Below are 82,317 nucleotides of genomic sequence, written 5' to 3' on the forward strand. Positions count from 1 at the left end.
GTCCGGCGTCCGGCGTCTAGTCTATGCCCAGATAACGAAACCACAGCGCGCGTCCGGTGCTGATGAAGTGCGGCAACAGGCGGACCACTTCGCCACGCGGGGACGGCCCGGTCCACTCTTCCGGCAGTAACGGGTCGGTGTTGAGAATTTTGGTGGCGGCCCGGCCCACGCGCAAAAAACGCGCGCACAGCACTTTGTCGGGAGCGGTGCCGGCGGGGGCCTGGTCGAGCAGCCGGCACATTTCATCACGGACCTTCTCGAGCAGGGTGTGACGGCGCCGAAAATCCCACAAGCCGGGCCTTGGGGTGACTGATAACTGATCGGCTCGCAGTAGCACGGTTTGCGGGGCCATGCCCAAGGCCCGCAATTCCTGCCGCAGGGCGGAAAAAGCCAGTGACAGGTTGGCGGGGCGGGCGAACAGATCCCGTTGCACCTCGGCGAAACCCCTTTGCCGGAGGGCTCTCTCATGTCCCCGCCAGCCGCTACGGTTGGAACGCGATACCTGGTGGGTGACCGCCACCCACCAGTTTTCTCTCCAGGGACACAGCAACTCGCTCAGACCCTGCCAGCGACCCTGCTCCCGGGCCCAGGGGGCGTTTTCCGCCAATTGCCAGCTGCCGCGTTGAGGGCTGATGATGGCGCCTTGCGTGGACAGGCGGCTCACCGCCACGCGAACGGCTCCGGCCTTGAACCCCATGATGTCGCCACCCTGGGCCAGGGCCACCGAGGTCAGAGCGGTATCCGCGGCCACGGCGAGCATATCCAGGACCAGTGTTCTGGGGGTCAATTCCGCCAGTTTGGTGAGCGAGGGGATTGACGGTCGTCCCTGGGGAGTTACATCATCTTTCATTGATTCCACTTTTGAGTAACAAGTTAAGGGGTGACCAGTGGGCATTATTTCATGAAACCCAACCGTCTTACTTACCTGCTTGAAGGCCTGGTTGCCACTTGGAATTGAAACAACATGCCGGAGTTCGCGTTCCAATTCGACCAGCAGCGCGGCGCTGGCCAAGGGAGTATGTCAACAACAGGATGTGGTGATGGAACCTGCTATCGCGAACACCAGTGACGCGGTTCGGACTTGTCTGGAGCAGGCGCCGACGCCGTTGCGATTATTGCGTCAGGCCGCGGCCCGCCACCCGGATCATCCGGCGCTGGTGTACCTGTGCGATGCCGATACCGGCCATCGGATGACGGTCAGTTATGCCCGTTTGCTGGCCGAGACCGAGGCGGTGGCCCGCGCTCTGCGCGCCAGCGGTGTGACTCCGGAAGATGGCGTGGCCATGTTCCTGCCCCTGGTGCCGGAGGCGGTTTCCACGCTGATCGCCGCCTGTTCGGTGGGGGTGGCGTTTCCGGTGAACCTGCTGATGTCGGAACAGGCGATCGCCTCCCAACTGGCGCTGGCCCGATGCAAAGTGGTGATCACCGTGGGCCCCCATGTGGAGTCGGACTTGAGCGAACGGGTCCTCGCCGCCGCCGCGAGCTTGCCGCGACCGCCTCATGTCGTGGTCTTGCCGGTAACGGAGGCAGAGCGGGCCGTAAGCGGCGGGGAGCTTTGGCCGGCGTTCTTGGCGAAGGCGGAGAACACCGACCTGGCCGCGGATGACGACCCGGAGCGTGTGGCCGCTCTGCTGCACACCGGGGGGAGCACTTATGCGCCGAAACTGGCGGAACTGACCCTGGGTAATCTGGCCGCCGGCGCGGTGCTGACCTGTGCGGGGTGCGGCTACAGTCAGAGTGACCGTCTGCTGAACGGCTTGCCCCTGTTTCATGTGGGCAGCTCGGTGGACGCGGTGCTGGCGATCATCGCAGGCGGTGCCACTTCGGTGCTGCCCACTGCCTTGGGACTAAAGAATCCGGCGGTGATCCAGCATTTCTGGTCCCTGCTGGAGACGCTGGAGGTAACGTTGGTGGGCGGCGTGCCGACGCTGCTGTCGACCCTGGCCGATGCTCCCCGGCAGCCGTCGCGATGCGCTTCACTGAGAGCTTTCCTCACTGGTGGTTCGGCGCTCAATCCGCGGTTGGCCCAGCGGCTGGAAACGCTAAGCGGGGCGCCGGTGTATCAGCTTTACGGCATGACCGAGTCCGCCGGTATCATCACCGCTCAATTCATCGACGGGATGTTCCGGCCGCCCTTGGCCGGGCACCCGGTGCCGCTGGTGGAGGTGGCCATCGAGGAGCCGGGGCGGCCGCTCCGGGCCGGCCAGCGGGGCGAGCTGTGGGTCCGGGGTCCCAATGTCTTCGCCGGTTATCGCACCGCCACGGGCACGCAGGACCGGCCGCACAACGGCTGGGTCCCGTCCGGGGATCGGGTGGCGGTCACCGATGATGGGCAGCTGCGGATTGTCGGTCGCACCAAGGAAGTGATTATCCGCAGCGGCCATAATATCGATCCACAAATGCTGGAGCAGGTGGCGGAAGAACACCCGTCGGTCCTGGAGGCGGCGGTGGTGGCGATGCCGGATCAGCACGCCGGAGAATTGCCAGTGCTGTATGTGACGCTGCGCGCCGGGGCGGAGGCGTCCTGCATCGAGAGCATCGACGCCTTCGTGCGTGATCGTATCGCCGTGCCGCAGGCGCGCCCCCGCCATGTCTTCGTACTGCCTTCGATGCCGATGACACCGCTGGGCAAGGTGGCGCGTTATCAATTGCGGCAGAAAGCGGTGAGCTATCGGGCCGGGCAATTGATCGCCGAGCTGGATACCGGCGCCCGGGTAAGCTGCCCGCAGCCGGACGCCAAATCAATCATTATCGACTGGTCCTCATCGTCGGCCGCGGCCATGCAGGATCGGGCGCGGGAGCGGCTGGCGGAACTCGGGCTGGTGCTGATGTCCGCCTGAAGGCGATGCCGGATCAAGTCCGGCATGATGTTTTCAGGCTTTTGAATTTGGCGTGCCAGCGAGTCCTGGAACCAGTGGCTTACCAGCCGCGCTATCCGTTTGAAGCAACGCCAGTCCCTGGGTGATGGGTCATTCCTCCCAGCCGGCCAGCACCAGTTTGCCGATGGTCCGGCCATCCTCAATACGGCGGTGTGCCTGTTTCAGGTTGGTGGCGTTGATCGGGCCCAGGGATTCGCCCAGTGTGGTTTGCAGTATGCCGTCATCCACCAGTTTGGCGGCCTGGGACAGAATCTCCCCTTGGCGCTGCATATCCACGCCGAACATGGCCCGGGTAAACATGAACTCCCAGGCGAAGCGGGCGCTTTTGGGCTTCAGCGCGTTCAGGTCCAGAGGGCCGCGGGCATCGACAATGGTAACGATGCCGCCCAGCGGGTTAATCAACTCGCAGGCTTGGGTCCAGTACGGATCCGGTTCCTGGGCCAGCAGAATGGCATCCACGCCATTGATGCCGAGAGCTTTCACCGGCTCCACCAGCCCCTGGCGGTAATCGATGGTGTGGGCGGCGCCCATGGATTGGCACCAACGGGCGGATTCGTCACGGCCGGCGGTGGCGATCACCGTCATGCCAAAATGGCGGGCGGCCAGTTGAATGCCGATGGAACCGACACCGCCGGCGCCGCCCACCACTAACAGGGTCTTGCCCTTGGCGGTGTCCGGGGTCAGGCCGAGCTGGTCTTCCAGGGCTTCCCAGACCGTCAGGGTGGTCAGTGGCAAAGCGGCGGCTTCCTGCATGCCCAGACTGTCGGGTTTGTGTGCCACCAGCCTTTCATCAACGCATTGGAACTGGGCGTTGCTGCCCTGGCGTTGCATGGCGCCGGCGTACCAGACCCGGTCGCCGGGTTTGAAACCTTGAACCTCATCACCCACCGCCTGCACCCGGCCGGCGGCGTCATACCCGAGCACGCGGAAACCGGGTTCGGCCAATGGCCGTTGTCGCACTTTGGTGTCCACCGGATTCACCGACACCGCTTCCACCGCGATCAACAGATCGCGGGGACCGGAAACCGGTGTCTCCAGCTCGATATCCTGTAACGCGTGCAGGTCTTCAATGGCTCGGGGGCGGTCGAAACCGACAGCTTTCATCCTCTCCTCCTGGTAACGCAGTTTGGCGCAAAGTGAGCCCGCGCGGACCGGTCGCCGCCGTGTAGGATGACAAGCGGGTCTCGGGGCGGCATGGCAATGGGCCGCGGGTTTCAGAACACAAGGATACCATCATGAATTTCGACGAATACCGTAAGTTGGATGGCGTGGCCCTGGCCGGGCTGGTGGCCCGGGGGGAAGTCAGCGCGGCGGAATTGCTGGAACTGGCCATAGCCCGGGCGGAGCAGGTCAATCCGAAGCTCAACGGCTTGGTCATTCCGCTTTACGAGGAAGGCCGGCGCACGGCGGCGGGACCGCTTTCCGGGCCGTTGGCGGGGGTGCCCATGCTGGCCAAGGACCTGTTCCAGGAAATGGCCGGGGCGCCCTGTTATATGGGTAACAAGGCGCTCAAGAGAATGGGCTTTCGCGCCCCCCACGATTCGGAACTGGTGAGGCGCTGGCGCGAGGCTGGCCTGGTGTTGTTCGGGCGTACCAACACGCCGGAGTTTGGCGCCAAGGGTATCACCGAGCCGGATTCGTTCGGCGCCTGCCGCAACCCCTGGAATCCCGAGCACACCCCCGGCGGCTCTTCCGGCGGCTCGGCGTCGCTGGTGGCCGCCGGGGTGGTGCCGTTCGCCGGCGCCAATGACGGCGGCGGCAGTATCCGTATTCCGGCGGCCTGCTGCGGCCTGTTCGGGCTCAAGCCCGGCCGCGGCCGCACGCCCTGGGGGCCGGATTTCGGCGAAGCCCTGCACGGACTGTCGGTGAATCACGCGGTGACCCGTTCCGTGCGCGATTGCGCGGTGTTGCTGGAGGCGGTGGCCGGAGACGAACTCGCCAGTCTCTATCCGCTGGCGCCGCCCGCGCGGCCATACCGTGAAGAGGTTGAACGTGACCCGGGGGCCTTGCGTATCGCCTTCACCAGTCGCTCGCCCATAGGCACGGCGGTGGATCCGGAGGCGGTGAAGGCGGTGGAGAACACGGCTCGTCTGCTGGAATCCCTCGGTCACCAGGTGGAGGAAGCGGAACCGGAGATCGACGTCATGGCCATGAGTATGGACTGGCTGATGGTCTGGTTCACCAAGTGCGCCGACAGCGTCAACGAAATGCGCCGGCTCACTGGCGCCGGTGACGACGGATTTGAGCTGGATACCCTGGGGATGGCGGCGTTCGGGCGCAGCTTGAGCGCGCCGGATTACCTGCGGTGCTACCAGCACTGGCAGACCTATACACATCAGCTGATGGCGTTTCTTCAAGGGTATGACTTCTTGATGACGCCGACCCTGGCCATGCCACCGGCGCGTATCGGTGCCATGGCGACCCCGCCCTTGCAGCAAGCGGCACTGAAGCTGGTACTGAAAACCGGTGCGCAAAAACTGCTGATGAAAACCGGGCTGGTGGAGCAGATGGCGCGGGAAAACCTGAAATACACGCCGTTCACGCAACTGGCCAATGTCACTGGTGTGCCGGCCATGTCGGTGCCGCTGCACTGGTGTGACAACGGTTTGCCGCTGGGTGTGCAGTTTGTCGGCGGTCATGGCGACGAAGGCAAGCTGTTGTCTCTGGCGGCACAGTTGGAACGGGCCGAGCCGTGGTTTGATCGGGTGCCACCGGAGTTATAAGCGCTCCTCGGGGTTTAGTGATCTCTTCATCGAGGGCAGCGAAGCCGTGTTAGGTCTCGAGGTAACCGGCAAACTCGGGGGCTGGCCTTGGAGACATAAATCTGGAGGCCGCTACAATGCTGCTGTGGGAAGCTTGCTTGCAAGCGAATGGGCCTCTGGATCCCGAGATTCGCTTGCCAGCAAGCTTCCCACAGTGGCTTCGTAGTCCCGTCTGTGCCAGCGGTTGACGTTGCTGGTGCCCGGAAGGCCTCCGAGCAATCGGTTTAAAAACCGTAAAGGCGGGCAGGGTTGTCGACCAGAATCTTGCGAATGATGGTCTCGTCATGCCCGGCCCATTGGAAGAATTCTTCCAGCAGCGTGGTGTCATCCGGCATCGGCACGGAAATACACACGTGGGGCCAGTCACTGGCCCACAGGATCTGATCAGGATTGGCTTTGATCAGTGCCTTGGCATAGGGCGTGACGTCGGAGTAGGGAGTGTCCGGCTGGTTGGTGAAGCGATAAGCGCCGGATAGTTTCACCCAGGCCTTGCCGTCCCGGGCCAGACGCAGCAGATCACGGAATCCCGGATGCTTCACGCCGATGCTGGCCGGCATGTGTCCCATGTGATCGATCACCACCTCCACTGGCAGGTTGGCCACGGTGTCGTAGAGATCGGCGAATTCCGAGATGTCGATCAGCAACTGCAGATGCCAGCCCAGCGGCGCCACCTTGCGGGCCAGACTGGTCACGTCCGAGACCTCGACACCACTCTTGTAGATCAGGTTGACGCGCACGCCGCGTACCCCGAGGGCATCCATTTCCCGGAGTTCCCGTTCACTGGTCTGGTCACTGATCACCACCACGCCGCGATAGTTGTCGCCGCCTTGACGCAGGGCTTCCAGGGCCACCCGGTTGTCGTAGCCGTAGACGCTGGGTTGCACGATAACCCCCCGGCTCAGCCCCAGTGTGCCCTGCATTTTTCGGTAGTCGTCCAGTGATGCCGGCGGTGGCGTATAGGAACGATGTGGCGTGAAAGGGTGGACCGCCGCATCCCCGATAATGTGAAAGTGGCAGTCGCAGGCGCCTTCGGGAAGTGGCATTGATGGCGCGCGACAGCTTGATACCGGTGGTGCGCAGGGCGGGGCGTAGGTTTCGCCAAGTGACGTCATGCGGGTCACTTCCCAACCCTGAAGACCACGCAGCCCGTTGCGCTCGGCGGAATTGATGATCTGGGTCCAGGCGGCGCGGCGGGCCAGGTCCGGGTCGCCCACGGTGATCGCCTCGAGGATCGCCTCGTATTCGGTCAGCACGGTTTCACGCAGTGCCTCGGAAGTGGCGATGCGCCGTTCGAAAGAGGCGGCCTCAAAGATATGGGCGGTCAGAAACAGCACGAAATTCTTGAAGTATTCGTTGCCGGTGGCGTCGGCGATGGCGCGTTTGAAAGCCAGGCTGCTCTCGACCATGCCCTGGCCAGTGGCAAGGGCGTCGCGTAACGCGGACAGGGCGGCCCGGATTGCCGCGAGCTGGCTGCGGGAACGGCGGGAGGTCAAGACGCAACTCATAGAGCTGGCGGAGCTTGGGTAGATGGCTGAGCTCATCGTGGTCGATGCGAAAGCTGTTGCGATGGGCCTTGTTGGACACGAAAGCGCCCAGACCCTGATGGCTCTCCACCAACCCTTCCGACTTGAGTCGCGCTATTGCTTCCCGGACCACGTTACGCCCGACACCAAACCGCGCCGTCAGTTGTGACTCACTGGGAATACGGTCGCCGGGCTTGAGGCGGCCGGCGGAAATCTCCGCTTCCAGATGGCGGGAGATCTTGACGGAAAGCTGGCTGCGTCCTGCAGCGGCAGCTTGTTTCATAAGGCTCATCCTGTGGTCTGTGCGAACGGTGTCGGGTAAACGGCGCCGAGGCCGTGGGCAGTAATAGTACCTCTCCGGGGGGCTGCACGCTCCATGCACGGGTCGGTGGTGGTTCGGCCACGGGAAAGGCAGCCCGGGTTGTTTCGCGGGGGAGGCACGATGACCGACTTTACAGCACTGGTAAATTTATGATCAACTTGTAGGACAAGTTGGGTGGGCGCTTCTCATTCCGCCTGCCCCCACGCCATCAACTCCATCAAAACAAACAGGAAAGCCGTGATGACGTCTTTACCCAGATCCGTCAAAACGTTGATGACCGCTGCCATTCTGGCGACGACCCTGGCCGCGGCGAGCGTGACTCAGGCCGCCACCGTGATCCGCCTGGGCTGGACCACCGCCGACAGCGAAGTGGATCCCTACGCCATTGCCGCGCACTACTTCCAGGAAGAACTGGAAGCCGCGGCACCGGGACAGTTCGAAATCAAATTCTTCCCCAACAACCAGTTGGGTAATGACACGGACATGTTGCAGGGGATGCAATTCGGAACGCTGGATGCCGGCGTTATCACCGGCACCCAGTTAGGGACCCTGGACAAGAGCTTCCAACTCCTTGACCTGCCTTTCCTGTTCAAGGATCGGGCCCAGGCCCACGAGGTGCTGGATGGCGAAGTGGGGCAGGAGTTGTTCGCACGGTTGGAAAAGCAGGGGCTGATCGGCCTGGGATTCGGCGAGGCCGGTTTCCGGCATGTCATCAACAACAAGCGGGAAGTGCTGGAGCCCGGTGACTTGCAGGGGGTGAAGCTGCGCGTACAACCAAGCGATCTGTTTATCGCCAGCTTCCGTGCCCTGGGCGCCAACCCGGTCCCGATGGCCTGGAGCGACGCCTACATGGCGGTGCAGCAAGGCACGGTGGACGGTCTCGAGATTCCGCTGGCGGTGATTTACGCCAACAAATACGCCGACGTGGTGAAGTACCTGTCGCTGACCAACCACACCTATAACGCCTTGCCGCTGCTGATGTCCAAGCAGGCCTTCTCCCGTTTGTCGTCCGAACAGCAGGAAGCGGTGCGTACCGCCGCGCGGAAAGCCATCGAGCGGCAACGCGCCGAGGTGGCGAAGAACGAGCAGGCGCTGATCGAGAAGATCAAGGCCAAAGGCATGGCGGTTACCGAGATTGCCGACACCGGCGCTTTCCGTGATGAGGTGCGCCCCGTCTATGAAGAATATCGGCCACGCATCGGCGAAGACCTGGTCGACCGCGCTATGGAACTGGTCACGGAATAACGGTGGTACAGGGCTCTGGCAAGGTCGCGGAGCCCAATCCTCAGAGCCTTGGTATGTACAGATATCTCGAAGCAGGCAGCAAATACCTTGCCGCCGCGACGGCCGCGCTCGGCGCGGCCTGCGCGTTGATCATGACTCTGGCCTTGCTGGCGGGTGTGTTCTGCCGATACGTACTGAATTCCTCTTTGTCCTGGAGCGACGAGGTCGCGTTGCTGGCGTTCAGTTGGACGGTATTCCTGTTCGCCAGTGTACTGACGCGGGAGTTCGGACACGTGCGCGTTTCCATCGTGGTGGACGCCTTGCCCGGCTTGCTCAAACACGCTCTTGAGCGGGGCAGCGTGCTATTGATCCTGCTGTTCGGCGGGTTGATGTTCTGGGCCGGTTGGCAGTTCACCGCTTTCACCGCGCACCAGGTGTCACCGGCGCTGCGCTACCCGTTGTGGCTGCAAGGCGCGGCGGTGCCGGCCTGCGGCGCCTTGATGGTCTTCCATGCCTTGGTGCTGCTGTTCCGCCCCGGGCCGCTTGACGAGCAGGGAGGTGCCGTCGATGAGTGAGATTGGCATTGTTCTGATCGTCGGGTTGTTTGTTCTGCTGCTATTGGGCGTCCCCATCGCCTTTACCCTGGGCCTGCTCACCGCCGTTGGTATCTGGATGGCGGACTATAATCCGATGATCCTGGCCCAGCGTCTGATCGCCGGGAGCACCATCACCAGCCTGCTGGCCATACCCGGTTTCATCCTGGTTGGGGACCTGATGAGCGCGGGTGGGTTGTCCAAGCGCCTGGTCAGGGTGGCCTCGGTCTGTTTCGGTCACCTGACCGGCGGGCTTTCCATGTCCACCGTGGCGGCGGGTACGTTTTTTGGCGCGATTACCGGATCCGCGCCGGCCACCACCGCCGCGGTGGGGTCGGTGATGATCGATGAGCTGGAGAAACGGGGTTACTCGCGCGGTTACGGCGCGGCGCTGTCCACCTCCATCGGACCGCTGGGGCAGATGATTCCGCCTTCCATTCCCATGATCATCTGGGGGGTACTGTCGGAAGAATCGATTTCCAAATTGTTCCTGGCGGGTGTCCTGCCCGGTTTGATCGCCGCGGCGGGGTTCTGCGTCGTCGGTTATGTCCATGCCCGGCGTCTGGGTATCGCCCGGGAGAAGCGGCCCGGTGTCCGGGAGATCCTGGCGGCGATCCGGGAAGGGATATGGGCGTTGTTGGCGCCGGTGGTGATCCTCGGAGGTATTTACGGGAGCGTGTTCACGCCCACCGAGGCGGCCATGGTGGGCGCGTTGTACAGCCTTGTCATTGGCCTGTTCATTTACAAGGATCTGCAGTGGAAATCGCTGATACCGTTATTCATAAAGTCGATGCGCACCACCACGGTGATCATGTTCATTATCGTGGTGGCTTACGGCTTTGCCTGGATCATCGCCAGTGAGCAGATTCCCTCCCAGGTCACGCAAGTGCTGCTGAGTCTCACCTCGAACCCGTTCCTGATCCTGCTGTTGCTGAACATCATGTTGCTGGTGCTTGGCGCGGTCATGGACACCGTGTCCGCCATGGTCATCCTCAGCGGGGTGCTGACCGCCGTGGGTACTCAGGTGGGTCTGGATCCGATTCAACTGGGCGCCATGGTGGTGATTAATTTCGCCGTGGGGATGATCACCCCGCCGCTGGGGTATTCCCTGTTCGTCGCCTCCACCATCAGTGGTTTGAGTATCGAGAAAGTGGCCCGCAATCTCTGGCCGTTCTTCCTGGTCCTCATTGGCGTGGTGGCACTGACCGCCTATGTACCGGCGGTGACGCTTTGGCTTCCGGGCCTGTTGGGGTAGAGATGGTATGACCGTGAATCAGAAACCGATGTCCGGGATCAGTGCACCGACGATCCCGGGACCCCACCCGGCGCCAAGCAAGCCGGCAAGCGCCTTGCCCCGGGGGGCGTGTGATACCCATGCCCATCTGTTCGGGCCGCAAAGCCGCTACCCGTATCAGCCCAATCGCAGCTACACGCCGCCGGACGCTTCCGAGGAAACCTATCGGGAGCTGTTGCACACCCTGGGGTTTCAGCGTGCCGTGCTGGTGCAGCCCAGCGTTTACGGCACCGATAACCGGCGCATGCTGGACGCGCTGGCCCGCCCGCGTGTTGATGACAACATTCAGTGGCGCGGCATCGCGGTGGTGGATAACAGCATCACCGATGCCGAACTGGAACGTATGCATGAGGCCGGGGTGCGGGGCGTGCGTGTCAATCTGGTGTTTCCCGGTGGCCTGACTTTCGCGGATATCGAACTGCTGTCCCGTCGCATCGCCGGCCTGGGATGGCACGTTCAATTCCTGGTGGACGTATCGCGGTTCGAACGGCTGGTTGAGCGTCTGGAGCGGTTACCCACCGACAGCGTGGTCGATCATATGGGGCATATTCCCACCCATCGCGGGATCGAACATCCTGGATTCCGGGCGCTCCAGGAACTTATGGAAGGCGGGCGCACCTGGGTCAAACTGACCGGACCGAATCGCATTACCGCTCTGGATCGGGCGCCTTATCACGATGTGGATCCGTTCTTCACCACACTGCTGGAGACACGGGCGGATCGTTGCCTGTTCGGCACGGATTGGCCCCATGTGCAACTGCCCGGGCCGATCCCGGATGATGGGGAACTGGTCGATGAGTTTCTGCGTCTGGTTCCGGATCCGGCGACAAGGAAGCAGGTGCTGACTGACAACCCCGCCGCTCTTTACCGTTTTGATGACTAAGGGAAGCCGGGGCTCCCGTGCTTCCCGGTCGTGATCGTGGCGATCAGTGTTCCAGCGCGAATCGCAGCCCGGCGTTTTGTTCCAGGCGTTGGATCAGCTTGTCGCCCATGGCCGGCGCCGTGGTCCAGATGCCGCCGGGGGTGTCAGTGGCGTCCCGCAGCAGGCACAAGGCGCTTTCGGTGATCATGCGTGAAGTGGAACCGTAGCCGGGGTCCTTGTCGCCGGAGACGCTGGCGGACAGGGTCCGGCCGTCGGCGGTTTCGCCCAGGAACAGCACGTCGTAGAAGCCGTTTTCCCGTTCCTCCTTGCCTGGTCCCTCACCGGGTTTGGGCGCTTTGTCACCGGTCAGCGAGCGGTCGTTGGCCACCGCCTGGGCGGTGGCTTCGCCCTTGTCGCCGGGGCCGGTGAGGATCATTTCATCGTAGACGAAGTCCTCGCCATAGGGGTGGCCGAGCAGGAAGTTGGAGCGGTGCACATTACGGGTATTGATGGCGGCCATGATGAACGGTGCCGCCCAGCTTCCCAGAGCCTGGTCGTACTCAATCTCGGCGGCGGGTGGTTGCATCGGACCCTCGAAGCCCGGGGTCAGCGCGAATGGATTGACCAGCAGTTTGCGGACTTCCGCGTCCCGCGCGGCGGCCAGAGTGGCTTGCAGGCTGGCGGCGGTGCCGCCGGAGAAGGTGCCCTTCATCCGCCGTACCCGTCCCTTGATGCGCGACAGCGGCGCGCCCAGCCTGGCCCGGGCCTGTTCTTGCAGGAACCACACGCCGAGGTCGAAGGGGATGGAGTCGAAGCCGCAGGAAAAAACGATGCGCGCGCCGCTGTCTTGCGCCTGTTCCTGGTATTTGTCCACCATGCGGCGCATCCACGCCACTTCGCCGCACAGATCCACATAGTCGGTGCCGGCGCCGACGCAGGCCGCCACCAGCGGCTCGCCGTAGAGCTGATAAGGACCGACCGTGGTCAGCACGACCCGGGCCCGACGCGCCAGAGCGCGCAGGCTGTCCGCATCGGTGACATCGGCTTTGAGGATCGCCACGCCGGGGTCGATACCCAGTTCGTCGCGCACTTGCTCCAGTTTGCTTTCGTTGCGGCCGGCCAGAGCCCAGCGCAGCCCGCCATCAGTGCCATAGCGCTGCTGTAGATACTCCGCCACCAGCCGACCGGTAAAGCCGCTGGCGCCGAATACAATCAGATCAAACTCCCGTGCCTCGCTCATGATGCTTCCCATTCTGTTGTTTGCTGGCGGGCGCTCGGCCCTCGCGAGCCCCAACGGTAAGCCGTTCGCGGCACCCAGGGCAACCGATAGCGATGTCGATGGTATGATGGGCGCGATCCAGAAAGGGGGATGCCCGGTGACGGAACACATTCTGATTGTTGACGATGAGCCACGGGTGGCGGAGCCGCTGATCTTTGCTCTGCGGCGGGAGCACTTCCAGGTCACCCATGTGGAACGGGGTGAGCAGGCGCTGGCGCAACTGGCCGGCGACAACCCGGCGCTGGTGGTGTTGGACGTGGGGCTGCCGGATCTCAACGGTTTCGAGGTTCTCAAGCAGCTGCGCCGTTCCAGCGAGGTGCCGGTGTTGTTCCTCACCGCCCGCCAGGATGAGGTGGATCGCATTCTCGGCCTGGAGCTGGGCGGTGATGATTACGTCACCAAACCTTTCAGTCCGCGCGAAGTGGTGGCACGTATTCGCGCCATTCTCAAGCGTCTGGATAAAGGCACACCGGCGCCCGTGGCGGAAGGCAGGGAATGGCGGGTGGACCAGCAGGCGGCGAAAGCCTGGTTTCGGGATCAGGCGTTATCGTTGACCCGCTCCGAATTTCTTATTCTCGAAGCGCTGATAAAACATCCGGGCCAGGTATTCAGCCGGGGTCGGCTGCTGGATATTTGTGGCAGTGACGAGGACAGTTTCGAGCGCGCCGTGGATACCCATATCAAAACGCTGCGCGCCAAGCTGCGCCCGATGGGGGGGGACGCCTGGATTGTCACCCGCCGCGGCCTCGGTTACGTGCTGGAGCGGCCATGAAACTCAGCGGCCAGTTCCTGCTGATTTTCTTCCTGATCATGGGGTTGGTGAGCTGGTTCACCATGGATCTGGTGCTGGATGAGGCCCAGCCGCTGGTGCGCCAGTCGGCGGAGGAAACGCTGGTGGACGCCGCCAACCTGCTGGCGGAGGTGATCGCCGCGGACACTCATGGGGACGAGCTGGTGGTCACCCCGGCGCTGCGTTCGGCGCTGAGGCGCTATGCTCAGCGGCTTCCAGGCGCCAATATCTGGGGGTTGAGCAAGAATCGCATTGATACCCACATCTATATCACCAGTGCCGATGGCATCGTCCTGTTCGATTCCCGGGGGGAGAATGAGGGCAAGGATTTTTCCCGCTGGAACGACGTGCATCTGACCTTGCAGGGCAAATACGGCGCCCGCACTACCCGCACGGACCCCAATGATCCGGCCTCCTCGGTGTTGTACGTGGCGGCGCCGGTGCGCCACGAAGGCACTTTGATCGGCGTGGTGACACTGGGCAAGCCGGGGGCCGCCATCGAGCCGTTCATCGAGCAGGCGGAACAGCGCCTGATCCGCTACGGCTGGCAGGCGCTGGTTGCCTGTCTGTTGTTGGGCATTGGTCTGGCCTGGTGGATCAGTCACCGGGTCGGACGGTTGCGTGGCTACGCTCTGGCGGTGGCCGATGGCGGCAGACCGTCGCCGCCGCGCTTTCGCGTCCATGACGAGATTCGTGAACTGGCCGATGCCGTCACCGCCATGCGTCGTCGTCTGGAAGAGCGGGCGCGGCTGGAAAACCACATCACCATGCTGACCCACGAAATGAAGAGTCCGTTGGCGGCCATTCGGGGCGCCGGGGAGATTCTGGCCGAGGAGATCAGCGAGCCCGCCTTGAGCCGGTTGACCGGCAATGTAGTGCACGAGAGTCAGCGGCTCAGTGATTTGCTGGATCGGATGCTGGCTCTGGCGCGGCTGGAAAAACTGGAAAGTCTGCCACCCAGGGAACAGCAGCGGTTGGCGGCCTTGCTGGAGGAATGGAAACTCAGCCGTGAAGTGCTATTGGATGAGAAACGGTTGAGAGTGAACTTGAGCGGCGAGCCGGTACTGCGGGTGGAGCCGGACACCACCCGGTTGGCCCTGTTCAATATGCTGGATAATGCGCTGCGCTTCGCCGAACCGGGCTCCACCATTGAAGTCGAAGGCTGGCGCGAGGAGGGACAGCAGGGCGTCGACGTCAGCAACCAGGGGCCGTGTATTCCGGACTACGCGCTGGCCCGGGTCACCGAGCGATTTTACTCGTTGCCGGCGCCGGGGGAGGAAAAAAGCTCCGGTCTCGGTCTCGCCATGGTGGAGGAGATCGGCGAACTGCACGGCGGCTGGTTGCGGGTGGAGAACCTGGAGCTGGGCGTACGGGTGCGGTTATGCCTGGGATAGGCTGCTGATACGGCAAGCCATGGCTGTAGCCAGGAGATCGGGATTAGCGCGGTATTCGCTGGCAAGCCAGCTTCCCACAGCGGGGGCTACGGAGCCGCTGTGGGAAGCTGGCTTGCCAGCGAATTGGTAAGTCAGGTCCAGCGTGGAATCCTCACAAAACCCCCACACTCCTCTCAAACAGGGCCGGCAAGCTGGTCACTCCAAAGAGGGGAGTGACCCATGGCTTCTTATAGTCCACTAACGAAAATCCTGATGATCTGCGGTCTGATGCTGGTGCTGGTCGGTCCGCTGTTGATGATTCAGCTGAAGATCGATGAACGCCAGGATCGTGCGCGGCTGGTGAGCTACGAAATCAGCAACCAGTTCGCCAAGGAACAGACCTTATCCGGGCCGCTGCTGATGGTGCCGCGTGTGCGGGAATACTGGGCGACGGAGAGCACTCGCGATGCTGTCGAGGAAGAAGCCGCGAGCCCGCGCCGCAAGCTGCGCCGTGATCTGGATCGTTATCTGCCGGATACCCTGAACATCGAGGGTAATCTGCAAAGCCGCATGCTGTACCGTGGTATTTACGGTACGCCAGTGTATCGAAGCGTGCTTGAACTGGAGGCGCATTTTCCGGAGGAATGGCTGCGGGCCGCCAAGGCCGATGCTTCCATCATGTCGTCCGGCACACCACTGCTGGTGTTTCGGATTGGTGACTTGCGTGGCCTGGTGGAGCGTCCGGTATTACGTGTCGGCGGGCGGACGTTGCCGCTGGTGGAACCCGCGTCGATGCCGCCCATTCTGCAAGGCGGTGGCGTGGTGGCGGCGCCATTGCCGGAGGACCTTTCCGGCCCTTTCACGGTCCATCTGCGCTTGAATTTGAACGGTAGCACCAGCCTGGCGGCGTTGCCCATGGCCAAGGAAACGCGCATGACCCTGCGTGGCGACTGGCCGCATCCGAGCTTCTCCGGATTGATGCTGCCGGCGGAGCGGGAGGTCAGCGAGAACGGTTTCATCGGCCGCTGGCAGACCAACAGCCTGGCCGCCTCAAGCGCCATCGACTGTATTCAAGGCAACGGCCATTGCGGGGATCACAACCAGTACCTGCGTGTCGATCTGGTACAGCCGGTCACTGGTCTTCTCTCCAGCGAACGGGCTTTGAAATACAGCTTTCTGATCGTCGGACTGACCTTCGCCGCCTTCTTCCTGTTTGAAGTGATGCGCCGGGTGGCCATGCACCCGATGCAATACATGCTGGTGGGGTTGGCGCTGGCGATGTTCTACCTGCTGCTGGTGGCGCTGGGCGAGCATGTGGATTTCGTCTGGGCTTATGTGTCGGGCGCGGTGGCCTGCGTGGGGTTGATCGGGGTGTATCTGAGCGCGGTGTTGAAATCGAAAGCGGCGGGCTGGGGATTTGCCCTGGCGCAGCTGATCGTGCTGGGGTTGTTGTTCGGCATCCTGATGGCCGAGGACTACGCGCTGCTGATGGGCTCGTTGTTGCTGTTCGCGGCACTGGCGGCGGTTATGATCCTGACCCGCCGGGTCGACTGGCATGGGCTGGCTCAACGCGAAGGAGCATCATCATGAGCGTGCGCCGCGAACACGCGCTGCGCCTGCGCGGCCTGATCGACGGTGGGGTCTGGCAACAGACTGAAGACGAGTTGCAGGGGCTGCGGCGGCGCTACCCGGGAAACGCCGCCCTGTGCAGTATCGAGGGGATCTATTGGGCACGGCGCGGGGACTGGCCCCGCGCTCTGTGTCGCTTCCAACGCGCGCTGGTATGGGATCGGGATGACGCCAACACGGTGTTCAACCTGGGCGTGACCTGGTGCCAACTGGGCGCGCCGTTACGGGGGCGGCTGTTGATGGATTACGCGGAACAGTTGGCGCATGAGCAGCCTCGTTCGGTGCCGATCACATGGCGTCTGCCCGACCCGGCGCCGGAATCGTTTCCGTCCGTTGTGGAAAGGGCGGCCACCAGGCGAGTACCCGGCCTTGTTCGATAATCGCCAGGTCACCGAATTGCAGCAACACGAACTCGCTCTGGGTGGGACGGAAGAAGATCTGGTCGTCCTCGCGCAGGGCGGTGGTGGGAGGGCCGTTGAACATCATCTGATTGGTGCTGATACCGTACACCGGATTGGCACTGATGCCTTCCGGTGAGGCCGGCAAGGCCTTCCAGGCGCCGCCGTAGATGAAATAGGTTTCCCGCCGGTTCGGGTTCCACCAGGACCAGGCCTCTCCGAGCGGCAGCGGTCCCGGCAAATTCAGCCCCGGTAGCCGTTTCAAAACCGGGGCGGCGATAAAGGCGGCGGGCTGGAAATCCGTCAGAGTATCCAGGTCGAAGTCGGTGGGCTTGAGCAGACAAGAGCCGGCGGCCAGTTCATTGAGCGGCGAGTCCTCACCGTGCAGGCGCAGTGTGGGGCTGCCGGCGCCGTTGAAGGTCAGCGATTGTGCCCGGTAGGCCGGTTCCAATTGGTACAGGCGGTCGATAAAGGCGCGATAGCGGTCCTGGGACTCGCGCAGGCTGGTATCGCGCCCTTCGATCCAGCCCGGCAGCTTGCCCACCTGGGCGTCGTAACCCATGAAGCCGCTGAAGGCCAGATGTTCGGGATGGGCGTGGATCAACGTCAGCAACTCGTCCAGTTGTTCGGCTTCGGTGAGGCCGCCACGATGCAGCCCCACGTCGATTTCCACATTGATAAGCAGTCGCCGGTCCAGACGTTGGGCCAGGGCCAAATACTGCCGCAGACGGCCCATGTCATCAATCAGCCACTGTAATTGCCGATCCGGATCAAAACCGTTCTCGGGGAGCGTCTGATAAAACAACGCCGCGGCACTTACGGGCATCGGTTTGCCCAGCAGCAGATCGCAGTCCGGCTCCGCCGCCGCCATGGCGGTGATGAAAGGTTGGTGAAACACCATCACCCGGCGTGTTCCGGTCAGCGCCATGACTTCGCGTACCAGCGGGATACTGGGCAGGGACTTGGCGACGATACGATAGTGCCGGCCTGCTGGCAGCCCGGCCACCAGTTGCGCGCAGTTGGCGGCCAGCCGTTCCCGGTCAATCAGCAGCAAAGGCCGCCCCGGCCCGTCGCGCAAGGTGTCGTTGAGCTTCTGAAAGTAGGGCGCATGGGGGTGGCCCTGGTCTCCGGGTTTCAGCCACCTGGCGAGGATAGCGGTGCCGGCGAGGCCGATGAGGAAATGGCGCCGTTTCATACTGGCTTCTCCGTGCCGCCGAAGATTCGGTGCAGATAGGGGTTAAGCATCCTGCCCTTGGGGTCGAAGTGACGACGCAATGCCAGGAAATCGTCGAAGCGCGGGTAAAGCCTGCGTAGTTGATCGGCGCCCAGACTGTGCAATTTGCCCCAGTGTGGCCGTCCGGCGTAACGATGGAAAACCGGTTCCACGGCATCGAACAGTGGGCGGTGATCCTGCTTGTAATACTGGTGCACGGAAATACTGGCGCCGGCCCGTTCGCTGAACATGGACAACAGGGTGTCATCGGCGGCGGTATAGCGGTACTCGATCGGAAAGAACACGTTGATGTCCTGATCTCGGATTCGCTCACATACCTCGCGCAGGCAGTCCAGGCCATCGTCGGCGGGCACCGTGTACTCCATCTCATTGAACCGCACTGTGCGGCGATTGGCGTAGATCTGATGGGCCGGCCCCTGGCGTTCCTCATCGCTGACGAACAGCGTCACCAGTTTCTGCAGAGTGGCGGTGAGCCAGGGAGCCCGCAGGCTCAGCTCACAGACCATTTCCAGCAGATCATTGCTGTCATCCTGAAGCAGCGGCTGATCTTCCTGATCGGTGAGCTCCATGGTCTTGACGATGGCGGTGCGGCCAAGGGGGAAGGCGAAAAACTCGATATTGCGATAGCGGTCCCGATTGGCACCGACGAAGTCGATGGCGTTGTCCAGTGGCAGGGTCCAGGTATGTTCCCGCAAACGGTAGGCCGGCTCGCTATGCAGGGTGACCCGGGTCACCACCCCAAGGGCGCCGAGGCCACAACAGGCGGCCTGGAAAACGTCACCGTCCCGCGCGCTCAGGGACACCGTTTCACCATCCGGACGCACCACCCGCAATGCGCTTACCTGGGCGCTGAGGCAAGGCAGGGTGATGCCGGTGCCATGGGTGCCGGTGGCGATGGCACCGGCCAGGGACTGCAGGTTGATATCCGGTTCATTGCGGAAGCTGCGACCAGCCTGCCAGGCCTGGGCCGCCGCCGCGCCCAGCCGGGTGCCGGCACCGAAGGACAAGTGGCCGTTGTCGTCCTGGTCACTCAGGCCGTTGATGGCTTCCAGGGATATCAGGGTGTCATCGGTGGGCACAATGGGGCTGAAGGAGTGGCTACCGCCGAAGGCACGCACGGTGCCGCTGCTTTGGCGCAGCAAATCGATCAACTGGTCTTCGGCGGTCGGAAAGAGCAGTTGTTCCGGTGTCACGCTCTGGTTGCCGGACCAATTACTCCAGGACGGGGGTTGTCCGGCCCGGCCGCGGGCGGGAAGCGGCAGAACGGCGGCGCCGGTGGTGGTGAGCAGGGCCTTCAGCAGGGCGCGACGCGATAAGGGTGGCAACATGAATGATCCTTACTGTTCTTTTTATGGTACCAACGTACCACAAAAGAGGCTCTGCATGTCAACGTAAGGCTTTCACGGCATTGGCGGCCTCGGCCGCGGGTAATGGTATCTCAGGGATAGCGGACGCCGGTGAGTGCTTCGGATTGCTCCCACAAGCGTGCCGCATCGGCGGCGTCACGGGCCCGCTGGCTGGGGTGGACCAGTGTGGGCGGGCCCACGGCTTCCCTGAGGTAAGCAGGGCCGTAGTAGCCGCCGCCCTGAACCTGTGGGCTGGTGGCGGCATAGAGGGTGGGGGCGGCGCCGCGGGCGGCGCTCTGGGTGAACAGGGGCCACAGCCAGCGGGCAACATAGCCGACCCCGAACGGACTCTCCCGGGCAACCCCGGACTCCGCCAGATTGGTGCTGGCGAGCCCCGGGTGACAGGCTACGGAGAGCGTTTCCGCTTCCGTCGCGCGCAAGCGCCGCTCCAGTTCCAGAGCGAACACCAGATTCGCCAGCTTGGCCTGGGCATAGGCCCGTTGCCGGCCATAGCGGCCGTCCAGTTGCAGGTTATCCAGGTGCAGACGTCCGGCTTTGTGAGCCAGGCTGCTGACGGTGACGATGCGGGAATCCGGTACTTCGCGCAGGGCCGGTAACAACAGACCGGTCAAGGCGAAGTGGCCCAGGTGATTGACGCCGAGCTGGCGCTCAAAACCATCCTCGGTGTGGCCCTGGCGCAGCCACATGACGCCGGCGTTGTTGATCAGCAGATCCAGGCGTGAGTAACGCTCGCGCAGCGTATCGGCGGCGCGACGCACGCTGTCGAGGCTGGCCAGATCCAGTGCCACGATCTGTACTTCGCCGCGCCCGCCGGTCTGTTCCCGGATTCGTTCCCGGGCGGCTTCCGCCTTGGTCGGATTACGACAGGCCATCACCACCCGCGCCCCCTTGTCGGCCAGCGCCAGGGCGGTTTCGAAGCCGATGCCGCTGTTGGCGCCGGTAATCACCACGGTGCGGGCCTGTTGGTCCGGAATGTCTTGCGGGCTCCAGCTCATCATCGCATCCTCCGGGGACAGATCGCTAATTGATGCCGAGGCTGTCCCAGATTTCGTCCACCCGTGCTTTCACGGTTTCGCTCATGGTAATGGCGCGGCCCCATTCCCTGTCGGTCTCGCCGGGCCATTTGCTGGTGGCGTCCAGTCCCATCTTCGAGCCCAGTCCCGCCACCGGGGAGGCGAAATCCAGATAGTCGATGGGCGTATTGTCCACCAATACGGTATCGCGCCGGGGGTCCATGCGGGTGGTGATCGCCCAGATCACATCCTTCCAATCGCGGGCATTGACGTCATCGTCGCAGACAATGACGAATTTGGTGTACATGAACTGCCGCAGGAACGACCACACCCCCATCATTACCCGCTTGGCATGGCCGGGGTACTGCTTCTTCATGGTCACCACCGCCATGCGGTAGGAGCAGCCTTCCGGCGGCAAGTAGAAGTCCTCGATCTCCGGGAATTGCTTCTTCAGGATCGGTACGAAAATCTCGTTCATCGCCAAGCCCAGCACCGCCGGCTCATCCGGGGGGCGGCCGGTGTAGGTGCTGTGATAGATCGGGTCGCGGCGGTGGGTGATGCGTTCTACCGTGAACACCGGGAAACGCTCCACCTCATTGTAATAGCCGGTGTGATCGCCGAAGGGGCCCTCGTCGGCGTATTCGTTGGGATGGATGTGGCCTTCCAGCACGAACTCGGCGCTGGCGGGAACCTGCAGGTCCGAACCGATGGCTTTGATCAGCTCGGTCTTACCGCCGCGCAATAGTCCGGCGAAAGCGTACTCACTGAGAGTATCCGGTACCGGTGTCACCGCGCCGAGGATGGTGGCCGGATCGGCGCCCAGCGCCACCGCCACCGGGAACGGTTTCCCCGGGTGGGCCTGGCGCCATTCCTGGAAGTCCAGGGCGCCGCCACGATGGCTCAGCCAGCGCATGATCAGCTTGTTGCGGCCGATCAGTTGCTGGCGGTAGATGCCCAGATTCTGGCGTTCCTTGTTGGGCCCCCGGGTGATCACCAGCGGCCAGGTCACCAACGGGCCGGCGTCCTCCGGCCAGCAGGTCTGGATCGGCAGTTGGAACAGGTCCACGTCGCCGCCTTCAAGGACCTGTTCCTGGCAGGGCGCGCTGCTCAGCAGCTTCGGCCCCATGCTCAGGACCTTGCGGAAGATCGGCAGTTTGCTCCAGGCGTCACGGAATCCCTTGGGTGGCTCCGGTTCCTTGAGAAAAGCCAGCAATTCACCCAGTTCACGCAACTCCGCGACGGAATCCCGGCCCATGCCCAGGGCCACGCGCCGTTCAGTGCCGAACAGGTTGCCCAAAACCGGAATCGAGAACCCCTTGGGGTTTTCGAACAGCAAAGCCGGGCCGCCGGCTTTGAGAGTGCGGTCGCAGATTTCGGTCATCTCCAGGCGTGGATCCACGGCGGCCTTGATCCGCTTCAGTTCGCCATGTTGTTCCAGTTGCTGAATGAAGTCGCGCAGATCGCGGTATTTCATGGGTGATTTACTTTTCCGGTCAAAGTGATAGAAAAATGTGAACACTATGTTGCCACAGTCCGGGTGTACAATAACGCTTCATACGCCGTCACCCACAACGGGAGGATGAATCGTGGCATGGTTATGGTCAGGGAAGATGCTGGTGCTGTACACCTTCATCGTGTGCGGGACCTATGTGCACTTCCGCGGTCGGATCCGGCATTCATTCAGCCGCCAGTTGTTGGATCATTCCACCATCATGGGGCCCTATAACTGCTTCGTTTACGCCACCAGTGATGTGGACAATACCCCGTTGCTGGATCGTTCCGCCTTCCCCGATCTGGATCTGCTGCGCGACAACTGGGAAGTATTCCGCGACGAGGCCATGAGGCTGTTCGACGAGGGTTATATTCGCCAGGCCGCCAGCGATAATGATCTGGCGTTTCATTCGTTTTTCCGTACCGGCTGGAAACGCTTCTATCTCAAATGGTACGACGATTCCCAACCTTCCGCCGAGGCGCTCTGCCCCCGTTCGGTGGCGCTGGTCAACCAGGTGCCCAGCGTCAACGCCGCCATGTTCGCGATGCTGCCCGCCGGCGCCAAGCTGGGAAAACACCGTGACCCGTTCGCGGGCTCCCTGCGTTACCACCTGGGCCTGGTGACCCCCAACGACGATCGTTGCGCGATTTACGTCGACGGCGAGCGGCACGTCTGGCACGACGGCGAGGACGTGGTGTTCGATGAGACCTTCATCCATTGGGCGGAAAACAACACCGATCAGGATCGGCTGATTCTGTTTTGCGATGTGGAGCGTCCGCTACGCTACCGGTTCGCCACGGCGATTAACCGGATATTCAAGAACGTGGTAGTGCGCGCCACCAGCACGGAAAATGTGGAAGGCGACCGCGTTGGTGTCTTGAACAAGGTCTTTGACGTGGTTTACAAGGCCCGGGCCAAAGCCAAGGATCTGAAAAAGCGCAACCGCGGTCTCTACTATATTCTCAAGTGGCTGATGATCGGAGCCTTGTTCTACTGGCTGTTCGTCCGCTGAATCCGGCTGCAACGTCTCTGTCATGAAACTGGCACGATTCCGACATCGTGCCTTCACCTCTCCTGCCTAGCCTCCTAGCGAACCCAGGCTCGCCCCGCGCGTCGGCATGCCGGTCGCGCGGGTCCCAGGAACTCCAGAGAGGCGACGATCATGTCTGACAAAGTCGTGGATAGAACGATCGAGAACAACCCCGAAGAACCGGTATCCAACTTCACTTCCAATCGCTATTTCGCCGATATCATCCAGGCCCGTTACTCCCGGCGCACCATGCTCAAGGGCTCTCTGGGCGCCGCCGCCGTGACGTTCCTGGGGGCGGGCCTGGTCGGCTGCGGGGGTGACAGTGACAACGACGATGATAATGGTGGCGATGGTGGTGACGGCACCCCGCCGCGCCTGTCCTTCGACGCCATCGCCACCAGCCGCCAGGATGCGGTGGTGGTGCCCGAGGGGTATACCGCCAAGGCGTTCGTGCCCTGGGGAACACCGATTCTCGGTAGCTATCCGGCTTATATGGATGACGGCGGCAACACCGGTGCCGATCAGTCCATGCAGGTGGGTATGCACCATGACGGCATGCATTTCTTCCCCTTGGAAGGCAGCTCCGAGCATGGCTTGCTGGTGATGAATCACGAGTATGTTGATCAAATCACCCTGCACCCCAATGGCCCGTCGGAGGGGCCTCGTCCGCTTGATGAAGTGCGCAAGGAAATGGCCGCCCATGGGGTGTCGGTCATTGAAGTACAGAAAAGCAGCAACGGTGATTGGGAAGTGGTGCCTTCCGCTTTGAACCGCCGTATCAACGCGTTTACCGTGATGGCGCTGCGTGGCCCCGCACGCGGTCATGACCTGGTGAAGACCGCCTTCTCTCCGGAAGGAACCCGTACCCGGGGCACCATCAATAACTGCGCCAATGGCTTCACGCCCTGGGGCACCTACCTGACCTGTGAGGAGAACTGGCCGGGTTATTTCCATGTGCGGATGGATCCGCAGCCCCGTCATTTGGCCCGTTACGGTGTCACTGGCTGGCAGGGATACCATTGGTACGACGTTCTGGACGAGGACAGTGATCTGTACACCCGGTTCCAGCCCAGCGAATCCGGTGACGATGCTACCCAGGATTTTCGCAACGAGCCCAACGGCTTCGGCTGGATCGTTGAGATCGACCCTCACGATCCGGACGCCATGCCGATCAAACGGACCGCATTGGGGCGTTTCTCCCACGAAGGGGTGGTGTTCGCCGAGCCCAAGGTGGGCGAGCCGATGGTGTTCTACTCCGGTGACGATGCCCGTTTTGAATACATCTACAAGTTCGTTTCCAAGAATCTGTATCAGGAAGGGATGACCGGCAACGATCTGATGGACGAAGGCATCCTGTACGTGGCCCGTTTCAATGACGACGGCAGCGGTGAATGGCTGCCTCTGTCCATGGGGGATGACGGCTTCGTCGCCAAAATGAACGCCGCGGTGGGCACCACCGTAGGCAGCATCGAATTCGATGAGCCGTTCGCGGATCAGGGCGAGCTTCTGATCAATACCCGTCTGGCGGCGGACATTGCCGGTGCCACCCGCATGGATCGCCCGGAGTGGGGCGCGGTGTGTCCGCGTACCGGCATGGTGTACTTCACGCTGACCAACAATTCCAATCGCACGGAAGACGATACCGACGCGGCCAACCCGAGAGCGGCCAACCAGGTGGGCCAGATCATTCGCTGGCAGGAAGATGGCGCGGCCTCGGCCTCCACCTTCCAATGGGATCTGTTCGCGCTGGGTGGCCACCTCGAGGGCTCCGAGCAGGAGGGGCGCAGTCTGGTGGCCGATGCCGCGCTGACCGCGGAGAACATCTTCTCCTGCCCGGATGGGTTGTGGTTCGACGGCCGTGGTCTGCTGTGGATTCAGACCGATATGTCCGGTTCCATGCAGGACGGTTCCAGCGACCATGGGGATTTCGGCAATAACCAGATGCTGGTGGCGGAACCGGATACCGGCCTGATCAAGCGCTTCCTGGTCGGGCCGACGGAGTGCGAGGTCACCGGCATTACCATGACGCCGGACCATAAGACGCTGTTCGTCAACATCCAGCATCCCGGTGATCGCTCCGAGCCGGGTGACTTCACCAGCCACTGGCCGGATGGGGGCAGCAGCCGGCCGCGCTCCTCCACGGTGGTGGTCACCCGCGATGATGGCGGGGAGATCGGCATCGCCTGATCGGAAGAGGTCTCTTGCCAGCCGCGACGCCCCGCTTGCCGGGGCGTTGCTGCTTCTGGGTCAGCGTTCCTCGAAGGACTGGTAGAACAAAGCCAGTTCGTCGATCAGGGTCCGCACCGCCGGCAGCAGCCCCCGCCGTGATGGAAACACCGCGTGGATGATATCCCGGCGCGGTGCCCAGTCCGGCAGCAGATGAATCAGACTGCCTTCTTCCAACTGCTGGCGCACGGCCAGCAGCGGTAACTGCACCACGCCCACTCCCGCCACCGCGGCCCGGCGCAAGGCGATCATGTCGGTGGTGACGAAGCGGGGATGGTGAGGCACGGTGGCTTTGTGTTCACCGGGGCCGTACAGCACCCAGACATAGCTGGGTTGCGGACTACTCAGTGCCAGACTGGGCCATTCGCCCAGGGCCTCTGGCGCTGCCGGCAGCCCGTGGCGTGCCACCAGTGCCGGCCCGGCCACCATTGCCGGGTGGCGGTCCGACAGCACCTTCAGCACCAGATCGCTGTCTTCCAATGGCGGTGGCCGTACCCGGATCGCCACATCGATGCCCTCGTTGATCACATCCACGCGCCGGTTGGTGGCTTCCAGATGTACGGTGATCTCCGGATAACGGGTCATGAAATCGGCCAGGAAGGTGCCGATGTGCACGTGCAGAAGGGTGACCGGACAGGTCAGCCGGATCACGCCTCTGGGGCTGGCCCGAACACTATCAATGGCGTCCTGGGCCGCCTCCGCTTCCACCAGCATGGCCTTGCAGTGGTCGTAGTAGGTGCGCCCGATTTCCGTGACGGAGAAGTGCCGGGTGGAGCGGTGTAGCAGGCGCACGCCCAGGCGTTCCTCCAGCGCCGCCACGCGTCGGCTGAGTTTTGATTTGGGCTGTCCGATGGCGCGGCCGGCGGGGGCGAAACCGCCGTGCTCCACGGTCTTCACGTAGTAATAGAGGTCGTTGAGGTTTTCCAAAATCAGGCTCGCTACTGTTCCAGTAATGGAACACTGAATGGCAATTTTGCTATCTACACGGCTTGGAGTCCTATTAATAGCATGATCGTCAAGATGTTCGCACTCGCGACATCTTGATCCTTCGACGAGGTTGTCGACAGCGATAACCCAACGGGCAAGACAAACCAATTGAGGAGATTGATCATGGGTAAGCAATACAACCGTTTGAATAAAGACGATGCCGCCGTGTTATTGGTTGATCATCAGGCGGGCTTGTTGTCGCTGGTTCGGGACATCGAGCCGGACAAGTTCAATAACAACGTGCTGGCACTGGCGGATCTGGCCAAGTACTTCAATCTGCCCACCATCCTGACCACCAGCTTCGAGGACGGTCCCAATGGCCCGCTGATCCCGGAGTTGAAAGCACTGTTTCCGGAAGCGCCGTACATCGCCCGGCCGGGTCAGATCAATGCCTGGGATAACGAGGATTTCGTCAAGGCGGTGAAAGCCACCGGCAAGAAGCAGCTGATCATCGCGGGCGTGGTGACGGAGGTCTGTGTGGCCTTTCCCGCGCTGTCGGCGCTGGAGGAGGACTTCGAGGTGTTCGTGGTCACCGACGCTTCCGGCACCTTTGATCCGCTTACCCGGGACGCGGCCTGGGATCGGATGTCCGCCGCCGGTGCTCAGCTGATGACCTGGTTCGGTACCGCCTGCGAATTGCACCGGGACTGGCGTAATGATGTTGAAGGTCTGGGGACGTTGTTCTCGAAACATATTCCGGATTACCGGAATCTGATGACCAGCTACAACACGCTCACCGCCGGCAAATAACCCGGTATGAAAACACGAAAGGCCCGCTTCCTCTGTTTGGAACGGGCCTTTCGTCGTTTTTTCTCGAGGTGTGCGCGGGTTATTTGCGCTTCATGGACTCGAAGAATTCCAGATTGGTTTTGGTCTGTTTCATGCGATCCAGAAGGAACTCCATGGCGCCGATCTCATCCATCGGATGCAGCACTTTGCGCAGGATCCACATTTTCTGCAGCTCGTCTTCACTGACCAGACGTTCTTCACGGCGGGTGCCGGACTTCTTGATGTTGATGGCCGGGAACACGCGTTTCTCGGAGACCTTGCGGTCCAGGTGCAGTTCCATGTTGCCGGTGCCCTTGAACTCCTCGTAGATCACTTCATCCATCTTGGAGCCGGTTTCCACCAGTGCCGTGGCGAGGATGGTCAGGCTGCCGCCTTCCTCGATGTTCCGGGCGGCGCCGAAGAAGCGTTTCGGTTTTTCCAGGGCGTGGGCATCCACACCGCCGGTCAGGACCTTACCGGAGCTGGGCTGCACGGTGTTGTAGGCGCGTGCCAGACGGGTGATGGAATCCAGCAGGATGATAACGTCCTGCTTGTGCTCGACCAGACGCTTGGCTTTCTCGATCACCATTTCCGCTACCTGAACGTGGCGGGCCGGCGGCTCGTCGAAGGTGGAGGCGACAACTTCACCACGGACCGTGCGCGACATCTCCGTCACCTCTTCGGGACGCTCGTCGATCAGCAGCACGATCATGTGGGATTCGGGGTTGTTGCGGGCGATGGAGTGGGCGATGTTCTGCAGGAGCATGGTTTTACCGGCTTTCGGCGGGGCCACGATCAGGCCGCGTTGCCCTTTGCCGATCGGGGCCACCAGATCGATCACTCGGGCGGTGATGTCCTCGGTGGAGCCGTTGCCCACTTCCATGACCAGACGCTCGGTGGGGAACAGAGGCGTCAGGTTTTCAAACAGAATCTTGTTCTTGGCGTTTTCCGGTTTATCGAAGTTGATCTCGTTGACCTTGAGCATGGCGAAATAGCGCTCGCCATCCTTGGGAGGTCGGATCTTGCCGGAAATGGTATCGCCGGTGCGCAGATTGAAGCGGCGAATCTGGCTCGGTGACACATAGATGTCATCCGGTCCCGCCAGATAGGAGCCTTCGGCGGAACGTAAAAAGCCGAAGCCATCCTGAAGAATCTCCAAGACGCCGTCGCCGTAAATGTCCGAGCCGTTTTTGGCGGCTCTCTTCAGAATCGAGAAGATGACGTCTTGTTTGCGGGTACGGGCCAGGTTTTCCAGGCCCAGTTCCTTGGCGATGTCCAGGAGTTCGCCAATAGGCTTCTGCTTCAGTTCGGTCAGATTCATTGGTGTGTTGGGTGTCTAGAGAATGAATGATTGGAAAACACCTGGGGGCGGTGTTGTTTTATGAAAGTCCGATTATCGGATTCGTTGTCCCTACGATAAGGGACGTCGTTCTGGAGCGCTTAGCCGGCAAAGCCGTGGAAATCTCTAATTGATTGGTTCGTGAGGTTTCGGTGGGAAATATCGGGACATCCGGCCGGTGTACTCAGGCCCGTCGTCGAATCATGGGTAATGAAGGGATGCCCCTCCCGAAAATCACCCACCGATACCGCCCCTGACGCGAGGCCATGGGTGAATCTTAACTCAAGAACAAATGAATTAGAGATCCCCTGCTTGAGGGTGCGAAAACGCTGGTTTTGGAATGTACCACCGTGAGTCGGCGCCTGTCCAGCCCATAATCAAACGGATAGGAGATGAATTGATCATGGGCTGGCCGGGATTGACAGCGTACTACAGGGTGCTGTCCAGGAAAGCGGAGAGCTGGGATTTGGACAGCGCGCCCACCTTGGTGGCTTCGACGTCGCCGTTCTTGAACACGGTGAGTGTCGGAATGCCACGTACGCCGTATTTGCGCGGGGTATCCGGGTTCTCATCAATGTTCAGCTTGGCGATGGTCAGCTTGTCGGCGTATTCCTTGGACAGGTCCTCCAGGATCGGCGCCACCATCTTGCACGGGCCGCACCACGGTGCCCAGTAGTCCACCAGAACCGGACCGTCGGCCTTGAGGACCTTGTCCTCGAAGTCGGCGTCGGTCACGTTGATAATCTCGCCGCTCATGAATATCTCCTGCTTAAGGGTTTCGCGGGATTGATACTATCGGGCCGGCAACGCGGGATTTCAAGCGTGAGGGGCGATTACGCCGACAGCCGGACCCTATGGCGGGATCGATTGCCGGTTGCGGCGTGCCCTCGCGGCGCGGAAAATCAATCCATGGGCGCGTCGGGGACGGCCGCCGTTTCCGCAGCTTGGCAGAGAGGGAACAATTTGCGACAAGGCGAGCAACTGGCGGCCATTGATCTGGGCTCCAATAGTTTTCATATGGTGGTGGCGCGTCAGGATCAGGGAGAAGTACGCCTGCTGGAAGGTCTCTCGGAAAAAGTGCAGTTGGGCAGCGGTCTGGACAAGGAGAATCGGCTGGATGAGGAAACCCAGCAGCGGGCGCTGGAATGCCTGGCCCGGTTTGCCCAGCGGATCACCGGCGTGCGCAGGGGCAACGTCCGGGTAGTGGGGACCAATACCCTGCGCATGGCGCGTAACGCCAAGGCGTTTATCGCCCGCGCCGAGCAGGTTCTTGGCCATGACATCGAGGTGGTGGCCGGCCGTGAAGAAGCCCGGCTGATTTACCTTGGCGTGGCTCACAGTCTGGCCGCCAATGGCGGCAGCCGGCTGGTGGTGGATATTGGCGGCGGTTCCAGTGAGTTGATCATCGGTGAAGGGTTCGAGGCGGTGGAAACCGAGTCCCTGCATATGGGCTGTGTCAGTTTCCGCCAGCGCTTCTTCGCCGATGGCCGTATCACCGAGGCGGGCATGGCCCGGGCAGTCACCGCCGCCCGCCAGGAAGTACTGTCGATCGAGGCCAACTACCGGCGGATGGGCTGGACCCAGGCGGTGGGTGCCTCCGGCACCATCAAGGCCATCGCTCAGGTGTGTGAGGAAAGCGGCCTGACCGATCAGGGCATTACTCTGGAGGCGCTGGAGAAAATCGCCCGCAAGGTGGTGAAAGCCGGTTCCGCGGACGCCTTGTCCCTGAAAGGTCTTCGTGAGGATCGCAAGCCGATTTTCGCCTCCGGGCTGGCCATCCTGCTGGGGATCTTCCGGCAACTGGGCATTACCCATATGACGGTATCCGGCGGCGCCCTGCGTGAAGGGTTGCTCTACGACTTGCTGGGACGTTTTACCCATGAGGATGTCCGGGAGCGCAGCGTACAGGCGGTAATGGATCGTTACCGGGTGGAGCCGGCCCAGGCGCGTCGGGTGCACGACACCGTGCTGGCGTTGCACCAGTCGGTGGCGGAGGCGTGGTCACTGAATGATGAGGCGCTGCTGGATACCCTGCGTTGGGCGGCGTTACTGCATGAAGTGGGTCTGACCGTCTCCCACAGCCAATTCCACAAGCATGGCGCCTATATGCTTTCCAACGCCGATCTGCCCGGCTTTTCGCGCCAGGAACAGGCGGCGGTGGCGCTGCTGGTGCGCGGCCATCGCCGCAAACTGCCGCTGTCGGCCCTATCGGAATGGGACGAGGAAGAGCGGGAGCCGCTGTTGCGACTGTGCCTGCTGCTGCGTCTGGCCTGTCGTCTGCATCATGCGCGTAGTGACGAGCCGTTGCCGTCGCTAAGCCTGGTCGCCGACGGCAAGGTATTGACGCTGAGCTTCCCGCCAGGCTGGCTGGCGGAACACCCGCTGACCCAGGCGGATCTGGAGCAGGAGCAGGAGTTCTTCCAGAGCAGCGATTATCAGCTGGCAGTGACCTGAAGCGCGATCCGTGCCCCCCCCCCGCTATCCTAAATTCTGGCGGGTCTCGGGAACATGGATTCAGCGATTGCTACAAGGCCACCGTGGAGCTTGCCCCGCAAGCGAATTACGGCGGGGCATCGCAAGAGGTACGCCAGCGGGGCTGGCTCCCACACCGGGGGCGTAGCCCTATCCGCGGGAAGCTGCCGGCACACGTTCAACCGTTGCTCAGTGCTTCCAGCAAGGCCTGCTGGGCCAGGAACGGCTCCTCGTCGGCGGCCGGCGCGGCGCGTTGATAGCTGCCGTCCGCGTTCAACAGCCAGGCCTGGGTGTTGTCGCGCAGATAGAAGTGCAATCCCTCTTCCAGTATCTGTTTCTTGAGCTTGGGATCATTGACCGGGAAGCAGGTCTCCACCCGATTGAACAGATTGCGATCCATCCAGTCGGCGCTGGCGCAGTACACCAGGTCCTCGCCCGCGTGGTGGAAATGGTAAATGCGGGTGTGTTCCAGGAAGCGGCCGATGATGGAGCGCACCCGAATGTTTTCCGACAGACCGGGGATGCCCGGCCGCAGACAACAAATCCCGCGCACGATCAGATCAATCTCCACCCCCGCCTGACTGGCCCGGTACAGCGCCTGCATGATGCGTTCCTCGGTGAGGGAGTTGAACTTGGCGATGATCCGCGCCGGTTTGCCGGCACGGGCCTGCTCGGTCTCGAACTCGATCCACTCCATCAGACTGGGGTGCAGGGTGAACGGCGCATGCTTGAGCTGCTTGAGCCGCGCCGCCTTACCCATGCCGGTGAGTTCCTGAAAGATCTTGTGCACGTCCTGGCAGATACCCGGTTCGGCGGTGAGCATCCCGTAGTCGGTGTAGAACTTGGTGGTTTTAGTATGGTAATTGCCGGTACCCAGATGAGCGTAACGCTTCATGCCGTCGCCGTCCCGGCGCAGCACCAACAGCATTTTTGAGTGGGTTTTATAGCCCACCACGCCATACACCACGATGGCGCCGGCTTCCTGCAAGCGACGGGCCCCCTCGATGTTGGACTCCTCGTCGAAGCGGGCGCGCAGCTCGACCACCGCGATCACTTCCTTGCCGTTGCGGGCGGCGGTTTCCAGATGATCCAGGATTTCCGAGTTGGTGCCGGTACGGTACAGCGTTTGTTTGATCGCCAGAACCTTGGGGTCCCGCGCCGCTTCCGCCAACAGATTGACCACCGGACTGAAACTCTCGAACGGATGGTGCAGCAGGATGTCACCCTGGTCGATGGCGTCGAAAATGCTCTCGTATTTCCTCACCGGCGCCGGTACCCGGGGAGTGAAAGGCGGATAGTGCAGACGCGGCCGGTTGACGCTGGTGAACATGCGCGCCAGGTTCACCGGGCCGTTGGCTTTGTAAGCGTCTTCCGGGCCCAGTTCGAACTGTTCCAGCAGATACTCGATCAGGTGCTGGGGGCAGTTGTCGGCCACTTCCAATCGCACTTCGTCACCGTAGCGCCGGGACAGCAGCTCCCCTTTGAGCGCGCTGGCCAGATCCTCCACGTCCTCGTCCACTTCCAGATCCGCGTTCCGGGTGACGCGGAACTGATAGCAACCGGTGGCTTTCATGCCCGGAAACAGATCGCTGACATGGGCATGGATCATGGACGAAAGAAAGATGAAGTTATCGTCGCCGTTTTCGCACACTTCGTCGGGCAGCCGGATCAGACGAGGCAGTGATCGCGGCGCCGGCACGATGGCAAGCCCGGTGGAACGGCCGAAAGCGTCCTTGCCATCCAGAGGCACGATGAAATTGAGGCTCTTGTTGACCAGGCGCGGGAAAGGGTGGGCCGGATCCAGGGCAATGGGCGTGAGCACAGGATAGACCTGGTCCCGGAAATACTTCTTCACCCACTCGGCCTGGACTTCGGTCAAATGCTCGCGGCGCAGGAAATGGACGCCTTCCGCGGCCAGTGCTGGCAGCAGGATGTCCTGCAGGATGTGATACTGGCGCTGCACCGCTTCATGGGTAATGCGCGAAATTTCCGGCAATACCTCCTGGGGAAGCATGCCATCCGGTCCCGGCGTGCCGGTGCCGGTTTCCATCTGATTACGCAATCCCGCCACCCGGATCTCGAAGAACTCGTCCATATTGGAGGAGAAAATCAACAGGAAGTTGAGGCGTTCCATCAGGGGATGGCGCTCATCCATGGCCTGTTCCAGCACCCGCAGATTGAACTGCAGCAGGCTCAGTTCACGGTTGATGTAATTGTCGGGACTGCTCAAGTCCATGGACGGCGGATTGGCGTTGGCGTTCATGATGACATCCTGGGCCTGGGAGAGGCACTTATTGGATGACATTAACGTGACAAGCGAATGACAGGAAGAGGGGGAGGCAGTTAACCGTGGATAGTGGACAGTTGACAGCGAAAAGCAAAAGACATGGAGATTGCGATGAAGCCGCTGTGGGAAGCTTGCTTGCAAGCGAATCGTTTGGGGCCGAAAGCCCTTTCGTTTGCAGGCAAGCTACAGCGGCGGTTATTCAGGAGGGCTTGTTTTGCAGCCGTTGCGCCGCGCGTTTGGCGAAGTAAGTGAGGATGCCGCTGGCGCCGGCCCGCTTGAACGCCAGCAGGGACTCCATTATGACCTTGTCCTCGTCCAGCCAGCCGTTCTGGAAGGCGGCCATGTGCATGGCGTACTCGCCGCTGACCTGATAGGCGAACACCGGCACCTTGAACTCGTCCCTGACACGCCGGATTACGTCCAGGTAGGGCATGCCGGGTTTCACCATCACCACGTCCGCGCCCTCGGCCAGATCCAGTGCGATCTCATGGAGGGCTTCGTCGGAGTTGCCCGGGTCCATCTGATAGGTGTTCTTGTCCGCCTTGCCCAGGTTGCTGGCGGAGCCCACCGCGTCCCGGAACGGACCGTAGTAGGCGGAAGCGTACTTGGCGGAGTAGGCCATGATACGGGTGTGAATGTACTGATTGTCTTCCAGGGTCTGGCGAATCTCGCCGATGCGACCGTCCATCATGTCCGACGGCGCGACAAAATCGGCGCCGGCCTCGGCATGGGAGAGCGCCTGGCGAACCAGTGCCCGCACCGTTTCCTCGTTGAGCACATACCCGTCTTCGTCGAGGATGCCGTCCTGGCCGTGGATGGTGAACGGGTCAAGGGCCACGTCGGTGATCACCGCCATTTCCGGCACCGCCGCCTTGATCGCCCGGGTGCAGCGCTGGACCAGGCCGTCCGGGTTCCAGGCTTCCGCCGCGTCCAGACTTTTGGCCTCCGCCGGAGTGGACGGGAACAGTGCCATCGCCGGAACGCCCAGGGCCGCCAGTTGCTCCGCTTCGCGGCATAACAGGTCGATGCTCATGCGCTCGATACCGGGCATCGAGGCCACCGCTTCGGTGCGGTTCTCACCTTCGATGATGAACACCGGGTAGATCAGGTCGCTGGGCGTGAGCACGGATTCGCGCATCATGCGGCGGGAGAAATCGTCTTTGCGCATGCGGCGCATGCGGGTATGCGGCCAGGGTGCACGGGGAAAGGACATAGGGCGTTACCTTACTGTGGGCGTCGTGTTTGCGAGCCTCGGCTCATCAGCCCCGATGGGGGGCTTGGTAAGCCGGCCGGTGTCAGGCCCGGGGGTGCCGCTGGCCGTGACGTGGCAATCGCGAGATGATAGCGCGATGCGCGCCGGGCAGTTTACCAATGCCGGCAAGGTTGATCCATTGAGGCAGGCTATGGGACGTTGGCGACCCCGGGGTAATCCGGGTTCCAAATACATCACGCCAGAAGGCTATCAGACCATGAACCGGGAATTGCAGACCCTGTGGAAGGAAACCCGCCCTCAGGTGACGCAGGCGGTGCAGGAAGCCGCCGCCCAGGGAGACCGTTCGGAGAACGCCGAATATATCTACGGCAAGAAGCAACTGCGCGAAATTGACCGCCGGATTCGCTTTCTCAGCAAACGCCTGGACGGCATGGTGGTGGTGGACCGGCCGCCGGAGGATACCGGCAAGGTGTTCTTTGGCGCCTGGGTGGAAGTGGAGGATGAGGACGGTGAAAACCACCGTTACCGTTTGGTTGGGCCGGATGAGGCCGACGGCGGGCGTGGCTATATCAGCGTTGATGCGCCCCTGGCCCGGGCTTTGCTTGGTAAACGGGAAGACGATGAGGCCTGGGTGAGAACCCCCACCGGGGAACGTTGTCTTTACGTCAACAAAATCTGGTATCAGTTTCCGGAAGCAGCCCCATGAAAGCGGACCGAGGTTTCTGGTTTTTCGTGCGCAAATCGCTGATCGGCGGTGTCATCATTCTGCTGCCGATCTCGATCATCGCGTTCTTCTTCAAGTGGCTTTACGATGCGGTCACCAGCCTGATCGCGCCGTTCACCCGGTTCGTGGTGCACACTTTCGGGTTGCCGAAGTTCGCCGCCGACTGGGTGGTGGTGGCGGTGCTGGTGGTGTTTTGTTTCCTGGTCGGCACCCTGGTGGCGACCCGCCTGGGAAGCTGGTTGTGGCAGCGCTTCGAGGCGCGCACCATGGTCCGTCTGCCGGGCTACCGGCTGGTCAAGGAGATCATTCTTCAGGTCTTTGGCAAGGATGAGGACAGCCCTTTTCATCGGGGTGAGGTGGCCCAGATATGGCTGTACGGACGTCAGGCGGACGTCTCGGTGATGGGTTTGATAACCTCGCACCACGGCAACGGCCGGGTGACCGTGTTCGTGCCCACCGGGCCCAATCCCACCACCGGTTTTATATACCATGTGAACGAAGAGCTGGTGACCCGGCACCCGGAAGTGGGTGTCGAGCAGATGATGAAATCCGTAGTGGCCTGTGGCGCTGGTAGTGGTCAGTTGCTGCGGGGTGACGGTAACGGATCCGAAATACGAGGAGAGCAATCATGAAAGTGGCCGTATTACTGGCAGGCTGTGGCGTCTATGACGGCAGTGAAATCTATGAAACCACCATTACCTTGCTGGCCCTGGACCGGGCGGGTGTGACCTATCAATGCATCGCGCCGGACATCGACCAGGCGCATGTGATCAATCACCTCACCGGTGAGGTGGATGAAGGTGAGACCCGCAATGTGCTCAAGGAAGCGGCGCGGTTGGCGCGCGGTGAGGTGATCGAGCTGGGTCAGGCGAAAGCGGAAGACTACGACGCCCTGATCGTGCCCGGCGGCTTCGGTGTCGCCAAGAATCTGTGCGACTTCGCCTTCAAGGGGGCGGAAATGACCATCCATCCGCCGGTGAAGGACTTCATTCAGGCCGTGCACAAGGCCGGCAAGCCGGTGGGCCTGATCTGCATTTCCCCGACCATGACCGGGCTGTTATTCGGTGACGCCACCTGCACCATCGGTTCCAACACTGAAGTGGCCGCCGCCATTGAGCAGATGGGAGGGCGCCACCAGCCGTGTCCGGTGGACGACTTTGTCGTCGACGAGGAAAACCGTCTGGTGACCACGCCGGCCTACATGGAAGCCGGTAGCATCAAGGAAGCCGCCGCCGGTATCGAGAAACTGGTGGACAAGATCCTGTCCATGGCGGGTTAGCCCCGGGAGTGGCTCCCGCATTGATGCGAAGCCGCTGTGGGAAGCTTGCTTGCAAGCGAAGTTCTTCCAGTATTTTGGAAACGCCTTCGCCGGCAAGCCGGCCTCCCGCAGTGGCTTCGTCGCCATGCTGAGGGATCGGTTCTACCCCGGAAAGTGGCCGTCGAATTCCTTCAGCATCGTCACCAGCGCCTCGGTGTCCTCAGGCAGATCCTTCAGCGCTTCTTCGGCCATTGGCGCCACGTCGCACCGTGACGGCAACGGATAATCCCCGTCCAGCAAGGCCCGGAAACGGGCGATGAACACCCATTGCAGCCACTGGCTGAACACCATGGTGTCGGCGAAAAACGGCGTGACGCTGTCGAACGCCTCGGGGCCGGGCGGTTGCGTTTCCCACAGATCCAGCCGTTGTAGTTCCCGTTGCAGTTGGTCGAGCAGAGTGGTGAGACGTTGCGTTTGATCAGTCATCGAACAGAGGCAGAAGGTCGGTGAGTTCATGAAGGTTGTGGATGTAGTGATTCGGCTGATCCAGATCCGATGGCCAGGACAAGTCGATCAGGTTGGCCCACACCGCATGGAAGCCATGCTGGCGGGCCGCGTCCACATCCTCCAGCGGATGGTCGCCCACATGCACTGCCTGGGTGGCGGTGACGCCGGCGCTGTGCAGGGCGGCATGGAACATGTCCGCCTCCGGCTTGCGTTTGCCGATGCTTTCCGCTGAATGGTGGAAGGCAAAGAGATCGCGAATGCCGATTTGCTCCAGGTCGGCGTTACCGTTGCTGAGTGCCCCCAGGGTGTAGCTGTCCGCCAGGGTTTCCAGTACCTCCAGCGCGCCAGGGAAGAAACTGACCTTATTGCGTGCTTCGTGGAACACCAGAAAGGCGTCCTGGGCGATGTGGCGGGCCTCGCGTTCGGCGAATCCGGCTTCAATGAAGGCCTGGGCCATGGCGTCCCGGCGCAGCCGGGTCAGATTATTCAGATAGTCCGGCTGCTCGCCGATCAGCCGGTCGCGCACCGAGCGGATGCGCTCGGCGGTGAGCGCCGCGGACGCGTCCGGATGATGCTCGGCGATCCAGGCGCTGCAGGCGCGTTCCGCCTGACGAATCACCTCGTCCACTGGCCAGAGGGTATTATCCAGGTCGAAGGTGATCAGTTTCAGTCCAGTCATAGGGAATCGGCGAACAGCGGGTTGATCGGGGTGACGGACTTTCCACTATCCCCGATCACTCCGCCGCGATCAATCGTCTTTCTTGCGCTGGGCGCGCGGGTGGGCGTCGTCGTAGATCCGCGCCAGATGCTGGAAATCCAGATGGGTATAGACCTGGGTGGTGCTGAGATTGGCGTGGCCGAGCAACTCCTGCACCGCGCGCAGATCGCCGGAAGACTCCAGCAGATGGGTGGCGTAGGAATGGCGCAGCTTGTGGGGGTGCAGATGCTCGCCGAGGCCTCGCTTGATCGCCGCCTGACGCAGTCTTTGCTGCACCGTGGCGGGTGATACCCGCCGCCCGCGCTGGCTGACGAACAGGGCCGGCTGGTCCGCGGAGGTGAACTGGCCTCGCACCGACAGCCAGCGACGCAGGGCGGCCAGGGCCGGTTTGCCCACGGGCAGCAGGCGGGTCTTGTTGCCCTTGCCGGTGACGCGCACCTGGGCGGCTCGGACGTCGATGCTGTCCAGATCCAGGCTGATCAGCTCCGCCAGCCGCAGGCCGCAGCCATAGAGCAGTTCCATCATGGCCTGGTCGCGCCTGTCCAGGGGGGTGCCGCTGGCTTCCTCGCTGTCGAGCAGGTGCCGGGTCTGGTCGGCGTCCAGCGCTTTGGGGAGCCGTTGGCCGCTTTTCGGAGCACGGATATCCAGGGCGGGATTATCGTTGATTCGCCCTTCTCGAATCAGAAAATGAAAAAAAGTGCGCATTGTGGACAGCAAGCGCTGCAGGCTGCGGCCTCCGAGACCGTCCCGGTGCAGCCGTGCCACCAGGGCGCGGAGGTCGTGTACCGTGACACGGCGCCAGTCGAGATTGTCCAGGGCCCGCCGGGCACGTTCGAGGTCACGGCGGTAATGTTTGACGGTGTTGGCGGAAAGCCGCCGTTCGCTGCCGAGATGGCGGATAAAATCCGCCACCCAGTCCGCGTCGTCGGCGGTGGTCACGGCGTCAGGCCCGCTGCGCCTGGCGGCTGCTACCGGAACGGCTCACTTCGCTGAGGCGGCGTGCCAGGATGTCGCCCAGGTGGTTGATGAACAGGGTGTCCATGCCGCTGCGGAAGTGCATGGCGTCACGGCTGCCGATCGCCAGCAGGCCAACCGGGCCATGGAAATCCAGCGGGATCAGGGCGGCGGATTGCACTTGTTCGCCCTGCTCCTGGAACAGTGCCTTCAGTTCTTCCTGGCGGAATACGCCGCACACCGATTTGCCCGGACGCAGCATTGGCGACAGCCCGGGAGGCAAGGCGTCATCGTCGATCAGCCGCACTTGTCGGCGCAGCTCACCGAGAATCGGGATCTCCCGATCGTGCAACAGCAGGGCAACGGCGTCGCACTGGAAATCGTCCTCCAGGGTGCGCACCAGGCCCCGGAACAGTTTGTCCGGAGTGCGCGCTTCCAGCAGGGCCAGGGTCAGGCTTCGCGTCAGCTCGAACAGACGGTCATTTTCCCGTGCCACGTCAAGCAGGCCGTTCAGCCGTTCGCGCAATTCCTGATTGCGTTCGCGCAGGATCGCCGCCTGGCGTTCCAGTAAAGACACCGCCTGGCCGCGAGCGTCCGGCAGACGCAGCAACTCGAGCAGTTCCGGTCGCTGTTGGAAATAATCCGGATGCTGGCGCAGGAAAGCGGCGACCTGGTCGGCGCTGGTGGGTTTTTGCTCGCTCATGAAATCATCCCCGTGGGTTGGCTCAACGGGCTTTGTTTGGCTGCGGAATATCGATGGCGCCATCATAGACACGGCTTGCCGGGCCTGTCATCAACACGCCGCTCTGGCTGTCCTGGCCGCCATGGGGATAGTGGACCTGCAGGGCGCCGCCGAGCAGGTGCACGGTGACGGTATCATCGAGCAGGCCGCGGCGCTGGCCGCACAACACCGCGGCGCAGGCGCCGGAGCCGCAGGCCAGGGTTTCACCGGCGCCGCGTTCATAGACCCGCAGCCGGATCTCGCTGCGACTGATCACCTGCATGAAGCCCACATTGACCCGCTCGGGAAATTGCTCGTGGCTTTCCAGCAACGGCCCGACGGTGTCCACCGGGGCGTTGTCCACATTTTCCACCAACAGGACGCAATGGGGATTGCCCAGTCCCACGGCGGAGACTTCATAGCCGTTGTTACCGGCTACCAGGAAATAGCTGTCCGCTTCCGCCTTGGCGGTGAAGGGAATGGCTCGCGGAGCCCAGCGCGGCGCGCCCATGTCCACGGTCACCAGGCCATCGTCGGTGACCCGCAAGGTCATTTCGCCGGCGGCGGTCTCCACGCGGATTTCGTGTTTGTCGGTGAGTTCCTCGTCACGGACGAAACGCGCGAAGCAGCGGGCGCCGTTGCCGCACTGGCTCACTTCGGAACCATCGCTGTTGAAAATACGGTAGCGGAAGTCAACGCCTTCTTTGCGGGCCGGTTGCACCACCAGCATCTGATCGAAACCGATACCGAAATGCCGGTCGCCCAGACGTTGCAACTCTTCCGTCGGTAGCGGCGGGCCGTTTTCCGGCAAAGGCTGGCGCACGCCGTCCACGACCACGAAGTCGTTACCAAGCCCGTGCATTTTGGTGAATTTCAGTCGCATGCGACGCATCCGCGCGGATAACGAAAACCACCATTGTACGGGGATTTTCCAGGGAGCAGTAGGGTGGGAAGGGGACGCGCCAGACGCTTGGCGCCGGACGCCTTGGAACATGGGGCCCTGAAACACTGGGGATATAATTGGCGCTTTCAGGTCTTGCCGGGGCGGTGGGGCCGGTTTTTCATCTCTGGCGTCTGGCGTCTGGCGTCTGGTCTTATTCCAGCAGGGCGGCGCAAATCTTCAACGCGGTTTCCGTCACTGCGTCCACCGGCTGGGCGTAGCCGGTGGCCATCCAATACAGCGCGATATGAATGAAGCCGCCCTGGATGCCGGCCTGAAGCATGGGGTCGAAGGTCTGACCGGGCCGGGCCAGGGCCTGGGTCATGTTCTGAATGCCGGCTCGCAGAGCGTCGTTGATGGCCCGGTCCACCGCCGGGCTGATGCCGCGAATATCGATCAGCAACAGCCGGGCCACGTTCGGCTTGTCCTTCAGCTCCTGGAAATAGGAGCGCAGCATGGCGCGGCAGCGGGCCAGCGGGTCGCCCCCCGCGGCCTCGGCGGCGGCCATGTTGTGCTCGCGCAGGCGTCGGGTGGCCTGCTCGTAACAGGCGATCAGCAATTCATCGCTGTGGCCGAAGGACTCATAGAAATAGCGCTGGGTCAGGCCGGCGGCGTCGCACACCTGTTTGACGCTGGAATGCCGGTAGCCGTTGTGGCCATAGACCTCGGTCGCGGCGTCGATCAACTGCTGGCGGCGCTGCGCGCGCCGTTCCCGTGCGGCGGTGCCCCGGTACGGTCGCTTGCTTGTGGTTTCTGTGGCCATGGGCTTTCTGAAAATCAGCGTTGTCAAATTGTAAGTGACAATATAAATTGTCATTCATGCCCGCCAGCGGAGAGCCCGTGGCCGTTGAGGCGCGGGAGTCCGTCCTGATGCGTGGCGCAGAGGATATCAGCATGAATAAACAACAAGAACAATTCCAACCCCTTCCCCTGGATGTCCTGATCATCGGCGCGGGACTGTCCGGCATCGGCGCGGCCCGGGCCTTGAGCGACAAGTGTCCGGACAAGCGGTATCTGATCCTGGAGCGGCGGGAGGCCATTGGCGGGACCTGGGATCTGTTCCGCTATCCCGGGATCCGATCGGACTCGGACATGTACACCCTGGGCTACAGCTACAAACCCTGGACCGGCCGCAAGGCGATCGCCGACGGGCCGGACATCAAGCGCTATATCGAGGAAATCGCTGAAGAGTCCGGAGCCATTCACAACATTCGCTTCCGCCATCAGGTGGTGTCGGCCAGTTGGTCCACTGACGACGCGCTGTGGACAGTGGAGGTCAGGATTACCGGCGAGGACGGAACGACGCGGGAGGAACGCATCCGGACCCGCTTCATCGCCTCCTGCTCCGGCTACTACAGTTACGATGAGGGCTACCGGCCGGAGTTTCCCGGTGAGTCGGACTTTAACGGCCAGATCATTCATCCGCAGTTCTGGCCGGAGCAACTGGACTGCCAGGGCAAGCGAATCGTCGTCATCGGCAGCGGCGCCACCGCCGTTACGCTGGTGCCGGCGCTGGCCGAGCAGGGCGCGCGGGTCACCATGCTGCAGCGCTCCCCCAGCTATATCTTCGCCCGCCCCCTGGTGGACCGGCTTGCCCACGCCCTGCAGCGTTGGTTGCCGCTGCCGCTGGCGTATCGTCTGACCCGCTGGAAGAACGTGTTGCTCGGCCAGCGCTTCTTCCGCAATGCCCGCACCCGGCCCGGCCCCACCCGGGACTACCTGCTGCATCTGGCGCAGCGTCAGGTCGGCTCGGAAGTGGACATGAAACACTTCTCACCAGACTACCGTCCCTGGGATCAGCGTGTTTGCGCGGTACCCGACGGTGACCTGTTCCATATGCTGCGCTCCCGCCGGGTGAACATCGTCACCGACACCATCGACCGCTTCACGCCGGGCGGTATCCGGCTTGCTTCCGGCCAGGAGTTGGAGGCGGACATCATCGTTACCGCCACCGGTTTGAAGTTGAACGCCCTGGGCGATGTGCGGCTGGAAGTGGATGGCAAGGTGACGGCGGCGGCCGACTGCATGGCTTACAAAGGCATGATGCTCAGTGACGTGCCGAACCTGATGCTGACTTTCGGCTATACCAATGCATCCTGGACGTTGAAGGCCGAGCTGACGTGCAACTATATGACCCGCCTGCTGCGCCATATGGACAAGAAGGGCGTCCGGATAGCGGTGGCGCGGCGCGATCCGACCGTCAAGGCGTTGCCCTTTCTCGACTTCAGTTCCGGTTATGTCCAGCGCGGCGTGGACGTCATGCCGCAACAGGGCGATCGGGATTGCTGGCGCGTGCATCAGAATTATCTGAAAGACAAATATATGATCCAGTACGGCAGACTGGATGACGGCGTGCTGCGGTTCCAATGACCGCGATAAGAGCAAGGAACCGGATATGAAGATCGAGGGGAAGGTCGCGGTGCTGACCGGAGCGGGTAGCGGCATAGGCCGCGCGCTGGCTCTGGCGTTGGCGGATCGGGGTTGCCACCTGGCGCTGGCGGATATCAATGCGGACAGTCTTGAGGACATCGCCAGTCAGGCACGGGAGCGCGGTGTCACGGTGACGGCGCATCCTCTGGATGTGGCGGACCGGACCGCCGTCGCGGTGCTGCCGGAGCAGGTGGTGGCCGCGCACGGTCAGGTCGATCTGCTGATCAACAACGCCGGTGTGGCGCTCGGCGGCCATTTCGAACAGGTGTCGGTGGAAAATTTCGACTGGCTGATGGCGATCAACTTCGATGCGGTGGTGTGCATGACCCGGGCTTTCCTGCCTCTGCTGCGGCAGCGGCCGGCGGCCAGGATCGTCAATGTGTCCAGCCTGTTCGGTTTGATCAGCCCGGCCGGACAGACCGCCTACTGTGCCAGTAAATTCGCGGTGAGGGGGTTTTCCAATGCGCTGCGTCTGGAATTGAACGGCGGCCCCGTCGGTGTAACGGTGGTGCACCCCGGTGGTATCGCCACCGCCATTGCCGACAGCGCCAGGGTGCCGGAAGAGATCACTGAACGGGAGCGGACGATCCGGCGGGAGCGCGCCCGCAAGCTGCTGCGCATGCTGCCCTCGAAAGCGGCGCGAATCATCGTCAACGGCATTCTCAAGGACAAAGCCCGGGTGATCGTCGGCAATGACGCGCTTGTCCTGTCCTGGCTGGAGCGTTTGATGCCGGTGAGTTACTGGCGGTTGATTCCGGGACTGAGTGGCTGAGGAACCTCATGCCGGACTGGAACCGGCCTCTCTCCATATACTAAGTGGTGCTCCCCCAGAGGGGATTCCGGGGCTCGCCCCGGGGTGACGGGGCGGTTGCCAGAAACGCCCAGGAAAAAAGGAAACGGATATGGGATACCTGCTGAGTGGCGTGTTGATCCTGGTGCTGCTGATCGCGTTGGGACTTTTCGTGTTTACCGTGATGACAGTGCGCAAAGTACGGTTCGGCTTGCCGCCGGAGGGTCGTTTCATCACGGTCATGGGCAACCGCATTCACTACATCGAGCAAGGCAGTGGACCGGAAACCCTGTTGCTGATCCATGGGCTGAGCGGGGTTTCCCAGCACTTCTCCTACAAAGTGCTGGGAGAGCTGGCCAAGGACTACCGGGTGGTGGCCATTGACCGTCCTGGCAGCGGTTATTCGGAGCGCGCGGCGCGCTCTTCCGCGTCCCTGGTGGTTCAGGCCGATGTGGTGGCTGGTGTCATCGACGCCTTGCAACTGGGTAAGCCGATGCTGGTGGGGCACTCGCTGGGCGGAGCCCTGTCGCTGGCCACCGCGTTGCGGCATCCGGACAAGGTGCGGGGGCTGGCACTGATCGCGCCGTTGACCCATATGCCCGCCGCGGGGCCCTCCAAGGCGTTTGCCGCCCTGGGCATACGCCCGTCCTGGTTGCGCCAATTGGTGGCCTGGACCTTGATGGTGCCGATGGCCATGCGTTATCGCGAAAAGGTGCTGGATATCGTGTTCGGGCCGGAAACGGTGCCGGACGACTATGCCATACGCGGCGGTGGAGCGCTCGGCCTGAGACCCAGCCATTTCATCGCGGCGTCACAGGATTTGCTGGCACTGGATGGCGTGGTGCCGGCGCTGCAGCAGCGCTACGCTGATCTGCAAGTGCCGGTGCGGATTCTCTATGGTCGTGGCGACCGCATTCTCGATCCCCGGGAGCAGGGGCAGGGGATGGTGGACCGATTCCCGGACAGAGTGGAGCTGGAACTCATCGAAGGCGGCCACATGTTGCCGCTGACCCAGCCGGATGTGACCACGGATTTCATCCAGCGCAGCATGCGGGCCTTGCCGCCGGTCTGAGGCCGGGAAAGCCGGGGTGGTCCGAAGATAGGCGCATTGGTTGCTCCCCGCGTACAATGCCGGTTTACCGCCTCGGGATCCGCCATGCTCAGTTACCGTCACAGTTATCACGCCGGCAGTTTCGCCGATGTCCTCAAGCATCTGGTGGAAGTGGCGATCCTCGATTATCTGCGGCTCAAACCCAAGCCGTTCACGGTGCACGATACCCACGGCGGCGCCGGGCGCTATGCCATTGACGATGCGCACATGCAAAAAACCGGCGAGTATGTGGACGGTATCGCCCGTCTGTTCGGTATGCGTACCGGCGTGGCGGCGGTGGACCGTTATCTGTCGGTGGTGGCGCAACTCAATCCGGTGGGGCGTCTGAGCCATTACCCCGGATCCCCCCTGATTGCCGCCCACCTGCTGCGTGAGCAGGACCGCCTGCAATGTACGGAACTGCACGGCACCGACTTTGAACTACTGCGGCGGGAGTTCGCTGGAGACAGAAGAGTGCGGGTGGAGAAACAGGATGCCTGGCAGGGCATGAAGGCGTTGCTGCCGCCAACACACCGTCGTGGATTGGTCCTGATCGATCCGTCCTACGAACTGGAAGCGGATTACACCCAGGTGGTGGAAGCGGTGCGTCTGGCGCTGCGCAAATTCGCCACCGCCACCTACGCGATCTGGTATCCGGTGTTGGAGCGCAACCGTACCGAGCGCTTCGTGCGTCGGTTCGTGGAGGCGGACATGCCGAATCTGTTGCGGGTGGAATGCTGTGTCCGCGCCGACGCCAGTGGACGTGGCATGACCGGCTCCGGAATGCTGGTGGTCAATCCGCCTTATACCCTGGCCGGTAACATGGAGCAGGTGATGCCGGTGTTGCAGGCGGCGCTGGGGGATGGTCACGGCCACCATCGGGTGGCGCGGCTTACTGGAGAGTGAGCGAGCAGCGGTATCGAGACGCGTGGGCCGGCTGATTCGCTGCCAAGGCAGCTTCCCACAGAGAGGGCTACGAAGCCGCCGTGGGAAGCTGCCTTGGCAGCGAATCAGCGCAGGCGGTCTGTTCCTCAACGGTGTGGAACAGTAATGGACCGCTGACCGCGATGCCTGGCGTCCGTAGTCTCTTCAGGGCAGCAGCGTTTCCAGCTTGAGCTGATCCTCGATGGTTTCCCGCTGACGCACCACGAAGGCCTGATCGCCATCCACCAGAATCTCCGCGGGCCGGCCACGGCTGTTGTAGTTGCTGGCCATGGCGAAACCGTAGGCGCCGGCGGAGCGCACCGCCAGCAGATCGCCGGCTTCCAGCGCCAGGGCTCGGTCCTTGCCGAGGAAGTCGCCGGTTTCGCACACCGGACCGACGATATCCCAGTCCCTGCAATCCGCCTCGTGCGGCGTCACCGGCACGATGTCCTGCCAGGCGGAGTAGAGACTGGGGCGGATCAGATCGTTCATGGCGCCGTCGACGATGGCGAAGTTGCGATGCTCGGTGGGCTTCAGGAACAGCACCTGGGTCAGAAACACGCCGGCATTGGCGGCGATGGCGCGGCCCGGTTCGATGTGCACCGGCAATTCGCCGGGAATATGCCGCAGCAGAGCGGCCACGTAGTCCTCATGGGCCGGTGGCGTCTCATCGTTGTAGGTGACACCGAGACCGCCGCCCAGATCCAGATGATGGATCTCGATGCCCAGTTCCTGCAGTTCGGTCAGCAATGCCAGCACCCGCTCCAGTGCGTCCTCGAACGGCTCCAGACGGGTCAACTGGCTGCCGATGTGGCAGTCGATGCCGAGAATCCGGATGTGCGGCAGTTCCGCCGCCCGCTGATACAGCGCCGGCGCCTTGCGGATATCGACGCCGAATTTGTTTTCCTTGAGGCCGGTCGAGATATACGGATGGGTCTGGGCGTCGACGTCCGGATTGACACGGATGGCGATGGGCGCTTGCTGGCCCAGTTCGCCGGCCACCAGGTTGAGCAGTTCCAGTTCCGCCGCCGATTCCACGTTGAAACAGTGAATGCCGACCTGCAGGGCCCGGGCCATCTCGTCGGCGGTCTTGCCGACGCCGGAGAAAACGATCTTGTCCGGATCACCGCCAGCGCGCAGCACCCGCTCCAACTCGCCGCCGGAAACGATGTCGAACCCGGCGCCGCAGCGGGCCAGTACATTGAGCACCGCCACGTTGCTGTTGGCCTTCACCGCGTAGCAAACCTGATGGGGGTGATCGCCAAAGGCGTCATCGAAGGCGCGGTAGTGTGTTTCCAGGGCCGCCCGGGAATACACATACAGCGGGGTGCCAAAGCGTTCGGCCAGCAATGCCAGAGGCAGTTCCTCGACGTACAGGGTGCCGTCGCGGTAGGGAAAGTGATCCATGGGGCTCATCCTGTTAATGCGGGTCCTGGTCCGAATCGTCGTCTTGGTCCTCGGCCGGCGCCTGTTCCGGCGTCGACGGTTGATCCTGGGGTTGGGGCGGCGGGGCCGGCTCGGCGAAGTAGAGCGGGCCTTTCTGGCCGCAACCGCTCAACAGCACCAGCACCAACAGGCTCAATGCACGCATGAAAGGCTCCGGGATACAGCGTTGAATGCGGCGAGTATAGCGGTTTCCAGGGGGCGGTTAATACCGTGGCGGCCGGGTTTCTGGTGATTGGCTGCGCGCGGCGGGCGACGAAGGGCATCGATGGACTTGCCAAAAAACACCACTGGCCTAATATCAGAGAACAACAACCCTGCGGCGTTCCCATCGGAACGCCGTTTTTATAGTGGCCGCTGTCCATGGCGGTCATTTCCGGACGGTCACCGGGGTGATGTGAAAAGTCGTTGCCGGTGATGTTTTGCCCGCGCTCCGCGAGAGGGGCGCTTCCACAGGAGTATGAACATGTTGCCGCCACCCATTACGGTGTCGCGATTGGATGTCAGCCGTATCGAACCGCTGCTGGACGACCTGGATGATGACCAGGTACTGGGATTGGAAGACGAACTGCTACGGGCCACGGTGGTGGACCCTCGCAGCATGCCGGCGGATGTGGTGACGATGAACTCCCGGGTCCGCTGCCGCGAGGAAAACAGCGGCCGGGAGTGGTCGGTGACACTGGTGTACCCGCAAGACGCGGGTAAGCCAGACACGGTGTCGGTATTGGCGCCGGTGGGCGCGGCCTTGCTGGGATTGTCCAAGGGGCAGAGCATCGACTGGCCGGGCCGTAACGGCCGCACCCTGCGTATCGTCATCCTTGAAGTGGAGTACCAGCCGGAAGCCGCCGGCGACTACGATCTGTGATCGCGCCGGGCCTGCGCCCGGCGTTGCCGACCCTGCCGTTTTCATTACCTGGAGAGATAGCCGCCATGAGCCTGGATAGCGTGCGCGCGTTTTTCACCGAAAAAGCACCGGAGATTCGCATCATCGAGCTGGACACCAGCACCGCCACGGTGGCGCTGGCCGCCCGGGCACACGGTGTCGAGCCCGGACAGATCGCCAAAACGCTGGCGTTCCGGGTCGGTGAGCGGGAAGTCCTGGTGGTGGCCCGCGGCGACGCCCGTATCGATAACCGCAAAATGCGCGCGGTATTCGAGGGCAAAGCGAAAATGCTCGACGCGGAGACCGTCTTGGCGCTCACCGGCCACCCGGTGGGCGGCGTCTGTCCTTTCGGGCTGGCCACGCCGCTGCCGGTGTATTGTGACCAATCCCTGCGCGTCTACGACGAAGTGATTCCCGCCGCTGGTGCCACCCACAGCGCGGTGCGCATCGCGCCGCGGCGGCTGGTGGAACTGGTGGAAGGCGAGTGGGTGGACGTCTGTCAATTGCCGGAACCCGCCAACGGGGAGTGATTGCGCCATCGGTCCTGGGGGAGATTTGCGATGAGAATGCTTATTATTTATTCTCTGCGCTTCACCTCTTCCTTCGGACACCGGCATGGCACAGGGCAAAGTGGCCGGCACTCGGCTGCGTAAACAGCTGGGCACCCTCTATGTGGACCATCACGGCTGGCTGTCGTCCTGGTTACAGGCCCGCCTGGGTTGCTCCCATACCGCCGCGGACCTGGCTCAGGATACCTATGTGCGTTTGCTGGTGCGGGGCTATCTGCCCGAGCCGGAGCAATCCCGCCGTCACCTGAGGCGGATCGCCAGTGGCTTGATGGTCGATCTCCATCGCCGCCGTCGTATCGAAGCCGCCTACCGGGACGCGCTGCACGCCCTGCCTGAGCCGGAAGTGCCGTCGGAGGAAACCCGGGCCGAGGTGATCGATACTCTCGTGCGCATTGATGCTCTGCTGCATAAGTTGCCGGCCAAGCCCCGGCGAGCCTTTCTCCTGTCTCGCCTGGATGGCCTGTCCTATCCGCAAATCGCGCAACGGCTCGAGGTTTCCGTGTCCTCGGTGGAGAAATACATTGCCCGGGCGCTGGAGGTCTGTTTCATCGCCGCGTTGGAGTCGCGGCCGTGACCGCCCGAGTGGATCCGCTGGTGGTGCGGGAGGCTGGCCGTTGGCTGGCCCGTTTGGGCAGCGAGGATGTCACCGAGGCGGATCATCAGGCCTGTGACCGCTGGCGGCGGGCGGACCCTCATCATGAATGGGTCTGGCAGCAGATGACCGCTTTGCAGAACGCCTTCCTGTCCCTGCCGTCCCATGCCTCCCGCAGTGATTTGCTGGAGCGGCGGGGGACGCTGTCCCGGCGCCAACTGCTCGGCTGGGGCGCGGTGACGCTGTTGTCCGGGGCGCTGGGCTACGGTGGCGTGCGCTCGGGACTGTGGCAGCGGCAATGGGCCGATTACGCTTCGGGGGTGGGGGAGACCCGGGTCGTGGTGCTGGCCGACGGTACCCGCCTGGTGCTGAACACCGATAGCGCCGTTGACGTGCGCTTCAATGAAACCACGCGGGATCTTCTGCTGCGCCGTGGAGAAGTCCTGATAACCACCGGCGCCAGCGAAGCTCGCCCGTTTCGCGTGCACGCCGGCAGCGGTGTCATCCGCCCTCTGGGTACCCGCTTTTCCGTGCGCCTTATGGGGAGAGCGACGCACGTGGGCGTGTTCGAAGGTTTGGTGGAATGGCGGCAAAGCGGTGCTGATCCGGTGGTTCTGCCCGCGGGGCGGCAAGCGACCTTTGCAGCGGACGGTATTGCCCCGGTGTCCACGCTGCCGGCGGGCGCGGCGGAATGGGAGCACGGCCGGCTGATTGCCGAGCGCATGACGGTGGCCGGGTTTTCGGCGGAACTGGCCCGTTATCGCCATGGGCTGGTGGACTGTGAACCCGAGGTGGCGGCGCTGCGGGTTACCGGTGTCTTTCCGCTCACTGACACGGATCAGGCATTGGCGGCACTGGCCCGGGCGCTGCCGGTGAAGGTGACGTACTACACCCCATTCTGGGTGCGCATCGAAAAAAAACATTGAGGGGGTGGCGAGGCTCGTTCGGAAAACAGGTAGAAGACACTGAATTTCGACGACACCAATAAGGGGACACCATGTTGGTAACCTGTTGCCGCGCCCCGCGACGCTCATTACTGAGAGTGTTGCGGACTTGCGCCTTTGCCGCCTTGTCCATCGCGCCCTTGCTATCCGTTCCCGCCCAGGCCCAAAACGGGCCCGCGCAGGAAAGCTCCGCTCTGCGTTTCGATATCGCAGGCGGTGCCCTCGATGGTGTGCTTAACCGCTTCGCCATTGCCGCCGGCCTGGTGCTTTCCGCCGACGCCGGGCTCACCGCCGGCAAGACCAGTGCTGGTTTGCGGGGCGTCTATACCCCGAGGGAAGGGCTGAGGCGGTTGTTGTCCGGAACCGGTTTGAGCGCGGATTTCGATGGTGAGAGGAACGTTACTATCGTGACCGAGCCGCAAGCACGCCGGCTGGCGCCGGTTTCGGTGCGCGGCGGCGTCGCGGCGGTGGACGCCGGCCGTAGCGAAGGGACCGGCGCCTATACCACGGAAGCCATCACCATCGGCAGGACCGCCCAATCCCTGCGTGAGACACCGCAGTCCGTGTCGGTGGTAACCCGCCAGCAACTGGACGAGCAAAACGCCCACACCGTCAGCGAAGCCATGCGCTACGCCACCGGGGTCACCGTCAGACACTACGGTACCGGCACTGACAATATTTCGGCGCGGGGCTATGACTTCAGTAACTATCAGGTCGACGGCATGCCGGTTAGCGCTGGCAAGGGCAGTTGGAGCAGCAGCTTTTTCGACCTGGCGCTCTATGACCGGGTGGAGATCTGGCGCGGCCCGTCGGGGCTGCTTGACGGTGCCGGTGACCCTGGTGGCACGGTGAATTTCGTGCGCAAACGGGCTCAGCGTCAGTTCCAGGCCAAAGGCAGCCTGTCGGCGGGTTCCTGGGATGCCTACCGGGGAGAGCTGGATGTTACCGGTCCGCTCAATGCGGACGGTTCCCTGCGTGGCCGGGCGGTGGCGGTCCATGACGACCGCCAGTCCTTCACCGATTATGTGTCTTCGAGGAAAAAAGTGGTGTTCGGCACCGTCTCCCAGGACCTTGGGGACGCCACCACCCTGACCCTGGGAGGGGCTCACCAGAGCGGGGATCACCGGCCTTTTTATGGTGTTTCGGTCTACCCCGATGGAACGCTGGCCCATCTGCCCCGGTCCACCTTTGTTGGCGCCGACTGGAACCAGAAGGATGAAGGCATGACCAGCTACTTCGCCGAACTGGCGCATACACTGAAGGGGGGCGGGCAGGCCACGGTGAGCGCGCGCCGCTCACACCGCCGCTCCGACAGCAAGCATCTGGGCTGGGGAGCGACGCCGATCGACCCGGATACTGGCGAAGTGCTGATGTTACCCATCGCCATTGAAACCGAGGAGGTGGATACCGGACTGGATGCGCGCCTGAACCTGCCGTTCAGTGCCTTCGGCGGCCAGCACGAGGCGCTGCTGGGAGTGTCCTGGCAACGTAACCGCACCGACAACGGCTACAGCAGCGACTCCTACGGGCAGGGTGGGGTCAATCAGGACATCTTCGATCCCGATGTCCACGTGCCCGAGCCGGACCTGGTGGTGCGCAACAACCGGGAGACCAAGACCGATCAATCCGCCTTCTACGGTCAGGTCCGCCTGCGGCCCTGGCAACGCACCACGGTGTTACTGGGCGGGCGCCTGGCCTGGTGGAAGACCAGTGACCGGGTGAGACCGGGGGCGGCGCAAAGTCTGCCCAGGGAATTCGTGCCCTACGCCGGCGTGCTCTACGACCTGATCCCCAGAGTGTCGGTATACGGCAGCTACAGCACGATTTTCGCGCCGCAGACCTCGCAGGGGCGCGACGGCGATCTTCTCGAGCCGAGAGAGGGCCGGCAATACGAGATCGGCCTCAAGGGCGAATCGTTCGAGCGTCGTCTGAACGCCCATGTCGCCCTGTTCCGTATCGAGGACCGCAATCGCTCGATGACCGATCCCGCCGCGCCCCCCGGTGCCGGGTTCGCCATCGCCTCCGGGGAAGTGGTCAGCCAGGGGGGCGAGATTGAGATCAGCGGCGAGATTCTGCCGCGCTGGAACCTCAAGGCCGGTTACACCTACACAGAGACCGAATTCAAGGAAGGTGGGGAAGGGGTGTTCAGCAGCCAGACCCCGCGGCACGCCTTCACCCTCTGGACCCGTTACCGGTTCGCGCCGGGGGCCCTGAATAGCTTGTCCGTTGGTGGCGGCGTGCGGGCGCAGAGCAAGATCTGGTATGAGACTTCGGGGATTCGGTCGACCCAGGAGCACTACACTGTGGCGACCCTGCAGGCGGGCTATGAATACGCCCCCGGGTCGGAGGTCACGCTCACCATCGATAACCTTTTCGACGAGTACTATTACGCCAGCCTGGGTGGAACCCGGCAGACCTATTTCGGCGAGCCGCGCAGCGTCACGCTTACCGTGCGCCACGCCTTCTAACGGGCTGCGGGTTAGTCGGACATCGATTCTTTGTGATGGGATACCGCAAGGCCCTCGGTCACAGCCAACCGAGGGTTCTTTTTTCTTTTCACCGTCGTCAATTCGAAGCTGGGCGTTTCGGATCTCGCGGAGTGTCGCCGGTCAGGGCATTCCAGGACCGGCAACGCTCCCCCGCTAGAAAGAAATATCCAGGATTGAAGAGAAACCCTTCCCGCTAATCTGCGATGAATCTTTTAATGGGGAATCACATCACCGGCACGCCGATCAACCAGGGATGCAGGAAAGCGGCGAACAGACCATAGGCCACCAGCCCCACTACCACGGTGGTAATGGTGGCGCTGGACCGGCCGCCGGCACCGCTGGCCGGCTCCCGCCGGCGGGCGGCGCGGAATGCCATAATCGCCCAGACCAGGAAGGCCGCGAACAGAACAATATCGCCGAGCCGGCCGTTGGACAGCAGGTGAGCCAGGGCCCAGACCTTCACTGACAGCATCATCGGGTGGCCCAGGCGGGCCTTGATGGCGTTGCCGGGGACATAGGCCGCCACCAGCAGAATCAGCGCCGGAATCATCAGCAGCACGGTGAGATGGCGCAGCGCCATCGGCGGATTCCAGACAAACACAGGATCAAGCCGGGTCTGACCGTACCCCCAGATCGTCAATACCAGCCCGGCCAGGGCCACCAGTGAATAGATCCCCTTCCAGGCGGGTTCGCCCAGCCGTTGAATCCGTACCTGACGCCAGGGCTCGGCGAAGATACGTACGGAATGAACGCCAAGAAACAGCACGAGGCCGATAATCATTATTGTCATGACTGGCTTCCCTTATTGTGATGGGTGGCGATGTCAGCCTGGAGCATAGCGGGTTTGGCGGCGCGGGGGCAGGTCAGGACGCCAGCGACGCCACGCACAGCGCTTTGATTTCCGTCACCAGCGTATCCGTGTCGGCGCCGTCAGGGGGAGAGAGAACCGCGCCATGAATTTGCGCTTCCAATGACTGCACCAGCAGCAACGCCCGTGCCTCGGGGCGTGGCCCGGCGACGCCGAGGCGCCGCAGTTGCGCCCCCACCGCCGCCGCCATCAGGCTTTCCAGCCGCTGGAAACGCGCCATCAACGTTGGGGAGCGCGGTGTTTGTTCGAACAACAGACGGTGCATGTTCGGATTGTGCCGGTGCAGTTCGACGGCGGCGTCCACCAATCGCGATACGGTTTCCTCCAGGCCGGGGTGTTCGCGTTCGAGGTGCTCGAACACGGTGTGCAACACGGTGCCGCTGTGTTCCATGTGTTGCTCGCTGAGCGCCAGCAGCAGCGCTTCCTTGTTGGGAAAATACTGGTACAGCGAACCGATCGAGACACCGGCCCGCTCGGCCACCTTGTTGGTGGTGGTGCCGGTATAGCCCTGTTCCCCGAAAAGCTGAGCCGCTGCTTCCAGAATCGCGTCCCAGGTGGCGCGGGAGCGCTGCTGGCGGGGCTTTTTGCGGATGCCGGTCATGGCGGTGAATGCGAGTAGCGGCGGATAGCCGGAAATGTGAGATTTACTCGTGTTTGTGTCGACGTGCAACACGTCGGCCACCGATAGCCGGCAAGGAGCAACCATGAGCGACCCGATCACACTGCGATTTGAATCCCGCTTATCCGTACCGGAATCCCGAATCTGGCAATGGATTACTTCGGTGGATGGCATCGCCGAGGAGTTGCGTCCGTGGCTGCGCATGACGGCGCCGAAGGGGGTCCGTTCTCTGGAGGACGTGGATGTGCGTCCCGGAATACGGCTGTTTCGCAGCTATATTTTCCTGTTCGGCGTTGTGCCCATCGATTATTCGGATATGACGCTGCTGGCGTTGGACACGGGCAAGGGCTTCCTGGAACAGTCGCCGATGGGGTCCATGGCCCTGTGGCGTCATGAGCGGCGCATCCTGCCCTGCGATGATGATCCAGACAGCCATCTGCTGGTGGACCATCTGGCGTTCAAGCCCCGCCTGGCGGCGCCCCTGACGCGATGGTTCATCCGCCAGGTCTTTGCTCACCGGCACCGCGTATTGCGGCGGCGACTGGCAGGGGACGCCTGATCCGCGGCGACCGATATAGGGAATGTTGGAGGAGGTTTCCACCAAGGTGATATAATGATAACAATTCGCATTATTGACTGGGGTGGGGACTGCTATGACGATCGCCGGTGAGAGGGAGGCCTTTGAGCGCCGTATCGACCAGCTCTATCACTCCCATTCCGGCTGGCTGAGAGGGTGGTTGCGGCGGCGTCTGGACTGCTCGCACAGCGCCGAGGATCTGACCCAGGACACCTTCATGCGGCTGCTGACAGCCCGTGACCGGGACGGGGTGCTGGCGGTACGCGAGCCGCGCGCTTACCTGAGTACCGTGGCCGGTCGATTGCTGGTGAACCACTATCGGCGCCTGTCCTTGGAGCGCACCTACAAGGAAACCCTCGCGCTGCTGCCGCCTGAGCAGACGCCTTCGCCGGAATGGCGGCTGGGCTTGCTGGAGACGCTGCAGGAAGTGGACGCTCTGCTGGACCGGTTACCGGAGCAGGTGCGCACCGCTTTTCTCCTGTCCCAACTGGAAGGGCTGACCTACGCCGTCATCGCCGAACACCTGGCGGTGAGCGAACGCACCGTGAAACGCTACATGGCCCGGGCCCTGGAAGAATGCATTCTGCTGATGGACTGAGCTCTGATGGGGTAAACAAGGACGGCAGCCAGCCTTTGCAGCGGGAGGTGGCTCGCCGCGCGGCTGACTGGTTCCTGCGCTGGCGCGAGGCCGGTCTGGACCAGGCCGAACGGGCTGATCTGGAACGCTGGCGGGCCGCGCATCCGGATCACGAACGGGCCTGGCAGCGGGCCTTGCGTCTTGCCGAAACCTTTGAGCGCATTCCCTCCGACGTTGGCATGCGTACCCTGGATCGCCGCCAGCGTCTGGACCGGCGTGGCGCGCTCAAGCATCTGGCGGTATTGATCGGCCTGGCGCCGGCGGCCTACCTGGCGGCACGCGCTTTGCCCTGGAGCGAGTGGAGCGCCAGCTACCGCACCGGTATCGGTGAGCGCCGTGAGCTGGTGCTTGATGACGGTTCCCGGGTGATGCTGAACACCGACTCGGCCCTGGACGTGTTGTTTGATAACGAGCAGCGTTTATTGCAACTGCATGCCGGCGAAATTCTGGTGACCAGTGGGGACGATGGTTCGCCATTACCGCAACGGCATCGGCCACTGCGGGTGCGCACCAGCGAGGGCATGATCGAGGCTCTGGGCACCCGTTTCCTGGTACGGCGCGGCTCGGCGGCGCCCACCCGGGTGGCCGTGTTCGAAGGCGCTGTGGCGATTCGCCCCGGCGATGCTTTGGCATCGGCGTCACCGCGAGTGTTGCATGCCGGCGAGCAGGCCCGCTTCAGCCATGAGGCGATTACCCCGACCACGACGGCATGGCCGCAGCTGGCAGCCTGGACCGAAGGGCGGCTGGTGGCCGACAACATGCTCTTGAGCCGCTTCCTGAAGGAACTGGCGCGCTACCGTCATGGCCTGGTGCGTTGCGACGACCGTGCCGGTGCACTGCGCATCAGCGGCACTTTCCAACTTGATCACAGTGACCGGATCCTGGCGGCGTTGCCGGCTACGGTGCCGGTGGACGTGGCCTTCTTGACGCCCTATTGGGTAACGGTGCGCGCTCGCTGAGTACGGCTGTCCCCTTTTTCTGTTTCGCGTGTCCTTACTGGCAAAGACTTCTTCAGGAAACCGAGTAATGACCGTGATGCTTCCGTTTTTCCGCGTTCAACGCCGTACCGTATGGGCGCGGTCGTGGTGGGTGCTGCTCCTGCTGTTGCCGGTGTTGGCCCTGGCCGACCCGGCACCGCGCCAGTCCTACGCTTTGTCCTCCGGTCCACTGGCGCCGACGCTTTATCGTTTCGCCGATATTGCCGGCATCAGTGTGCAGGCCGGGGCCGGTTTACTGGATGGCAAGCATTGCTCCGGTTTGCGCGGCGAGTACACCGTGGACGAAGGCCTGAGCCGGTTGCTGGCCGGCACCGGCCTGACTGCCCGCCGCGCCGCCGAGGCGGTCTACGTGATCCGTGCCGAACAAGCACAGGTGCTGGACCGGGTGGACGTGAGCGCCGGTATCGGTGGTTCACCGGCGGTGGCGCTTCCGGTGCCCTACGAGGGCGGTCAGCTCGCCAGCGGCGGACAGGTCGGCATGCTCGGCAACAAGGACTACATGGACGCGCCGGTGAACATCACCAGCTATACCCGCGAAACCATCGATAATCTCCAGGCCCGCACCGTGGCGGACATGGTCCGCAATGATCCCTCGGTACGTAACGCCAGCGGTGCCGGCGGCATGCTGGATTCCTTCTTCATCCGCGGATTCGCCATGAATGAGGGCAACTCCGGCGAAGTGTCCTATAACGGTGTGTTCGGGGTGGCGCCCAACTATCGGGTGCTGACCGGTTACGCCGAACGGGTGGAGGTACTCAAGGGGCCGTCCACCCTGCTCAACGGCCTGTCCCCCAACAGCAGTGTCGGCGGCACCATCAATGTCGTACCCAAGCGCGCCCAGGACACCGACCTGAACCGGGCGGAGCTGCAGTTTACCCAGGACCGGCAATTCGGCGGCGCTGTGGATGTGAGTCGCCGGTTCGGTGAGCAACGCCGCTGGGGCGTTCGCTTCAACGGTGGCTATACCGACGGAGACACCCGCTTGGACAATCAAGAGCGGACCTCCGGCTACGCCGCGCTGGCCGTGGATTATCAGGGCGACCGGCTGCGCGCCAGCCTGGATCTGCTGGACCAGCGCGAGGATTACGACGCCCCGTCCCGAGAACTGATGATCGCCGATGGCGTGCCGTTGCCCGGTGCGCCCGACGGCCGGCGCAACGTGACCCAGGCATGGGAATGGTCCAGTGTGGATGACCAGTCGATGCTGCTGTCCGCCGAATACGACCTCGACGATCAGTTGATGCTGTTCGCCAACGTGGGGGGAGGTGACAGTGAGGTGGACCGCCTGTTTGGCTATCCGATGATTCAGAACAGCGCCGGTGATGTGAAGGATTCCCCATCCTACATGCTGTTCCGTAATCAGCGCCGTACCGCCGATGTCGGGCTGCGGGCCCTGCTCGACACCGCCCGGGTGAGCCATGAGATGTCATTGCAGGTCAGCCGTTACCGGGAAACTTACCGGCGTGGCGCGGTTTACGCCACCGACGGCTGGGACTCGAACATTTATGATCCGGTGGGGCACCCGGAAATTATGGTGGCGCGGCCAGGCAGTATTCCCAAGTTGTCCGAATCGGAATTCAGCGGCGTGGCGGTGGCCGACACCCTGTCCTTTCTGGACCGGCGCTTGCAGGTGACGCTGGGGGCTCGCCGCCAGCGTATCGAAACCGATAACTACAACGCCGGGGTGTTCACCAACGATTACGATAAAGGTGCGACGGCGCTGTTCGGCGGGGTGGTGGTCTCGCCCTGGTCCGGCGTGTCGTTCTATGGCAATTACACCGAAGGGCTCAGTCGTGGCGACATTGCGCCGGTGACCGCCGATAACAGCGGGCAGGCGTTGGCGCCGTACGTGGCCAAGCAGTACGAAGTCGGCGTCAAACTGGACCGGGGAGGGCTCGGCGCCACGCTTGATGCGTTTCAAATCACCAAGCCGTCGGCGGAACTGGACGGCAGGGTTTATCGGCGCAGCGGTGAACAGCGCAACCGGGGCATCGAGGCGATGGTGTTTGGCCGTCTCACCGAGCGTCTCCGGTTAATGTCCGGGTTGATGATCATGGACGCCGAATACTCACGCAGCGAAGACCCGGCCAAGAAAGGCAATACGCCGATCGGCGTCCCGGATTTTCAAGCCAACATGACCGTTGAGTGGGATCCGGCTCCGCTGCCGAATCTGACCCTGTCGGCGTCCGCCACCCACACTGGGGAGCAGTACCTGGACAGCAGCAACGACCGCGAACTGCCGTCCTGGACCACCTGGGATGTGGGCGCGCGTTACCGGGCGGACCTGGCCGGAACCCCGGTGACGGTGCGATTCACCGTGCAGAACCTGGGGGACAAGGCTTACTGGGCCAGCGTCAACAGCTGGAGCATGCTCACCGTGGGCGCGCCGCGTACGGCGGTGCTGTCGGTGAGCGCGGAGTTCTGAAGGTATTGCGCTTATACGCAGTGCGCGGGACCGCCAAAGACAAAGGCCCGCTTGAGGGCTTTAGCGACATGAATTCGGAGATGGCTACAAGGCGGCTGTGGAAGATTCCATGGTGCCTTGCAAGCTCTAGCGCGCCATTCGCCAGCAGGCTGGCTCCCACGGATCATGCTACCAAGCCGCTGTGGGAAGCTTGCTTGCAAGCGAATGGCGCTTGCGGGCCTCGATAGTTCGCTTGCAGGGAAGCTTCCCACAGCGGTTTCTCGGACCGGTTCGTGAGAAGCGGCCATGGCAGCGAACAGCGCCGGGGCTCAGGCGCCGAGCGCCTCGCGGGCGCGGGCCACGGCGGCGCGTACCTGTTCCGGGGCGGTGCCGCCGATATGGTTGCGGGCACTCACCGAGCCTTCCAGAGTCAGCACTTCGAACACGTCGTCATCGATCTGATCGCTGAACTGGCGCAGCTCGGACAGGCTCATGTCGCCCAGGTCCTTCTTCTTGCTGACGCCGTAGGCCACCGCCTTGCCGACGATTTCGTGGGAGTCGCGGAACGGGATGCCCTTGCGCACCAGGTAGTCGGCCAGGTCGGTGGCGGTGGCGAAGCCGCGGCGGGCCGCTTCGCGCATCACTTCCCGGTTGGGTTCCAGCGCCGGGATCATGTCGGCGAAGGCGCGCAGGCTGCCGGCCAGGGTGTCGACGGCGTCGAACAGCGGTTCCTTGTCTTCCTGGTTGTCCTTGTTGTAAGCCAGCGGCTGGCTTTTCATCAGGGTCAGCAGGCTGATCAGATGGCCGTTGACGCGGCCGGTCTTGCCGCGCACCAACTCCGGCACGTCCGGGTTTTTCTTCTGCGGCATGATCGAGCTGCCGGTGCAGAACCGGTCCGGCAGATCGATGAAGTTGAACTGGGCGCTGGTCCACAGCACCAGTTCCTCGCTGATCCGTGACAGGTGGGTCATGGACAGCGCCGCCAAGGCACAGAACTCGATGGCGAAGTCGCGGTCGCTGACCGCGTCCAGGGAGTTTTCGCACACGGCGTCGAAACCAAGCAGCTCGCAGGTGCGTTCCCGCTGGATCGGGTAGGTGGTGCCGGCCAGCGCGGCGGCGCCCAGGGGCATGCGATTCACTCTTTTACGGCAGTCCAGTAGCCGCTCGCGGTCGCGTTTGAGCATCTCGAACCAGGCCAGCAAGTGGTGGCCGAAGGTCACAGGCTGGGCGGTCTGCAGGTGGGTGAAGCCGGGCATGATGGTGGCGGCTTCGCGCTCGGCCAGATCCAGCAGGCCGGTCATCAGACGCAGCAGTTCGGTGTCCAACTGGTCGATCTCATCGCGCAGCCACAGGCGGATGTCGGTGGCCACCTGATCGTTGCGGGAGCGGCCGGTGTGCAGCTTCTTGCCGGTGATGCCGATCTTGTCGGTGAGCCGCGCCTCGATGTTCATGTGCACGTCTTCCAGTGCCACCGACCAGGCGAATTCCCCGGCTTCGATCTCCTGGCGGATTTCATCCAGCCCCTGGAGGATGGCGTCGCGCTCCTCGGTGGTGAGCACGCCGACTTCCGCCAGCATGGTGGCGTGGGCCTGGGAGCCCTGGATATCCTGCCGGTACATGCGCTGATCGAACAACACGCTGGCGGTGAACGCCTGCACGAAGGCGTCGGTGGATTCGCTGAAGCGGCCGCCCCAGAGTTTGTTTTGCTGCTGCTTGTCGCTCATCTTGCTGCTCGTCTGTTCGTTGATGCGCCGGTACCCACCGGGCCGGATAGCGGGCGCGCAGTATAACACTCCGGGGCTGGCTGTGGTGCTTCCGGCAGGGTATAACCGCTAGGGCCTGTTCACCCTGTTTGCATCCCGCCTGTTGCGGCTAAAACGTCACCAATCCAGGCACGAGGAGAGAAGTTTGGTCATTCCAAATGAGCGACGAGTAACGCAGAGTGGTGACGTATTAGCCGCAACCCGAAGGGCTGGAGCCCTGTCTGCCTCCAGCGTCGTTGTCGGTTGCTCATTTGGAATGACCAAACCGCGCGCCCTCCGCCTGGCTGGAGGCAAAAACGGCATCCAGCAGGCGGGATGCAAATAGTGAGAACAGGCCCTGGCATGGATACTTCCTCGCAAAACGCCTTCCTGCCTGATCTGTGCTCCGCCCGGGCGGTGCTGGTGGTGGTGGTGGTGGCGGAACTGATGGCCATCGTGGTGGCGTTGGTGGCCAGTTACTATCAGGCGTTCGGTCTCGGCCGGCTGGCGCTGACCTCGCTGTTCATCCAATGGGTGGCGCTCAGCTCGGCGGCGCTGATTTGCCTGCTGCGCCGCTGGCTGAACCGCCTGCCGCACTCCTGGGCGGCGCTGGCGGTGGTCGGCGTGGTTTCCGCCAATACGCTGGTTTTCAGCATTGCCGCCAACATGCTCACTGGCTTGCTGTCCTGGACACCGCCTGGCAGTGCTCTCTGGCACCCGAACATTCTCATCAATGTGCTGATCGCCACCATCCTGGCCGGGTTGGTGATGCGTTATGTCTATGTGCAGGAGCAACTGCGGCGCCAGGGACAGGCCCAGCTGCAGGCCCGGCTGCAAGCGCTGCAGTCGCGGATCCGGCCCCATTTTTTATTCAATTCCATGAATATTATCGCCAGTCTGATCAGTATCGACCCGGACGCCGCCGAGCGGGCGGTGGAGGACCTGTCCAGGCTGTTCCGGGCCAGCCTCAAGGACAACGCCGACCCGGTGCCGATGACCGAGGAATTGTCGTTGTGCGAGCGCTATATCAATATCGAACAACTGCGTCTCGGTGAGCGGCTGCGGGTGAACTGGCGCTTAGACCTGGATCCACGACATCAGGAAATGCCGCTGCTGACCCTGCAACCCTTGTTGGAAAACGCCATTTACCACGGTATCCAGCCTCTGCCCGGCGGGGGTGTGATCACCATCAGAGCCTGGTGTGAGGAAGGCCGTATAGTGTTGAGCGTGCGCAATCCGAAACCGGAAGGGGAAGGCCATCATCGCGGCAACCGCATGGCACTGGAAAATGTGCGCCATCGTCTGGAAGTGCTGCATGGTAACCAGGTGGAGGTGCGCGCCCGCGATCTGAGACGCCATTATGATGTGGAAATCCGTTTCCCCGCCCGCCCCGAGCCGGTGACCGCGCGGGAAAATATGCCAGAAGACATAACGATAGAATGAAGCACGGACAGGAAGGGGGGACGCATGCGCGTATTGGTCTGTGACGACGAAGCCCTGGCCCGAATGCGACTGAAGCGGCTGGTGGAACGGTGCGACATGGAAGTGGTGGCGGAGGCCAGCACCGGACGCGAGGCTCTGGCCAGCGCCAGCCGCTTGCACCCGGATGTGGTGCTGATGGACATTCGCATGCCGGACATGGATGGCCTTGAGGCCGGTGCCCACCTGACCCGCCTGGAACCGGCGCCGGCGGTGATCTTCTGTACCGCTTTCGAGGAACACGCGCTGCAAGCCTTTCGGGTCCATGCATTGGATTATCTGCTCAAGCCGGTGAGTGAGGCCGATCTGCGTCAGGCGCTGGAGAAAGTCCGTGCCCTCAATCAGGTGCAACTGGCGGAAGTACAGCATCGCATGGCCGCCAACCGGCCGCGTCAGCGCCGCCATATCAGCGCCCGTACCTACCGGGGGCTGGAACTGGTACAGGTGGAAGATGTGCGCTATTTCCAGGCCGACCAGAAATACGTCACCGTCTATCACACCGGCGGATCGGTGGTGATCAACGAACCGCTCAAGGATCTGGAGAAGGAATTCGACGGCCTGTTCGTGCGCACCCACCGCAGCACCCTGGTGGCGCTGCATTATATCGAAGCGCTGGAACATGGTGGTTCCGACGGCGGTTATGAAGTGCGGCTGCGCGATCTGGACGTGCGCCTGCCGGTCAGCCGGCGCCACCTGGCCGGGTTGCGCCAGGCGCTGCTGAATCGGAATTGACGGTTGGTTAACCGCCCGCCGCCTTCCCTCGGACCGGGCCGTGAAGCCATCGCCACCAAGCAACCACGGGGCTTGCCTGCCAGCGCGTGGTGATATCAACGCCCCATGGCCGGGATCTCCCCGGCAAACCTGGCCCTGTTTCCGGTAGAATGTGCGGCCCACGGTTCCTTATCAGTTCAGGAGAGTTGCATGAGCCGCATTCTGCGCATCGCCACCCGTTCCAGCCCCTTGGCCATCTGGCAGGCCGAGTATGTCCAGCGGCGGTTGGAAGCGCTGCATGAGGGGCTGACCGTGGAGCTGGTGCGGATCAAGACGCAGGGTGACAAGATCCTCGATACACCTCTGGCCAAGATTGGCGGCAAGGGCCTGTTCGTGAAGGAACTGGAGCAGGCGATGATGGATGGCCGCGCCGACATCGCCGTGCATTCCATGAAGGACGTGCCGATGGAACTCCCCGAGGGGATGGCGCTGCCGGTGATCTGTGAACGGGAGGATCCCCGCGACGCCTTCGTCTCCAATCACCACGATGCCCTGTTCGCCTTGCCGGAAGGCGCCTGTGTCGGCACCTCCAGCCTGCGCCGGCAGGCCCAGGTGTTGGCTAACCGGCCGGATCTGAAGGTCGCCAGCCTGCGCGGCAATGTACAGACCCGGCTCGGTAAGCTGGACAGCGGTGACTTCGACGCCATCATTCTGGCCGCCGCCGGCCTCAAGCGGCTGGAGATGCACGATCGTATCCGCTATGAAATGCCGCCGGAAGAGTCCCTGCCGGCGGTGGGCCAGGGCGCGGTGGGTATTGAATGCCGGGCCGGAGATGAGCCGGTGCGGACTCTGCTGGCACCGCTCAATGACCCGCTGACCTGGGACCGGGTCAGCGCCGAGCGGGCCATGAATCGCCGTCTGGAAGGCGGCTGCCAGGTGCCGATCGCCGGTTTTGCCCTGCTTGAGGGCGATACTCTCTGGTTGCGCGGTCTGGTGGCCAGCGAAAGCGGCGATACCGTGCTGCGGGCTGAGGCCCGGGCGCCTCGCGCAGAAGCCGCGTCACTGGGTGTGCGGGTGGCTGAGTCCTTGCTGGAGCAGGGCGCCGAGCGCATTCTGGCGGAGCTGTATCAACGCTCATGAGTACGGTGCTGATCACCCGGCCGCGAGGGCAGGGCGGGACGCTGGCGGCGCTGCTGCGCGATGCCGGCCATGTCCCTATCCACCAGCCGGCGCTGACCATCGAGCCGTTGCCGCTGTCGGCGGCGGACCGGCGCCGCATTCTGGATCTGGACCTTTACCACGCGGTGTTCTTCGTCAGCGCCAACGCCGCAGAGTTGGCGCTGGAAGCGTTCGCCGATGTCTGGCCGCAGTGGCCGGTGGGCGTGCACTGGTTGACGGTGGGCGAAGCCACCGCCCGGGTGCTGTCGGCGGCGGGGATGGCACCGGAATACCCCGGCGCCGGTTTCAATTCCGAGGCGGTGCTGGCGCTGCCCTGTCTGGAGGTGGTGGCGGGTCAGCGCATCCTGATCTGCCGCGCGGACAGCGGCCGTGACTGGCTCGCTGCCCGGTTGCGTGAACAGGGGGCCGAGGTCGATATCATTCCTTTCTATCGGCGCCGTGCCGACCCGTCCTTCCTCTGGCCTGAATCCGCCTCCGTGGTACTGGTGACCAGTGTCGAGGGCTGGCGCGCGATAGCGGCGCGGGTGCCTCCCGCGACCCGGGTGGTGAGCGCCGGTGAGCGGGTGGCGCAAGCGGTACGTGAGGATCACCAGGGCCCTGTAACCGTGGCCGCCAGTGCCCATGATAGGGACATGGTGGCGGCGCTGGTTAGTGCCGGTGATTGAAGTAAAAAATTGCAACCGTGGCGCCACGGCCAGGCATCAAAGGTTTTCTTCTTTCCGCAGCGGGTTATGCTGTGGCTTATTGGGCGCTCCGTCGCCCGGCTTTTCAGGCTTGCTCTGAATCATTTCAAAGGAAAGGCCTTATAAGGGCAATCGCCGGCGCAGCGCGCCGGGATGACAACACGGGATGACAAAAAAGGGAGCTCCCATGACGCTGTACCGTCCACTTTCGTCCCAGCGGGGCCTGGCCCTGTGGCCGTTGATTATCCTCCTTATCGTGATTGCCGCGCTGGCGGGTGCCGGCTGGTGGGGATGGCAGCAATGGCGGATCCTGGAAGGGCAGCGCAGTGGTCTGGAACAGCAGGTGACCGGTTTGGAAAAACGGCTGGACCGGCAGAGTGAGGAAAGCCGCAAGCAAGGTCAGGCGCTGGCGGCGTTGCGCCACACCCAGGAAGAGACAGAAGCCCGCATGGCGAGGGACCGCGAAAAACTGAATGACATGAGCCAGGGCGGCCAGCGCCTGTGGCTGATCACCGAGGCGGAATCCCTGGCCAGCCTGGCTAGCCAGCGCTTGTTGCTCACCGGCGACGCCGAAGCGGCGCGACGGTTGCTCAAGGCCTCCGACGAAACCCTGGCCCGTCTGGATGATCCCCAGACACTCCCGGCCCGCCGTGCCCTGGCCGCCGATATGGAAGCGCTCAACGCCGCCCTGCAAATGGACGTCCAGGCCCTGGTGTTAAGACTCGGCGCCTTGCGCGAGCGGGTCGACGAGCTGGCGGTGCCGTTGCGTGAACGTCCGCGAAACAGCAACGCCGGTGACGGCGACGCCAAGCCTTCCTGGTGGCAGCGGCTTCTTTCCCATCTGCCGGTGAACATCCGCCACCATGACGCCGCCGAGCCGCTGCCGATGACACAAAGTGAAGCGGCGCTGGTGCGGTTGAGCATCAATACCAGCCTGCAGCAGGCGCAACTGGCTCTGTTGCAGGGGCGTGCGGAAAGTTACGGACAAGCTCTGAATCAGGCCCGGGAAACCATCGAACAGTGGTTCCGTGGGGATAATCCGGCCACCCGCCACCTGCTTTCCGCACTGGATGAGTTGGACGAAGAGGCGGTCAGTCAGGCGCTGCCGGACATTGGCGGCGGTCTGGCGGCGATTCGTGAGCTCAAGCGCAAGGAGGGTGACGCATGAAAAAAATCCTCTTGTTGCTGGTTCTGGCGCTGATCGCGGCGGCGGCGCTGGGTCGCTGGATGGCGGCGGATTCCGGTTACCTGCTGTTGGTGCGTGGTAATTGGGAAATGGATACCACGCTGGGCTTCGCCGTGTTGGTGGCGGTGCTCTCGGCGGTGGCCTTGATCGTGGCCACCCTGATTCTCAACGGATTGTGGCAATTGGCGGAGCCGGTGCGCGCCACGCGCCGGTTCCGCCAGTCGGTGGCCCGCCGTCGTCTGAAGAGCGGTCTGGTGTTGCTGGTGGATGGCGATATCAAAAAGGCGGAACGGCTGCTGACCGCCGCCGGCCGTGAAGGTGACTGGCCGCTGGCGGCCTGGCTGCTGGCGGCGGAATGCGCCCGCGAACGCGGTGACGGCGAAGCGCTGGAGCAGTATCTGGGCGAGGCGTCGGTGGACCGCCGGGGGCTGCTGATGAGTGGTCTGATGCGGGCCCGGTTTGCTCTCGACGACGGTCAGCTGGAACAGGCGCGCCATGAACTGGAAGCGCTACTCAAACAGGCCCCCAACAATCGCCGGATTCTGACCCTGTACGCTGATGTGCTGGATCGGCTGCATGACTGGCCGACACTGTGCGACCTGATTCCCCGATTGCGCAAAGTGCTCGACGAACAGAGCGTGGCGCGCCGCGAGCGCCGGGCATGGTTGGCACGGGTTCAGGAGGTGGCGCAGAAGCCCGGATTCAATGACGCCGAGTCCCGCGCCGCCGAGCTGCGCCGGCTATGGAAATCGGTGCCGTTGGCCCTGAAGAACGATGCGGCGATGAAGGCCCGCTACGCCGGTTTCCTGGCGCAATTGGGGCAGGGCAAAGTGGCGCTGGGCCTGGTGCGCGAGCAACTGAACATCGAGTGGGATGACCGTTTGCCGCCGGTTCTGGAGGCCATCGATGACGTGTCGCCGGATGACCTGCTGCAGGTTCTGGAAGGGTGGCTGGCGGAGCGGCCCGGCAATGCCGCTGTATTGATCACCGCCGGACGGGTGGCGCTCAAGGCGCGTCTGTGGGGCAAGGCGCAGAGCTTCTTCGAAGCCGCGGCCAACTCCAGTCAGAGCGCCACCGCCCTGGCGGAACTGGCGCGGCTGTATCGGGCGCTGGGGGATCACGGCAAAGCAGACCAGGCACTGGAACGAAGGGTGTCCCGGTTGGACAGCGAGTTGCCGTCCCTGCCGATGCCGAACTGAACGGTTAGGGAGGGCGGCACGCTGGTACGCTACCCCATCGCCGCTCGCGTAGCTTTGTGGACATGAGGTCACATGTATTCGCTGGCAAGCCAGCTTCCCACAGCGGCTTCGTGACCCCTCTGTGGGAAGCTGGCTTGCCAGCGAATTAGCGTGCGGTGTAGGTGGCGTCTATTACCGGGAAGGGCCGGTCAAGCCGTTCGCGATGCCATCCGCCACCGCGTTCCAGCCTTCATCCAATTGTTCCACCAGAGCCGGGTAGCCGTCCCTTGGCAGCGGTCGCCGCTCCAGGAAGTGCTCGCCCGCCCGGGCGCCCTGATCTCCCAGGAAACGCCATTGACCCTCAATGACCGCCTCGCCTTCGGCGGTGCCCTGGAAGCGGGTGACCAGCACTTCCAGGCGCCCGGGAGCGTTGACGCCGTTCCGTGCCAGCCGTGCCGCCAGTGAACGCGCCAACTGCCGGGGCAGTGGCTCCGCCCATTGGTGCTGACGGGCGGCGCGCACTTCCACCGGGCCGGTCTGCATCACCACCCCGGACTGATCCAGGTAGCCGGCGGTGTCCAGGCGGATGTCCGGCAACGCCCCGCGCAGCGCCGACTGCGCCGCGCCCGGCAGCAGATACTGGACCGAGGGGCCGGCGGGGCTGCTGGCGCAGCCGGCCATCAGCGTCGCCAGTAACGGCAGAACAAGAAAAAGCTTAACGGGCCGCTTTCGGCTCATAGTCCGGCTCCGGGTCAGTGCTGAAAATCAGGGCGTTGGGGTGTTCCTTGAGCGTCCGCATCAAGGGCTCGGCGTCGCGCAGTAACCGCTCCATCCGCTGCAGTGTTCCGGACAGCTGCTGATAGGCGTCGGAGCCGGGCTCCAGGCCCGCCAGGGTTTTCTCAAGAGCACCCAGTGTGTCGTTGAGACGCTCCGGCATGCCGGCCACCGCCGGATCCTCAAGCAGCTGTCGCAGCCGTTCGGCGGTACCCGCGAAGGCCTTGAGCGTGGATTCCGAGGCCGCCAGATTGCGGTCCAGCTTGTTGCCGATCTGCTCCAGCGGCAGGCTGTTGATCTTGTCCATCAACTCCGCCACCTGGCTTTCCAACTGAGCCAGCCCACCGGTGCTGCTGGGGAAGACCGGGACCCCTTCAAACCGGGCCTGCTCGAACGGTTCGGCATTGCGCTGGAAATTCAGGTCCACGAACAGGGCGCCGGTCAGCAGATTGCCGGATTTGAGCGTGGCGCGCAGGCCATGAGTGAACATGCGATCAAGACGTTGGCGCCATTCGTCCAGATCCGCTTCCTCGTCCTCGAGAATCCGCTGGGGCTCGATGCGAATCAACACCGGAATGGCGAAACGCGTCAGCGTTTCCGGCTGATCGGCGGTGAAATGCCAGGGTACCTGCTCCACCGTGCCCAGGCGCACGCCCCGGTATTCCACCGGCGCGCCCCGGCGCAGGCCGCGCACCGAGTCCTGTACCAGCAGCACGTATTCCAGGTATTGGTCGAACAGACCGCGCCGGGCGGCTTCCTCGTCGGCGTACAGTTCGAATTCACTGTCCGCCTTGGCTGGCGCGCCGGCGGGCATGTCCTGATCCGGCACGCCGAAGGTGATGCCGCCGCCGATCAACGTCTCCATGGACTGCATGCCTACTTTGAAACCGCCGGAGTCCAGTTGCAGGGTGACGCCGGATACGTTCCAGAAGCGCACGCTGTCGGTGACCAGCACGTCGTAGGGTTCCTCGATGAAAATGCGGTGGCGAATGATCTTTTCCGCGGCCAGGAATTCGGTGTCCACCACCCGGCCCACGGTGAGGTTACGGTAAGTGACCGGGTCACCGGTGGCGACGCTACTGCCGGGGCGGGCGTTCAGCGTCAGATACAGGCCCTTGGCGCCGGCTTCGGTGATCGGCGGCTTTTCCTCCACCTGGAAACGGCGTTTTTCCTTTTTGCCGTCGCCGGGCTGCAATTCGATATAGGCGCCGGAGAGCACCGTGCCGAGGCCGCTGATGCCTTCCCGGCCGATGCGCGGTTTGACCACCCAGAACCGGGTCTTGTCGTTGAGCATGCGGGCGGTGTCCTGCTGCATGCGCACCGTCACCAGGGTATGGCTGAGATCCTCTGACAGCGCCACTTCCTCCACCTGGCCGACCTGCACATTGCGTGTCTTGACCGATGTCTTACCGGCCTCAATGCCTTCCGCGTCGGTCATTTTCAACACCACTCTGGGGCCCTGGCTGGCCCAGTGATCGTAGCCCAGCCACAGACCGATCAGTAGCGCGCCCAGCGGGATCAGCCACACGGGTGAGAGTTTCGGGCGCCGTTCAGGCGCGGCGTTCGAGGGCGTCGTAGTCATCCGTTCGTCGCTGTTGTTGGTCCCAAATCAGGCGCGGGTCGAAGCTGTGCGCGGCCAGCATGGTAAGAATCACCACGGCGGCGAACGCCATCCCTCCCGGGCCGGGGTCGATGGACATCAGATTACCCAGGCGCACCAGCGCCACCACGATGGCCACCACGAAAACATCAATCATCGACCAGCGGCCGATCCATTCGGTAAAGCGATACAGCGCCATTTGCGCCGGCATATCCAGGGGTTTCTCGCGGCGGCTGGCCAGACACAGCCAGCTCAGGGCCAGGATTTTGCCGAACGGCACCACCACGCTGGCGGTGAAGATCACCAGGGCAATGGGCCAGTCACCGTGCGCGATGAATTGTAATACACCGGAAATGATGGTGGCCGGTTGTGTGTTGCCCAGGCTGGTGGTCACCATGATCGGGTACAGATGGGCCGGAAAGCAGGCGATGGTGGCCGCCACCAGATAGGCAACGGTACGCTGGATACTGTCCGGATGGCGTGAATGCAGACGCGCGGAGCAACGTTCGCAATGGTGATATTCAATCGGCTGTAACTGGCTGCATTGCTCGCAGCCCTGATAATGTTGCAAGCGCGCGGATACCCCCGGACGCAGGGCGGATGGCGCTTGCGGTGGTCCTTCCAGACGTGTCCACAACACCAGTGGATTGACCCTTTGCACCACCATCAGCAGGAACAGGGCGAAGCCGGCGAAGCTCCAGAAACCCGGTTTCAGGAACACCTCCGCCATGCCGATGATCTTGACCAGGCTGACCAGCGCGGCGATGGCGAACACGTCGGCCATCATCCATGGTTTGCAGTAATGCAGGGCGCGGATCAACGTGCGGGTGCCCGGCAGGCGCGGCCGGCGGCCGAGACTGAACTCGATCCACAATACCGCCAGCAGATACAACGCCGGCAATACCACGATGGTGCCGAACACCAGCAAACCCAATTCGGGATGGTGGAAGGCGGCCAGTTTGGTGGCGGCGTCGAGCACGGTCATGCTCTCGCCGATACCGGAGCGTTGGAATTCGATATAGGGAAATGACAGCGCCACCGCCAGCATCACCAGCGCGGCGACGGCCAGAGCGGGGGTCAGATGGCGGTCCTCCGGCGGTCGCACCAGTGGATGGCGGCAGCGCGGGCAGCGCACCCACTGTCCCTTGTCCGGCGCCGAAACCCGCAGTACCAGGTCGCATTCCGGGCAGGCGACCAGGGTCTCGGGTTTCGAGGCTGTGTTCGGATCGTCCATGGGCCAAGGGGTCCGCGCTGATAAACAGTGCCTATTGTGCCGTCTGGCCGGGCCCGGAGCCAGACGGCGGGGCGGCGATGCCGGATTATTCAATTTTTTCGAAATAACCCAGGATGCGCAGGGCGTCCAGCTTGTCGCCGTCGATGTTCAAATCACCGCCGGCCAGCGCCAGGGCGGCGCTTCGGGACCCGGCGGCGATGGATTTCCAGGTGATCTCGCTGGTGTCCAGTGTCGCCACGCTGTCGTCGTCGAGCCCGCTCTCGATCAGGGCGATTCCTTGCCGGATACGCAGAGTGAAGGTTTTGCCGGTGTCGCGGAAGCGGAAGCCCAATGCTTCGTTGACCTCCAGGGTTTCCTCGGCCTTGAGCAGGGATGGCATGGCGCCGAGGAAGTTCTCGATCGGCAGGGTGGCGAGAAACTCCGGAGATGTCTTGGTCCGTCCCGGTTTCAGCCCCTGTTCCAGTTCACGGGCTTCGGTGAAGTAGTAGTTGCGGGCGTTGGGATTGCTCTCCTGTTCCGCCAGTTGCCGCAGGGCCCGGGCGCGCAGATCGGTCACCGCCTGATCGCCCTGCGTGAGCACCTGGAGGTGGTCGGTCAGGGACAGCGCCCATTGGGCGTCCTGGTTTTTCAGCGCCTTTTGTGCCGCGGACATCAATGCTTCGGTGCCGCCGGCCAGATCCGCCATGCGCTGTGCCTGCTCGCTGTCGTATCGCGGTTGCAGCGTGCTGGAGTTGCCATCGAACCAGCCCAGATAGCCGCTGAAGATGGAGCGCACCGACCAGCTCACCTTGCCGTAGAACTCCTGTAACCAGGGATCGCTGGCCAAATGTGGCGGCAATTGCACTTTTTCGACGATCTGGTCCGGAGTCAGTCCGAGGTTCATGTAGCGCAGAGTCTGGTCGTGCACGTACTGGATGGCGTCCCGGTAATGGGTGAGGGTGGTGTGGATCCGCTGGGCGCCGATCAGCGGGCGGGTATGGCTGGGTACCAGATACTCTGGTTCGAGGGCGCGGATTTTGTCCAGGCTGCGGGCCCATTGGGCCACATCCCGGTAGGCGGTGCCGCGAATCGTGTAGAGATTGGGGAAGGCCTGATAGATATTGTCACCGGAGAGCACGACTTTCTTTTCCGGCAGCCACACGAACAACTGATCATCGGTCTCTCCGGGCGCGTGGATCAGGCGTAGATGCAGGCCGGCGATATTGAGATCCAGCTCGTCCTCGAAGGTATGATCGGGGGTGAGCGAAAACAGATTGCTGTCCTCGTTGACTCCCAGGTGCGGGCCGATACCATCGTTGATCCGCTCGCTACCGTCGAGATAAGTGCCGAACATGCGCATGGAGCGCAACGTGATAATCGGCCGGATCTCATTGACCACGCGGTTGATCTTGTCCTGGGTGGTGGCGTGAGCGTACACCGGGACCTCTCCGGGAGCGGCGAAGGCCCGGGCACCGAACACGTGATCGGCGTGGTTGTGGGTGTAGATCAGGGCTTTCACCGGCTTGTCGGTGATTTCCCGGAACGCCGCCAGTACCTCCTGGCCTTCCTCCTGGGTGCTCATGGTGTCGACGATGACGATACCGTCGTCGCCTTCCAGCATAATGCTGTTGGCAAGGCCGTAGCCGATCGCCACATAGACGCCGTCGGTGACCTCCTCGACCCCTTTGCGGAACAGCGTGCTGTGTTCGCGCAACGCCTCCGGTGCCAGTGCCGGCGCCGGGCCGGACGCGTTCTCGCCGCCACAGGCGGTGAGCACAAGAAACAGCGGAAACAGCAGGGAAAACGACAGGAATCGCATAATGAACCGTCCTTATGAAGATAACCGGCACAGGCTAGATGTCGCTGCCGGAACGGCCAAGGTGCCGACCGGCCAACGGCTGGTGCGTGATGGCCGTTGGCGTGGTTGATGGGGCCACCACGGTGGCGGCCTGGCCGCTGGCGGTATGCGATGTGCTGGCGCAACGCGGCTTCGACGCTGACCGGGCGCTGGCCGAAGCGGGGCTGGACCGGGCGCGGTTGGTCGGCAACGCCGGCGGGCGGGTGCCCACGGAGGCCATGGCACGGCTCTGGGAAGCCTCGGTGCGCCTCAGCGGTGATCCCGCTTTGGGGTTGGCCGTCGGTCAGAAAGCGCAGCCGATGCATCTGCGGGTAGTGGGGTTGCTACTGCAGATGGTGCCGGATCTGGCCACTTTGCTGGAATACACCGAACATTTTCAGCGCCTGATCTCCACCAGTGTGGTGGTGGCGCGGGTGCACAGGCCGGAGGCCATCGGATTGCATATCCGGCCCCTGGCGGGGGTGCCGGTGCACCCTTGCGCGTTGGACGCTTTCGTCGCTGCCCATGTGCACCATTTGCGCCGGCGTGGCGCGCAGGACTGGATTCATGGCGTCAGTTTGCCGCGACGGGCTTCTGGCGGGGACCCGCGGCAGTGGCGGGATGCCCTGGGTTGCCCGGTTCGTTTTGATGGCGACGAGGCCTGTATCTGGCATGAACGCGGCCGGTTGCATCAGCCGTTGCCCCTGGGGGACCCGGAGCTGTGCCGTCTGCATTACCACCTGGCGGAGCAGGCTCTGGAGGACCTGGATCGGGAACCGCCCCTGATTCAGACCCTGAGAGGGCTGTTGCGGGCGGCGGCCCCGCACTCACCGACGCTGGCGGAGTTGGCCGGGGCGGTGACGCTGAGCGAACGAACCTTGCGCCGCCGTCTGGCGGAGCTGGGTAGTGGCTACCGGCAGTTATTGGAACAGCAGCGCTCGGAATGGGCGGCGGAACTGGTGGCGGACAGTCATGAGCCTCTGAGTGAAGTGGCGGCGCGGCTGGGGTTTACCGACCCCAGCAATTTCGGCAAGGCGTTCAAGCGCTGGCATGGGATCAGTCCGGACCGCTACCGTCGCCGGATCCGTGGCGATCAGTAGCCGTGAGTGTTCTTCAAGAAGGCGGGGTGAAGACTTGATCGCGGGGCGCGTAATCGAACACGTCGGAGTGCATATTGCAGGCCGGTACCCCTTCTTCCACCAGGGCATCGTGTACCGCCCACACCATGGCCGGTGAGCCGCCAATGTAGAACAGCGGTTGCTCGGGTTGTTCCAGCGCTTCCAGAGCGGCCTCATGCACCAGCCCTTGGGCGTGCCCGGGTTTGCTGATGTCGGACAACGCGGTGACCGCGTGGAAGTCCGGTAGCGCGTCCCGCCATTGGGCGGGGAGGCCGGGCAGGTACAGATCCTGCTCGGTGCGGGCCCCCCAGAACAAGCGCACCGGGTGTTCAAAACCCACCTGGATCAGACGTTCGATCATCGCCTTCACCGGGGCGAAGCCGGTGGAGCCGCAAATGAACCACAGCGGCCGGGGCGGCGGCGTGTCCAGGTAACGCAGGCCCTGAGGCAGAATCACCGATACCGTGCTGGCGTCGGCGAGGTCCGCCATGATGCGACGGGCACCGGGATTGTCACGGCCGTGGCGGATATGCAGTTCCAGCTCGCGGCCACCAGGGGCATTGGCGATGGAAAACGGGTACTGGCCGTGGGGTAGGTCGAGAATCAGGTATTGGCCGGCATACCAATGGGCTTGCCGACCGGCGGGCAGCCGCAACCAGATCCGACTGATGTCGTGGTTGAGGGGCTCCCGCTGGCGAATCTGGCAGCGCAACGTCTGCTCCGGAATCTCTCCGGGGGCGGTTATATCTGGCACATCGATCTCGCAGTCGCTGATCGGAAAGGCCACGCAGTATAGCACCGCATCGGCACCGCTTTCTCCCGCGCTCAGCGGGCCGGGAGGGCGGCTCAGATGAACGCTGCCGCGCTGAAGCTGTCCTTCGCAGCGCCGGCAGACGCCGTTGCGGCAGGCATGGGGAAAACCAAATCCGGCTTCCCGGGCGGCCTCCAGAATGGTCTTCGATTCCGGACAATCCAGGGTGTGCCGCTGATTGATGCGTATGCGGTACGGCATGGCATGATGCGGGGCGCCGGGCGCCCCATCGGCCCGGGGGTCAGCCCACCTTGCGGCCGGTAATGATGCTTTTTACGTGCTCCAGGTCGGCCCAGGCGCCTTCGGCGAAGATCTTCTTCACGTCTTCCACCACCGCGGCATAGCCGTAGCGGGGATGGGCGTCGTGCACCGCCACCCGGGCACCGGGATTGAGGAACGGCTCGAAGTCCTTGAAATCCTGGTAGGCCTGCTCGTGGTTGCCGTCGATCCACAGGAAATCGATCTTCACTTCCGGATTCCAGTTGTGGGCGGCTTCCTGGGAGAAGCCCTCGATCAGCTCGAACATGCCGTCGAAGCCGTTGCGCTTGAGGCGTTGTTCCACCAGGGATTTGGTCGGTTTGTTCTCCAGCGGCACGCAGTCGTCGGTGAGCTCTTCCTGCTTGTCCAGATCCGAATTGAACGGGTCGATGGCGTGGATTTTGCCGCCCTTCTTCTTCAGACCGTTGAGCAGATAACTGGTGGACAGGCCGCCATAACAGCCGATTTCCACGATCACGCCGCCGGCGGGGACCTGGCTGGCCCACTCGGTGAGCATGCCGGCCTCGGTGTGGCGGATCATGCCGCCGTAGGCGCGTTTATCGTATTTGCGGCCTTTCAGCAGGCCCACCAGATTATGGTACAGCGGGCGTGAGAAGCCGCTGACCAGCTTCGGGCCCTTGTCGGACCAGGCTTTTTCCAGAAATTCGTTAACCGACATGAGAATCCTCAGGCACTGGTGCCAATAAAGAGTGCAATGATACAGCCGATGCCGAAAAACCACACCAGGGAGCGGGCGCTGGCCCAATCGGCGATGTAGCAGACGCCATACATGAAACGGCTCAGGACAAAGGCGATGGCAATGCCGTCGATGGTGGGTTGCGGCGACGTCTGCGCCAGATGGGCGATGATCACCGCGGCGGCGAACGCCGGAGTGATCTCGAAACTGTTTTGCTGGGCCCAGTGAGCCCGCTTGCGCGCTCCTTCCAGGGTATCCAGGAACTCGCGGGGATTATGGTTCTGCCGGGGGCCGAAACCGCCCTGGAACTTGGCGAAGCCGGTGAAGGCGTAGGGCAGTAGAATCGCCGCCAGTACGCACCAGTAGGCAAGGGTCATGAGTGCCGTCTCCTTGATCGGTTTCACGCATCATAACGCGCTGCGGCGCCGGCTCCCATGACCGTCGCTACTAAAGAGGAGCGCCTCACGGCCGCTTCCTACAGCGTCTTCGTAGCCCATTGCTGTGGGGAAGCGGCCTTGGCCGCGAATGCCCTCCGGGCCGTTGGCGATTCGCTTGCAAGCAAGCTTCCCACAGCGGCTTCGTAGCATGATCCGTGGGAGACCAGCCTGCTCGCGAATACAGCCTCTGGTGTGGGGTATTGGCTTGCGGGCAAGCTCCCACTTCCCAGCGTCTGCAATTGGACTGCCTACTCCCCGATCTGGCTGAGATCGCGCACCGCGCCACGGTCGGCGCTGGTGGTCAGGGCGGCGTAGGCCTTGAGCGCGGTGGAAACGCTGCGCTGACGGATCTCCTTGGGTTTCCAGGCCAGCTTGCCGCGTTTTTCCATGCGCTCACGCCGCTGCGCCAGCTCGCGGTCATCGATGGCCATGTGGATACGGCGATTGGGGATATCGATCTCGATGGTGTCGCCTTCTTCCACCAGGCCGATGGCGCCGCCTTCCGCCGCTTCCGGCGAGGCGTGACCGATCGACAGGCCGGAGGTGCCGCCTGAGAAGCGGCCATCGGTGAGCAGCGCGCAGCTTTTGCCCAGGCCCTTGGATTTCAGGTAGCTGGTGGGATAGAGCATTTCCTGCATGCCAGGCCCGCCTTTCGGACCTTCGTAGCGGATCACCACCACATCTCCGGCCACGACCTGATTGCCGAGGATGGCGCGTACCGCGGAATCCTGGGATTCGAACACCCGGGCGCGGCCGGTGAAGGTAAGGATGGACTCGTCCACGCCGGCGGTTTTGACGATGCAACCGCGCTCGGCGATGTTGCCGTAGAGCACCGCGAGGCCGCCGTCCTTGCTGTAGGCGTGCTCATAGTCACGGATACAGCCGTTGGCGCGATCGATATCGAGGCTCTCCCAGCGGGTATCCTGGCTGAAGGCGGTCTGGGTGGGGATGCCAGCGGGGCCGGCGCTGTACATCTTCTTCACCGCGTCGTCGCTGGTGAGCGTCACGTCGTATTTTTCCAGCGCTTCCGCCACGGTGGCGGAGTGCACCATGGGCAGATCCCGGTGCAGCAGGCCGGCGCGGTCCAGTTCGCCCAGAATGGCCATGACGCCGCCAGCGCGGTGCACGTCTTCCATGTGGTACTTCTGCGTGGCGGGTGCCACCTTGGACAGGCACGGCACCTTGCGGCTGAGGCGGTCGATGTCCTCCATGGTGAAGTTCACCTCACCTTCCTGGGCGGCGGCCAGCAAGTGCAGCACGGTGTTGGTGGAACCGCCCATGGCGATGTCCAGACTCATGGCGTTCTCGAACGCCTGATGGGAGGCGATATTGCGCGGCAGTACGCTGTCCATGTCCTGCTCGTAGTAGAGCCGGGCCAGATCGACGATGCGGCGGCCGGCTTCCAGGAACAGTTCGCGGCGATCAGCGTGGGTGGCCAGCAGCGAGCCGTTGCCCGGCAGCGACAGGCCCAGAGCCTCGGTCAGGCAGTTCATGGAATTGGCGGTGAACATGCCGGAGCAGGAGCCGCAGGTGGGGCAAGCGGAACGTTCCACTTCGTGCACGGTTTCGTCGTCGACGCTGTCATCGGCGGCCATTACCATGGCGTCCACCAAATCCAGTTTGTGCTCGGCCAGTTTGGTCTTGCCCGCTTCCATCGGGCCGCCGGAGACAAAAATAACCGGGATGTTCAGCCGCATGGCGGCCATCAGCATGCCGGGGGTGATCTTGTCGCAGTTGGAAATGCACACCAACGCATCGGCGCAGTGGGCGTTGACCATGTACTCCACCGAGTCGGCGATGATGTCGCGGCTGGGCAGCGAATACAGCATGCCGTCGTGGCCCATGGCGATGCCGTCGTCCACCGCGATGGTGTTGAATTCCTTGGCGATACCGCCCGCTTTTTCCACTTCCCCGGCGACCAGCTGGCCAAGATCCTTCAGATGCACGTGGCCGGGCACGAACTGGGTGAAGGAATTGGCGATGGCGATGATCGGTTTGCCGAAATCGCCGTCCTTCATGCCGGTGGCGCGCCACAGAGCGCGGGCCCCGGCCATGTTACGGCCATGGGTGGTGGTACGGGAGCGGTATTCGGGCATGGGAACCTCGTTGTTGCTGCGACCGGTGCGGAAAAAGGGGAGCCATTGTAGCGTACAATTCGCTGGCACGCTTATAGGCAACACGTTGGCACGGCCGTATCTACAAGGCCGCCGTGGGAAGCTTGCTTGCAAGCGAATATTGCAAACGCCCGAGCAAACCCCATTCGCTTGCGAGCAAGCTTCCCACAGCGGCTTCGTAGCATTCTCCGTGGGAAGTTGCCTTGGACTTCTTGTTAGAGGATGTAGCGGCTCAGGTCCTCGTTGTCCGCCAGTTCACCCAGGTAGCGATTGACCGCCTCAGCGTCCAGACTCAGCGGTTTGTCGTGATACTGGGTGGCGAGGTCATCGGCGTCGTAGCTGATTTCCTCCAGCAGCTTCTCCAGCACCGTATGCAGCCGGCGGGCACCGATGTTCTCGGTCTTCTCGTTCACCTGCCAGGCGACTTCGGCGATGCGGCGGATGCAGTCCCCGGTGAATTCCACCTTGAGGCCTTCGGTGGCCAGCAGCGCTTTGTATTGCTCGGTGAGTGAACAACGCGGCTCGGTGAGGATACGCTCGAAGTCTTCCGGAGTGAGCGCGCTCAGTTCCACGCGGATCGGCAGACGGCCCTGGAGCTCCGGGATCAGGTCGCTTGGCTTGGCCAGATGGAAGGCGCCGGAAGCAATGAACAGGATGTGGTCGGTATGCACCATGCCGTACTTGGTGCTTACCGTGGAGCCTTCGATCAATGGCAGCAGGTCCCGCTGCACCCCTTCGCGGGACACGTCGGTGCCGCCGGTTTCGGAGCGCTTGGCCACCTTGTCGATTTCATCGAGGAAGACGATGCCATGGTTCTCCACCGCGTCGATGGCCTCCACTTTCAGCTCGTCCTCGTTGATGAAGCGGGTCGCTTCCTCGTCGCGGAGCAGACGCAGGGCGTCGCGCACTTTGAGTTTGCGGTGCCGTTTTTTCTGGCCGCCCATGCGCGAAAACATCTGCTGCAGCTGACTGGTCATTTCCTCCATGCCGGGCGGTGCCATGATTTCCACGCCGGCCGGGTTGGCACTGACTTCGATGTCGATCTCACGGTCGTCCAGTTCACCCTCGCGCAGTTTCTTGCGGAAAATCTGGCGCGTGCCAGAGTCGGTATTGTCGGCTTCCTCGCCACGGGCGGCGGGCAGCAGGGCGTCGAGAATGCGTTCCTCGGCGGCGTCATCGGCTTTGGAGCCGACCCGCTGGATGGCCTTTTCGCGCAGCATCTTGATCGCCATTTCCACCAGGTCACGGATGATGGATTCCACGTCCCGGCCCACATAGCCCACCTCGGTGAACTTGGTCGCTTCCACTTTCAGGAAAGGGGCGTCGGCCAGTTTGGCCAGGCGCCGGGCGATCTCGGTTTTACCGACCCCGGTGGGTCCGATCATGAGGATGTTCTTGGGGGCTACCTCGGCGCGCATTTCCGCCGGCAGTTGCATGCGGCGCCAGCGGTTGCGCAGGGCCAGGGCCACGGCTTTCTTGGCCTCATCCTGGCCCACGATGTGCCGGTTCAGCTCGGATACGATTTCTCTCGGTGTCAGGGAAGCCACTAGTTCAGCTCCTCGAAGGCATGATTCTGGTTGGTATAAATACAGATGTCGCCGGCGATCTTGAGGCTTTTCTCGACGATCTCACGGGCGCTCAGATCGGTGTTTTCCAGCAAGGCGGTGGCGGCGGACTGGGCGAAGGGGCCGCCGGAACCGATGGCGATCAGTCCCTGTTCCGGCTCCACCACGTCGCCGTTGCCGGTGATGATCAGGGAGTTGTCCTTGTCGGCCACCGCCAGCAGTGCTTCCAGGCGGCGCAGGGCGCGGTCGGTACGCCAGTCCTTGGCCAGTTCCACGGCGGCCCGGACCAGATGGCCCTGGTGTTTTTCCAACTGCGCTTCGAAACGCTCAAACAGGGTGAAGGCGTCCGCGGTGCCGCCGGCGAAACCGGCGATCACCTTGCCATGGTAAAGGCGGCGTACTTTGCGGGCGTTGCCTTTCATAACGGTGTTGCCCAGGCTCACCTGGCCGTCGCCGCCGATCACCACGTTGGTGCCGCGTCGAACGGATACGATAGTGGTCACGCGTCTATCTCCTTATTCGTGTTCCGGGGGATATGCGGGTGGAGGGCGGGATTTCAATGGTGGAATCGCTGGCGGGCAACACGCTGGCACGCAAACACGCCATGCTTGCCAGCCCCGCGGCCAAGCGGAAAGGCCGGATTGCCCGGAAATCAGGGCTGAGCCAGCAGAGGCCGGTCCGCTTAGCGTGTTTGCGGGCCGGCGTGTTGCGTGTAAGCGATTACTTTTTTACCTGGATCGGCAGGGTTTCCACGCCGTTGGAGGCCAGTTGGTCCTGCGCCTTATGCAAGGTGTTGACGCTGTTGTAGGGGCCGATCATGACCCGGTGCCAAGTGTCGCCGTTTTCCAGTTTTACCGGTTGCAGGCGTACTTCATAGCCCTTGAGGATCAGCTCGGCGCGGCGGCGGTCGGCGTCGCCGGCATTGCGGAAGCTGCCGGCCTGAAGCATATAGATCTTGCCGTCACCGGTATCGGCGGTGGTGTTGTTGCTTTTACTGGTGTCGGGCTTGGACGCGGTGGCCGGTTTGTCGTCGCGGCTGGTGGTGGCCGGCTTTTTCGCCGGGGCCGTTTTCTCGTCCTTGGATTTGGGCACGATCACTTCCATCTTCGGCAAGACCGCGTAGAAGTCGAAGGTCGGCTCATCGCCGCCGGCCTTGGGCTTGTCCGTGCCCTTGGCGTTGTCCTGGCCGGACTGCTCTGGAGCCTTCACCAGAGTGGCGGTGCCCGCTTCTTTTTGTACCTGGGCGAGGTGGACCAGAAACGCCAGGAACAGACCGGCCGCCACGCCAGTGAACAACCAGACCCAGCCGGGGACCTGACGCTTTTTGCTGTTCTTGCGGGGGCGGCGGCTGGCGCCACGGGTGTTCTTTGCCATTACATGCGCTCCAGCGGCGTCAGTCCAAGCAGTCGCAGTCCCTCGGACAGGGTGCGGGCGGTCAGGGCGGCCAGCTTCAGGCGGCTGGCGCGCAGGGCGTCATCATCGCCGGACAGGATCGGGCAATGTTCATAGAAACTGGAGAACAACCCGGCCACGTCATAAAGGTACGCGCACAGCAGGTGTGGCTGGCCTTTGTCCGCCACTGACTGAACCGCCTCGCCGAACTGCACCAGGCGGGCCGCCAGCGCCTGTTCCGCTTCCTCGCGCAACAGGAACTCACCCTGCGCCTGATCCAGCGACAGGCCGGCCTTGCGGAACACACTGACCACCCGGGTGTAGGCGTACAACAAGTAGGGCGCGGTGTTGCCGTCGAAGCTGAGCATCAGGTCAAAATTGAAAATGTAGTCGCTGCTGCGATTCTTGCTCAGATCCGAGTATTTCACCGCGCCGATACCGACGGCGTGGGCAATGGCTCGCAGCTCATCCTGACCCAACTCCGGGTTTTTCTCGCTGACCAGCTGATAGGCCCGTTGCTCCGCTTCGTCGAGCAGATCGATCAGTTTGACGGTGCCGCCGTCACGGGTCTTGAACGGTTTGCCGTCGGGGCCGTTCATGGTGCCGAAGCCCATGTGCGCCAGATCCACTCCGGCGCCGACAAAACCGGCCTCGCGGGCTACCGCGAACATTTGCTGGAAGTGCAGGGCCTGACGTTGATCGACGAAATACAGAATGCGATCGGCGTGCAGCTGGCCGGCACGGTAACGCAGAGCCGCCAGATCGGTGGTGGCGTAGAGATAGCCGCCGTCCGCCTTGCGTACGATCACCGGCAGGGTGTCACCGTCCTTGTTACGGAACGCGTCCAGGAACACGCAGAGCGCGCCCTGGTCCTCGGTGAGCAGACCGGCGGCGTCCAGATCCGCCACCACTTTCGGCAGGTCATCGTTATAGGTGCTTTCGCCACGCACATCGGCGGCGGTGAGGCTGACGCCCAGGCGCTCATAGACCGCGTAGCAATGGCTCAGAGAAACCTGATTGAACTCGTTCCACAGTTTCAGACAGTACTCGTCACCGGACTGCAGTTTCACCACCAGTGCGCGGGCGCGGTCGGCGAACGCCGGAGACTCGTCGAAACGCAGTTTGGCGGCACGGTAGAAGGTCTCCAGATTGGCCAACTCGCGGCTCAGCTCGGTTTCGCCTTCCTCGGCCTTTTGCTCCTCCAGATACGCCAGCAGCATGCCGAACTGGGTGCCCCAGTCGCCGACATGGTTTTGCCGGATCACCTGGTGGCCGAGAAACTCCAGTGAGCGCACCACGGCATCGCCGATGATGGTGGAACGCAGGTGGCCGACGTGCATTTCCTTGGCCAGATTGGGCCCGGAATAGTCCACCACCACGGTCAGCGGCCGTTGAGGGCGGGGGACCGCCAGATGGTCGTCGGCCAGGGCTGCTTCCAGTTGCGAGGCGAGCCAGTTGTCGGATTGAAAAAAGTTGATAAAACCGGGTCCGGCGATCTCGGCTTTCGCCAGAGCCGGGTCCGCCGGCAGGGCGTCCAGCAGGGCCTGGGCCAGATCGCGGGGCTTCAGGCCGGCGGGCTTGGCCAGCATCAGTGCGATGTTGGTGGCGAAGTCGCCGTGGCTTTTATCCTTGGTGCGCTCGATCCGCACTGGTTGGCGTGCTTCCGCGGGCAGTACGCCGTTGGCGGTCAGGGTATCCAGGGCGCTGTCGATCAGCGCGATCAGACGGTCTTTCATGGTTTCTCAAGACGGGTTCGATTGGGCGGCGATTGTACGTGAATCCGGATCGAATTGCCGCCCCCTGGGGGGCGCCGGACGCCGGATGCTGGACGCCAGACGCTAAAGTCAAAACCCGGGGCTGCGGGCATTGTGGTCATAAAAAAGGTTCATCGCGGTTTAGAGGGCCACG

The 82,317-nt window shown here is 63.0% G+C and carries 74 protein-coding genes and 1 pseudogene; 38 read left to right on the plus strand and 37 right to left on the minus strand.

What is annotated here, in order from left to right; translation table 11 throughout:
• Positions 1-16: 16 nt before the first annotated feature.
• Positions 17-850 (minus strand): hypothetical protein, encoded by an 834-nt coding sequence (locus A6D6_RS10985; RefSeq protein ID WP_133490042.1) that lies wholly within the window; start codon positions 848-850, stop codon positions 17-19.
• A gap of 190 nt (positions 851-1,040) precedes the next feature.
• Here A6D6_RS10985 and A6D6_RS10990 point away from each other — a divergent pair, with 190 nt between their 5' ends.
• Positions 1,041-2,840 (plus strand): AMP-binding protein, encoded by a 1,800-nt coding sequence (locus A6D6_RS10990; RefSeq protein ID WP_133490043.1) that lies wholly within the window; start codon positions 1,041-1,043, stop codon positions 2,838-2,840.
• Positions 2,841-2,969: 129 nt separating this feature from the next.
• Here the strand turns inward: A6D6_RS10990 and A6D6_RS10995 are convergent, their stop codons facing one another.
• Complete coding sequence (locus tag A6D6_RS10995; protein WP_159660763.1) at positions 2,970-3,983, minus strand: zinc-binding alcohol dehydrogenase family protein; 1,014 nt, start codon at positions 3,981-3,983, stop codon at positions 2,970-2,972.
• A 131-nt stretch (positions 3,984-4,114) separates the two neighbouring features.
• Here A6D6_RS10995 and A6D6_RS11000 point away from each other — a divergent pair, with 131 nt between their 5' ends.
• A complete protein-coding gene (locus tag A6D6_RS11000; protein WP_133490045.1) occupies positions 4,115-5,602 on the plus strand; it encodes an amidase in 1,488 nt (495 codons plus the stop codon).
• Positions 5,603-5,865: 263 nt separating this feature from the next.
• Here A6D6_RS11000 and A6D6_RS11005 read toward each other — a convergent pair whose 3' ends face one another.
• Positions 5,866-7,134, minus strand: coding sequence for an amidohydrolase family protein (locus A6D6_RS11005; RefSeq protein ID WP_201303768.1), 1,269 nt, complete (start codon positions 7,132-7,134; stop codon positions 5,866-5,868).
• Positions 7,135-7,168: 34 nt separating this feature from the next.
• On the opposite strand from A6D6_RS11005, the gene A6D6_RS21720 reads away from it, so the two are divergent.
• Positions 7,169-7,333: a hypothetical protein gene (locus A6D6_RS21720; RefSeq protein ID WP_201303771.1), complete on the plus strand. Its 165-nt coding sequence runs from the start codon at positions 7,169-7,171 to the stop codon at positions 7,331-7,333.
• Here A6D6_RS21720 and A6D6_RS21885 read toward each other — a convergent pair.
• Positions 7,283-7,456, minus strand: a pseudogene (locus A6D6_RS21885) (GntR family transcriptional regulator); the annotation flags it as partial. The gene A6D6_RS21720 and the pseudogene A6D6_RS21885 sit on opposite strands and share 51 nt — an antisense overlap.
• 270 nt (positions 7,457-7,726) lie before the next feature.
• Between A6D6_RS21885 and A6D6_RS11010 the strand changes: the two are divergent.
• Genes A6D6_RS11010 through A6D6_RS11025 form a run of 4 tightly spaced genes read left to right on the plus strand, consistent with a single transcriptional unit; the run spans position 7,727 to position 11,480 of the window.
• Positions 7,727-8,731: a TRAP transporter substrate-binding protein gene (locus tag A6D6_RS11010; protein WP_133490047.1), complete on the plus strand. Its 1,005-nt coding sequence runs from the start codon at positions 7,727-7,729 to the stop codon at positions 8,729-8,731.
• 53 nt (positions 8,732-8,784) lie between these two features.
• Positions 8,785-9,285: a TRAP transporter small permease gene (locus A6D6_RS11015; RefSeq protein WP_133490048.1), complete on the plus strand. Its 501-nt coding sequence runs from the start codon at positions 8,785-8,787 to the stop codon at positions 9,283-9,285.
• On the plus strand, positions 9,278-10,558 hold the full coding sequence (locus A6D6_RS11020) for a TRAP transporter large permease (protein ID WP_133490049.1): 1,281 nt from the start codon (positions 9,278-9,280) through the stop codon (positions 10,556-10,558). Before A6D6_RS11015 ends, A6D6_RS11020 begins: the two co-directional genes overlap by 8 nt.
• Before the next feature lie 7 nt (positions 10,559-10,565).
• Positions 10,566-11,480: an amidohydrolase family protein gene (locus A6D6_RS11025; RefSeq protein WP_236564080.1), complete on the plus strand. Its 915-nt coding sequence runs from the start codon at positions 10,566-10,568 to the stop codon at positions 11,478-11,480.
• Between the two features lie 43 nt (positions 11,481-11,523).
• Here A6D6_RS11025 and A6D6_RS11030 read toward each other — a convergent pair whose 3' ends face one another.
• On the minus strand, positions 11,524-12,699 hold the full coding sequence (locus A6D6_RS11030) for a saccharopine dehydrogenase family protein (protein WP_133490050.1): 1,176 nt from the start codon (positions 12,697-12,699) through the stop codon (positions 11,524-11,526).
• 136 nt (positions 12,700-12,835) lie between these two features.
• Here A6D6_RS11030 and creB point away from each other — a divergent pair, with 136 nt between their 5' ends.
• The 4 genes from creB to A6D6_RS11050 all read left to right on the plus strand — a co-directional run bounded on the left by creB (position 12,836) and on the right by A6D6_RS11050 (position 16,910).
• Positions 12,836-13,510, plus strand: a complete 675-nt coding sequence (gene creB, locus A6D6_RS11035) for a two-component system response regulator CreB (RefSeq protein ID WP_236564081.1) — start codon at positions 12,836-12,838, stop codon at positions 13,508-13,510.
• Entirely contained in the window at positions 13,507-14,922 is a 1,416-nt protein-coding gene (gene creC, locus A6D6_RS11040) for a two-component system sensor histidine kinase CreC (RefSeq protein WP_159660764.1), read from the plus strand. Before creB ends, creC begins: the two co-directional genes overlap by 4 nt.
• Before the next feature lie 219 nt (positions 14,923-15,141).
• Positions 15,142-16,491, plus strand: a complete 1,350-nt coding sequence (gene creD, locus A6D6_RS11045) for a cell envelope integrity protein CreD (RefSeq protein WP_159660765.1) — start codon at positions 15,142-15,144, stop codon at positions 16,489-16,491.
• Positions 16,488-16,910 (plus strand): tetratricopeptide repeat protein, encoded by a 423-nt coding sequence (locus tag A6D6_RS11050; protein WP_133490053.1) that lies wholly within the window; start codon positions 16,488-16,490, stop codon positions 16,908-16,910. Before creD ends, A6D6_RS11050 begins: the two co-directional genes overlap by 4 nt.
• Here the strand turns inward: A6D6_RS11050 and A6D6_RS11055 are convergent.
• The 4 genes from A6D6_RS11055 to ubiD form a co-directional block, all read right to left on the minus strand.
• Positions 16,819-18,123, minus strand: coding sequence for a DSD1 family PLP-dependent enzyme (locus A6D6_RS11055; RefSeq protein ID WP_159660766.1), 1,305 nt, complete (start codon positions 18,121-18,123; stop codon positions 16,819-16,821). The genes A6D6_RS11050 and A6D6_RS11055 overlap by 92 nt on opposite strands.
• Positions 18,120-19,490, minus strand: coding sequence for a D-arabinono-1,4-lactone oxidase (locus A6D6_RS11060; protein WP_133490055.1), 1,371 nt, complete (start codon positions 19,488-19,490; stop codon positions 18,120-18,122). The genes A6D6_RS11055 and A6D6_RS11060 overlap by 4 nt, the downstream gene beginning before the upstream one ends.
• 110 nt (positions 19,491-19,600) lie before the next feature.
• Positions 19,601-20,527 carry an oxidoreductase gene (locus A6D6_RS11065; RefSeq protein WP_133490056.1) on the minus strand — a complete coding sequence of 309 codons (927 nt, stop codon included), beginning with the start codon at positions 20,525-20,527 and terminating at the stop codon, positions 19,601-19,603.
• A 22-nt stretch (positions 20,528-20,549) separates the two neighbouring features.
• Positions 20,550-22,016, minus strand: a complete 1,467-nt coding sequence (ubiD, locus tag A6D6_RS11070; protein ID WP_133490057.1) for a 4-hydroxy-3-polyprenylbenzoate decarboxylase — start codon at positions 22,014-22,016, stop codon at positions 20,550-20,552.
• 112 nt (positions 22,017-22,128) lie between these two features.
• Between ubiD and A6D6_RS11075 the strand changes: the two genes are divergently transcribed.
• Both A6D6_RS11075 and A6D6_RS11080 read left to right on the plus strand, forming a co-directional pair.
• On the plus strand, positions 22,129-23,046 hold the full coding sequence (locus A6D6_RS11075) for an aspartyl/asparaginyl beta-hydroxylase domain-containing protein (protein ID WP_236564082.1): 918 nt from the start codon (positions 22,129-22,131) through the stop codon (positions 23,044-23,046).
• 150 nt (positions 23,047-23,196) lie between these two features.
• The gene (locus A6D6_RS11080; RefSeq protein WP_159660767.1) at positions 23,197-25,251 is read left to right on the plus strand and encodes a PhoX family protein; all 2,055 of its coding nucleotides are present in this window, start codon (positions 23,197-23,199) and stop codon (positions 25,249-25,251) included.
• A 60-nt stretch (positions 25,252-25,311) separates the two neighbouring features.
• Here A6D6_RS11080 and A6D6_RS11085 read toward each other — a convergent pair whose 3' ends face one another.
• A complete protein-coding gene (locus A6D6_RS11085) occupies positions 25,312-26,217 on the minus strand; it encodes a LysR family transcriptional regulator (protein WP_159660768.1) in 906 nt (301 codons plus the stop codon).
• Positions 26,218-26,400: 183 nt separating this feature from the next.
• Here A6D6_RS11085 and ycaC point away from each other — a divergent pair, with 183 nt between their 5' ends.
• A complete protein-coding gene (gene ycaC, locus A6D6_RS11090) occupies positions 26,401-27,027 on the plus strand; it encodes an isochorismate family cysteine hydrolase YcaC (RefSeq protein ID WP_133490060.1) in 627 nt (208 codons plus the stop codon).
• 79 nt (positions 27,028-27,106) lie between these two features.
• Here the strand turns inward: ycaC and rho are convergent, their stop codons facing one another.
• Both rho and trxA read right to left on the minus strand, forming a co-directional pair.
• Positions 27,107-28,366: a transcription termination factor Rho gene (gene rho, locus A6D6_RS11095; protein WP_133490061.1), complete on the minus strand. Its 1,260-nt coding sequence runs from the start codon at positions 28,364-28,366 to the stop codon at positions 27,107-27,109.
• Between the two features lie 447 nt (positions 28,367-28,813).
• Complete coding sequence (trxA, locus tag A6D6_RS11100) at positions 28,814-29,140, minus strand: thioredoxin TrxA (RefSeq protein ID WP_014996354.1); 327 nt, start codon at positions 29,138-29,140, stop codon at positions 28,814-28,816.
• Positions 29,141-29,347: 207 nt separating this feature from the next.
• Here trxA and ppx point away from each other — a divergent pair, with 207 nt between their 5' ends.
• On the plus strand, positions 29,348-30,838 hold the full coding sequence (gene ppx / locus A6D6_RS11105) for an exopolyphosphatase (protein WP_133490062.1): 1,491 nt from the start codon (positions 29,348-29,350) through the stop codon (positions 30,836-30,838).
• 196 nt (positions 30,839-31,034) lie between these two features.
• Here the strand turns inward: ppx and ppk1 are convergent, their stop codons facing one another.
• Entirely contained in the window at positions 31,035-33,119 is a 2,085-nt protein-coding gene (gene ppk1, locus A6D6_RS11110) for a polyphosphate kinase 1 (protein ID WP_159660769.1), read from the minus strand.
• A gap of 223 nt (positions 33,120-33,342) precedes the next feature.
• Positions 33,343-34,356, minus strand: coding sequence for a porphobilinogen synthase (gene hemB, locus A6D6_RS11115; RefSeq protein WP_159660770.1), 1,014 nt, complete (start codon positions 34,354-34,356; stop codon positions 33,343-33,345).
• A gap of 190 nt (positions 34,357-34,546) precedes the next feature.
• On the opposite strand from hemB, the gene greB reads away from it, so the two are divergent.
• From greB to elbB, 3 genes are read left to right on the plus strand one after another with little or no spacing between them, the layout of a single operon-like run.
• The gene (gene greB, locus A6D6_RS11120; RefSeq protein ID WP_159660771.1) at positions 34,547-35,062 is read left to right on the plus strand and encodes a transcription elongation factor GreB; all 516 of its coding nucleotides are present in this window, start codon (positions 34,547-34,549) and stop codon (positions 35,060-35,062) included.
• Positions 35,059-35,712, plus strand: a complete 654-nt coding sequence (locus tag A6D6_RS11125) for a DUF502 domain-containing protein (RefSeq protein ID WP_133490066.1) — start codon at positions 35,059-35,061, stop codon at positions 35,710-35,712. Before greB ends, A6D6_RS11125 begins: the two co-directional genes overlap by 4 nt.
• Positions 35,709-36,359, plus strand: coding sequence for an isoprenoid biosynthesis glyoxalase ElbB (elbB, locus tag A6D6_RS11130; protein WP_133490067.1), 651 nt, complete (start codon positions 35,709-35,711; stop codon positions 36,357-36,359). Before A6D6_RS11125 ends, elbB begins: the two co-directional genes overlap by 4 nt.
• A 141-nt stretch (positions 36,360-36,500) precedes the next feature.
• Here the strand turns inward: elbB and A6D6_RS11135 are convergent, their stop codons facing one another.
• From A6D6_RS11135 to A6D6_RS11160, 6 genes are all read right to left on the minus strand, one after another.
• Positions 36,501-36,824: a YqcC family protein gene (locus A6D6_RS11135; protein ID WP_133490068.1), complete on the minus strand. Its 324-nt coding sequence runs from the start codon at positions 36,822-36,824 to the stop codon at positions 36,501-36,503.
• Positions 36,817-37,524, minus strand: coding sequence for an HAD family hydrolase (locus A6D6_RS11140; protein ID WP_133490069.1), 708 nt, complete (start codon positions 37,522-37,524; stop codon positions 36,817-36,819). Before A6D6_RS11140 ends, A6D6_RS11135 begins: the two co-directional genes overlap by 8 nt.
• Before the next feature lie 69 nt (positions 37,525-37,593).
• A complete protein-coding gene (xerC, locus tag A6D6_RS11145; RefSeq protein ID WP_133490070.1) occupies positions 37,594-38,502 on the minus strand; it encodes a tyrosine recombinase XerC in 909 nt (302 codons plus the stop codon).
• 4 nt (positions 38,503-38,506) lie between these two features.
• The gene (locus tag A6D6_RS11150) at positions 38,507-39,220 is read right to left on the minus strand and encodes a DUF484 family protein (RefSeq protein WP_133490071.1); all 714 of its coding nucleotides are present in this window, start codon (positions 39,218-39,220) and stop codon (positions 38,507-38,509) included.
• Positions 39,221-39,242: 22 nt separating this feature from the next.
• Entirely contained in the window at positions 39,243-40,121 is an 879-nt protein-coding gene (gene dapF, locus A6D6_RS11155; RefSeq protein ID WP_133490072.1) for a diaminopimelate epimerase, read from the minus strand.
• A 211-nt stretch (positions 40,122-40,332) separates the two neighbouring features.
• Entirely contained in the window at positions 40,333-40,941 is a 609-nt protein-coding gene (locus A6D6_RS11160; RefSeq protein ID WP_201303769.1) for a TetR/AcrR family transcriptional regulator, read from the minus strand.
• Positions 40,942-41,072: 131 nt separating this feature from the next.
• Here A6D6_RS11160 and A6D6_RS11165 point away from each other — a divergent pair, with 131 nt between their 5' ends.
• The 4 genes from A6D6_RS11165 (at position 41,073) to A6D6_RS11180 (ending at position 45,394) form a co-directional block, all read left to right on the plus strand.
• Positions 41,073-42,548, plus strand: coding sequence for a flavin-containing monooxygenase (locus tag A6D6_RS11165; RefSeq protein WP_159660773.1), 1,476 nt, complete (start codon positions 41,073-41,075; stop codon positions 42,546-42,548).
• Between the two features lie 25 nt (positions 42,549-42,573).
• Positions 42,574-43,380, plus strand: a complete 807-nt coding sequence (locus A6D6_RS11170) for an SDR family NAD(P)-dependent oxidoreductase (RefSeq protein ID WP_159660774.1) — start codon at positions 42,574-42,576, stop codon at positions 43,378-43,380.
• 130 nt (positions 43,381-43,510) lie between these two features.
• Entirely contained in the window at positions 43,511-44,470 is a 960-nt protein-coding gene (locus A6D6_RS11175; RefSeq protein ID WP_159660775.1) for an alpha/beta fold hydrolase, read from the plus strand.
• An 84-nt stretch (positions 44,471-44,554) separates the two neighbouring features.
• Positions 44,555-45,394: a 23S rRNA (adenine(2030)-N(6))-methyltransferase RlmJ gene (locus A6D6_RS11180; protein ID WP_133490077.1), complete on the plus strand. Its 840-nt coding sequence runs from the start codon at positions 44,555-44,557 to the stop codon at positions 45,392-45,394.
• Positions 45,395-45,577: 183 nt separating this feature from the next.
• Here A6D6_RS11180 and lysA read toward each other — a convergent pair whose 3' ends face one another.
• Positions 45,578-46,819, minus strand: a complete 1,242-nt coding sequence (lysA, locus tag A6D6_RS11185; RefSeq protein WP_159660776.1) for a diaminopimelate decarboxylase — start codon at positions 46,817-46,819, stop codon at positions 45,578-45,580.
• Positions 46,820-46,832: 13 nt separating this feature from the next.
• Entirely contained in the window at positions 46,833-47,003 is a 171-nt protein-coding gene (gene lptM / locus A6D6_RS11190; RefSeq protein ID WP_133490079.1) for an LPS translocon maturation chaperone LptM, read from the minus strand.
• Between the two features lie 318 nt (positions 47,004-47,321).
• On the opposite strand from lptM, the gene rnk reads away from it, so the two are divergent.
• The 5 genes from rnk to A6D6_RS11215 all read left to right on the plus strand — a co-directional run bounded on the left by rnk (position 47,322) and on the right by A6D6_RS11215 (position 52,311).
• Positions 47,322-47,720, plus strand: coding sequence for a nucleoside diphosphate kinase regulator (gene rnk, locus A6D6_RS11195; protein WP_133490080.1), 399 nt, complete (start codon positions 47,322-47,324; stop codon positions 47,718-47,720).
• A gap of 65 nt (positions 47,721-47,785) precedes the next feature.
• Complete coding sequence (locus A6D6_RS11200) at positions 47,786-48,268, plus strand: YbaK/EbsC family protein (protein ID WP_133490081.1); 483 nt, start codon at positions 47,786-47,788, stop codon at positions 48,266-48,268.
• A gap of 85 nt (positions 48,269-48,353) precedes the next feature.
• Complete coding sequence (locus A6D6_RS11205) at positions 48,354-48,881, plus strand: sigma-70 family RNA polymerase sigma factor (protein ID WP_159660777.1); 528 nt, start codon at positions 48,354-48,356, stop codon at positions 48,879-48,881.
• Positions 48,878-49,825 (plus strand): FecR domain-containing protein, encoded by a 948-nt coding sequence (locus A6D6_RS11210; RefSeq protein ID WP_233925490.1) that lies wholly within the window; start codon positions 48,878-48,880, stop codon positions 49,823-49,825. The genes A6D6_RS11205 and A6D6_RS11210 overlap by 4 nt, the downstream gene beginning before the upstream one ends.
• A gap of 71 nt (positions 49,826-49,896) precedes the next feature.
• A complete protein-coding gene (locus tag A6D6_RS11215; RefSeq protein ID WP_133490084.1) occupies positions 49,897-52,311 on the plus strand; it encodes a TonB-dependent siderophore receptor in 2,415 nt (804 codons plus the stop codon).
• Between the two features lie 244 nt (positions 52,312-52,555).
• Here A6D6_RS11215 and A6D6_RS11220 read toward each other — a convergent pair whose 3' ends face one another.
• Positions 52,556-53,122 (minus strand): NnrU family protein, encoded by a 567-nt coding sequence (locus tag A6D6_RS11220; protein ID WP_133490085.1) that lies wholly within the window; start codon positions 53,120-53,122, stop codon positions 52,556-52,558.
• 73 nt (positions 53,123-53,195) lie between these two features.
• The gene (locus A6D6_RS11225; RefSeq protein ID WP_236564083.1) at positions 53,196-53,906 is read right to left on the minus strand and encodes a TetR/AcrR family transcriptional regulator; all 711 of its coding nucleotides are present in this window, start codon (positions 53,904-53,906) and stop codon (positions 53,196-53,198) included.
• On the opposite strand from A6D6_RS11225, the gene A6D6_RS11230 reads away from it, so the two are divergent.
• The 4 genes from A6D6_RS11230 (at position 53,905) to A6D6_RS11245 (ending at position 58,456) form a co-directional block, all read left to right on the plus strand.
• A complete protein-coding gene (locus A6D6_RS11230) occupies positions 53,905-54,378 on the plus strand; it encodes an Rv1443c family protein (RefSeq protein ID WP_159660778.1) in 474 nt (157 codons plus the stop codon). The genes A6D6_RS11225 and A6D6_RS11230 overlap by 2 nt on opposite strands.
• A 94-nt stretch (positions 54,379-54,472) precedes the next feature.
• Positions 54,473-54,994 (plus strand): sigma-70 family RNA polymerase sigma factor, encoded by a 522-nt coding sequence (locus A6D6_RS11235; protein ID WP_133490088.1) that lies wholly within the window; start codon positions 54,473-54,475, stop codon positions 54,992-54,994.
• Positions 54,973-55,992 carry a FecR domain-containing protein gene (locus A6D6_RS11240; RefSeq protein WP_159660779.1) on the plus strand — a complete coding sequence of 340 codons (1,020 nt, stop codon included), beginning with the start codon at positions 54,973-54,975 and terminating at the stop codon, positions 55,990-55,992. The genes A6D6_RS11235 and A6D6_RS11240 overlap by 22 nt, the downstream gene beginning before the upstream one ends.
• Before the next feature lie 67 nt (positions 55,993-56,059).
• Entirely contained in the window at positions 56,060-58,456 is a 2,397-nt protein-coding gene (locus A6D6_RS11245) for a TonB-dependent receptor (RefSeq protein ID WP_159660780.1), read from the plus strand.
• A gap of 308 nt (positions 58,457-58,764) precedes the next feature.
• Here the strand turns inward: A6D6_RS11245 and argH are convergent, their stop codons facing one another.
• On the minus strand, positions 58,765-60,159 hold the full coding sequence (argH, locus tag A6D6_RS11250; RefSeq protein ID WP_133490091.1) for an argininosuccinate lyase: 1,395 nt from the start codon (positions 60,157-60,159) through the stop codon (positions 58,765-58,767).
• 381 nt (positions 60,160-60,540) lie between these two features.
• Between argH and A6D6_RS11255 the strand changes: the two genes are divergently transcribed.
• The 6 genes from A6D6_RS11255 to A6D6_RS11280 all read left to right on the plus strand — a co-directional run bounded on the left by A6D6_RS11255 (position 60,541) and on the right by A6D6_RS11280 (position 66,614).
• Positions 60,541-61,620 carry a sensor histidine kinase gene (locus A6D6_RS11255; RefSeq protein ID WP_133490092.1) on the plus strand — a complete coding sequence of 360 codons (1,080 nt, stop codon included), beginning with the start codon at positions 60,541-60,543 and terminating at the stop codon, positions 61,618-61,620.
• A gap of 24 nt (positions 61,621-61,644) precedes the next feature.
• A complete protein-coding gene (locus A6D6_RS11260; protein ID WP_159660781.1) occupies positions 61,645-62,388 on the plus strand; it encodes a LytR/AlgR family response regulator transcription factor in 744 nt (247 codons plus the stop codon).
• Between the two features lie 189 nt (positions 62,389-62,577).
• Positions 62,578-63,507, plus strand: coding sequence for a hydroxymethylbilane synthase (gene hemC, locus A6D6_RS11265; protein WP_159660782.1), 930 nt, complete (start codon positions 62,578-62,580; stop codon positions 63,505-63,507).
• Complete coding sequence (locus tag A6D6_RS11270) at positions 63,504-64,211, plus strand: uroporphyrinogen-III synthase (RefSeq protein WP_236564084.1); 708 nt, start codon at positions 63,504-63,506, stop codon at positions 64,209-64,211. The genes hemC and A6D6_RS11270 overlap by 4 nt, the downstream gene beginning before the upstream one ends.
• Positions 64,212-64,416: 205 nt before the next feature.
• On the plus strand, positions 64,417-65,397 hold the full coding sequence (locus A6D6_RS11275; RefSeq protein WP_159660783.1) for a uroporphyrinogen-III C-methyltransferase: 981 nt from the start codon (positions 64,417-64,419) through the stop codon (positions 65,395-65,397).
• On the plus strand, positions 65,394-66,614 hold the full coding sequence (locus tag A6D6_RS11280; RefSeq protein WP_159660784.1) for a heme biosynthesis HemY N-terminal domain-containing protein: 1,221 nt from the start codon (positions 65,394-65,396) through the stop codon (positions 66,612-66,614). Before A6D6_RS11275 ends, A6D6_RS11280 begins: the two co-directional genes overlap by 4 nt.
• A 171-nt stretch (positions 66,615-66,785) precedes the next feature.
• Here the strand turns inward: A6D6_RS11280 and A6D6_RS11285 are convergent, their stop codons facing one another.
• From A6D6_RS11285 to A6D6_RS11300, 4 genes are all read right to left on the minus strand, one after another.
• Positions 66,786-67,331, minus strand: a complete 546-nt coding sequence (locus tag A6D6_RS11285; RefSeq protein WP_133490097.1) for a PqiC family protein — start codon at positions 67,329-67,331, stop codon at positions 66,786-66,788.
• Complete coding sequence (pqiB, locus tag A6D6_RS11290; protein ID WP_133490098.1) at positions 67,309-68,949, minus strand: intermembrane transport protein PqiB; 1,641 nt, start codon at positions 68,947-68,949, stop codon at positions 67,309-67,311. Before pqiB ends, A6D6_RS11285 begins: the two co-directional genes overlap by 23 nt.
• Positions 68,918-70,201 (minus strand): paraquat-inducible protein A, encoded by a 1,284-nt coding sequence (locus tag A6D6_RS11295; RefSeq protein WP_159660785.1) that lies wholly within the window; start codon positions 70,199-70,201, stop codon positions 68,918-68,920. Before A6D6_RS11295 ends, pqiB begins: the two co-directional genes overlap by 32 nt.
• An 85-nt stretch (positions 70,202-70,286) precedes the next feature.
• On the minus strand, positions 70,287-71,999 hold the full coding sequence (locus tag A6D6_RS11300) for an alkyl sulfatase dimerization domain-containing protein (protein ID WP_159660786.1): 1,713 nt from the start codon (positions 71,997-71,999) through the stop codon (positions 70,287-70,289).
• Between the two features lie 38 nt (positions 72,000-72,037).
• On the opposite strand from A6D6_RS11300, the gene A6D6_RS11305 reads away from it, so the two are divergent.
• Positions 72,038-73,117 (plus strand): helix-turn-helix domain-containing protein, encoded by a 1,080-nt coding sequence (locus tag A6D6_RS11305; protein ID WP_159660787.1) that lies wholly within the window; start codon positions 72,038-72,040, stop codon positions 73,115-73,117.
• Positions 73,118-73,130: 13 nt separating this feature from the next.
• Here A6D6_RS11305 and A6D6_RS11310 read toward each other — a convergent pair whose 3' ends face one another.
• The 8 genes from A6D6_RS11310 to argS form a co-directional block, all read right to left on the minus strand.
• Positions 73,131-74,147, minus strand: a complete 1,017-nt coding sequence (locus A6D6_RS11310; RefSeq protein ID WP_159660788.1) for a 2Fe-2S iron-sulfur cluster-binding protein — start codon at positions 74,145-74,147, stop codon at positions 73,131-73,133.
• 40 nt (positions 74,148-74,187) lie between these two features.
• Positions 74,188-74,883 (minus strand): class I SAM-dependent methyltransferase, encoded by a 696-nt coding sequence (locus A6D6_RS11315; protein WP_133490103.1) that lies wholly within the window; start codon positions 74,881-74,883, stop codon positions 74,188-74,190.
• Between the two features lie 8 nt (positions 74,884-74,891).
• The gene (locus A6D6_RS11320) at positions 74,892-75,278 is read right to left on the minus strand and encodes an MAPEG family protein (protein ID WP_159660789.1); all 387 of its coding nucleotides are present in this window, start codon (positions 75,276-75,278) and stop codon (positions 74,892-74,894) included.
• Positions 75,279-75,586: 308 nt separating this feature from the next.
• Positions 75,587-77,434, minus strand: coding sequence for a dihydroxy-acid dehydratase (gene ilvD / locus A6D6_RS11325; protein ID WP_133490105.1), 1,848 nt, complete (start codon positions 77,432-77,434; stop codon positions 75,587-75,589).
• Positions 77,435-77,667: 233 nt separating this feature from the next.
• Positions 77,668-78,999, minus strand: coding sequence for an ATP-dependent protease ATPase subunit HslU (gene hslU, locus A6D6_RS11330; protein ID WP_133490106.1), 1,332 nt, complete (start codon positions 78,997-78,999; stop codon positions 77,668-77,670).
• Positions 78,999-79,520: an ATP-dependent protease subunit HslV gene (hslV, locus tag A6D6_RS11335; RefSeq protein ID WP_133490107.1), complete on the minus strand. Its 522-nt coding sequence runs from the start codon at positions 79,518-79,520 to the stop codon at positions 78,999-79,001. Before hslV ends, hslU begins: the two co-directional genes overlap by 1 nt.
• A gap of 217 nt (positions 79,521-79,737) precedes the next feature.
• Positions 79,738-80,391: an SPOR domain-containing protein gene (locus tag A6D6_RS11340; RefSeq protein WP_133490108.1), complete on the minus strand. Its 654-nt coding sequence runs from the start codon at positions 80,389-80,391 to the stop codon at positions 79,738-79,740.
• Entirely contained in the window at positions 80,391-82,145 is a 1,755-nt protein-coding gene (gene argS / locus A6D6_RS11345; protein ID WP_133490109.1) for an arginine--tRNA ligase, read from the minus strand. The genes A6D6_RS11340 and argS overlap by 1 nt, the downstream gene beginning before the upstream one ends.
• Positions 82,146-82,317 lie beyond the last annotated feature (172 nt).

This window comes from Alcanivorax xiamenensis, assembly GCF_009846745.1.
GTDB classification, from domain to species: domain Bacteria; phylum Pseudomonadota; class Gammaproteobacteria; order Pseudomonadales; family Alcanivoracaceae; genus Alloalcanivorax; species Alloalcanivorax xiamenensis.

Bases quoted from the DNA above. Each gene is read 5' to 3' on its own strand.
- A6D6_RS10985 (WP_133490042.1), bottom strand. From the start codon at position 850: ATGAAAGATGATGTAACTCCCCAGGGACGACCGTCAATCCCCTCGCTC.
- A6D6_RS10990 (WP_133490043.1), top strand. From the start codon at position 1,041: ATGGAACCTGCTATCGCGAACACCAGTGACGCGGTTCGGACTTGTCTG.
- A6D6_RS10995 (WP_159660763.1), bottom strand. From the start codon at position 3,983: ATGAAAGCTGTCGGTTTCGACCGCCCCCGAGCCATTGAAGACCTGCAC.
- A6D6_RS11000 (WP_133490045.1), top strand. From the start codon at position 4,115: ATGAATTTCGACGAATACCGTAAGTTGGATGGCGTGGCCCTGGCCGGG.
- A6D6_RS21720 (WP_201303771.1), top strand. From the start codon at position 7,169: ATGGCTGAGCTCATCGTGGTCGATGCGAAAGCTGTTGCGATGGGCCTT.
- A6D6_RS11010 (WP_133490047.1), top strand. From the start codon at position 7,727: ATGACGTCTTTACCCAGATCCGTCAAAACGTTGATGACCGCTGCCATT.
- A6D6_RS11015 (WP_133490048.1), top strand. From the start codon at position 8,785: ATGTACAGATATCTCGAAGCAGGCAGCAAATACCTTGCCGCCGCGACG.
- A6D6_RS11020 (WP_133490049.1), top strand. From the start codon at position 9,278: ATGAGTGAGATTGGCATTGTTCTGATCGTCGGGTTGTTTGTTCTGCTG.
- A6D6_RS11025 (WP_236564080.1), top strand. From the start codon at position 10,566: ATGACCGTGAATCAGAAACCGATGTCCGGGATCAGTGCACCGACGATC.
- A6D6_RS11030 (WP_133490050.1), bottom strand. From the start codon at position 12,699: ATGAGCGAGGCACGGGAGTTTGATCTGATTGTATTCGGCGCCAGCGGC.
- creC (WP_159660764.1), top strand. From the start codon at position 13,507: ATGAAACTCAGCGGCCAGTTCCTGCTGATTTTCTTCCTGATCATGGGG.
- creD (WP_159660765.1), top strand. From the start codon at position 15,142: ATGGCTTCTTATAGTCCACTAACGAAAATCCTGATGATCTGCGGTCTG.
- A6D6_RS11050 (WP_133490053.1), top strand. From the start codon at position 16,488: ATGAGCGTGCGCCGCGAACACGCGCTGCGCCTGCGCGGCCTGATCGAC.
- A6D6_RS11055 (WP_159660766.1), bottom strand. From the start codon at position 18,123: ATGAAACGGCGCCATTTCCTCATCGGCCTCGCCGGCACCGCTATCCTC.
- A6D6_RS11060 (WP_133490055.1), bottom strand. From the start codon at position 19,490: ATGTTGCCACCCTTATCGCGTCGCGCCCTGCTGAAGGCCCTGCTCACC.
- A6D6_RS11065 (WP_133490056.1), bottom strand. From the start codon at position 20,527: ATGATGAGCTGGAGCCCGCAAGACATTCCGGACCAACAGGCCCGCACC.
- ubiD (WP_133490057.1), bottom strand. From the start codon at position 22,016: ATGAAATACCGCGATCTGCGCGACTTCATTCAGCAACTGGAACAACAT.
- A6D6_RS11080 (WP_159660767.1), top strand. From the start codon at position 23,197: ATGTCTGACAAAGTCGTGGATAGAACGATCGAGAACAACCCCGAAGAA.
- ycaC (WP_133490060.1), top strand. From the start codon at position 26,401: ATGGGTAAGCAATACAACCGTTTGAATAAAGACGATGCCGCCGTGTTA.
- rho (WP_133490061.1), bottom strand. From the start codon at position 28,366: ATGAATCTGACCGAACTGAAGCAGAAGCCTATTGGCGAACTCCTGGAC.
- trxA (WP_014996354.1), bottom strand. From the start codon at position 29,140: ATGAGCGGCGAGATTATCAACGTGACCGACGCCGACTTCGAGGACAAG.
- ppk1 (WP_159660769.1), bottom strand. From the start codon at position 33,119: ATGAACGCCAACGCCAATCCGCCGTCCATGGACTTGAGCAGTCCCGAC.
- hemB (WP_159660770.1), bottom strand. From the start codon at position 34,356: ATGTCCTTTCCCCGTGCACCCTGGCCGCATACCCGCATGCGCCGCATG.
- greB (WP_159660771.1), top strand. From the start codon at position 34,547: ATGGGACGTTGGCGACCCCGGGGTAATCCGGGTTCCAAATACATCACG.
- A6D6_RS11125 (WP_133490066.1), top strand. From the start codon at position 35,059: ATGAAAGCGGACCGAGGTTTCTGGTTTTTCGTGCGCAAATCGCTGATC.
- elbB (WP_133490067.1), top strand. From the start codon at position 35,709: ATGAAAGTGGCCGTATTACTGGCAGGCTGTGGCGTCTATGACGGCAGT.
- A6D6_RS11135 (WP_133490068.1), bottom strand. From the start codon at position 36,824: ATGACTGATCAAACGCAACGTCTCACCACTCTGCTCGACCAACTGCAA.
- A6D6_RS11140 (WP_133490069.1), bottom strand. From the start codon at position 37,524: ATGACTGGACTGAAACTGATCACCTTCGACCTGGATAATACCCTCTGG.
- A6D6_RS11150 (WP_133490071.1), bottom strand. From the start codon at position 39,220: ATGAGCGAGCAAAAACCCACCAGCGCCGACCAGGTCGCCGCTTTCCTG.
- dapF (WP_133490072.1), bottom strand. From the start codon at position 40,121: ATGCGACTGAAATTCACCAAAATGCACGGGCTTGGTAACGACTTCGTG.
- A6D6_RS11160 (WP_201303769.1), bottom strand. From the start codon at position 40,941: ATGGCCACAGAAACCACAAGCAAGCGACCGTACCGGGGCACCGCCGCA.
- A6D6_RS11165 (WP_159660773.1), top strand. From the start codon at position 41,073: ATGAATAAACAACAAGAACAATTCCAACCCCTTCCCCTGGATGTCCTG.
- A6D6_RS11170 (WP_159660774.1), top strand. From the start codon at position 42,574: ATGAAGATCGAGGGGAAGGTCGCGGTGCTGACCGGAGCGGGTAGCGGC.
- A6D6_RS11175 (WP_159660775.1), top strand. From the start codon at position 43,511: ATGGGATACCTGCTGAGTGGCGTGTTGATCCTGGTGCTGCTGATCGCG.
- A6D6_RS11180 (WP_133490077.1), top strand. From the start codon at position 44,555: ATGCTCAGTTACCGTCACAGTTATCACGCCGGCAGTTTCGCCGATGTC.
- lysA (WP_159660776.1), bottom strand. From the start codon at position 46,819: ATGGATCACTTTCCCTACCGCGACGGCACCCTGTACGTCGAGGAACTG.
- lptM (WP_133490079.1), bottom strand. From the start codon at position 47,003: ATGCGTGCATTGAGCCTGTTGGTGCTGGTGCTGTTGAGCGGTTGCGGC.
- rnk (WP_133490080.1), top strand. From the start codon at position 47,322: ATGTTGCCGCCACCCATTACGGTGTCGCGATTGGATGTCAGCCGTATC.
- A6D6_RS11200 (WP_133490081.1), top strand. From the start codon at position 47,786: ATGAGCCTGGATAGCGTGCGCGCGTTTTTCACCGAAAAAGCACCGGAG.
- A6D6_RS11205 (WP_159660777.1), top strand. From the start codon at position 48,354: ATGGCACAGGGCAAAGTGGCCGGCACTCGGCTGCGTAAACAGCTGGGC.
- A6D6_RS11215 (WP_133490084.1), top strand. From the start codon at position 49,897: ATGTTGGTAACCTGTTGCCGCGCCCCGCGACGCTCATTACTGAGAGTG.
- A6D6_RS11220 (WP_133490085.1), bottom strand. From the start codon at position 53,122: ATGACAATAATGATTATCGGCCTCGTGCTGTTTCTTGGCGTTCATTCC.
- A6D6_RS11230 (WP_159660778.1), top strand. From the start codon at position 53,905: ATGAGCGACCCGATCACACTGCGATTTGAATCCCGCTTATCCGTACCG.
- A6D6_RS11225 (WP_236564083.1), bottom strand. From the start codon at position 53,906: ATGGTTGCTCCTTGCCGGCTATCGGTGGCCGACGTGTTGCACGTCGAC.
- A6D6_RS11235 (WP_133490088.1), top strand. From the start codon at position 54,473: ATGACGATCGCCGGTGAGAGGGAGGCCTTTGAGCGCCGTATCGACCAG.
- A6D6_RS11240 (WP_159660779.1), top strand. From the start codon at position 54,973: ATGCATTCTGCTGATGGACTGAGCTCTGATGGGGTAAACAAGGACGGC.
- A6D6_RS11245 (WP_159660780.1), top strand. From the start codon at position 56,060: ATGACCGTGATGCTTCCGTTTTTCCGCGTTCAACGCCGTACCGTATGG.
- argH (WP_133490091.1), bottom strand. From the start codon at position 60,159: ATGAGCGACAAGCAGCAGCAAAACAAACTCTGGGGCGGCCGCTTCAGC.
- A6D6_RS11255 (WP_133490092.1), top strand. From the start codon at position 60,541: ATGGATACTTCCTCGCAAAACGCCTTCCTGCCTGATCTGTGCTCCGCC.
- A6D6_RS11260 (WP_159660781.1), top strand. From the start codon at position 61,645: ATGCGCGTATTGGTCTGTGACGACGAAGCCCTGGCCCGAATGCGACTG.
- hemC (WP_159660782.1), top strand. From the start codon at position 62,578: ATGAGCCGCATTCTGCGCATCGCCACCCGTTCCAGCCCCTTGGCCATC.
- A6D6_RS11270 (WP_236564084.1), top strand. From the start codon at position 63,504: ATGAGTACGGTGCTGATCACCCGGCCGCGAGGGCAGGGCGGGACGCTG.
- A6D6_RS11275 (WP_159660783.1), top strand. From the start codon at position 64,417: ATGACGCTGTACCGTCCACTTTCGTCCCAGCGGGGCCTGGCCCTGTGG.
- A6D6_RS11280 (WP_159660784.1), top strand. From the start codon at position 65,394: ATGAAAAAAATCCTCTTGTTGCTGGTTCTGGCGCTGATCGCGGCGGCG.
- A6D6_RS11285 (WP_133490097.1), bottom strand. From the start codon at position 67,331: ATGAGCCGAAAGCGGCCCGTTAAGCTTTTTCTTGTTCTGCCGTTACTG.
- pqiB (WP_133490098.1), bottom strand. From the start codon at position 68,949: ATGACTACGACGCCCTCGAACGCCGCGCCTGAACGGCGCCCGAAACTC.
- A6D6_RS11295 (WP_159660785.1), bottom strand. From the start codon at position 70,201: ATGGACGATCCGAACACAGCCTCGAAACCCGAGACCCTGGTCGCCTGC.
- A6D6_RS11300 (WP_159660786.1), bottom strand. From the start codon at position 71,999: ATGCGATTCCTGTCGTTTTCCCTGCTGTTTCCGCTGTTTCTTGTGCTC.
- A6D6_RS11305 (WP_159660787.1), top strand. From the start codon at position 72,038: ATGTCGCTGCCGGAACGGCCAAGGTGCCGACCGGCCAACGGCTGGTGC.
- A6D6_RS11310 (WP_159660788.1), bottom strand. From the start codon at position 74,147: ATGCCGTACCGCATACGCATCAATCAGCGGCACACCCTGGATTGTCCG.
- A6D6_RS11315 (WP_133490103.1), bottom strand. From the start codon at position 74,883: ATGTCGGTTAACGAATTTCTGGAAAAAGCCTGGTCCGACAAGGGCCCG.
- A6D6_RS11320 (WP_159660789.1), bottom strand. From the start codon at position 75,278: ATGACCCTTGCCTACTGGTGCGTACTGGCGGCGATTCTACTGCCCTAC.
- ilvD (WP_133490105.1), bottom strand. From the start codon at position 77,434: ATGCCCGAATACCGCTCCCGTACCACCACCCATGGCCGTAACATGGCC.
- A6D6_RS11340 (WP_133490108.1), bottom strand. From the start codon at position 80,391: ATGGCAAAGAACACCCGTGGCGCCAGCCGCCGCCCCCGCAAGAACAGC.
- argS (WP_133490109.1), bottom strand. From the start codon at position 82,145: ATGAAAGACCGTCTGATCGCGCTGATCGACAGCGCCCTGGATACCCTG.